The 112,857-nt window shown below is 49.6% G+C and carries 126 protein-coding genes and 3 tRNA genes (1 of these 129 only partly in view); 59 read left to right on the forward strand and 70 right to left on the reverse strand.

The window, feature by feature from the left end; all coding sequences use genetic code 11:
* Positions 1–639 precede the first annotated feature (639 nt).
* The 3 genes from yedE to PHT49_04430 all read left to right on the forward strand — a co-directional run bounded on the left by yedE (position 640) and on the right by PHT49_04430 (position 3,530).
* Positions 640–1,731, forward strand: a complete 1,092-nt coding sequence (gene yedE, locus PHT49_04420; GenBank protein MDD5451119.1) for a YedE family putative selenium transporter — start codon at positions 640–642, stop codon at positions 1,729–1,731.
* Positions 1,732–1,747: 16 nt separating this feature from the next.
* Entirely contained in the window at positions 1,748–1,963 is a 216-nt protein-coding gene (locus PHT49_04425) for a sulfurtransferase TusA family protein (GenBank protein ID MDD5451120.1), read from the forward strand.
* 157 nt (positions 1,964–2,120) lie between these two features.
* Positions 2,121–3,530, forward strand: a complete 1,410-nt coding sequence (locus tag PHT49_04430; protein MDD5451121.1) for a hypothetical protein — start codon at positions 2,121–2,123, stop codon at positions 3,528–3,530.
* 319 nt (positions 3,531–3,849) lie between these two features.
* Here the strand turns inward: PHT49_04430 and PHT49_04435 are convergent, their stop codons facing one another.
* Complete coding sequence (locus PHT49_04435; protein MDD5451122.1) at positions 3,850–4,044, reverse strand: hypothetical protein; 195 nt, start codon at positions 4,042–4,044, stop codon at positions 3,850–3,852.
* Between the two features lie 250 nt (positions 4,045–4,294).
* Between PHT49_04435 and PHT49_04440 the strand changes: the two genes are divergently transcribed.
* Positions 4,295–4,762 carry a bifunctional nuclease family protein gene (locus PHT49_04440; GenBank protein MDD5451123.1) on the forward strand — a complete coding sequence of 156 codons (468 nt, stop codon included), beginning with the start codon at positions 4,295–4,297 and terminating at the stop codon, positions 4,760–4,762.
* 11 nt (positions 4,763–4,773) lie between these two features.
* On the opposite strand, the gene PHT49_04445 is transcribed toward PHT49_04440, so the two are convergent.
* Positions 4,774–5,805, reverse strand: a complete 1,032-nt coding sequence (locus tag PHT49_04445) for a TIGR00730 family Rossman fold protein (GenBank protein ID MDD5451124.1) — start codon at positions 5,803–5,805, stop codon at positions 4,774–4,776.
* 318 nt (positions 5,806–6,123) lie between these two features.
* Between PHT49_04445 and PHT49_04450 the strand changes: the two genes are divergently transcribed.
* Positions 6,124–6,369 carry a hypothetical protein gene (locus PHT49_04450; protein MDD5451125.1) on the forward strand — a complete coding sequence of 82 codons (246 nt, stop codon included), beginning with the start codon at positions 6,124–6,126 and terminating at the stop codon, positions 6,367–6,369.
* Positions 6,370–6,437: 68 nt separating this feature from the next.
* Positions 6,438–7,247, forward strand: coding sequence for a YkgJ family cysteine cluster protein (locus PHT49_04455; GenBank protein ID MDD5451126.1), 810 nt, complete (start codon positions 6,438–6,440; stop codon positions 7,245–7,247).
* Between the two features lie 211 nt (positions 7,248–7,458).
* Here the strand turns inward: PHT49_04455 and PHT49_04460 are convergent, their stop codons facing one another.
* From PHT49_04460 to PHT49_04470, 3 genes are all read right to left on the reverse strand, one after another.
* The gene (locus PHT49_04460) at positions 7,459–8,607 is read right to left on the reverse strand and encodes a deoxyhypusine synthase family protein (GenBank protein MDD5451127.1); all 1,149 of its coding nucleotides are present in this window, start codon (positions 8,605–8,607) and stop codon (positions 7,459–7,461) included.
* Positions 8,608–8,718: 111 nt separating this feature from the next.
* Positions 8,719–9,429, reverse strand: coding sequence for a PilZ domain-containing protein (locus PHT49_04465; protein MDD5451128.1), 711 nt, complete (start codon positions 9,427–9,429; stop codon positions 8,719–8,721).
* Positions 9,430–9,673: 244 nt separating this feature from the next.
* Positions 9,674–11,314 carry a VCBS repeat-containing protein gene (locus PHT49_04470; protein MDD5451129.1) on the reverse strand — a complete coding sequence of 547 codons (1,641 nt, stop codon included), beginning with the start codon at positions 11,312–11,314 and terminating at the stop codon, positions 9,674–9,676.
* 499 nt (positions 11,315–11,813) lie between these two features.
* On the opposite strand from PHT49_04470, the gene PHT49_04475 reads away from it, so the two are divergent.
* The 7 genes from PHT49_04475 to alaS all read left to right on the forward strand — a co-directional run bounded on the left by PHT49_04475 (position 11,814) and on the right by alaS (position 19,866).
* Positions 11,814–12,542 (forward strand): VTT domain-containing protein, encoded by a 729-nt coding sequence (locus PHT49_04475; GenBank protein MDD5451130.1) that lies wholly within the window; start codon positions 11,814–11,816, stop codon positions 12,540–12,542.
* Positions 12,514–13,737, forward strand: a complete 1,224-nt coding sequence (gene larC, locus PHT49_04480) for a nickel pincer cofactor biosynthesis protein LarC (GenBank protein ID MDD5451131.1) — start codon at positions 12,514–12,516, stop codon at positions 13,735–13,737. Before PHT49_04475 ends, larC begins: the two co-directional genes overlap by 29 nt.
* Before the next feature lie 139 nt (positions 13,738–13,876).
* A complete protein-coding gene (locus PHT49_04485) occupies positions 13,877–14,332 on the forward strand; it encodes a phosphatidylglycerophosphatase A (protein MDD5451132.1) in 456 nt (151 codons plus the stop codon).
* Positions 14,333–14,371: 39 nt separating this feature from the next.
* Complete coding sequence (locus PHT49_04490) at positions 14,372–15,628, forward strand: competence/damage-inducible protein A (GenBank protein MDD5451133.1); 1,257 nt, start codon at positions 14,372–14,374, stop codon at positions 15,626–15,628.
* Positions 15,603–16,166, forward strand: coding sequence for an RNA 2',3'-cyclic phosphodiesterase (thpR, locus tag PHT49_04495; protein MDD5451134.1), 564 nt, complete (start codon positions 15,603–15,605; stop codon positions 16,164–16,166). The genes PHT49_04490 and thpR overlap by 26 nt, the downstream gene beginning before the upstream one ends.
* Before the next feature lie 31 nt (positions 16,167–16,197).
* A complete protein-coding gene (gene recA, locus PHT49_04500; protein ID MDD5451135.1) occupies positions 16,198–17,232 on the forward strand; it encodes a recombinase RecA in 1,035 nt (344 codons plus the stop codon).
* On the forward strand, positions 17,233–19,866 hold the full coding sequence (gene alaS / locus PHT49_04505; protein ID MDD5451136.1) for an alanine--tRNA ligase: 2,634 nt from the start codon (positions 17,233–17,235) through the stop codon (positions 19,864–19,866).
* A 49-nt stretch (positions 19,867–19,915) separates the two neighbouring features.
* Here alaS and PHT49_04510 read toward each other — a convergent pair whose 3' ends face one another.
* Entirely contained in the window at positions 19,916–20,626 is a 711-nt protein-coding gene (locus tag PHT49_04510; GenBank protein ID MDD5451137.1) for an outer membrane protein assembly factor BamD, read from the reverse strand.
* Positions 20,627–20,631: 5 nt separating this feature from the next.
* Complete coding sequence (trxA, locus tag PHT49_04515) at positions 20,632–20,967, reverse strand: thioredoxin (GenBank protein MDD5451138.1); 336 nt, start codon at positions 20,965–20,967, stop codon at positions 20,632–20,634.
* A 363-nt stretch (positions 20,968–21,330) separates the two neighbouring features.
* On the opposite strand from trxA, the gene PHT49_04520 reads away from it, so the two are divergent.
* The 7 genes from PHT49_04520 to PHT49_04550 all read left to right on the forward strand — a co-directional run bounded on the left by PHT49_04520 (position 21,331) and on the right by PHT49_04550 (position 26,572).
* Positions 21,331–22,290: a GDP-mannose 4,6-dehydratase gene (locus tag PHT49_04520; GenBank protein ID MDD5451139.1), complete on the forward strand. Its 960-nt coding sequence runs from the start codon at positions 21,331–21,333 to the stop codon at positions 22,288–22,290.
* A 4-nt stretch (positions 22,291–22,294) separates the two neighbouring features.
* Entirely contained in the window at positions 22,295–23,608 is a 1,314-nt protein-coding gene (locus PHT49_04525; protein MDD5451140.1) for a UDP-glucose/GDP-mannose dehydrogenase family protein, read from the forward strand.
* Between the two features lie 104 nt (positions 23,609–23,712).
* Positions 23,713–24,207 (forward strand): hypothetical protein, encoded by a 495-nt coding sequence (locus tag PHT49_04530; protein ID MDD5451141.1) that lies wholly within the window; start codon positions 23,713–23,715, stop codon positions 24,205–24,207.
* Between the two features lie 170 nt (positions 24,208–24,377).
* Positions 24,378–24,704, forward strand: a complete 327-nt coding sequence (locus tag PHT49_04535; GenBank protein MDD5451142.1) for a Rho termination factor N-terminal domain-containing protein — start codon at positions 24,378–24,380, stop codon at positions 24,702–24,704.
* Positions 24,705–24,716: 12 nt separating this feature from the next.
* On the forward strand, positions 24,717–25,613 hold the full coding sequence (locus PHT49_04540; protein MDD5451143.1) for a phosphoribosylaminoimidazolesuccinocarboxamide synthase: 897 nt from the start codon (positions 24,717–24,719) through the stop codon (positions 25,611–25,613).
* 15 nt (positions 25,614–25,628) lie between these two features.
* Positions 25,629–26,270, forward strand: coding sequence for a thermonuclease family protein (locus PHT49_04545; protein ID MDD5451144.1), 642 nt, complete (start codon positions 25,629–25,631; stop codon positions 26,268–26,270).
* A 125-nt stretch (positions 26,271–26,395) separates the two neighbouring features.
* Positions 26,396–26,572, forward strand: coding sequence for a hypothetical protein (locus tag PHT49_04550; GenBank protein ID MDD5451145.1), 177 nt, complete (start codon positions 26,396–26,398; stop codon positions 26,570–26,572).
* Positions 26,573–26,586: 14 nt separating this feature from the next.
* Here the strand turns inward: PHT49_04550 and mtaB are convergent, their stop codons facing one another.
* Genes mtaB through PHT49_04565 form a run of 3 tightly spaced genes read right to left on the reverse strand, consistent with a single transcriptional unit; the run spans position 26,587 to position 29,428 of the window.
* Entirely contained in the window at positions 26,587–27,918 is a 1,332-nt protein-coding gene (gene mtaB, locus PHT49_04555) for a tRNA (N(6)-L-threonylcarbamoyladenosine(37)-C(2))-methylthiotransferase MtaB (protein MDD5451146.1), read from the reverse strand.
* A complete protein-coding gene (mnmA, locus tag PHT49_04560) occupies positions 27,911–28,969 on the reverse strand; it encodes a tRNA 2-thiouridine(34) synthase MnmA (protein ID MDD5451147.1) in 1,059 nt (352 codons plus the stop codon). Before mnmA ends, mtaB begins: the two co-directional genes overlap by 8 nt.
* Before the next feature lie 33 nt (positions 28,970–29,002).
* A complete protein-coding gene (locus PHT49_04565) occupies positions 29,003–29,428 on the reverse strand; it encodes a 4Fe-4S dicluster domain-containing protein (protein ID MDD5451148.1) in 426 nt (141 codons plus the stop codon).
* A 335-nt stretch (positions 29,429–29,763) separates the two neighbouring features.
* Between PHT49_04565 and PHT49_04570 the strand changes: the two genes are divergently transcribed.
* Positions 29,764–30,492 (forward strand): BglII/BstYI family type II restriction endonuclease, encoded by a 729-nt coding sequence (locus PHT49_04570; GenBank protein ID MDD5451149.1) that lies wholly within the window; start codon positions 29,764–29,766, stop codon positions 30,490–30,492.
* 17 nt (positions 30,493–30,509) lie between these two features.
* On the forward strand, positions 30,510–31,199 hold the full coding sequence (locus tag PHT49_04575; protein MDD5451150.1) for an MT-A70 family methyltransferase: 690 nt from the start codon (positions 30,510–30,512) through the stop codon (positions 31,197–31,199).
* Between the two features lie 193 nt (positions 31,200–31,392).
* Here the strand turns inward: PHT49_04575 and PHT49_04580 are convergent, their stop codons facing one another.
* Positions 31,393–31,539, reverse strand: a complete 147-nt coding sequence (locus PHT49_04580; GenBank protein ID MDD5451151.1) for an NIL domain-containing protein — start codon at positions 31,537–31,539, stop codon at positions 31,393–31,395.
* 350 nt (positions 31,540–31,889) lie between these two features.
* Between PHT49_04580 and PHT49_04585 the strand changes: the two genes are divergently transcribed.
* The 9 genes from PHT49_04585 to PHT49_04625 all read left to right on the forward strand — a co-directional run bounded on the left by PHT49_04585 (position 31,890) and on the right by PHT49_04625 (position 36,902).
* Positions 31,890–32,342 carry a hypothetical protein gene (locus tag PHT49_04585; GenBank protein MDD5451152.1) on the forward strand — a complete coding sequence of 151 codons (453 nt, stop codon included), beginning with the start codon at positions 31,890–31,892 and terminating at the stop codon, positions 32,340–32,342.
* A 50-nt stretch (positions 32,343–32,392) separates the two neighbouring features.
* Positions 32,393–34,189, forward strand: a complete 1,797-nt coding sequence (locus PHT49_04590; protein MDD5451153.1) for a restriction endonuclease — start codon at positions 32,393–32,395, stop codon at positions 34,187–34,189.
* A gap of 384 nt (positions 34,190–34,573) precedes the next feature.
* A complete protein-coding gene (locus PHT49_04595) occupies positions 34,574–35,059 on the forward strand; it encodes a hypothetical protein (protein ID MDD5451154.1) in 486 nt (161 codons plus the stop codon).
* Positions 35,052–35,264, forward strand: a complete 213-nt coding sequence (locus PHT49_04600) for a type II toxin-antitoxin system HicB family antitoxin (protein ID MDD5451155.1) — start codon at positions 35,052–35,054, stop codon at positions 35,262–35,264. Before PHT49_04595 ends, PHT49_04600 begins: the two co-directional genes overlap by 8 nt.
* Entirely contained in the window at positions 35,264–35,461 is a 198-nt protein-coding gene (locus PHT49_04605; GenBank protein ID MDD5451156.1) for a type II toxin-antitoxin system HicA family toxin, read from the forward strand. The genes PHT49_04600 and PHT49_04605 overlap by 1 nt, the downstream gene beginning before the upstream one ends.
* 323 nt (positions 35,462–35,784) lie before the next feature.
* Complete coding sequence (locus PHT49_04610) at positions 35,785–36,018, forward strand: addiction module protein (GenBank protein ID MDD5451157.1); 234 nt, start codon at positions 35,785–35,787, stop codon at positions 36,016–36,018.
* A gap of 31 nt (positions 36,019–36,049) precedes the next feature.
* Positions 36,050–36,250 (forward strand): hypothetical protein, encoded by a 201-nt coding sequence (locus PHT49_04615; GenBank protein MDD5451158.1) that lies wholly within the window; start codon positions 36,050–36,052, stop codon positions 36,248–36,250.
* A gap of 71 nt (positions 36,251–36,321) precedes the next feature.
* On the forward strand, positions 36,322–36,573 hold the full coding sequence (locus PHT49_04620; protein ID MDD5451159.1) for an AbrB/MazE/SpoVT family DNA-binding domain-containing protein: 252 nt from the start codon (positions 36,322–36,324) through the stop codon (positions 36,571–36,573).
* On the forward strand, positions 36,567–36,902 hold the full coding sequence (locus tag PHT49_04625) for a type II toxin-antitoxin system PemK/MazF family toxin (GenBank protein ID MDD5451160.1): 336 nt from the start codon (positions 36,567–36,569) through the stop codon (positions 36,900–36,902). The genes PHT49_04620 and PHT49_04625 overlap by 7 nt, the downstream gene beginning before the upstream one ends.
* Positions 36,903–36,919: 17 nt before the next feature.
* Here PHT49_04625 and PHT49_04630 read toward each other — a convergent pair whose 3' ends face one another.
* Positions 36,920–38,503 (reverse strand): AAA family ATPase, encoded by a 1,584-nt coding sequence (locus PHT49_04630; GenBank protein MDD5451161.1) that lies wholly within the window; start codon positions 38,501–38,503, stop codon positions 36,920–36,922.
* 456 nt (positions 38,504–38,959) lie between these two features.
* Between PHT49_04630 and PHT49_04635 the strand changes: the two genes are divergently transcribed.
* On the forward strand, positions 38,960–40,015 hold the full coding sequence (locus PHT49_04635; GenBank protein ID MDD5451162.1) for a multiheme c-type cytochrome: 1,056 nt from the start codon (positions 38,960–38,962) through the stop codon (positions 40,013–40,015).
* Positions 40,016–40,055: 40 nt separating this feature from the next.
* Here PHT49_04635 and PHT49_04640 read toward each other — a convergent pair whose 3' ends face one another.
* Genes PHT49_04640 through PHT49_04650 form a run of 3 tightly spaced genes read right to left on the reverse strand, consistent with a single transcriptional unit; the run spans position 40,056 to position 42,713 of the window.
* Positions 40,056–41,228 carry an MFS transporter gene (locus PHT49_04640; GenBank protein ID MDD5451163.1) on the reverse strand — a complete coding sequence of 391 codons (1,173 nt, stop codon included), beginning with the start codon at positions 41,226–41,228 and terminating at the stop codon, positions 40,056–40,058.
* Positions 41,218–42,045, reverse strand: a complete 828-nt coding sequence (locus PHT49_04645) for an SAM-dependent chlorinase/fluorinase (protein MDD5451164.1) — start codon at positions 42,043–42,045, stop codon at positions 41,218–41,220. The genes PHT49_04640 and PHT49_04645 overlap by 11 nt, the downstream gene beginning before the upstream one ends.
* A 17-nt stretch (positions 42,046–42,062) precedes the next feature.
* Positions 42,063–42,713, reverse strand: a complete 651-nt coding sequence (locus PHT49_04650) for a WYL domain-containing protein (GenBank protein ID MDD5451165.1) — start codon at positions 42,711–42,713, stop codon at positions 42,063–42,065.
* 127 nt (positions 42,714–42,840) lie between these two features.
* On the opposite strand from PHT49_04650, the gene PHT49_04655 reads away from it, so the two are divergent.
* On the forward strand, positions 42,841–43,329 hold the full coding sequence (locus PHT49_04655) for a zinc ribbon domain-containing protein (GenBank protein MDD5451166.1): 489 nt from the start codon (positions 42,841–42,843) through the stop codon (positions 43,327–43,329).
* A gap of 31 nt (positions 43,330–43,360) precedes the next feature.
* Here PHT49_04655 and PHT49_04660 read toward each other — a convergent pair whose 3' ends face one another.
* On the reverse strand, positions 43,361–43,732 hold the full coding sequence (locus tag PHT49_04660; GenBank protein ID MDD5451167.1) for a response regulator: 372 nt from the start codon (positions 43,730–43,732) through the stop codon (positions 43,361–43,363).
* 307 nt (positions 43,733–44,039) lie between these two features.
* Between PHT49_04660 and PHT49_04665 the strand changes: the two genes are divergently transcribed.
* Positions 44,040–44,414 carry a helix-turn-helix domain-containing protein gene (locus PHT49_04665; protein MDD5451168.1) on the forward strand — a complete coding sequence of 125 codons (375 nt, stop codon included), beginning with the start codon at positions 44,040–44,042 and terminating at the stop codon, positions 44,412–44,414.
* Between the two features lie 61 nt (positions 44,415–44,475).
* Positions 44,476–45,135, forward strand: a complete 660-nt coding sequence (gene radC / locus PHT49_04670) for a DNA repair protein RadC (GenBank protein ID MDD5451169.1) — start codon at positions 44,476–44,478, stop codon at positions 45,133–45,135.
* A 46-nt stretch (positions 45,136–45,181) separates the two neighbouring features.
* Here radC and PHT49_04675 read toward each other — a convergent pair whose 3' ends face one another.
* The 12 genes from PHT49_04675 to PHT49_04730 all read right to left on the reverse strand — a co-directional run bounded on the left by PHT49_04675 (position 45,182) and on the right by PHT49_04730 (position 54,042).
* Positions 45,182–45,595 carry a hypothetical protein gene (locus PHT49_04675; GenBank protein ID MDD5451170.1) on the reverse strand — a complete coding sequence of 138 codons (414 nt, stop codon included), beginning with the start codon at positions 45,593–45,595 and terminating at the stop codon, positions 45,182–45,184.
* 115 nt (positions 45,596–45,710) lie between these two features.
* Positions 45,711–46,283 (reverse strand): nitroreductase family protein, encoded by a 573-nt coding sequence (locus tag PHT49_04680; protein MDD5451171.1) that lies wholly within the window; start codon positions 46,281–46,283, stop codon positions 45,711–45,713.
* 19 nt (positions 46,284–46,302) lie between these two features.
* Complete coding sequence (locus tag PHT49_04685) at positions 46,303–46,998, reverse strand: cytochrome c biogenesis protein CcdA (protein ID MDD5451172.1); 696 nt, start codon at positions 46,996–46,998, stop codon at positions 46,303–46,305.
* Positions 46,999–47,013: 15 nt separating this feature from the next.
* Positions 47,014–47,385: a thioredoxin family protein gene (locus tag PHT49_04690; protein MDD5451173.1), complete on the reverse strand. Its 372-nt coding sequence runs from the start codon at positions 47,383–47,385 to the stop codon at positions 47,014–47,016.
* A 41-nt stretch (positions 47,386–47,426) separates the two neighbouring features.
* Positions 47,427–47,624 (reverse strand): hypothetical protein, encoded by a 198-nt coding sequence (locus PHT49_04695; GenBank protein ID MDD5451174.1) that lies wholly within the window; start codon positions 47,622–47,624, stop codon positions 47,427–47,429.
* An 87-nt stretch (positions 47,625–47,711) separates the two neighbouring features.
* Entirely contained in the window at positions 47,712–49,949 is a 2,238-nt protein-coding gene (locus PHT49_04700; protein MDD5451175.1) for a formate dehydrogenase subunit gamma, read from the reverse strand.
* Positions 49,950–49,973: 24 nt separating this feature from the next.
* Entirely contained in the window at positions 49,974–50,345 is a 372-nt protein-coding gene (locus PHT49_04705) for a hypothetical protein (GenBank protein ID MDD5451176.1), read from the reverse strand.
* An 88-nt stretch (positions 50,346–50,433) separates the two neighbouring features.
* A complete protein-coding gene (locus PHT49_04710) occupies positions 50,434–50,934 on the reverse strand; it encodes a thioredoxin family protein (GenBank protein MDD5451177.1) in 501 nt (166 codons plus the stop codon).
* 31 nt (positions 50,935–50,965) lie between these two features.
* Positions 50,966–52,039 carry an ACR3 family arsenite efflux transporter gene (arsB, locus tag PHT49_04715; protein MDD5451178.1) on the reverse strand — a complete coding sequence of 358 codons (1,074 nt, stop codon included), beginning with the start codon at positions 52,037–52,039 and terminating at the stop codon, positions 50,966–50,968.
* Between the two features lie 31 nt (positions 52,040–52,070).
* Entirely contained in the window at positions 52,071–52,301 is a 231-nt protein-coding gene (locus PHT49_04720) for a thioredoxin family protein (GenBank protein ID MDD5451179.1), read from the reverse strand.
* A gap of 19 nt (positions 52,302–52,320) precedes the next feature.
* Complete coding sequence (locus PHT49_04725) at positions 52,321–53,631, reverse strand: permease (protein ID MDD5451180.1); 1,311 nt, start codon at positions 53,629–53,631, stop codon at positions 52,321–52,323.
* 54 nt (positions 53,632–53,685) lie between these two features.
* A complete protein-coding gene (locus PHT49_04730; protein ID MDD5451181.1) occupies positions 53,686–54,042 on the reverse strand; it encodes a metalloregulator ArsR/SmtB family transcription factor in 357 nt (118 codons plus the stop codon).
* A 171-nt stretch (positions 54,043–54,213) separates the two neighbouring features.
* On the opposite strand from PHT49_04730, the gene PHT49_04735 reads away from it, so the two are divergent.
* Positions 54,214–54,414, forward strand: a complete 201-nt coding sequence (locus tag PHT49_04735) for a hypothetical protein (protein ID MDD5451182.1) — start codon at positions 54,214–54,216, stop codon at positions 54,412–54,414.
* A 153-nt stretch (positions 54,415–54,567) separates the two neighbouring features.
* Positions 54,568–55,050 carry a tRNA (N6-threonylcarbamoyladenosine(37)-N6)-methyltransferase TrmO gene (gene tsaA, locus PHT49_04740; protein MDD5451183.1) on the forward strand — a complete coding sequence of 161 codons (483 nt, stop codon included), beginning with the start codon at positions 54,568–54,570 and terminating at the stop codon, positions 55,048–55,050.
* A 59-nt stretch (positions 55,051–55,109) separates the two neighbouring features.
* Here the strand turns inward: tsaA and PHT49_04745 are convergent, their stop codons facing one another.
* The gene (locus PHT49_04745; protein MDD5451184.1) at positions 55,110–56,030 is read right to left on the reverse strand and encodes a hypothetical protein; all 921 of its coding nucleotides are present in this window, start codon (positions 56,028–56,030) and stop codon (positions 55,110–55,112) included.
* 631 nt (positions 56,031–56,661) lie between these two features.
* On the opposite strand from PHT49_04745, the gene PHT49_04750 reads away from it, so the two are divergent.
* Positions 56,662–57,192, forward strand: coding sequence for a cob(I)yrinic acid a,c-diamide adenosyltransferase (locus PHT49_04750; protein MDD5451185.1), 531 nt, complete (start codon positions 56,662–56,664; stop codon positions 57,190–57,192).
* Positions 57,193–57,249: 57 nt separating this feature from the next.
* Here PHT49_04750 and PHT49_04755 read toward each other — a convergent pair whose 3' ends face one another.
* The gene (locus PHT49_04755) at positions 57,250–58,698 is read right to left on the reverse strand and encodes an RtcB family protein (protein ID MDD5451186.1); all 1,449 of its coding nucleotides are present in this window, start codon (positions 58,696–58,698) and stop codon (positions 57,250–57,252) included.
* Entirely contained in the window at positions 58,691–59,107 is a 417-nt protein-coding gene (locus PHT49_04760; GenBank protein MDD5451187.1) for an archease, read from the reverse strand. The genes PHT49_04755 and PHT49_04760 overlap by 8 nt, the downstream gene beginning before the upstream one ends.
* Positions 59,108–59,465: 358 nt before the next feature.
* Here PHT49_04760 and PHT49_04765 point away from each other — a divergent pair, with 358 nt between their 5' ends.
* Positions 59,466–60,635, forward strand: a complete 1,170-nt coding sequence (locus PHT49_04765; protein MDD5451188.1) for a hypothetical protein — start codon at positions 59,466–59,468, stop codon at positions 60,633–60,635.
* 108 nt (positions 60,636–60,743) lie between these two features.
* Here the strand turns inward: PHT49_04765 and mamK are convergent, their stop codons facing one another.
* The 19 genes from mamK to PHT49_04860 all read right to left on the reverse strand — a co-directional run bounded on the left by mamK (position 60,744) and on the right by PHT49_04860 (position 78,658).
* The gene (mamK, locus tag PHT49_04770; protein ID MDD5451189.1) at positions 60,744–61,742 is read right to left on the reverse strand and encodes a MamK family actin-like protein; all 999 of its coding nucleotides are present in this window, start codon (positions 61,740–61,742) and stop codon (positions 60,744–60,746) included.
* Complete coding sequence (locus tag PHT49_04775) at positions 61,739–62,086, reverse strand: hypothetical protein (protein ID MDD5451190.1); 348 nt, start codon at positions 62,084–62,086, stop codon at positions 61,739–61,741. The genes mamK and PHT49_04775 overlap by 4 nt, the downstream gene beginning before the upstream one ends.
* A 9-nt stretch (positions 62,087–62,095) precedes the next feature.
* Positions 62,096–64,087: a hypothetical protein gene (locus PHT49_04780; protein ID MDD5451191.1), complete on the reverse strand. Its 1,992-nt coding sequence runs from the start codon at positions 64,085–64,087 to the stop codon at positions 62,096–62,098.
* Positions 64,088–64,382: 295 nt separating this feature from the next.
* Entirely contained in the window at positions 64,383–65,123 is a 741-nt protein-coding gene (locus tag PHT49_04785) for an ABC transporter permease (protein MDD5451192.1), read from the reverse strand.
* Positions 65,124–65,133: 10 nt separating this feature from the next.
* The gene (locus PHT49_04790) at positions 65,134–65,973 is read right to left on the reverse strand and encodes an ATP-binding cassette domain-containing protein (protein MDD5451193.1); all 840 of its coding nucleotides are present in this window, start codon (positions 65,971–65,973) and stop codon (positions 65,134–65,136) included.
* Positions 65,974–65,990: 17 nt separating this feature from the next.
* Positions 65,991–66,773 carry an ABC transporter ATP-binding protein gene (locus tag PHT49_04795; protein MDD5451194.1) on the reverse strand — a complete coding sequence of 261 codons (783 nt, stop codon included), beginning with the start codon at positions 66,771–66,773 and terminating at the stop codon, positions 65,991–65,993.
* Positions 66,770–67,777 (reverse strand): iron ABC transporter permease, encoded by a 1,008-nt coding sequence (locus tag PHT49_04800; GenBank protein MDD5451195.1) that lies wholly within the window; start codon positions 67,775–67,777, stop codon positions 66,770–66,772. The genes PHT49_04795 and PHT49_04800 overlap by 4 nt, the downstream gene beginning before the upstream one ends.
* On the reverse strand, positions 67,770–68,822 hold the full coding sequence (locus PHT49_04805) for an ABC transporter substrate-binding protein (protein MDD5451196.1): 1,053 nt from the start codon (positions 68,820–68,822) through the stop codon (positions 67,770–67,772). Before PHT49_04805 ends, PHT49_04800 begins: the two co-directional genes overlap by 8 nt.
* Positions 68,823–71,072 (reverse strand): TonB-dependent receptor, encoded by a 2,250-nt coding sequence (locus PHT49_04810; protein MDD5451197.1) that lies wholly within the window; start codon positions 71,070–71,072, stop codon positions 68,823–68,825.
* 105 nt (positions 71,073–71,177) lie between these two features.
* Positions 71,178–71,366 carry a CooT family nickel-binding protein gene (locus PHT49_04815; protein ID MDD5451198.1) on the reverse strand — a complete coding sequence of 63 codons (189 nt, stop codon included), beginning with the start codon at positions 71,364–71,366 and terminating at the stop codon, positions 71,178–71,180.
* A gap of 98 nt (positions 71,367–71,464) precedes the next feature.
* Positions 71,465–72,199: an energy transducer TonB gene (locus PHT49_04820; protein ID MDD5451199.1), complete on the reverse strand. Its 735-nt coding sequence runs from the start codon at positions 72,197–72,199 to the stop codon at positions 71,465–71,467.
* Positions 72,196–72,606 (reverse strand): biopolymer transporter ExbD, encoded by a 411-nt coding sequence (locus tag PHT49_04825; GenBank protein ID MDD5451200.1) that lies wholly within the window; start codon positions 72,604–72,606, stop codon positions 72,196–72,198. The genes PHT49_04820 and PHT49_04825 overlap by 4 nt, the downstream gene beginning before the upstream one ends.
* A 40-nt stretch (positions 72,607–72,646) precedes the next feature.
* The gene (locus PHT49_04830; protein ID MDD5451201.1) at positions 72,647–73,279 is read right to left on the reverse strand and encodes a MotA/TolQ/ExbB proton channel family protein; all 633 of its coding nucleotides are present in this window, start codon (positions 73,277–73,279) and stop codon (positions 72,647–72,649) included.
* A 275-nt stretch (positions 73,280–73,554) separates the two neighbouring features.
* The gene (locus PHT49_04835) at positions 73,555–74,520 is read right to left on the reverse strand and encodes a 2-dehydropantoate 2-reductase (GenBank protein MDD5451202.1); all 966 of its coding nucleotides are present in this window, start codon (positions 74,518–74,520) and stop codon (positions 73,555–73,557) included.
* 329 nt (positions 74,521–74,849) lie between these two features.
* Positions 74,850–75,893 carry a Holliday junction branch migration DNA helicase RuvB gene (gene ruvB / locus PHT49_04840; GenBank protein ID MDD5451203.1) on the reverse strand — a complete coding sequence of 348 codons (1,044 nt, stop codon included), beginning with the start codon at positions 75,891–75,893 and terminating at the stop codon, positions 74,850–74,852.
* Positions 75,890–76,498: a Holliday junction branch migration protein RuvA gene (gene ruvA / locus PHT49_04845; GenBank protein ID MDD5451204.1), complete on the reverse strand. Its 609-nt coding sequence runs from the start codon at positions 76,496–76,498 to the stop codon at positions 75,890–75,892. The genes ruvB and ruvA overlap by 4 nt, the downstream gene beginning before the upstream one ends.
* A 5-nt stretch (positions 76,499–76,503) precedes the next feature.
* The gene (gene ruvC / locus PHT49_04850) at positions 76,504–76,980 is read right to left on the reverse strand and encodes a crossover junction endodeoxyribonuclease RuvC (GenBank protein ID MDD5451205.1); all 477 of its coding nucleotides are present in this window, start codon (positions 76,978–76,980) and stop codon (positions 76,504–76,506) included.
* A gap of 224 nt (positions 76,981–77,204) precedes the next feature.
* Complete coding sequence (locus tag PHT49_04855; protein MDD5451206.1) at positions 77,205–77,954, reverse strand: YebC/PmpR family DNA-binding transcriptional regulator; 750 nt, start codon at positions 77,952–77,954, stop codon at positions 77,205–77,207.
* A 113-nt stretch (positions 77,955–78,067) separates the two neighbouring features.
* On the reverse strand, positions 78,068–78,658 hold the full coding sequence (locus PHT49_04860) for an RlmE family RNA methyltransferase (protein MDD5451207.1): 591 nt from the start codon (positions 78,656–78,658) through the stop codon (positions 78,068–78,070).
* Positions 78,659–78,771: 113 nt separating this feature from the next.
* On the opposite strand from PHT49_04860, the gene PHT49_04865 reads away from it, so the two are divergent.
* Positions 78,772–79,050, forward strand: coding sequence for an Lrp/AsnC ligand binding domain-containing protein (locus PHT49_04865; GenBank protein ID MDD5451208.1), 279 nt, complete (start codon positions 78,772–78,774; stop codon positions 79,048–79,050).
* 33 nt (positions 79,051–79,083) lie between these two features.
* On the opposite strand, the gene PHT49_04870 is transcribed toward PHT49_04865, so the two are convergent.
* Positions 79,084–79,215, reverse strand: a complete 132-nt coding sequence (locus PHT49_04870; GenBank protein MDD5451209.1) for a hypothetical protein — start codon at positions 79,213–79,215, stop codon at positions 79,084–79,086.
* On the opposite strand from PHT49_04870, the gene PHT49_04875 reads away from it, so the two are divergent.
* Positions 79,214–79,552 carry a hypothetical protein gene (locus PHT49_04875; GenBank protein MDD5451210.1) on the forward strand — a complete coding sequence of 113 codons (339 nt, stop codon included), beginning with the start codon at positions 79,214–79,216 and terminating at the stop codon, positions 79,550–79,552. The genes PHT49_04870 and PHT49_04875 overlap by 2 nt on opposite strands.
* Here the strand turns inward: PHT49_04875 and PHT49_04880 are convergent.
* Entirely contained in the window at positions 79,549–79,863 is a 315-nt protein-coding gene (locus tag PHT49_04880; GenBank protein ID MDD5451211.1) for a hypothetical protein, read from the reverse strand. The two genes, PHT49_04875 and PHT49_04880, sit on opposite strands and share 4 nt — an antisense overlap.
* 322 nt (positions 79,864–80,185) lie before the next feature.
* Between PHT49_04880 and PHT49_04885 the strand changes: the two genes are divergently transcribed.
* The 9 genes from PHT49_04885 to PHT49_04925 all read left to right on the forward strand — a co-directional run bounded on the left by PHT49_04885 (position 80,186) and on the right by PHT49_04925 (position 86,248).
* Positions 80,186–80,283 (forward strand) — tRNA-Sec (locus PHT49_04885).
* Between the two features lie 163 nt (positions 80,284–80,446).
* The gene (gene rpmH, locus PHT49_04890; GenBank protein MDD5451212.1) at positions 80,447–80,581 is read left to right on the forward strand and encodes a 50S ribosomal protein L34; all 135 of its coding nucleotides are present in this window, start codon (positions 80,447–80,449) and stop codon (positions 80,579–80,581) included.
* 47 nt (positions 80,582–80,628) lie between these two features.
* Positions 80,629–80,973 (forward strand): ribonuclease P protein component, encoded by a 345-nt coding sequence (gene rnpA / locus PHT49_04895; protein MDD5451213.1) that lies wholly within the window; start codon positions 80,629–80,631, stop codon positions 80,971–80,973.
* Positions 80,967–81,185 (forward strand): membrane protein insertion efficiency factor YidD, encoded by a 219-nt coding sequence (gene yidD / locus PHT49_04900; GenBank protein ID MDD5451214.1) that lies wholly within the window; start codon positions 80,967–80,969, stop codon positions 81,183–81,185. The genes rnpA and yidD overlap by 7 nt, the downstream gene beginning before the upstream one ends.
* A gap of 29 nt (positions 81,186–81,214) precedes the next feature.
* Positions 81,215–82,849, forward strand: coding sequence for a membrane protein insertase YidC (gene yidC, locus PHT49_04905; GenBank protein ID MDD5451215.1), 1,635 nt, complete (start codon positions 81,215–81,217; stop codon positions 82,847–82,849).
* Between the two features lie 15 nt (positions 82,850–82,864).
* Positions 82,865–83,536, forward strand: a complete 672-nt coding sequence (locus tag PHT49_04910; protein ID MDD5451216.1) for a protein jag — start codon at positions 82,865–82,867, stop codon at positions 83,534–83,536.
* 146 nt (positions 83,537–83,682) lie between these two features.
* Positions 83,683–85,068, forward strand: coding sequence for a tRNA uridine-5-carboxymethylaminomethyl(34) synthesis GTPase MnmE (gene mnmE, locus PHT49_04915; protein ID MDD5451217.1), 1,386 nt, complete (start codon positions 83,683–83,685; stop codon positions 85,066–85,068).
* 82 nt (positions 85,069–85,150) lie between these two features.
* Positions 85,151–85,813, forward strand: a complete 663-nt coding sequence (rsmG, locus tag PHT49_04920; GenBank protein ID MDD5451218.1) for a 16S rRNA (guanine(527)-N(7))-methyltransferase RsmG — start codon at positions 85,151–85,153, stop codon at positions 85,811–85,813.
* A 359-nt stretch (positions 85,814–86,172) separates the two neighbouring features.
* A tRNA-Ala gene (locus PHT49_04925) sits at positions 86,173–86,248 on the forward strand.
* A gap of 145 nt (positions 86,249–86,393) precedes the next feature.
* On the opposite strand, the gene PHT49_04930 is transcribed toward PHT49_04925, so the two are convergent.
* The 5 genes from PHT49_04930 to PHT49_04950 all read right to left on the reverse strand — a co-directional run bounded on the left by PHT49_04930 (position 86,394) and on the right by PHT49_04950 (position 91,155).
* Positions 86,394–86,470, reverse strand: a tRNA-Arg gene (locus tag PHT49_04930).
* Between the two features lie 68 nt (positions 86,471–86,538).
* Complete coding sequence (locus PHT49_04935; GenBank protein ID MDD5451219.1) at positions 86,539–87,012, reverse strand: Mut7-C RNAse domain-containing protein; 474 nt, start codon at positions 87,010–87,012, stop codon at positions 86,539–86,541.
* A gap of 1 nt (position 87,013) precedes the next feature.
* The gene (locus PHT49_04940; protein ID MDD5451220.1) at positions 87,014–87,832 is read right to left on the reverse strand and encodes a hypothetical protein; all 819 of its coding nucleotides are present in this window, start codon (positions 87,830–87,832) and stop codon (positions 87,014–87,016) included.
* Between the two features lie 244 nt (positions 87,833–88,076).
* On the reverse strand, positions 88,077–89,786 hold the full coding sequence (locus PHT49_04945) for a tetratricopeptide repeat protein (protein ID MDD5451221.1): 1,710 nt from the start codon (positions 89,784–89,786) through the stop codon (positions 88,077–88,079).
* 232 nt (positions 89,787–90,018) lie between these two features.
* The gene (locus tag PHT49_04950; GenBank protein MDD5451222.1) at positions 90,019–91,155 is read right to left on the reverse strand and encodes an RNA polymerase factor sigma-32; all 1,137 of its coding nucleotides are present in this window, start codon (positions 91,153–91,155) and stop codon (positions 90,019–90,021) included.
* 41 nt (positions 91,156–91,196) lie between these two features.
* Here PHT49_04950 and purM point away from each other — a divergent pair, with 41 nt between their 5' ends.
* On the forward strand, positions 91,197–92,252 hold the full coding sequence (purM, locus tag PHT49_04955) for a phosphoribosylformylglycinamidine cyclo-ligase (GenBank protein MDD5451223.1): 1,056 nt from the start codon (positions 91,197–91,199) through the stop codon (positions 92,250–92,252).
* Between the two features lie 25 nt (positions 92,253–92,277).
* Here purM and PHT49_04960 read toward each other — a convergent pair whose 3' ends face one another.
* The 5 genes from PHT49_04960 to PHT49_04980 form a co-directional block, all read right to left on the reverse strand.
* Entirely contained in the window at positions 92,278–92,478 is a 201-nt protein-coding gene (locus PHT49_04960; GenBank protein ID MDD5451224.1) for a hypothetical protein, read from the reverse strand.
* A 2-nt stretch (positions 92,479–92,480) separates the two neighbouring features.
* Positions 92,481–94,112, reverse strand: a complete 1,632-nt coding sequence (locus tag PHT49_04965) for a putative sulfate exporter family transporter (GenBank protein MDD5451225.1) — start codon at positions 94,110–94,112, stop codon at positions 92,481–92,483.
* A 177-nt stretch (positions 94,113–94,289) separates the two neighbouring features.
* A complete protein-coding gene (locus PHT49_04970; protein ID MDD5451226.1) occupies positions 94,290–95,936 on the reverse strand; it encodes a response regulator in 1,647 nt (548 codons plus the stop codon).
* 6 nt (positions 95,937–95,942) lie between these two features.
* Complete coding sequence (locus PHT49_04975) at positions 95,943–96,542, reverse strand: hypothetical protein (protein ID MDD5451227.1); 600 nt, start codon at positions 96,540–96,542, stop codon at positions 95,943–95,945.
* Positions 96,543–96,547: 5 nt separating this feature from the next.
* Positions 96,548–97,060, reverse strand: coding sequence for a 4-vinyl reductase (locus tag PHT49_04980; GenBank protein MDD5451228.1), 513 nt, complete (start codon positions 97,058–97,060; stop codon positions 96,548–96,550).
* Positions 97,061–97,782: 722 nt separating this feature from the next.
* On the opposite strand from PHT49_04980, the gene PHT49_04985 reads away from it, so the two are divergent.
* From PHT49_04985 to PHT49_05010, 6 genes are all read left to right on the forward strand, one after another.
* The gene (locus tag PHT49_04985; GenBank protein ID MDD5451229.1) at positions 97,783–98,631 is read left to right on the forward strand and encodes an Mrp/NBP35 family ATP-binding protein; all 849 of its coding nucleotides are present in this window, start codon (positions 97,783–97,785) and stop codon (positions 98,629–98,631) included.
* A gap of 36 nt (positions 98,632–98,667) precedes the next feature.
* On the forward strand, positions 98,668–99,315 hold the full coding sequence (locus tag PHT49_04990; protein MDD5451230.1) for a class I SAM-dependent methyltransferase: 648 nt from the start codon (positions 98,668–98,670) through the stop codon (positions 99,313–99,315).
* Between the two features lie 125 nt (positions 99,316–99,440).
* Complete coding sequence (locus PHT49_04995) at positions 99,441–99,854, forward strand: PA2779 family protein (protein MDD5451231.1); 414 nt, start codon at positions 99,441–99,443, stop codon at positions 99,852–99,854.
* A 25-nt stretch (positions 99,855–99,879) separates the two neighbouring features.
* The gene (locus tag PHT49_05000; GenBank protein MDD5451232.1) at positions 99,880–100,470 is read left to right on the forward strand and encodes a C39 family peptidase; all 591 of its coding nucleotides are present in this window, start codon (positions 99,880–99,882) and stop codon (positions 100,468–100,470) included.
* A 127-nt stretch (positions 100,471–100,597) separates the two neighbouring features.
* The gene (locus tag PHT49_05005; GenBank protein MDD5451233.1) at positions 100,598–101,302 is read left to right on the forward strand and encodes a tetratricopeptide repeat protein; all 705 of its coding nucleotides are present in this window, start codon (positions 100,598–100,600) and stop codon (positions 101,300–101,302) included.
* Positions 101,303–101,346: 44 nt separating this feature from the next.
* Positions 101,347–101,799 (forward strand): hypothetical protein, encoded by a 453-nt coding sequence (locus PHT49_05010; protein ID MDD5451234.1) that lies wholly within the window; start codon positions 101,347–101,349, stop codon positions 101,797–101,799.
* Between the two features lie 20 nt (positions 101,800–101,819).
* Here PHT49_05010 and PHT49_05015 read toward each other — a convergent pair whose 3' ends face one another.
* Together PHT49_05015 and PHT49_05020 are read right to left on the reverse strand one after the other, a co-directional pair.
* The gene (locus PHT49_05015) at positions 101,820–102,218 is read right to left on the reverse strand and encodes a secondary thiamine-phosphate synthase enzyme YjbQ (GenBank protein ID MDD5451235.1); all 399 of its coding nucleotides are present in this window, start codon (positions 102,216–102,218) and stop codon (positions 101,820–101,822) included.
* 128 nt (positions 102,219–102,346) lie between these two features.
* Positions 102,347–103,414, reverse strand: coding sequence for a response regulator (locus PHT49_05020; protein ID MDD5451236.1), 1,068 nt, complete (start codon positions 103,412–103,414; stop codon positions 102,347–102,349).
* Between the two features lie 179 nt (positions 103,415–103,593).
* Between PHT49_05020 and PHT49_05025 the strand changes: the two genes are divergently transcribed.
* Complete coding sequence (locus PHT49_05025) at positions 103,594–104,799, forward strand: Xaa-Pro peptidase family protein (GenBank protein MDD5451237.1); 1,206 nt, start codon at positions 103,594–103,596, stop codon at positions 104,797–104,799.
* A gap of 202 nt (positions 104,800–105,001) precedes the next feature.
* Here the strand turns inward: PHT49_05025 and PHT49_05030 are convergent, their stop codons facing one another.
* The 6 genes from PHT49_05030 to PHT49_05055 all read right to left on the reverse strand — a co-directional run bounded on the left by PHT49_05030 (position 105,002) and on the right by PHT49_05055 (position 111,732).
* Positions 105,002–105,823 (reverse strand): YkgJ family cysteine cluster protein, encoded by an 822-nt coding sequence (locus PHT49_05030; GenBank protein MDD5451238.1) that lies wholly within the window; start codon positions 105,821–105,823, stop codon positions 105,002–105,004.
* 100 nt (positions 105,824–105,923) lie between these two features.
* Positions 105,924–106,307 carry a RidA family protein gene (locus PHT49_05035; protein ID MDD5451239.1) on the reverse strand — a complete coding sequence of 128 codons (384 nt, stop codon included), beginning with the start codon at positions 106,305–106,307 and terminating at the stop codon, positions 105,924–105,926.
* Positions 106,308–106,688: 381 nt separating this feature from the next.
* Entirely contained in the window at positions 106,689–107,351 is a 663-nt protein-coding gene (locus PHT49_05040) for a DUF3786 domain-containing protein (protein ID MDD5451240.1), read from the reverse strand.
* Positions 107,352–107,449: 98 nt separating this feature from the next.
* Positions 107,450–108,490: a tRNA (adenosine(37)-N6)-dimethylallyltransferase MiaA gene (gene miaA / locus PHT49_05045; GenBank protein ID MDD5451241.1), complete on the reverse strand. Its 1,041-nt coding sequence runs from the start codon at positions 108,488–108,490 to the stop codon at positions 107,450–107,452.
* The gene (gene mutL, locus PHT49_05050) at positions 108,459–110,219 is read right to left on the reverse strand and encodes a DNA mismatch repair endonuclease MutL (GenBank protein ID MDD5451242.1); all 1,761 of its coding nucleotides are present in this window, start codon (positions 110,217–110,219) and stop codon (positions 108,459–108,461) included. Before mutL ends, miaA begins: the two co-directional genes overlap by 32 nt.
* Positions 110,220–110,367: 148 nt before the next feature.
* The gene (locus PHT49_05055; protein ID MDD5451243.1) at positions 110,368–111,732 is read right to left on the reverse strand and encodes a M23 family metallopeptidase; all 1,365 of its coding nucleotides are present in this window, start codon (positions 111,730–111,732) and stop codon (positions 110,368–110,370) included.
* A gap of 436 nt (positions 111,733–112,168) precedes the next feature.
* Between PHT49_05055 and PHT49_05060 the strand changes: the two genes are divergently transcribed.
* Positions 112,169–112,857, forward strand: the 5' portion of a protein-coding gene (locus PHT49_05060; protein ID MDD5451244.1) for a choice-of-anchor L domain-containing protein. Its footprint extends 187 nt past the window's final position; 689 of the gene's 876 nt are visible here — the first part of the coding sequence; it begins with the start codon at positions 112,169–112,171; its stop codon lies beyond the right edge, outside the window.

A 112,857-nucleotide genomic window follows, 5' to 3' on the forward strand; every position in this document is an offset into this window, starting at 1 on the left:
TTTGGGTCATTTCGATCTCCTTCAATGAGTATTATTACTCATCTTATTTAACCCAAAAAAACCCGCAAATCAAGAAAAATATTTGCAGGCAATCAAAAAAATGCTACAAAAACACTAAACTGTTACATGAAGAAGATGAAGAAGAATGGGGACGCGGGTAAAAAAGTAAGTTGACAAAGTAAAGCGTAAAAGCGAAATAGAACCCATGCCGAGATTAATCCGACTGGACGCACCCGGTGTTTTACATCACATTATGCTCAGGGAGGATAGAGCGTCGAAAGATATTCAGAAACGATAAGGTTCGTGAAGATTTTTTAGATCAGGATCCCTCACCCTTTTGAAAATGGTAATAAGTTAAATAGCCCTATATCCCCTAACATTGGAATCCTCCTTTCTGTCCAGAAGCAGCCTGTCTTCGGTCCGTCACAGGTAGATATATCCGGCGACACTCCTTCTATGTTTATCTTGTGTAATAGTTTCTGCCTATAATTATCCGCATCTATATCCGATTTATCGATTTGACATCCTACCTCCTGGATTATATATGCACATGAGATCGGCATGATGCCTGGATCGGCGCATATCATGCTGTGAGTTAATATCGGCGCAAAGTTCGATGTTGTCTGGAGGTATTTCCTAATGAACAAAACGAAGAACTTTTTCGGAACGCGTACCGGGATCGTAGCTACGGGCGCTATTATCGGGATACTGGCCGCCTTACTTCAGAAGATGGGTAACCCGGGTAATATGGGTATATGCGTGGCCTGCTTTGAAAGGGATATTGCCGGCGCCCTGGGTCTGCACCGCGCGGCCGTTGTTCAGTATATCCGGCCGGAGATAATCGGGTTTGTCTTCGGCGCTCTGATAGCCGCCTACGCCTTTAAAGAGTTCAGGCCGCGCGCGGGATCTGCTCCTATTGTCCGTTTTTTTCTTGGTTTTTTTGCCATGACCGGGGCACTGGTCTTTCTCGGATGTCCATGGCGGGCCTTACTTAGACTATCGGCCGGCGATGGGAATGCTATTGCCGGTTTAATCGGCCTTACAGCAGGCATAGCTATCGGGGTGGCCTTTCTGAAAAACGGTTACAATCTGGGCCGGACACAGAAGAGCTATGTTGCTATGGGGTGGATACTGCCGTTAGCCATGGGCGCACTTCTTATATTTCTTTTACTGGCTCCTCAGATGGGTGATAATGGCCAAACCGGGCCGATTTTTTTCAGCGCCAAGGGGCCGGGGTCTCTGCACGCGCCTATAGCCGTGTCACTCCTGATCGGCCTGTTTATCGGGTTTATTGCGCAACGGACCCGGTTCTGCACCATGGGGGCGGTCAGGGACATAATTTTAATGCGGGATTTTCACCTGGCGAGCGGCGTATTGGCGCTGATTGCCGGCGCATTCGTTACCAACCTGATCCTCGGTCAGTTTCAGGCCGGTTTTGAAAACCAGCCGATCGCCCATACCAATCAGTTGTGGAATTTTGGCGGCATGGCGCTGGCCGGACTGTCCTTTGCCCTGGCCGGCGGATGTCCGGGGCGACAATTATTCCTGGCTGGCGAAGGCGATGGCGATGCCGGTGTATTGGTACTGGGTATGATTATCGGCGCTGGTTTTGCCCATAACTTTTCCCTGGCCAGTTCTCCCAAGGGGGTTGGCCTTTATGGGCCGCTGGCCGTCCTCATAGGGCTTGCCTTTTGTTTCTTTGTCGGTCTTACCATGCGCGAAAAGATCTAAAGGAGGAGGTTTGGAGATGACGGATTCTGTAGATGCCCGTGGACTTTCCTGTCCTCAGCCGGTGATTCTGGCCCGTCAGAAGATGCAGTCAATGGGACGGGGCGCCTTTGAAGTGAAGGTGGACACAGATACCGCCAGGGAGAACATCACCCGGCTGGCTCAAAAAGAGGGATGGGAGGTAGAGAGCAAAGAAGCAGGCCGTGAATATGTACTGGTGTTGACAAAAGGGTAATGATTTGTGTCAGATTGAAGCTCCCCGCCGCAAGCAGCGGGGAATGCGCTCGCTATGCATGTTCACCGCAAAGACGCAAAGAAAGATATATCTTTTTCTTTGCGCTCTCTATGTGCTCTGTGGTGAAAAAATAACGGATAAAGGAGAAAGGAAAGATATGAAGAAAGGTTTAGTAATTATGGCCGCTGCCCTGTTTGTGGCTGCTATGGCACTCCCGGCCCTGGCCGTGGACATGAGCCTGAGCGGTTTCTACCGGGTGCGCGGCATCTATCAGAGCAATGCCAATCAGGGGCAGGTTACGCCCTGGGATGGTAACACCCCCTATACTACAAACGGCTATGGGAACCCGGATGCCTACTGGGATCACCTGCTCCGGTTGAATCCGGTCTTCAAGGTTGCTGATAACCTCAAACTGATCACCCGCGTCTCGGTATTCAACAACCAGATGTGGGGGAGCAGCGAGACTTCAGGCGGAGTACCCACGACCGGTATCGGCCACAATAACTGGGCCAACTTTGGTGATACCGCCGACAACATCATTTTAAACCAGGCCTATATCGAATGGACAGGCTCCTGGGGCAAGCTTCACGTCGGCCGCAAGCCCGGCATCTATACCTACTTTACGGAGTGGGCCAATACCGAGATGGACGTGGAGAAGATCCACTACTTCTCCCCGAGCTGGGGACCCTTCAGCTTCTTTGCCTTTCATGAAAAATGGGAGGAACAGAGTGTTACATCAGGCAATAACATGGCCGATGAGGACCTCGACCGGTACTCACTCTGCCTGCAATATACCAAACCCTGTCTCTACCTGGGCTATGCCTTTGACTACTACCATGTCCGGACAGGTTCAGAGAACCCGGCCACTACCGGCTGGAAGGCCAACCGTATCGGCAACTACTTCTGCGTACAGGCCAATGATGCGACGAACACCTATTTTTTCAAGGGTGAACTGTCCCTCCTGAGCGGCGACTATAAGGATTACTACGCCGCCGGCACTACAGATGTGGATCGCGCCGGGTGGGGTTACTATGCCAAGGCCTGGACGAACAAAGGTCCTCTTACCGTAGGGATCGGCACGGCCTATACCTCCGGTGATGACAATGCCTCCGACGGCGATTATGACGTCGGGCCGGCCTCCGGCGGAGACTTCCAGCCGATGTACGTCTTGTACGGGCCGCAGAGCAACATCTTAAACACCACCCTGGTACACCCTTCTCAGAAACCTGGTTACTCCAATGCCGGCCAGTTTGGCAATCCGGGAGATACCGCTACTGGTTCTGTGGGATACTGGATCTATGCCGACTATACGGTCGATCCCCAGCTCGCCCTGCATGGCGCCCTGGGTATAGCATACGCGGACAAGATCAGCAGCACCTATTACCAGGATGATGAATTCGGCAAAGAGCTGGACCTGGGTCTGAAGTACCAGATCATGAGCAACCTGGCTTACGATCTGCACCTTGGTTACCTGTGGACGGGCGACTTCTTTAAGGGTCCCGCTGGTACCGACTACACCACCGATGACGTCTATCAGATCGACCACAGCCTGACGCTGAGTTTCTAAGTGATGAGTACTGAGTGACGAGTGACGAGTAATGAGTAATGAGTAATGAGTAGGAATTTTCACCGCAGAGCACGCGGAGAGCGCAAAGAAAAAGATATATCTTTCTTTGCGCTCTTTGCGTCTTTGTGGTGAAACAGATAAGACTGGCTGACTTTCAAGCGATCAGCCGTCAGTAATCGGCAGACAGCCAGAGACTGAAGGCTGAGCGCTGATAGCTGACAGCTAATTCAGAGGCCGGGCATCTGGCCTGGTTAGGTAAATAAGAGGCTGGCTCTGGAGTAATTCCAGGGCTGGCCTCTTTGATTCCCCACAGGGCAAGCTAGTCTTTTTCAAGATATGATCTCAGAATTTCGTGCATCCCGGGAGGCCATTTTTTAGGGTCCGGCTCTGTAAGAAATATCTTGGTCCATGGCTCCTTAACTCCGGCCGTTAATTTTTGCACTAAATCCTTGGGCATGTTTTTCAGGTCTTCTAACCTCTCCTGATAAACCCGGCTTGTTGTTTCTTTATCCATACTTATCTCCCTTGTTCGAACCTCAGCTTATTTTCTATTCTATGGCGCGATTGTCCCAGGCACAAGGAAATTTAAAGAATTTATGAGGGTTGACTTTCCATGGGCCTTAATTTAATGTCTTTTTAAAAGCCTGAGAAGAATCTGCAGCGAGGATACTATGCCAAGGCGAGGGCCTTTGACCTTTGTAAAGTTTTTAGGGAAATGATATTGACCTTAGCAGAAGAATTGGCGCGTTAGAGGAGGAATCAATTTGGAAGGGCTGGAAGATATGATAGCCGTGCATGATGTCCAACTGGTAGAGCAACAGGATGGGTATCAGATTATCTTAAAAGAGAAGGCGGACAGTAAATATTATTTTACGATGCTCATCGGTCCGGCTGAATTCGCTGCCATTGCCAAGGAAAAAGGCACTTACAGGCCCCCCCGGCCGCTAACGCATGATCTTTATTTAGGGATATTGAAAAATCTGGGCATTAAATTCTTGCGTGTGGAGATATATGAGCAGCAAGATAATGCTTATATTGCCAATGTCTTTTATGAAAAAGGCGAGAACGAGGTCGGGGTTGATTCCAGGCCCAGTGATGCCCTGGCCCTGGCCTTGAATCAGCAAATTCCTATACTGGTCAGGCGGAAACTATTTAAGACCGAGGTATCCAAGGAAGAAAGGGAATTTTACAGGGATATAATTAAGGTAGTAAAATTTAAAGAAACAGAATAACCCGGTGCATGTCAAAAACTATTTACCCGCTCGATTATAGCCTTAAGGCTGGCGAAAGATTTCTTATTGAAGGGGAACGTTAAACGCGGCAGTTCTAATAATTCGGGTTCGTCTTGTTCCTCCGGTAAGGCCTCCCGGGCCTCAAATTTTCCACCGGGCAGGAGATCCTCCGGGAATTCCTCGTTTAATGCCTGTATAGCATATTGTTCCGGGCGGGTTTTAAGGCGTAAGACCACCATATCTCCTATGTAGCGCATGGAGTGATAACGGCGATAAAACGCTGTGATAATTTTTACCGCCTCTTTTTCATCGTTGAGGATGGTGAGTAAGCTTACGTCTTCCGGTGAGATATATTCGCCCTTAACCAGGCAGTCTTGCAGAAATTCCATCCATTTTCCCCAATATCCATTTCCCCCGGTTTCGAGAAACACGATAGGGATGGGATTCTGTTTCCCGGTCTGGACGAGGGTCATGGCCTCCATAGCCTCGTCCATGGTTCCAAACCCGCCGGGGAACAGCGCCACAGCATGGGTTTCCTTAATAAAGGCCACCTTGCGGTTAAAAAAGTATTTGTACTGGATCATGCGTGGATTAGAGGCTATTATCTCATTAGTCACCTGTTCAAAAGGGAGTTTGATAGTAACACCAAAGGAATTCTCGTGACCGGCCCCCTTGTTGGCTGCTTCCATGATCCCAGGACCGCCGCCGGTAATCACCATAAAGCCGTTTTCGACCAACCCGCGGGCAAAGCGAAGGGCCATATCATAAAGCGGTGTGCCGGGAAGGGTTCTGGCTGAACCAAATACCGTTACTTTGAGCTGGTTCCGATAAGGCCCAAAGACCTTTGCAGTATAACGCATCTCTTTGAGGGTGGTATTCATCATCTTCAGGTCACCGCGATCCCTGGTGTCCTGACCACCCTTCAGGCTGGCAATAATTAATTCGCGTATAATATCGCGATTGGCATCAATGCCTGCCAGGTCCATCAAGGACTCTATCCGGTCATCAATTTCGAGGTTAGGCTCATGAAAACGGAGTTCCATACTTTGATTGGTTTCCCCCGGGCACTTTTTACGAGTTCATCATATACTTTCAATCGAACATTTTACCCATATTCTTTAATTCTGTTAAGTTTTAATTGACGGCCTCGTAAAAAGTCCATTTACTGCGAAATAGCGATCAGCCATCAGCTATCAGCGGTCAGTTAAGGAGCTATTCCACTTCCTGAAAGCTGAGAACTGAATGCTGACTGCTATTTTTATTTGAGCGCACAAAAATCTTGTCTTAAGTGTTTAAACAGGCTAAAACGCAACGTGATCTCACTGGCTAAAATTTTAGAAACCACTTAAGAGACGGGAAAGATGGAAGAGACGGTAACCAAAGAAGTTGAAATGCAGAGGGCCCATTTGGAAAAAAAGATTCAGGAGTTAGAAGCAGAAAAAAAGGCCGATGATCGAAAGATACTGGAACTCACGGAAAGGGAGCTTAAGCGCTGTGAGATTCATACTGAAGAAATTCATCTCCTGCGCAAGAGGAATTTTGAGATATCTTTTGAGATACTTACGAGGCGTAACGAGATAAAAAGGCTAGGCAGAAGTTACGTATAACCGGTCTTTCGAATATTTTGCCCGGCTTGTACAGTCCGGAAAATTTAACACAAAAGGAAATAAGATACATGACAGAACCGAACAAAGTTGTAACTGGAGAAGCAGGCGAGTTAGGAGAGCCCCGGCCGCTCATGCCGGGCGAGAGGTTTCGCTTTGCCTGCCGTAAGGGATTAAGATGTTTTACCCATTGTTGCCGTGACCTTAATCTCTTCCTCTCGCCTTATGATATACTGCGCCTGAAAAACAGACTGGGCATTTCATCCGGCGATTTTCTGCGGAAATATGCCTCTACCAATATCGGTATTGTCTCGGGATTCCCGGTGATGACTCTTCGTATGAACAAGGACCAGGAGCGGACCTGCCCTTTTGTTACGCCGGACGGGTGCACCGTCTATGCGGACCGGCCTGCCTCCTGCCGCACTTATCCTCTCGGTCGCCTGGTAGAAAAAAACAGAGATACCAACCGGAAAAAAGAGAACTATTTTATCTTCCAGGAAGACCATTGCCTGGGGTTTGCAGAGCCGAATGAATGGTCTATAGAAGAGTGGCTGGATGATCAGGAGATAAAAATTTATAACGAGATGAATGACCTTTTTATGGAACTTATTGTGAGCAGGGATCGTGCCGGGATTAAAAATCTGACCGATGAGCAGATGCGAAATTTTGCCCTGGCCTGCTACAACCCGGATAAATTCAAGGACATGGTTTTTACACCAGGGTTCCTGGAAGAATTTGACCTTTCGGTCGAGTATGTTACCCGGCTTCGTTCAGATGAACTGGAACTGATGAAGTTCGGCATCAGGTGGGCCCAGTTTATGGTTTTTGGGGAAAAGACGCTCCTGCTTAAGTCGGGTCCGCCGCAGGAGGATCAAAGTTGATGAACTCGTAAAAGGCCCAAAATATCACGCAAAGCCGCCAAGGACGCAAAAAGAATAAAATTTGGAACTCAGGAACTCATAAAGAAAAATACTATTCTATTCTTGATTTCCAGATTTTAATTTTTCCTTCGCGGTCTTTGCGCCTTTGCGTGAGAAATTGACCTGTTACGAAGCCGTCAAAGTTGAGCTTTAAGTCTTCAGCCTTCAGCTTTCAGCTTTCAACTTCGACCTTTGAACTTGATTTGATCCGTCTTGTCTTCCGGGCAACCTTTTCCGGCTTTAATCCTTTGAGGATGTCCCCTTCCCAATTAAATACCAACCTTGGCCTGGCCGGCGCAGGATGTTTTTCCATCGCATAAGCGGCCAGCAGCGATAAGGAGACACTGGGTTCTACCCAGGCCATGGCAAAGTCTGCATCTTTTTTTATCTTCCCCCAGGACTGGGCTTCACCCAGGGTTGAACCGGAAAGACCGCCGTCATGTGAAACCGCTGTGGTGACCTGTATGGCATAGGAGTGTCCGCGTTCCAGACTGAATATATAACTCATAACTATGGAGTCGTTGATGTAGTTTTTCGGTACGCCACCGGCCACGTAGATGGCCGCCGTCTTTTTTGACCTGACCACAATCTGTGTAAGCTCATAATTGTCCTGAATAGAATCAATGGCAACTCCCGGCTTTGAGTCCGTTTTACACCTGTGCCGGTGTTCAGTAAGGCCGATGCCTATGGAAGAATCATTTATAGCCGGGGCAAAAATAGGTATGCCCATGCGGTGGCATTGGTAAACTATAGAGCGTTCGTCATCCAGATGAGAGCCGATAAAATCTATGTACTGCCGGCTGGAATAATTACCGGGCGGCAGTTCATCGGCAATCTTGCTGCACCACATATCGGTTTTCCAGAAGGCCTCCTCATCTACGTAAGTATCATAGATACGGTCTATGTAAAGGTCTCTGAGTATCCGGTCATCTGCCGCCGGAGTCCCCTTATAATGCTTATATCCTCTGGCCTGGTATATATCCTGATAGAGGATGGCCCCGGTTGACACCACTACGTCTATATAACCTCCTACAATTAACTCACGTATGACATTCCTTAATCCGGCGGCGATCAGGGGGCCGGCCAGCCCCAGGAAAATCGTAGGCCGGTCAGGATCTTCGAACATCCTGGACAGAACTCTCGCGCAATTGCCCAGATTTCGTGCCTGTATGGACATCCCGTTCATTTGTCCCAGCAGGTCACCCACGGTCATCCCCGGTGATATCTCCACGGGACGTATCGCCTCAGCTAAAATTTTACGTTTACGAAGTTTAGCCCCCTGAGACAGATGGCTATAACCGGAAGACGGCTTTGATTTCATGATTCCTTATATTACCTCCTGAAAAATTATAGGCCCGTGGGAACGGCCTATTATTACGAAAAGATTGAACATATAAAAAATAAACAAAAAAATCAAACAATCAATAACCCCTTAGTCTTCCATCCCGCGCAACTTGCGGAGCATCGAACGTTCCAGTCTGCGGATATAGTCGTTCATTATATTTTCTGTCTTATTATCAATACCTGTGAATTCTAATCCGCACTGGATCACGTTGGTCTCCATATTATCCTGCAACCTTCTTACTATGGCTGACTTTACGTCAATCCCGTAAACTTGTCCCTCCAGGAGGAGATTGACTCTGATCTCTTTTAGTTCATCACCGAGCTTTAGAAATTTTTCCTTACCCTTGTTTCGGGGGACGAGGATAGCTAATCCGCTTACACTGATGTCTTTTATGGCGAAGGCCGAGGTTTCTCCTCCCGGGGACATCCTCACTTCACTGCCTGAGGGGACATCAATACGGAAGTGCCGCCGTCTTTGGATACGAACAATTTCTTTGGGGGAATAGACCCATATCTCCCTGTCCTCTGCCTTGTAGGGCCTGGTTGAAAAACGATACGGGATTTTTTGGCTGTCAATACATTCAAAGATAAGCTTGGGATCCGGATGAGAGAGAATAATATCCGCAAAATCTTCTATCCAGTCCATTGCCACATATTGTTGGTCACCGATTACAGGGAGCTTGAGGATGATAGTTAAGCGAGTGTAATCAGCGCCAGGAATAAACAGGCTGAGTTGAGTTTTCCTCAACATGATCTCGCGCAAAAAACGCAGGGCATTTTTACCGACAAGGGTTTCCATGAATTAATCGATTTTTGTATCCTGGTTATACGGAACAGATTTTCGCCGGATGTCCCTAAGAATACATCGGTAAGTTAACCGTTAACTTCAAAAAAATGTCAACAAAAAAACAGATTACAACGGTCGGCAGTCAAGGAAGGTGAGAGGGGAGACGTAAGGGGAGGTACGAGAGACGCCTCACGTCTGGAGCTATACGCTACCCGCTGAAAGCTATGTGTTCTGTGGTTAATCTTTTGATAAAACGCTATTCGTCCTGACTGACGTTGAGTCTATAGCTGATTATCGTGCTTTTGCCGGAAACAAGGGGTGCGACGCCGGTTCTCATTATGATACCGACAAAGAGTTCGTAATGGTCTTTTCCATCGGTATCTACTAACTGATAATCACAGACTCCACCGGATATCTTACGTGTCTTCCAACTTTCTGCCAGGCCCAGCCCGTCCCAGCTGAGCAAATATATCTCGCTGCTGGTATATTCTTTGAAGTTTCGCAATAATCGGGATGCGGTAGAAAGGTTTCTGTTTACTATAAGGTCGGCAATACCATCTTTGTTTAGATCGGTCACAATGATCCGTGAGGGCAGATATATCCTTTCTTCAGTGTCAGAGCGTGTGCGGTTGGGGTTGACCATAACAAAATTAATAGTTTCTCCATAGGGTTCGTCACCTTTCCAGCGCAGTTCACCGGAGGCAGCATAAACCTTGAGTTTATTGTGTTCATCAATCATGACAGTTTCTAGGGTCTTATCCCCGTCAATGTCCGCTATCGTGAAATTGAATACGTTAGCGCCTACAGGCAGGCGAAGTTGTTCTCCGGCCTGTAACTTTTTATTTACCCATAGCAGCTCGCAAACGGCCAACGTAAAGGGACTATTAATATCTTTTTGCTGGCCGACTATGGTCAGGTTGCCACCTGCCAGCTTAGTTATCCTGAGATACCAGCGGAGATGTTCGGCGATGCGCACAAAATCTGAGCCGTTCCATTCCAGAACGAATGAATCCACGTTGCCGGAACTCAGGTTGGACACGTAAATTTCAGGGGTCCCGTTACCGTTTATATCCCCTACGTCCACGGAAAGTTGATCATAGGTGGATTTGCCCTTGATATGTTTTACCTCGTCCAGTTTTTCACCTTTTTGCCGGTATATCCAGACATCTGTCTGGGTGATGAAAGCCATTTCTTTCTGTCCATCGCCGTCCAGGTCGGTTACCTGCATCCCGCGCATAACGGCTGGAAACTCCTGGCTCTTCCAAAAACCGGCCTTCTTTTGTTTGGCAGAAAGTTGAATAAAATCCGGATGTAGATTAGAAGATGGCTCTTCTTCCTGGCTGGACAATAAAATCCGCTGTGGATGGGCTGCAACCGTCGTTTGTTCCTTAGGCGGGGCGACGGCGGCACGGGTGATAACCGGAGTCCGGCCAAATATCTTGGCATTTATATCCCCGGCAAATTCATCTACTCTAGGAATGACTTCATCCAGACTTTTTGTCTGAGTATAAACGGACATGGCCGGCTGGTTAAGATTTGTGGCTACTATTTTGGCGTCCAGGCTGCTTGAATTTCCGAGTACCGTAAGGCTGCCGAAAAGGATGTAATCGACCTTTAAATCCTGCCCCAGTTTTTTGGCCGATATTTCATTTAAATTGCCCGTATATTTCTGGCATATATCTTTAACCGCGTGTTTTTCCAGCACTACGACTTTCCCCTCCCAGGCAATACGGCTGGCGAGCATGTCGAAAATGCCGTCCTGTAGGTAGGACAGATCACCCGGCGCATGGACATCGAAGGGGATAATGGCAACTCTGGCCGGTTCTCCGGCCCAAAGCGATGGGCAGAAACTCAGAATTATAAATAGACTACTTATTGATATAATAAACTTTTTCATGGCACCAACCTTGATGAACTTGTAAAAAAGCCTTTTCACCGCTGAGCACGCAGAGTGCGCAGAGAAAAACTGTAAACCGTTTGGCTGGCTTACGGTCATGAGCCGGGTCGAACGACGGTTTAAACTGTTTAATATGTTATCTCAGCGTTCTCGGCGGCCTCTGCGGTAAATTTTACTTTTTACGAAGCCGTCGATCTTACTTTTATGGATGGCCGTAAAGTAACATTTGGTGTCAGCGTAGTCAAGATTAAAGGCCGATCCTGATCCACCAGCAAGACATCATCTGCGGCGTTGTCTTCGATCGCTCCTCCTTGCGGCGTATTGCTCCATACGCCTCAGTCGTCGCTCCTCGACGCCTGCATCTAATATCTTGCCGGTGTCCAGGGATACCCCATAACCTGCTGTTTTTAATCTTGATAGCTAAATTAGACGGTGGATTTGGGCCGACCCTATCCACACATGACTTGCCAAAAGTCTTAAAAATAAGTATAGAAAAACAATGGACAAGGGCAATCCCTACAGAAAGGTATTATTCTGGGGCATTATCTTTGTATGTCTCTCGTTATTCGGACTGGTATTGCTTTATAACTCCTTATCAGTCATTGGGTTTGACAAATTTGGAGACCTGCTTTCTGACCGGGAAAAGGTCCGGGATTTTGTGGCCTCTTTCGGTCCGCTGGCGCCTCTGGCCTTTATCGGCCTCCAGATAATGCAGGTGGTAATCTCCCCGATTCCGGGCGAAGCCACTGGATTTATCGGCGGATACCTCTTTGGCGCGGTTAAAGGATTAATATATTCGACTATTGGATTAACTCTGGGTTCATGGTTGGCCTTTAGTATCTCCAGACTGTTTGCGCCCTATGTCGCCCGCCGTTTAGGCCAGACGAAAATCTACGATAAGTTCAACTTCATAGTCGAGCACCAGGGTGTTATTATAGCCTTTATCCTTTTTTTATTGCCGGGGTTCCCAAAGGATTATCTATGTTATCTCCTGGGGCTTAGCCTCATGCCCACCAGCGTCTTTCTCGTCATCGCTGCGGTTGGCCGCATACCCGGTACGTTGCTCCTTACCCTCCAGGGGAGCAAGATGTTCGATCAGGAGTATGTTACTTTTTGCGTTCTGCTCGGGGTATCCTTGGGTGCGGTTATTCTTTCATATATTTTCAGACAGAAAATTTACGGATTAATCCAGAGACTACATGCGAAAAACGCTCGCGCAACAGACTAAGACCTCAGGGCATCTCAGAGCTTCTTCTATTCTGTACTTCGACTGCCTTGGGGGCATAAGCGGCAATATGGTGGTGGGGGCGCTTCTGGACATGGGATTACCCCTGGAAAAACTGAGGGGCGAGCTAAAGAAGCTCTCCTTAAAAGGGTATCATTGCCGCGCCCATCGTTCTAGAAAATATCCCATCAGCAGCATATTTTTTGAGGTAGATGTAAGGGAAAAGACGCCCCCGGAGCGCCGGTTTGTTGATATCCGGGAGCTCATATCGGAAAGTCACCTTGATGCGCCGGTGAAAAAGATAAGCCTGAATATATTTAAACGTCTCGCCGGGGCCGAGGCCCATGTCCATAACACGCCGCTGGCCAGGGTCCACTTCCATGAGGTAGGCGGTGTTGATACCATAGTCGATATCGTAGGGGCGGCTATCGGTTTTAATTACTTTGGTATAAAAGAATTCTATTGCTCGCCCCTTCCTATGTCCAGAGGCTGGATAACCTCCAGCCACGGCCGGTTGCCGCTACCCGCTCCGGCCACCCTGGCCCTCCTTAAGGGAGCGCCTACATATCCGGTGGATAGCCAGGTAGAGCTTGTAACCCCTACAGGAGCAGCTATTGTCACTACCCTGGCTAAAAATTTCGGGCAGATGCCGGCCATGCGCATCGATAAAGCAGGCTATGGCGCAGGCGCGTCTGAACTGTCAGAAATACCAAACCTCCTGCGCCTGGTCTCCGGGCACCCTTTGACGATCCCCGAATCAAGGCCGGTCACGGTCATTGAGTCGCATATCGACGACATGAATCCGGAATTTTATGACCACCTGATGGACAAATTGTTTGAGGCCGGGGCGCTGGATGTCTCTCTATCTCCCATACAAATGAAGAAAAACCGGCCGGGGACGCTGTTGCGGGTAATAAGTCCTGAAGCGCTGAAAAACTTGCTTATGGAGATCATATTGCGTGAAACCACCACCTTGGGACTGCGCTATTATGAAGCCAGGCGTTTTGCTGTAGAACGCATTGCGGGCCAGGTCAGGACGGAATGGGGCCTGGTAACGGTAAAGATAGCCAGGGGAACGGATGGACGGCGGGTTGTTTATCCTGAATATGAAGAATGCCGAAAAATAGCCAACAAATACAATGTTCCTCTCAAATATGTATATCAGAAGATCGCCCTGGCCGGTGCGGGAGAACTATAGTGAATGTCAATAGTCAATAGTCACTAGTACTAGCAAGAGTGGACAATCTCTCCCACTTAACCGATGACCGGTGATTAATGACCTGTAACGTTGCCTATAGTTGATTAACTTGACAAAAATATTCTCAAAAGGATATGTTTTGCGCAGTCTGATACTCTTTTTGGCGACAGGGGCCTATCTCGGACGGTTACCTCTGGCCCCGGGGACGTGGGGCAGCCTGTGGGGAGTATTATTTCATTATTTCCTATCACGCTATTCGTTGCTTTTTTATCTCCCCGGCCTTATCATACTAATTTTCCTGGCGGTTATAGTCGCTCATCAGGCAGAGATTATAACCGGACATAAAGACGATTCTTCCATAGTAATTGACGAAATCGCCGGGATGGCGGTAACTCTCGCGCAAATTCCTCCAACCGCCTGGGCGATTTTGGTTGGATTTTTGCTCTTTCGTTTTTTTGATATTACCAAGATATTTCCTGCTAAAATGCTTGAGAGAATATTGCCCGGAGGTTACGGTATAGTGGCTGACGACATTGTCGCAGGCATATATGCCAACTTGATTTTACGCCTTGTCCTTTACCTGAACGCAGCCTAAAGGTTGTGGTCATCGAAACCGGCATTGTAGGGATAATCCATGAAAGGTGAGATTATAGCCATCGGCGATGAATTACTGGCGGGGCGGGTCCCAAATACTACCAGCCTGTTCGCGGCCAGGCGGTTTTTTGAGGCGGGTTATGTTATAAGGAAGATGAGCATCGTGGGAGACCAGCCGGAATCTATAGAAGAGGGGCTTGTTCAGGCCATGCAGAAGGCCGACTTTGTGATAGTTACGGGCGGGCTGGGGCCTACCAGTGATGATCTGACCACGGAAGTAACTTCCCACATCCTTGGCCGCAGACTTGTATTTCACAATGGGATCAAAGAGCGAATCGAAAAATACTTCCAGGCCAAAGGGGAGAAACCGTGTGAAGAATACCTTAAGCTGGCTTGGCTGCCTGAAGGGGCTACCCTGCTGGATGAAACAGGCAAGGCGGCCGGTTATTTTCTGGAGCACGAGGGGAAATTTCTTTGTTTTCTGCCCGGGGTTCCTGAACAGATGCAAGACCTCCTGGACCGCAAGGTCTTGCCATACCTGGCAACCAAATGGAGGCTCTCTGTTTTCACCCGGCAGGAAGTCATAAAGACCTTCGGACTGGTTGAGTCAGAGATAAATGCCCGCTGTGCGGATCTGGAAGAAATTTATCCCGGACTTAAAATTGGTTATTACCCTGATGTTCCTGAAGTCCACGTGACCCTGACGTTCAGCGGTGAAACCATGAGCGAGACCGGGGCTGTCCTTTCCGGGGCCAAGGCAGAACTGGAAGCAAGATTGTATCCGCATGTCTTTGGCTATGGGGACGATACGCTGGAGAAAGTAGTGGGGGACCTTTTAAGGGTCCGGAAGCTCAGTCTCTCTGTGGCGGAATCCTGTACGGGCGGGCTGATTGGCCACCGTCTGACCAGGGTACCCGGAAGCTCGGACTATTTCGAGCGGGGGGTTATCACCTACAGTAACCTTTCAAAGGTGGAACTTCTCAATGTCTCTGAAGAGACGCTGGCTGCTTTTGGCGCAGTCAGCGCCGGGGTAGCCGAGCAGATGGCGCTCGGAGTTAAAGAGAAAAGTCGCACCGATATCGGTCTTTCGGTAACCGGCATTGCCGGCCCTACTGGTGGTACACCGGAAAAACCGGTGGGGACAGTCTATATCGGCCTGGCCGTCCCCGGAAATACGGTAGCTCATCATTTTTTGTTTCGGGGCACGCGTGAGATGATTCAAAAGGTAGCGGCAGAGACCGCCCTGGATGTATTAAGAAGGTATCTGGCGCATGATACGCTCATTTTTGGCAGTTGACCCGCCGATGGATCTTCGTGAATCTATGGTTAGCGCTACCATAGGTCTACGCACCCCGGCTGCCGATATAAAATGGGTCAGGCCGGAAGGCATCCATCTTACCTTGAAGTTTCTCGGCAATATTGAGGAAGGGCAGGTTGATCCCATCGTTAATGCGGTAAGCGGGGTTATAACCGGCCAGAAGCCGCTGGTCTTGAAGGCCGAAGGTATAGGCGCCTTCCCGGATTTAAGGCGGCCGCGGGTCATCTGGATCGGGATGACCGGCGATATAGAGCGCTTGATGGTTATACAGAAAAGTATCGAACAGGCCCTTTCCGGCCTGGGTTTTCCGGCAGAAGACAGACCATTTACCCCGCATTTGACCCTGGGACGGGTACGTTCCTATAAGAGGGCCTCAGATTTGGCCCATAAAATTGAAGGGCTTAAAGATATAAACTTCACCCCTTTTACCGTCAATGAGCTAATATTCTATAAAAGCGCCCTGCGCCCTGAAGGCGCCATCTATACACCCTTGCGGCGACTACCATTAATAGGTTAATATCAGCCTTAATAAAAACTGGAGGGATAACATGGCAACACCAATGGATAAAAGCAAAGCCGTAGAACTGGCCGTCATCCAAATCGAAAAACAATTCGGAAAAGGCTCTATTATGCGCCTGGGGGCTAACGAACGGGTAGTGGATGTCCCCGTTATTCCGACCGGATCCCTGGCTTTAGATATAGCCTCCGGCATAGGGGGTATCCCCCGCGGGAGAGTAACCGAGATCTTCGGGCCGGAGTCTTCCGGTAAGACGACCCTGGCCTTACATATTGTGGCGGAGGCCCAGAGAAGAGGGGGTACAGCAGCCTTCATTGACGCAGAGCATGCCCTGGATGTGGGTTATGCGCAAAAGCTGGGGGTTAAGACCGATGAGTTGCTGGTGTCTCAGCCGGATACCGGTGAACAGGCCCTGGAAATTGCCGAGGTGTTGGTGCGTAGCGGGGCGGTAGATGTCCTGGTCATTGACTCCGTGGCAGCACTCGTTCCGCGCGCCGAGATAGAAGGGGAGATGGGCGATTCCCATGTCGGACTCCAGGCCCGCCTCATGTCCCAGGCCCTGCGCAAGCTTACCGCCAGCATCAGCCGGTCGCTGACTTCAGTAATATTCATCAATCAGATACGCATGAAAATCGGTGTCTTCTATGGCAACCCGGAGACGACTACGGGCGGCACGGCCCTTAAGTTTTATGCCTCTATGCGTCTTGATATTCGCAAGATAGGCAATCTCAAGGAGGGGCAGGATATTGTAGGCAGCCGCACAAGGGTGAAGGTAGTCAAAAATAAGATGGCGCCGCCCTTCAAGGAGGCAGAATTTGATATTTTATACGGTTCGGGCATATCCAGGGAGATGGACGTCCTGGACCTGGCTACGGCCGTGAACATAATTGATAAGAGCGGCGCCTGGTATTCCTATGGCGGGGAAAGAATCGGCCAGGGGCGTGAAAATGCCCGGGTATTCCTAAGGGACAATCCTGCGGTAATGGCGGCCATTGAGGACAGAATTAAAGAAGCCTATGGGATTGCCAGGAGCGATACAGAAAAGGCGGCAAAACAGGACAAATAAATGACCGGACAGGAGATCAGAGAAAAATTTATAGAGTATTTTGTTACAAAAGGCCATACGGTAGTTAAAAGCTCGTCCCTGGTGCCGGCCGATGACCCCACCCTGCTTTTTACCAATGCCGGGATGGTCCAGTTTAAACAGGTATTTCTGGGAGGGGAAAGGCACGATTATGTCCGGGCGGTTTCGGTACAAAAGTGTATGCGGGCCGGCGGCAAACACAACGATCTGGAAAATGTGGGCCGGACGGCGCGGCATCATACGTTTTTTGAGATGCTGGGTAATTTTTCCTTTGGAGACTATTTCAAGGAGGAAGCCATCGCCTTTGCCTGGGAGTTTTTGACCGGGCACCTAAAGCTGCCTCCAGAAAAGCTGTGGGTTTCCGTCTATGAACAGGACAGTGAGGCCTATGAAATTTGGCGTACAAAAGTAGGTCTGCCTGCGGAAAGAATAGTCAGGCTCGGAGAAAAGGATAACTTCTGGGCCATGGGGGATACCGGTCCGTGCGGTCCCTGTTCTGAAATCCTCATTGATCAGGGCGAAGAAATCGGCTGCCGTAGGCCGGATTGCCGGGTGGGTTGTGATTGCGATCGTTACCTGGAACTGTGGAATCTGGTTTTTATGCAGTACTACCGGAATGAAAAAGGAGAGCTGCATCCGCTGCCCCGTCCCAGCATTGATACGGGTATGGGATTGGAACGTATTGCCGCGGTCCTGCAGGGCAAAAAAAGCAACTATGAATCCGACCTGTTTCAGGGAATCATCGCGGCCATAGCCGGCCTGGCCGGGACCTCTTATGGTCAGGGTGAGCCCCGCGATATGGCCATGCGGGTAATTGCCGATCACAGCCGGGCAGCCGCCTTTCTCATCGCCGACGGGGTGTTGCCCTCCAACGAAGGCCGCGGCTATGTGCTCAGGAGGATACTGCGCCGCGCCGTCCGTTATGGCCGGGTGCTTGGCCTTGCCAAACCCTTTCTGGGCGAGATAACCGGCGCGGTGGCCGCCATTATGGGAAACACCTACCCGGAATTAATGGAATCTGCCGTTCTTGCGGGAAAGGTCCTTTTAAATGAAGAGGAGCGATTTGCGGAGACCCTGGACTTCGGTCTCCGTCTCCTTCAGGAGGAAATAGCCGCTCTGAAAGCCGGGGGGGGGCATATTATATCCGGGGATACCGTCTTTAAACTCTACGATACCTACGGGTTTCCCATAGACATTATTCAGGATATAGGGCAGGAAAACGGCCTTGAAATCGATGATGCCGGTTTCCAGAGGTGCATGGTCAGGCAGCGCGAGCTCTCCAGGAAGGCCTGGAAGGGTGAGACGGTAGAAATATCTCCTGTATTTCGTGACCTGCTGGATAAAGGGCAAAAGACGGAGTTTGTCGGCTATGAGGTCTGCTCGACCCGCTCCCGGTTGTGGCTGTTGGTCAAGAATGGCGAGGCAGTGACGGAGGCGGGAAAAGGCGAGGCGGTGGAGGTCATAGCGGAAAAGACGCCTTTTTATGCGGAAGCCGGGGGGCAGGTAGGGGATCAGGGGACCATCAGAGGGCAGGCAGGCACGGTGGTTATCGAAGAAACTATCAGTATAGCGGGCAGGCTTTATGTACATCACGGCCGGGTAATAGATGGGAAAATAAAGGCCGGCGAAGAGGTAGAACTGGCCATATCCCCGGAGCGGCGGCAGTCCGTGGCCCTGAACCATACCGCCACCCATCTCCTCCATGCCGCGCTGCGAACCGTCCTGGGTGAGCATGTCCGGCAGTCCGGCTCTCTGGTGGCCCCGGATAGACTGCGTTTTGATTTCACGCATTTTTCGCCGGTAGAGGCGGCTGACCTGGAGAGAATCGAGGCCATAGTCAACGGGAAGATCCGGGAGAATATTCCCCTGGAGACGGATATACAGGCCCTGGAACAGGCCATACAAAACGGGGCGACCGCCCTCTTTGGGGAAAAGTATGGAGACCGGGTGCGGGTGGTATCTATCGGCCCTTTCAGCAAGGAACTTTGCGGGGGTACGCATGCGTCCCGGACCGGTGATATAGGTCTGTTCAAGATCGTGGGTGAAGGCGGGGTAGCCGCCGGCATCCGCCGTATAGAGGCCGTAACCGGCAGTGTGGCCCTGAGACTGGCGCAGGAACAGGATCTAAGGTTAAAGCGACTGGGCCATCTTTTGAAGGCGGGCACGGAAGAATTAGAAAACAAGATAGAGAAATTAACAGCCAGACAGAAGGAACTGGAAAAGGAGGTCGCTGATTTAACGTCTAAACTTACCATCCAGGGATTGGACGGCATCCTGCAAGGCGCCAGAAAAATGGATGGGTTCCATGTCCTTTCTACGATAGTCCCTATAGATAGTCCCAGGACCCTGCGGGAGCTTGCCGACAGGTTCCGTGACAAGATTGGGTCGGGTATAGTCGTTCTCGGAGGTATCCATGACGACAAAGTCCTTCTGGTGGCCGTGGTTACCAAAGACCTGACCAAGAGATTTCATGCCGGAGACATCGTTAAAAAAGTGGCCCAACTGGTAGGCGGCCGTGGCGGTGGACGGCCGGATATGGCCCAGGCCGGCGGCACTAAGGTCGATAAGCTTTCTGAGGCGCTGGATATGGTTTATAAGGTTGTGGCTGAGGGCTGAAGGCTACATTAAGTGGCTGAAAGCTGACCGCTGGCAGCTGAATGCTATATTATGAGACGTCCGCGGCAAGCTTTCCCTCGCACTGTTTGATAAGGGCCAGGGCTTTTTCTTTAGCCGAGGTCTCCGGATAGTCACTTACCAGTCGTCTCAGGCGGTTTAAAGCCGCCTGATATTGTTCGGTCCTTAGATAGAACCTGCCCACATATAACTCGTGTTCGGCTAATTTTTCCCGGCACTGCCTGATCTTTTCTTTTGCCTCAATAACGTATGGACTGTCCGGGTACGTGTTCAGTAAGCGGTGAAATTCATTCAAGGCATTCCTGATAGCGGCCTGGTCACGGTCAACACCAAGCATCTGCCTGAAATAAGACATGCCGATCTGATAGGTTACGTATGGCAAGGCCTCATTGGTCGGGTGAAGCTTCTCAAACTCCTGGTAGGCGCTGACGGCCTCTTCATATTCTTTGCGATGATAATGAATATCGGCTAGTTTCAGGGCAGCTAGGAGACTATATTGGCTGAAAGGATGACGGTCCTTTATCTGCTGGAAGGCCTCTGCGGACTTATAATAGTCTCCGCCACGCAGATAAGCCATACCCGATGTTGCCAATTCTTCGGCGGTTTTTTCACTCGGTGGTTTAGGAAAGACTAAAGAAGTAATTGTAGCGCAGCCGGTAAAAAATAACAGGAAAAACAGTACAAAAGAAAAGGTGGCGATCCTTTGCATATCGCCGCCTCTAATCCGTTTAACTTTATTCATATTATTTATGTCTCAAGGATCTTTTTAATGCCGCTTTCAATGATGTTCTTGGAGACTGCGCCGGTAATCTGGTCAGCCAATTTACCGTCTTTAAAAAAAAGCAGCGTAGGAATGGCCCTGATGCCATATTTACTAGGCGTGGCCGGATTTTCGTCCACGTTCATTTTTGCGATCCTCATGCGGTCTGCATATTCCTCGGCCAGTTCTTTAACCACCGGGGCAATCGCCCGGCACGGGCCACACCACGCCGCCCAGAAATCTACCAGCGCCGGCTTATCACTTTTGAGGATATCTGTCTCAAAACTGCTGTCGCTAACCTCCAGGACATTACCTTCTGCCATGACAACCCCTCCTGAGTGGTGTTTTTGATTGCTATCCTTTACCACGGGAGGTATAGAGATTACAAGAATTTTTTTGTTTAGTTACCTGTAGCTATGAGTTAAAATCTCCTTTTCAAAAATACCATCTCCAAAAAAATTGACATGCCGGATAAAACGTCATAAAAAGGGCCTAATTAGTGTTCATCCGAAATCCCGGTTTTCTGGATGAAGAGGTCAGCAGTCAGCTCTCAGCATGAAGCCGGTTCACCGTTTACCGAAAGAAAATATTGGACAACGGTTAACGGATAACAAACATGCTGATTGCTGAGGGCTTTCATTTGGAAACGGTGGTTTCCGGATGGAAACTAATTAGTTGGAGGATAAATGGCGGTACTGGTAACTGGCGGTGCGGGATTCATCGGCTCCCATCTGGTCGAAAAACTGCTTAGTACTGAAGAGGTGGTGTGTGTCGATGACTTCAATGACTTTTACGACCCGGCCATCAAGCATCGCAACCTGGAACCGGCCCTGCAGGGCCGGAACTTTCATCTGCGGCAGGGAGATATTCGCGACCTCTCCTTTATGGAGGGTGTGTTTCGCGAGTTTCCATTAACCGAGGTCATCCACCTGGCGGCACGGGCCGGAGTACGTCCGTCTTTAAAGGACCCCCTGCTTTACGAGGACGTAAATGGACGCGGGACCTTAAATATCCTTGAGCTTTGCCGTAAATATGACGTAAAGAGGTTTATCTATGGCGGGTCGTCTTCAGTGTATGGCATAAACAATAAGATCCCGTTTTCAGAAGATGATGAGATATCAAGGCCCGTATCCCCTTACGCGGCCACCAAACGGGCCAATGAACTCATGTGTTATACCTATCATCACCTCTATGACGTCCATGTCACCGTGCTGCGCTTTTTTACGGTCTATGGCCCGCGTCAGCGGCCGGAGATGGCTATTCACAAGTTTACGCGCCTTATCGACGAGGGCCTGGAGGTGCCGCTCTACGGAGACGGTTCGTCCCGGCGGGATTATACTTACATTGATGACATCATTCAGGGTGTAATGGCGGCCCGGGCATCCACTGCAATAGGGCCTTATGATATCTTCAACCTGGGCGAATCCCGCACCACAGAGCTAAGAAAACTGGTGGCCTTGATAGAAGATGCCCTGGGGAAAAAGGCGCGCATAAAATGGCTGCCTGACCAGCCGGGCGATGTCCCCGTCACCTATGCGGACATATCAAAGTCTAAGGGACTGCTCGGTTATAATCCTCAGGTGACGGTGGAAGAGGGCATCCCATTATTTGTAAAATGGTATCAGGAAATGAAGGGTAAGAGGTAGGCTTATGCACATTACCGTGATTGGCACCGGCTATGTAGGACTGGTTTCCGGCGCAGGTTTGGCTGACTTCGGGTTGCAGGTTATCTGTGTCGATCAGGACAAGGACAAGATTAAAAGGCTCAAAAAGGGAGAGATACCTTTTTACGAACCGGGGCTGGAAGAGTTAGTCTCCAAGAATGTAAAAAATGGCCGCCTTTCTTTTACCACGGATATGAAGACCTCAGTAAGGCAGTCTCTGGTTATCTTTATTGCCGTGGGCACGCCGGATGACGGGCAGGGACAACCGGATCTCTCACAGGTAGAAGCGGTGGCCAGAGAACTGGCAGAGACAATCGACGACTATAAGGTAATCGTTATCAAAAGTACGGTACCTGTAGGGACTAACCGTTGGATTAAAGAGGTTATCTCTGCCGCAGGCGGGAAAAAAGGCATTAAAGTGGACGTGGTGTCTAATCCGGAATTCCTGCGCGAGGGAGCGGCCATTGAAGATTTCATGCGGCCCAACCGGGTGGTTCTTGGGTCTGACAGCGCCGAGGCCCTGGCCGTTGTAAAGGATATTTACCGGCCCCTCTATCTGATCGAGACCCCCTTTGTTATAACCGGCCTGGAGACCGCCGAGTTGATTAAATACGCTTCAAACGCCTTTCTGGCGACAAAAATATCGTTTATTAATGAAGTGGCGAATCTTTGTGAAAAGGTCGGAGCGGATGTGCATCACGTGGCCAGGGCCATGGGACTGGACGGCCGGATAGGGCCGAAATTTTTGCATGCGGGACCGGGCTATGGAGGCTCTTGTTTTCCCAAGGATACACTGGCCCTTGCCCACCTGGGAAGAAAGCAGGGTAGCCCTCTTAATATCGTCGAGGCTGTGATTGAAGTAAACCGGAGACAGCGGGCCCGGATGGTCAATAAGATTGAGACAGCGCTGGGCTCCTTGAAGGGTAAAACAGTCGGTGTACTGGGTCTTACTTTTAAACCTAACACCAGCGATGTACGGGAATCCCCGGCTATTGACATAGTCAGAATATTGCTGGAAAAGGGGGCAAGGGTAAAGGCCTATGATCCGGCCGGCGTGGATGAATTTAAGAAGGCGGTGACCGGCAGAAACCTTTCCTTTTGCCAGGACGCCTACCAGGCGGCAAAAGGGGCGGACGCCCTTGTGTTTCTTACGGAATGGAACGAGTTAAGGAACCTGGATCTGAAAAAGCTCCGGAAGATGATAGCCCAGCCCCTGATCCTGGATTTAAGAAATATCTATGACTCGGGGAAAATGCGCGAACTTGGCTACACTTATATCGGTGTTGGCCGGGGTATATAGTGAATGTTATTAGTCATTGGTTAAGGATGGTTAAGATAATGTTCCCAGAGAAAAAATACTTAGTTGGAGGAGTCGCCTGCCTCTTGTTCTGTATTTTATCTTCTTTGTCTTGCAGCCCGCGGTTAACCCTGGCCGAGGCCGAACTAAAGTACGGCCCGCACCCACCGGTAGTAGAGCGCTTTTATTGCCCGGCCATCATCAGAAGCGGTGACACGCTGAAGTTCTATATCTCCGCTAAAGATGAGGACGGGGATCTGGCCTACATCCACGTTAATGTACGTCAGAGGGGCGCGGGTGAAGAATCGGTGCCCTACATGAAGGTGCACAAGGATAACCGGGCGCAAGTGGCCGGGTATCTTTACATGCTTACGCCGCCGGCTGTCCTTTTTGGAGAGGCTATAAATGTTGCCGTGGCCGTCATAGATCAGGCCGGCCACCGTAGCGGAGACGTATCGCAGGATATATATTTCGGCAACGAATCCCTACCGGACTGTCCGCCCGGCTGGGAAAAGGAATGCAATGTTCCGTTGGGGTTCATACCTGTTTTTTTACGTCCCTTCCAGGAGAGAAGCACGTTAATAAGCCCCAGGACAATGTAGGTTTTTAAATTTAATGATGATGATCTCGTAGAAAGTCAATTTTTCACGCAGAGGCGCAAAGACCGCGAAGGAAAAATGAAAATCTGGAAATCAAGAAATCAGGAATAGAATAGTATTCCCCTTCATGAGTTCCTGAGTTCCAAATTTTATTCTTTTAAAAAGGAGAGCTTATGGGAAAGAAAGAAAAAGAAAAAAAGGAAAAAACGCTTGAGTCCATGACCGTTAAGGAACTCCGGGAGATCGCCTTGCAGATTCCTGATATTGTCGGCGTTCACGGAATGAATAAGGACGAGGTTATCGCGGCTATCAAAAAGGCGCGCGGCATTACGGATGAGCCCAAGAAAAAGCCTGCCGCCACTATGCGCGAGGTAAAGGCCAAGGCGAAGGAGTTGCGGGCCAAGCTTGTAGCCGCCCATGAAAGCGGAGATAAGAAAAAGGCCTGTATTAATCGTCGCCGCATAAGCCGTCTCAAGAAAAAGACCCGCCGCGCGGGCTGATGGTGAGGTAAGATGGCTGCCAGCGCTGTTTTCGAGACACATATTGAAGGGCTGCCCCTCTTCAACCGGGGCAAGGTGCGCGACGTCTATGATGCCGGCGAACACCTGCTCATCGTGGCTACGGACCGGCTTTCGGCCTTTGATGTAGTGATGCCCAACCCCATACCGGACAAGGGCCGCATCTTAACCCGGATATCGCTTTATTGGTTCCGGGAACTTGCTGGCATAGTGCCCAATCACCTGATCTCAGGCGAGGTAAAAGATTTCCCGTCCGCTTGTCATAAATATGCCGAAATCCTTGCCGGCCGTACCATGCTGGTCAAGAAGGCCAAGCCCCTCCCCGTAGAGTGCATTGTGCGTGGTTACCTGTCGGGCTCGGGGTGGAAAGAGTACCGGAAGACGGGAGCGGTATGCGGTATAACCCTGCCCAAGGGGCTTACGGAATCGGCCAAGCTGCCGGAGCCGATTTTTACCCCTTCGACCAAGGCCGAGGCCGGTGCGCATGACCAGAATATCTCTTTACCCGAAGTCGAGAACCTGATCGGAAAAGAGACGGCCGTGAAAATTGCGCAACTTAGCCTGCGGCTATATAAAAAGGCGTCTTCCCTGGCCGAGAAGAAAGGGATTATCATAGCCGATACCAAATTTGAATTTGGGTTGACAGGTGAAAACGTGATGCTGATTGACGAGGTCCTGACGCCCGATTCCTCACGTTTCTGGCCGCAGGATCAATATCAACCCGGCCAGGGTCAACCCAGTTTTGACAAACAATTCGTCCGTGATTATCTGTTATCTCTCCATTGGGACCAGAAACCACCGGCCCCTGAGCTGCCTCCGGAAATAATAGCAAAGACCAGGTCCAAGTATATTGAGGCCTTCGAGCGACTTACCGGCAAAAAATTTGTTTAAAGGCCGCCATCTACTATGAGAGATAAACGCAAAAAAGTCTGTTTCGTTGTCTGTCTCCTTGTCCTTTGGGCCCATCTTTTCAGCGCTCCTGTCCTGGCCGATATGGTGGCCACGGTGGTCTGGGTGTTCGATGGAGATACTATAAAGCTTTCAAACGGCACCAAGGTGCGCTACGCAGGCGTAAACACCCCGGAAGTGGCCCATGATGGGCAGCCGGCACAGCCATTAGCCGATGAGGCCTACCTTTTGAACAGGCGTCTGACGCGGGGCGGGCAGGTACGGATCCAGATTGACAAGGAGAAGTATGACCAGTACGGGCGATTGCTGGCTTATGTCTTTTTGCCGGACGGGACCTTTGTTAATGGCGCTTTGGTGGAAAAGGGGCTGGCCATGGTATATACAACCCCGCCCAATGTGAGATATGACCAGGACCTGTTAACCCTGCAGCGCCGGGCCATGCGTGAAAGGGTGGGTCTTTGGGCCTCGGCCGACCCCGGCAAGGAGCCCTTTTACATCGGCAATACGCGGTCGCGTCGCTTCCATAGCCCGTCCTGTCATCTTGGCCGAAAGACGGGGCGGCGCAACAAGGTCATCTACCGGAACCGTCTGGAGGCATTCTATGATGGGTTAAGTCCGTGTAAAAAGTGCAGCCCCTGACATAAAATCTGCAAACGAATGGAGATTCATTTTTAGACTTTATCTATTTTTTATTTTGGTGTATAAGCAAACCAATAAGAAGGGCCACTACTTCCGATGGTTTGAGAAATAACGGGGGGAGAAATATGAATGAAAAAACAGTACATTCCTTGGCGGTAATTATTGTCCTTTGCCTGGTCGTAGTCGTTTCTTCCGGGCTGTTCTGGCATCTCTGGCATGCCTGGGGCAGCCTTATCGTAGGGGAAATCGTGATGATCAGCATTATGGGTTTCCTGGTTCGTAAGGTGATCAGGTTCGGATGAGCTGTAAGCACTAACTAGTTCCTGTTGGATGACAAAAGAACACCGATAACCTGATCGCCCAGGATGCGTTCGATTTTTACGTCTATCATCCCGCTGATAGATACACCTTTTGTGTCTATCAAAACCGGGATGTAATTGGGCGTAAGTCCTTTATAAAGTTTGGAATGCCTGTCCCGGCCCTCGATGAGAACGCTGGTTTTTTGTCCCAGGTTTCGAAAATAGAATGTCTTCTTTTTGAGAAGCCCCATCTCCTTAAGCTGCCCGGCCCTCAGGGTGGCTGCCTTTGTGTTTACGCTTTCCGGAAAGGCACAGGCGGCGGTTCCCGGTCGGGCGGAATAGCGGAATACGTGCAGATAGGTTATGGGCAGTTCGGATAAGAGATCGTAAGTTTCTCTAAACTCCTTTTCCCCCTCCCCCGGAAAACCGACCATTACATCAGTGCCTATGGCTGCCGTAGGCATGGCATCATGGATCATGCCGGTCATATTCCTATAAAATTCCGGGGAGTAATGGCGGTTCATCCTTTTTAACGTCTCTGCGCTTCCACTCTGGAGGGGGATGTGGAAGTGTGGACAGATGACATCCGATCCGGCCATGAATGTCACCAGTTCTTTTGTTATTTCCAAGGGTTCGATCGAGCTGATGCGGATTCTGCGAAGCCCTTTCACCTTTTCCAACGACGCCAGAAGTTCATAGAGCGAGGTCGGTGGGGTGAGATCCCGGCCGTACTGTCCCAGGTTGATGCCGGTAAAGACTATCTCCTGATAGCCGGACTCCACAAGCCGCTCCGTCTGTTTAAGCGCCTCACCCGGCGGCAGGCTGCGGCTGCGCCCCCGGGCATAGGGGACGATACAATAGGAGCAAAAGGCATTGCAGCCGTCCTGTATCCGGAGAAAAGCCCTGGTGCGCCGTGAGAAATGTTCGACGGTGAAGGGGCAGATATTTTTTACCTCTTCTATAGCCCCTACGTAGATTTCAAAGGAGTTATCCGGGTTATGCGGGCTGAGGTAGTTTGCCAGGTTAAACTTTCGATCATTCCCAACCAGACAGACATTGCCGGCCTGGCAGAATTCCAACAGTTCCCGGCTGGCCGTCTGGACATAACAGCCGGTGGCGATAATCCTGGCGGCGGGATTGGTGCGCATGGCCCGGCGGATGAGCTGCCTGGACTGAAAGTCCGCTTTGGCCGTGACCGTGCACGTGTTTATGATGTATGCGTCGGCCGGCTGTGAAAACGGGACTATAGTATGGCCTTGGGCCCTGAGCTGTTCTTCTATGGCTGCCGATTCAAATTGATTGACCTTACAGCCCAGGGTCTCTATGGCGATCTTCTGTATTTCAGACAATGAATCCGCCTCCTACCACCACATCCCCTTTATAGAAAACGGCTGCCTGTCCCGGCGTAATGGCCTTTTGCGGCTCCTTAAAACGGACGCGGACGGTGGCGGCATCTACAGGGGTCAGCATTGCAGGGGCCTCCCTGTGTCTATAGCGAATACGCATTTTGACCTCCAATGCCTGCGTGATTTCCCGGACAGAGACCCAATTTACCTTTTCTACCATGCAGTCCTGGCGATAGAGGTCTTCTTTCTTGCCGATAATAACCTGTTTTTTCTCAATATTAAACCCCAGGACGTAAAAAGGAGTCGCATCCGGCAGGCCAAGCCCCCGGCGCTGCCCGATGGTGAAATTAAAAATTCCCCGGTGTTTCCCCAGGATACGGCCTTCGGTATCCACGATATCGCCGGAATCATCCAGACCTGGCGGCATTCGTTCCCGCAGAAATTCTTTATAATCTCCATGGGGGATAAAACATACCTCCTGGCTTTCACGTCCGGATAAGTCTTTGAGACTTATCCGGGAGGCATAATTTCTGACTTCGGGTTTAGACATCTCACCCAGCGGAAGAAGGATTCGGGCCAGTTGTTCCTGCCTGAGCGTGCAGAGAAAATAGGACTGATCCTTGGCGCGGTCGGAACCCTTGCGCAGGATGAACCGGCCGGACTCTTCATTATATGCCACACGGGCGTAATGGCCGGTAGCTATCTTTCCCGCGCCGAGAGATAAGGCCCTCTCCAGCAGGACGCCCAGTTTGATCTGCTTATTGCAGACCACACACGGGTTGGGAGTCCGGCCCTGCAGGTATTCATCAATAAAATAATGGATGACCTCTTCGGTGAACGGCTTTTCCACATCAACGGCGTAAAAAGGGATATCGAGACGGCGAGCTACGGCCCCGGCTTTTTCGGCGCATACGGCCATGTCGTCCGTGGGGATCAGCATGTGCAGGGCAAAGATGTCGCACCCTTCCTCTTTAAGCAGGGCGGCGGCCACGGCGCTGTCTATGCCCCCGCTTAAGGCTACGGCAATCCTTTTTTGTGGGGGATAATTACTCATAGAGAAGGGGATGGGGCGCAAAGAGAGCGGCTTCTAAAAACCTGATGCATTACGCAGATGAACTTCCATGGCCCTTACCGGGCAGGTCGCCACACAGAGTTCGCAACCGCTGCATTTTTCGGGTTCAAAACATACCTCCATCTCCGGACGGCGGATATAGAGGGCCCCGGTGGGGCAGACGGCGGTACAGGCCCCGCATTGAAGACACTTGTCCATATTGCGGTTGATATCCTGACCGATGGTCTTTATTTTTACCCCGCATTCTTCCAGATACTTTATCCCCCGATTAAAATTCTTGCGATGCCCGCTCAGTTCCATGATCATAAGACCATCCTGCCCCGGCAGGATGGTGGCCTTGAGGATGTTGAAAGAGAGGTCAAATTCCCTGACTAGGTTGCAGACGATCGGCCTATCTACGACATCCTGTGGAAAGCGAAGCACCAGCATGCGTGAATACATGGTATCACCTCATGTAATTGGGACGACGGTCTCGTAAAAAGTCTGTTTACTGTATCTTATTTATGCTTTTTTGCGGCTTATGTCAAATTTTCAATGTTGTAATTCTCTTAGAAATAGTTGACAAACGACCCTATTCTCACATAATGTCCTTATATGTCGTACAACAATATAAAAGTAATGTTTGGCATGAAATGAAAAAGGCTTAAGATGGGGTTTTCAATGAATGTTCCTGTCAAACGAGAAGATTTAGAACTTTTAATTCAACAGCAGGTGCAAGAGAGGCTTCATTTAGATTACAATAGCATAATTCGAACCGATAGATTGGAAGATGTGAGATGTTTGAGCAGATAAAGAACAAAGGATTTCAAGTCCTAACGCTGCATCACGCAGAAGCCATTTTGACACACGATATGGCAGATGCCTTAGCCGAGTTGGAAAAGGTTCTACTGGATGTTGAGATACCCGCCGAGGAGCTGGTTCGGGGCGGCGGCGGTGAGGGCGAACTTACGCAGCGCCTGCGGCGTGCGTTATCGGTCGATCATGGTTGGAAAAAACACAATTTCGAGATCAAAAAGATAGTTGATGGAGAAGAGAAGGAATCCATCTCCCACGAAATTGATCATGTCAAGCGTTTCTCAACAGGCACATTTGCTCTGGAAATCGAATGGAACAACAAAGACCCGTTTTTCGATCGAGACCTGGAAAACTTTAAACGGTTACACGCGGACGGTGTTATTTCAATTGGAGCGATCATAACTAGAGGTTTTACGCTCCAGGATTCGCTCCGGGATATTGTCGCGCAATTTGCGCGAAAGAATCTGATTAACAGCCTGGCCGCAGTCCGGCAGTACTATTCACCGACGAATCGTCAAAGCGAAATAATAGAACGAGCGGCAGTAACAAAAAGTTCCTTTGAGGAAGGATGGGCGCATGCATTTGTTTCTGACAAGTTCGGTGAAGCAACGACCCACTGGAGAAAGCTTGAAGATCGCGTACGACGCGGAGTCGGTAATCCATGTCCACTACTGTTGATAGGGATTCCCAAAGAGGTTGTAGTAATTTAGAAAATATGGAGGAAGCCATGACGGCAAAGGTGTACAACATCGCGGAACCAAATCCATCGGAAGATCTTCTAGTAAAAATGTATGGGCAGTATTCGACAATACTGGCTGATCCTCCGTGGCAATTTCAGAACCGAACCGGGAAGATGGCACCAGAGCATCGCCGGTTGCTCCGATACCCTACTATGGAATTAAAGGAAATTCTGGAGCTTCCTGTATCTAAACTCGCCGCTGCTAAATCACATCTTTATCTGTGGGTACCGAACGCTCTTCTTCAGGAAGGGTTGAAGGTGATGGAAGCCTGGGGGTTCACTTACAAGACCAACTTGGTTTGGTACAAGATCCGAAAGGATGGCGGACCGGATGGACGTGGCGTGGGCTTTTACTTTCGGAATGTCACGGAGTTGGTACTATTTGGCGTCCGCGGTAGCATGCGCACTCTTCTCCCAGGTCGGACGCAGGTTAACCTCTTTGCCACACGAAAGCGGGAACACTCCCGCAAACCTGACGAAATCTATGACTTGATCGAGTCGTGTTCCTCCGGCCCCTATTTAGAGCTTTTCGCACGCTTCCGCCGTCCAGATTGGAGTCAGTGGGGCAATGAAGATGTCGAGGAGAACACCTACTACGGTGTGGCCAGACGCAAAGGACATGTTAACCCTCAAATGCGCCTGCTTGAAACACCACGAGGGTACGGCACAAAGAGGTGACGCCCGGTCAGGTAACCATAGAAGAATGGAAGAATGTGGACGCTGGTAAGAAAGTAAGTTGACAAAGGAAGAAGGCGTAACTACGAAATAGAACTCATGCCGAGACAAGCCCGCCTTGACGCATCCGGTGTCCTGCGTCACATCTAATCGAATAAGGTTTTGTTACTTTTTTATCGGCGTCCCCACATCCCCACTACATAATCAAAAGACCATCCTGCCCCGGCAGGATGGTGGCCTTGAGGATGTTGAAAGAGAGGTCAAATTCCCTGACCAGGTTGCAGACGATCGGTCTATCTACGACATCCTGTGGAAAGCGAAGCACCAGCATGCGTGAATACATGGCATCACCTCATGGTAATTGGGACGGCTTCGTAAAAAGTCCGTTTGCTCTGTATTATTTATGCTTTTTTACGGCTTATGTCAATTTTTCAATGTCGGTATCATACACGCCTCAGCGCCAGGCGCCCAGATCCTTCACGGACTCCGCATCCCAAGTATATTTTTCGTGGCTACAATGATTCTTATTTTTATGCAGCGACTGCATAATATTGTTATAGGCAATATAAGACAGCTACTTTACCCCCAAGACCCCACAAAAACCCCCTTTTTGCTTGACGCCACTACCTTTTTTCTCTATGACTATGAAAAAGACAGTCGACAGCTAAAATATAATGTTCGCTGAAAAGATGAATGATGGACAAGCCATTCCAACGCAAGGGTGCTGACAGCAACACTCAAGTCGGGCGCGATTTTGAGACCAAGGCTGAAGCGTTCTTCGCAGCTCAAGGGATCAAACTCACACGCGGGGTTTCGATAGAGATTGGCGTCAACGGGAAGAAGCCCCACAACTTCGACCTCGGGGACGAGCACGCCAAGGTCCTTGTGGAGTGCAAGGCCCACACATGGACAGAGGGCGGAAACGTGCCTAGTGCAAAGATGACAACATGGAATCAGGCCATGTTCTTCTTTCATGCGGCTCCAAGCGGCTTCCGCAAAATCCTCTTTGTTCTCAAAGACTTCAGTGAGAAAAGAAAAGAGACTCTGGGGCAATACTACATTCGCACAAACCCACACCTCATCCCGAAGGATGTAGAAGTCTGGGAGTTCGACGAAGCTGGCAACACAGCAACAAGAATCAAATGAAGCAGCCAACCGTGACGTTATAGTGCTTGATTAATTAGAGGAGATTAAGAATGAATAATGATCAAATTCAAATCGGGCGGGGAGACGCATGGATAGGCAGCGACATAACTGCCACGGCTACCAAAAACCATGATCAAATTCAGGTTGGACAGGCTCAAGCCTATGAGAATGTCTCTGGCACGCGGATATTGAAATATACCGTTGAAATGTTTCATCGGGGTTTGAATGAACACAAAATAGTATCTGCTCCTGAAATTGATATGTTGGAAAACAAAGCAAATTTGCAGGCCCAGAAGTGGACTGAAAAGTGGGAACTACTCGAATCGAAACGAAGAATTTCCGAAGAAAAAGAGGCGAACATTGAAGAAGCAAATTCTAGGACAGAAGAAGTGCTTGCCGCTTTAAAATCAGTTGAAAATCTGCTTCTTCATACTCTCTCGATTAATGATACCGTCGATTGGGAAACGTTGAAGAAAAAGGAAGGTTATCCAAAGAAAATGCCTTCGAAGCCAACCAAGGCAAGTTACAAGGAATACCCTTCAGAACCCTCTAAAAAATCACCACAGTTTACTTTCTTTGAAAAGTTGTTTAGATCGAAGAAGGAAAGCAAATTGAAGGAGTTGGAGACTAAGTATCTATCGGCTATTGCCGACTGGGAAGAGCAAAAGAAATCCATTGACAAATACAATTATCAATTGGATGCAGATTTTGAAAAGGCTCTAAGGCAGTGGGAGCATGAAGTGTCAGAGTGGGAGAAGCAGAAGCAAAATTTCATACAACAACAGGCCGACTTCAATTCAAAAATCGATAAAATGAAAGATTCATATTTAACCCAAGATGTTGATTCAATTGTTGAATATTGTGACATGGTCTTGAATAACTCAGACTATCCCAAGTCCTTCCCCAAAAGCTTTGAATTGGAATATAACCCTGACAATAGAATTTTGATCGTAGAATATGAACTGCCTTCAATTGATTGTTTTCCAAAGATAAAAGAAGTTAAATATATCGCAGCAAGGAAAGAATTGAAAGAAAGTTACATTGCAGAATCTCAAATAAATAAAATGTTTGACGAGGCGATATACAAAATTACGTTACGATCAATTCACGAATTGTTTGAAGCGGATGCAGCTAATGCTATCGACGCTATTTCCTTCAATGGCTGGGTGAAAGCAATAAACAAAGCTACCGGCAAAGAAGAAAATAATTGCATTCTTAGTATTCAAGTGAAAAAAAGCGAATTTATGGGTATCGATCTTCGCAATGTCGAGCCCAAAACGTGTTTTAAGAATCTGAAAGGCGTGGCAAGCAGTAAATTGAGCAGCTTAACCCCCGTTCAGCCGATTCTTCAAATTAGTAGAATGGACAAAAGATTTGTACAAAGCTATGATGTCGCCAGCCAGCTTGATACTACCACTAACATTGCTGCAATGGATTGGGAGGATTTTGAACATTTGATCCGGGAATTATTTGAAAAGGAATTTCAAACTAATGGCGGCGAATGTAAAGTAACCCGGGCCAGCAGAGACGGCGGCGTTGATGCCATTGCGTTTGATCCAGATCCAATTCGGGGCGGCAAAATAGTAATCCAAGCCAAGCGATATACGAATACCGTCGGTGTTTCCGCTGTGCGTGATTTATACGGGACTGTTGTTAATGAAGGGGCAACAAAAGGAATCTTGGTTTCAACTGCCGATTACGGGCCAGATGCATATGAGTTTGCAAAAGGCAAGCCACTGACCCTATTAAATGGCTCAAACCTTTTACATCTATTAGAAAAACACGGGCATCACGCAAAGATAGATTTAAGAGAAGCAAAGAAAATCATAGCAGAAAAAGAAAAATAACTATAACAACCGCATCCAGCCGACCGCGAATAAGCGTGGGGCGTTTTTCATTCTTTCCTTTGCAGCACGGTCGGCTGATGCATCTCGTGTGTGCCGGGCATGGCATAGGACTATCGGGCAGAAGAATGGGGACGCTGATAAAAAAGTAAGTTGACAAGGGAAAGCGTAACTACGAAATAAATCCCATGCTAAGACAAGCCCGCCTTGACGCATCCGGTGTCCTGCATCACATCATGATCCGTGGAGGGAAGTCGAGAGGCTCCTCCTTATCCCGATTATGCCAATAATAAATTACCGATTAATCCCTTCTTTTACTTGTTTACTTGACATACTAAAAGTACTTTAGTATAATAGTGCGAAAAGCAATAAAAGGAGGAGATCCTCATGCAAACCTATAAGATTGAAATTGACGAAAGGGTCTGGAATTACCTGAAGAGCAAGGCCGAGCCGTTTGAGGACACCCCAAATTCGGTATTAAACAGAATCCTCCTTGGAGGACAGCTGTCTGGCCTGCAAGAGGTAAATAGAAAGTCCACAATTAGTACTCCGCCAATTTTTCCCGATGGTGCTCCTAAGGCATTGGCACAGATACTTGAAGTCATTTACGAGGTGAAAAAATCGGGGCGGAATAGAAGGGAAGCGACTAACCTTGTCGCTCAAAGAAGAAATACAGCTCCTCAAACGGTCATTGACAAGTATTGCAGGCAACTTGGCAAGAGGGCTTATGAAATTGACCGGCTCTTAGAGGATCAGAAATTAGGGGAATTGAGGGCATTACTTGAAAAGAAATTTGTCAACCATCGGGAGGTAATAAACTCCTTTTTCGCCTCTTTAAACGGCAGGAAAAACATGGAGGAGCATCATGCATAATGAGTTTACAGCAATTATTGAAAAAGACGGAGATTGGTATATTGCTTACTGCCCTGAGGTTCCTGGGGCAAATGGGCAAGGCAAAACAATTGAGGAATGCAAAGCAAGTTTGGCGGCGGCTATCTCACTCATACTGGAAGATCGGCGTGAGGACGCCATGCGCGGATTACCAGAAGATGCAATTCGCGAGGTCGTCGCAGTCTGATGAAGAGACAAGCCCTCCTACGGCATTTGCGTCGGTATGGTTGCTTCCTCAAGAGAGAAGGGGGATCTCATTCGCTTTGGATGAACCCAGCGAATGGTTCTGTGGAGACGGTGCCGCGACACACTGAAATCTCCGACAAGCTTGCCAGAAAAATATGCAAAGGACTCGGAATCGCTGATCTCCATAAAGAAGAGTAACAAAAACCATGGCATAACAATAGGCTTCAGCGGATGGCTGATAGCCACCGCTGAGCCGTAGCGTGTGTGCCGGGCATGGCACAGGACTATCGGGGTGAGAGTCCCCGATCCAGGTTTTAGCGGAGCCGAAGGCTAGGAAAAGGACAAGAGCCTGCCCCGGACATGATCCGGGAAACAGGAACCAGATTTGATCCGCCTGCGGCAAATGTTGTGGGATGGTGGGGAAGTCGTGAGGCTCCTCCCTATTCCGATTATGCTCTTATTAATCATTATTGTCTTGCCTTGTGATGTATGTTTAAATAGTTCAGTGAAGGAGGCACACTATGGCGACAACAAATGACAGAGTTATTGAAGAAGCCCTATCCCTTCCGGCAAACGTCCGTCTAAGCTTGGTTGAGAAGCTTCTGACGAGCCTCAACCTTCCAATCGATGAGGAAATAGATCGCCTTTGGGCAGAAGAAGCGGAACGTCGCGTGTCACAAATTGAGGAAGGCAAGGCTAAACTGGTCCCCGGTGAGGAAGTCTTCTCCAAGATTCGAGCGAAGCACGGAAAATGAGATTCTATTTCCACTGAGGAGGAACATTTGTATGAGCAAGGTCGAGAACATAGAAAGTGAGATCCGAAAACTATCTTCATCTGAACTTGCAAGGTTTCGCAAATGGTTTGTGCAATTCGATGCTGAGGCTTGGGACCGGCAAATTGAAGAAGATGCAAAGGCTGGGAAGCTGGATGCTCTTGCCGATAAGGCACTGAAGGCTTTCGAGTCAGGCGAGTGTACCGAAGTTTGAGGCACTTTTTAAATTGACATTCTCCCATCGCAGATATACATTGTATATCATATATGTAAGGGGATATAACTATGCAAGATAATATGGAGTTACAAATTGGGAAATGGGGTAATTCGCTTGGCATTCGACTTCCAAAACATGTATTAGAATCACTCCATCTGGGTGTAAAGGATCGGGTAAGTTGCTCATTAGAGGATGGAAAATTGATTTTAAAGCCACTGTCTCACCAAAAGAAATACACATTAGAAGAGTTGCTCGCCCAGGTACAAGAACCCGGCAAGGAAGTTTCATGGGGCAAACCTGAAGGAGAGGAAGTTTGGTAGGCTATATCCCAAAACGCGGAGATTTTATTCGCCTTAATTTTGACCCACAAGCCGGACATGAACAGAAGGGAAGCAGGCCGGCTTTAGTCGTAAGTCATAGCGCTTTTAATAAAAAGATGGGGTTCATTTTTGTTTGTCCCATCAGCAACACAGAACGTAAAAATCCATTTTATGTAGCCATACCCGAAGGTAAAAAAATTACAGGGGTGATCATGGCAGATCAGTTGCGTTCGCTTAATTACGGGGCCAGAAATGCGGCCTACATTGGCAAATGCCCGGAAGAACTACTCCAGGAAGTATTAATGCGTATAGACCCTATAATGTTCTAATCTCCCTCACGTAATCCTCATAGAGATAACGCGCGGCGTATATCTTCCGGGCAGGACTGGAGGATATGGGCCGTGGCCTTAGCCACGGTCTGGCTTGTATCTACTCGAAGAAGGCGGCCGGACGGTATCTCCTCCGGTCGATCAAAGGTCTCCACCTGTTTCAGGTATATCTCCCAGCGGCCGTCTGAGACGGCCTTCTTGTTTTTTCTGCGTCTTTCCAGCCGGGCCTTAGTTTCTTCCTCCGGGCAGTGGCAATAGACAAAGCAGTAGGGGACATCCAGTTCTTCAGCCATCCAGATCAGGGCCGTCCTTTCGTCCCGGTCCTTGTATGAGGCGTCGAGGATGACGGATTCCCCCATCTCCAGCCGGGCCGCCGCCTCTTCGCGCAATCTGGCATAGGTCGAGCGGGAAAAGTCCGGGCTGTAAATGCCCTGTCCGAAGGGCTCCGGCCTTCTTTCTGTGGGCGCGAGGCCGGCCATTTTTTTCCTGATCTCATCAGAATTAAGGGGCGCGATGGCTAGCTTTTCACCAATAACCCTGGCCTGGGTGCTCTTCCCGCCGGCAATAAGGCCAAAGAATACCAGGAGAACCGGCTTCCTTTTTCCGCCGGCATAGCGGTAGGCAAGGCCAAAGTATTTTCGGGCCGTGGACAGAGAGCGGCTCCGGTCTTCTTCGCTGATTTCCTTGCTGTCCGCCGAGAAGGAGTGGATTTTGCCGCGCACATAGGCCCGGTAACATTTGTAGAAATCCAGTAGGTCTATAAGCGAGCGATCGCCGGAGAGTTCCACAAAGCGATCGATAAGATATCCGGAGAGGGCGCCCAACCGGTGAAAATCCAGGTCCATGGCCAGGAAGGCTATATCACAGGCCACGTCTCCATAGCGGAAACGCTCGTTGAACTCTATGCAGTCGTAAATATAGACATCATCAGCTATACAGATGTTGGCCGAATAGAGATCCCCGTGCCCGTCCCGGATTTTTCCTGATTTTATACGTTCCTGAAAGAGATCAGCCTTTTTTTCAAAGAAGGAGAGGCTATATGCCTTAATGGTTTCAAAACGCTTCCTGGTGAGGGCGCGGCCGATGTAGCCTTCGGTCTGGGCAAAGTTTTCCTCGATATTGAAACGTACCTGCGGGATTTCGCCATAGAAGTCTATCTCCGGGCCGGTGGCGGCCTGTGCGTAGAAGGGGACGAGTTTTTGCACGATGCGGTCGATGACCCCTTGATCTACTTTGTCATCCTTTATCAGGACGTCCATCATCCGGTCCTGGGGCATCTGCCGCATCTTTACCGCGTATTCAATGACTTCTCCCGGACCGTTTATAAAAAAGCCTTTTCCGTCTGTAGTCACCGGTTCCACCCCGAGATATATCTCCGGCGAGAGCCTTTTATTGAGGACTACCTCCCGCTCACAAAAGTGTTTGCGTTTTTCGAGGGTGGTAAAATCGAGAAAACCGAAGTTAACAGGTTTTTTTATCTTATAAACAAAGTCACCGGTAATAAATACGTAGGAGATATGGGTCTGGACAAGTTTTATCTCGGCTACCGGGTGGGGATATGCCCCTGGCCCTAACAGGCCCTTTACAAAGTCAGGCAACATGCGGAACCTCTGATAGCAGATAAGATGACTCTTGTTATCAGCTTATGGACGAGGTGTCAAGGTATCGGTGTTTATTTTTGATAATACTGGACATCTGATAAGGAGTTTTGATATGCTCTCTCAGGTAGGTAATAATCCTTTGTAGGTATTGAGATGAGCAGGCGCTTAGCATATCTTTTTTTGTTGGTTATAGTGTTCTTAGCCTTTTTTGCCTCATCCGGCGCGGAAGAAGGGACAAGGATAACCCTGCTCTTAACCGGACAGACCCGTGGGGCATTGGAGCCTTGCGGCTGAGGCGAAAACCGGGCTGGCGGTCTGGCCAGAAGGGCTACAATAATCAAGGACGTTCTTAAGGAGAATCCTCAGGCCCTGTTAATCGAGGGGAGCGGCGCTTTTCATGGCGCAGGCCCGACGGATCTGGTAAGGACTGAGGTTTATCTAAAGACCCTGGAGAAGATGGGCTATCACGCCATTGCCCTGGGCGGCGACGCCTTCAACTTCGGGACTGACTTTATCCGGAAGCAGATTAAGAGCTTAAACATTCCTTTCCTTTCGGCCAACGTCCATAGGGGTGAGGCTAAAGAGCTTCTGGGGAGGCCATATCTAATCAAGGAACTGGGCCCGGTCAAACTTGGAATCCTGGCCCTGACCGCGCCGCCGCTCAACCGCGATCAAATTCAGGCTGAGGGGTTCGGGCTTGAAGTATCTGATCCTTTAGCCGGTATCAAAAAATATCTGCCTGCCGTCAAAAGGGAGACTAACCTGGTTGTGGTCTTAAGCGATCTTCCGGAAGAAGAAAACAGATCACTCGCCGCTGAATTTGGCGACGTCCAGGTTATCCTGGCGGCCAGAGGCAATATCCCTGTAGAAAATGTCAACCATGCCGTCATCGTCTCTCCCGGCCAGAAGTATCTGGCCAGACTGGATTTATGGGTGGACCATTATGGACGGCTTCTAAGGCATGACTTTAAGTGGATATACCTTTCGATGGATATTCTCCCTGACCCGGAAGTAGAGCAATTTATTTCACAGGCTTATGGCGCAGCGTTTAAGGATCGGGCAGCGCAGGCCGGGGCAAGGCGGAAGTTTTCTGACCAGGCGCTGGAGCAGGACAGGGATAACGGCTACGTGGGGGCGGAGGGCTGCCGAAGTTGCCATGCGACTGAATACCGGGCCTGGAAAGGCACCAGGCATTCCCGGTCCTTCGATACCTTGAGAGATGTCCGGAGGCATTTTTATCCTGATTGTGTTTCGTGTCATACCACGGGTTTTGGTTATCCTACCGGCTTTCAGATGGGTCAAACTACGGGTGGCCGACTGGCCGGTGTGGAGTGCGAGGTATGCCACGGCCCGGGCCGGAAACATACCTTCTATCCTGAAACATCTCGGTTGAGACGTACTGTCCCTGCTTCCATCTGTCTCGCATGCCATGACAAGGAGAGAAATCCGGACTTCGAGGGGCAAAAGGAAGTATTGTTTAACCGGATAAGCCATAAGGCATTAACTCGGTAAGGACAGATTTTGCATCTTCTTCGCTTGCTTGGTAGCGGCCTTATTGAGATTGGCCAGCCGGCGAAGAGGAAAAACAGCGTTTAAATGATATGGCCAGGATGGCTGTAAAGGCCAGGACGAAAAGGCCATTGGCCATAAAGGAAAAACTGTACCCCCACCTGTTGTTTAGAAGACCGGCTACTACTGCTCCGGAAAACATGGCGGCCGTCCGCACCACATAGAGCAGTCCTGAATTTCCCCCGAGGCGCGCCCCCGGGAAGTAGAGCGCAGTCAGGACCCCTATGCCTAAAATGGCTATGGCGTCACCCGTGGTGTGGAATATCCTGGTTATAAGAAGACCCCCGAACGACCGCGCATTCCCGGTCAGGAATTGAAAGGCGCCGGACATTACAAGGCCGGCAAAGAGGAAATGGATAATCCTCTGCTTACGATCCATAAAGTATCCGATCCATGGGGCCAAAAAGGCCATCCAGAGGCCGATACCGGCAAACATATAGCCGATGTTTCTGGGCGCAAATCCCAGTTTCCCTTTCATTAAAAGTGTAAAGGAAGTTTGCTCTACGCCAAAGTGGGTGGCCAGGACAAATATCCCCAGTATCAAGAGGAGTCTTCCCGGTTTTTTCAGGTCAGCCCGGTATTCCTCAAAGCTAAACCTGATCGGGGCAGAATCCCTGAGAAATAAAGTAAGCGCGATAAGCGCCAGGGAGCATGCCCAAGCCGTAGCAATTAAAGACTTTGGTGGATAGTAAGAAGTGATCAATCCTCCTATAAGCGGTCCAAAGGCATATCCCAGGTAACCGCCCACGTGGTAGAGGGCCACCTGCCGGCTTAAACTATTGCGCGTGATGACCTTGAGATAAAGAGACGAAAGTACAATAAAGAGGGCGGAGGCGCCGGCGCCTCCGATAGCGACAGAGAGCAGGAGCCAATAAAAGTTCCGGGAGAGGAGGAGGAAGAAGAAGTACAGACTCAGGCAACACGTACCGGCAATGACGGTTTTTTGGGGAGAAAAGTAATCGGAAAAGACTCCCATGGGGAGCATAAGCAGCATGGAGGCCATGGAGAATGTGCCGATTATTATGCCGATACGGCCATCGGTCAGGCCGTATTCTTTCAGGAGAAGGGGCAGAAATGCGAAAACCATCCAGTGACAAAAATAAAATAGGGTGTTGGCCGCAAAGAAGACACTGGTGGTTTTTCTATCAAGAGCGATTTTCTGTTGTCTCCTTAAGATTCTTTTCTATGGTTACGGTTACCGCGGCCCCTGTGCCCATTTTCAGCCTCCCGGCTGCGCTGCCGGAGACCTCGGCAATTTCCAGAAGGCCGCTGCTTCCGAACAAGGCTATTATACCATGCTCTGCGGCCCCGGCATACGTCTTCTGGAGGAATTTTAAAGAAATGCCGCCGGCCTTAATCACAAAGGGTCTTCCCTGGATGTGTTTCTTAAATTCTTTTTCTGATATGTTGGTAATAAGGTTTCCAAAGCGGTCTATCCAGACCACTTCTCCGTAGAGCGTCCTCCCATCGAATTCAGGCCTTGTGGCGCTAAAGATAACCGGGTCTGTAATGCGTTCACCCAACTCCTCAGGCGGCGTGCCGCAGGCCAGGTGTCCGGCTACCGGCGCGAAGATATCGCGACCGTGAAACGTGGCGGAGATTTTGTCTAAAAAGTATTTTTTCTGATTTAATACATATACATCAAAAGGCTTCCCTGATTGGTATAGCAGGCTGAAGAGCCCGTTGTCCGGGCCGATAAAGAAACGGCCGGCGCAGGCGACCAGGATAGGCCGGCGGGTAGCGCCCACCCCTGGATCAACTACGGCCACGTGGATGCTCCCTTTCGGGAAGTAATTATAGGAAGCGGATATCTGCCACGCTGCCGCCTTTATATCCTGCGGGGGAATTTCATGCGTCAGGTCGATGAGCCGGACATCCGGGCAGATGGAGAGAATAACCCCCTTCATGACGCCGGCATAGATGTCCCGGGTGCCGAAGTCGGTAAGGAGCGTAATGATTCTGGTTGCACGCATGGATTTCAGGCTGTTTATCAACGGGGTATGAAGAAAGGGGTTTTGATTACTTGCTTGATGAGCGGGACACGGAAGGTCTCCGTCTTTTTGCTTTCAGGGGTGAAGGCATCCAGAAACAGACTGCCCTGCTCGAAGTAAAGCCGTTCCGGATCGGCTGTATAGCGGCGCAGCACCTTTTCGTTTTCTTTCCGGCAGTCTATGACAATACGATTTCTATCCTGGAGCGCCCCCTGTAGTTTATCCAGGATGTCCTTATGACAGCCGAATCCATCCCGTACAATCAGGTTATCCACCATATTTATCAATTCTTTTCGGGTCTTCGAGGGGAGTGCGTCTACGATATGGCACAAAGCGGCGTAGGCGCCGTAAGCAAGAGCAAAATCATTTCGTGCCGTTAGAACCTGCTGCCGGACCGCGAGCATAAGGGCCACAGTATCTCCCAGGGCAAGGTCGGGTATGGTAAATGCGGGTTCCTTTTTTATCAAAAATGCCTTTTCGTGGTTGGAATATTTAATTGACAGACCCAGCTCGTTTAACGACTGGAGATCATAATAGAATTGCGACTTGCCGATGCTAAGAGAGGCTAAACATTGCTGACGGGTTTGGTGCGGCTGGGTCTTGATCTTAAGAACCGTTTCAACCAGTCTAACTAAGCGGTTGGATTGCATATAGCGGCCTTTCACATAAAGGCACTATATTAAATTTTTCCTTTCAAAGTCAAGAAGTACTTTTCTCTTCCCAATTTCTGCTTGACCCACGAATGCCTTTTTTTTACACTATCAGGGAGGAACTATCATGCCCATCTATGAATTCTACTGTGCTGATTGCAATACTATCTTCAACTTTTTTTCCAGCCGGGTAAATACGGAAAAACGGCCTATGTGCCCGAAATGCGGCAGCGGACCATTGGATCGTCTCATGTCCAGGTTCGCCGTTCTAAGGGGCGAAAAGGGAGAGAATGACATGGGAATGCCGGACCTGGATGAATCGAAGCTGGAAAAGGCCATGGCCGTTCTGGAACGCGAGGCGGAAAATCTCAATGAAGATGACCCCAGACAGGGCGCGAAGCTCATGCGAAAACTGTGTGATATGACCGGCCTTGATCTTGGCTCCGGCATGGAGGAGGCCCTAAAACGGATGGAGGCCGGGGAGGACCCGGAGCAAATAGAAAAGGAGATGGGAGATATTTTGGACGGAGAAGATTTTTTAAATATATCCTCAAAGGCCACGCTGTCAGCGAAGAAACGACCTCCTGTCCATGACGAAAACTTTTATTATTTATAAGGAGAAATAGACCTGCCTGTTATTCACATCTTCAGGTAGATGGAGGGCGTCCATCAAGGATGTTTTGTGAGATTTTTTGTAACTCTAAGATATTAAATGGTTTTTTTATACAGGCTAAAGCTCCGCTTTTCAGGAGTTCGCATTCGGGTCCATCGCTGGTGACTACGAGAACAGGAATAGTGGGATTCAGCATTTTTATTCTTTGTATCAATTCAAGGCCGTCCATCTCTGGCATCATGTAATCCGTAATAATCAGATCATAAGTTTTAGAGGCAATCCGCTTGACGGCCTCTATCCCATTTTCTACAGTGTCTATCTCGTAGCCAAAAAACTTAAAGGCCTTAAACAGTAATGTTCTGATTATTTCTTCATCATCTACGACAAGGATTCTTTTTTTTTCCATTTGTTCACTCCCCATTGTTAAGCAATTTTCAACTCTAATCAGGTGGATTCTAACAGCTCTTGCCCGGAGATCCTCTCCCCTATAGAAGACAAAGTTGGAGAAAACAGGGGTTAAAAATATAAGCGAATATCATTATTACAACTAATAAGAGAATAAAATCAAGTAAAAAATACAACTGTAAGGCGATAGACTTTTTTACTTTTCTTTACGATACTTGAAAGAAAGTTGTCATAGCTATAAATTCCGGTACTATAAAAAAACGAGACGGGTTGTGTGAAAATTGACGTGGATCGACAAAAAGATTGGAATGCAAATTAAACAACTAAGGAAGAGCCGGGGGCTGTCTCAGATTGAATTAGCCGAAAGGGTCGGCATATCTTTTCAGCAAATTCAAAAATATGAAAAAGGGGTTGCAAATATAACGGTCTCTCGCCTTCAGCAGCTTTCTGAGGCCTTAGGTATTCACATTACCAGCTTCTTTGAAGAGGGAAATTTTGTTCCTAAGGTTTCAGGCCCTGTTTTAGAATATACTCCCGGAGAAATCCCTCTTGAACATTTTCAGCTCCTCGATAAGGAAGAAATTATTATCTTGAAATTCTTTCGCAAGATTAGGAATAAAAAATTAAGAGAGGGTCTCTTGAAGCATATGCGGGGGATTATCGAATTGGAAAAGAAGAAATAGGAACACATCTTCCGTTAAGACAGTAACGGGGTTAAAAAAAATACAATAACCTGAAGTAATCATGAGAAATATTAAAGACCTCCCCAATTTTGACAGGCCGCGTGAAAAACTGGCGGCCCAGGGGCCGGAGGCGCTATCGGATATTGAGCTTCTCGCCATACTTCTTGGAAGTGGGGTAAAGGGCAAAAACGTCTTTCAGGTAGCCCAGAGTATTCTGCGAAGGCTTGATAAAGATAAGGGAAAAGTAGATCTAAAAAGTCTTATATTGATTGAAGGCGTTGGTCTTGCCAAGGCCTGCCAGATTGTGGCTGCCCTTGAATTTGCAAGGCGGAGGTTTTTCAAGAACTTTTTAGTTGTTCAAAAGACGAAAGATATTTTACCCCTTATTTTACATATTGCGGACAAAAAACAGGAACATTTCCTGTGCATATCTCTGAATGGCGCCAATGAGGTTATCGGGAACAGGGTGGTCACTGTCGGCCTTCTTAATTCAAGTCAGGTTCATCCTCGGGAGGTGTTTGCCGATGTCATATCCGACCGGGCCGCATCCGTTATTCTTGCCCACAACCATCCGTCAGGTGTACTGAAACCAAGCCCTGATGATATAGCCATAACGGAACAGATGGTTGAGGCAGGTAGAATCCTCGGAATATCTGTATTAGATCATATAATCATCACAAAAAAGGGATACCTGTCTTTTAAGGAAAAAGGGCTGATGTGACTCCCGTTTAGGGAATTTGCAGACCTGGTGTCAAGAATAAGGACTGTCAGGTGATGTATTTTTCATCTTTTCGTAAGAATCCCCCGTAATGTTCTTTAATGCATTCGGGGCATAAACTATGGGAAAATTCCGCTTCAGAATGATCCTTTATATACTGTTCAATGGGAATCCAATCTTTATCCACTCGTATCTTTTTGCAAAATGAGCAGACCGGTAAAAAACCCTCCAGGTATTTAATCTGCTGAAAAAAACGTTGCGACAAAAAGATAATAAAGGCACCCAAGGCAATGACAAGGACGGTTTCTAGAATACTTTCAGCCCAGTTAATAGGCGTGGCCGCGGCCCCAAATAAATTATGCGGAACATCAAATACTTCGTCTAGCCATAATGCAAGGATTACCGTTAAAAATCCAATCGATTCATATAAGAGAATTTTTTTTGTCAGTGTGCTTTTGGCCATTACAGATTTCCTGAATGAAAATGCTGTGTGTAGTCTTCTGCGCGCCTTGCGGCGGAACAAAACAGGCATTTTCAAAGCCATCTTGTTAACTAATTCGGCTTAATCCAATAAAAACTTAACTTATAATAATATCATCCAGACGCCGCTTTGGCACATGGTGTACGCCTTCGGCATCCCGCCAGTATTTGATGTCCCCACCAGGCCCGACTGTCTCGATTGTTACCTTTTCCCTGGGCTTACCCAAGGCCACAACAAGGAGTATCTCGTAGCGTGATGGTATTCTTAGAGCCTTGCGGAGCTCCCCCCGCTGTACTGACCCGACAATGCAGCCGCCCAAGCCCTTTTCTGCCGCACCCAGGAGGATGCTCTGGATGGCTATCCCGGAGTCATAGCCGACAAAAGACTGGTTGATCTCTTTATCCCCAAGCACCACGATGTACGCCGATGGCCTTTCTCCTTCCGCCGGGCCGGGCCAGTCTTTGAGGTAAGCAGCCCAGGCCAGATGCGAGAATATCAAGGCGTTTTTTTGAGGATCGCAGGAAAGGATGTATTTCAGGGGTTGGAGGTTACCGGCGGACGCCGAGAGTCTGGCCAGGTCAACGAGTTCCCTCAGTGTCTCGTGCCCAATCGCCACTTCCTGATAAAAACGCCGATAGCTCCTGTTCTTTAGTATCAAATCTCTTATCATCTTATGTCCTTTTCAATTTTCAACTACTGTAAATCAGATAAACGCCGCCCAGAAAGACCATGCCCCCGCAAGTCCTTTTTAATATGACAGCGCCACGGGAGTTTTCATTCCAGTTCATATACTGCTGGACCAATTCGGCGGAGGTTCCGGCTGCTACAATGACCGAACAGTGGCCGAGGCCGTACATGAGGAGCAGGAGAACCCCGTAGGAGATGTTTGTGGCGGCAATTTGAAAGGTGACGCCAATAATGGGCGCCATGTAAGCAAATGTGCAAGGGCCCACGGCCACACCAAAGATCAAGCCGAGGACCATGGCCATCCACAAACCCTTTCGTTTCATGCCTATCTGCCCTGGGCCGGACCAGGGGGCCGGGATTACGTCCATCAGGTAAAGACCTACCAGGAAGAAGACCCCGGCAACCAGGTAGTTACCGTAAGGGCCAATATCCCCCAGCATGCGGCCGGCTGCTGCGGTTACCAGGCCAATGGTAGCAATGGTTATCAGAATTCCACAGGCAAAAAGAAAGGATATAAAAAAGGCTCGTCCGGTAGACATACGCCCCTGACCGTCGATGAATCCAATAATCAGGGGGATAGAGGCCAGGTGGCATGGGCTGAGAAGGATGCTAAGGATCCCCCAGATAAACGATGCTCCCAGGGCCATACTAGAGCTGTTCGCTATGGCTCGGGTCAGCACACTAAAAAGTTGATCCATGGCTAATCCAAGTAGCTATTTGATGAATCTGAGTTCCTTAAGTTTGGCTACCAGATCGTCTTTCGGATAAAATCCCAGATGTCGATAAACCTCTTGACCATTCGTATCTAAAAATACTTGTGTGGGAATAACCATGATCCGGTACTGCCGGGTTATTTCTGGTTCTTTATCGATTTCCACTACCTGTACCTTAAGCTGTCCTTCGTACTCCCTGGCCAGGGACTCCAGAATAGGCTTCATTTGTCGGCAAGGGATACATATTCCCCTTCCAAACTCCATTAGGATGGGAAGCTTTGGCTTTGCCGCCGGTTCAGCCCGGAGAGGGGTAATTGACAGGAAACCTATAAAAAACACCAGCACCAATGCGATAAAAGCCGTCTTTTTCATGGGTCTTTCCCTCCCGAATTTATTGTAATCTGTGGATGTTCTCATTTCTTAGTAAATCGATCCTTCTGCCTTTGCTTGTAAGAGGCCTCAAAGACCGGTACACAATGCGGTCCCATTTTTTGTTTTATCTTCTTCTCCAGGCATTCCTTTACAAAATTCAGCGCTTCTTCCTTGTCCGCGTCCGGGACGATGCGCATGATACGCTGAATTTGTTCGGCGCTGAACTCAGGTATCGTCATTGACTGGATATGTGACCTCCCAGTTTCATCCCGCCGCGTCCGTGAAGTCTCGGTGACAGACTCAAGGGAATTAGCCCCTTACCGGGGTTATGGTTTCCACTGTGGATGATGTTTTTCCACCCATTCTTTAGAAACCTTTCCTTCAAAGATACTTCTCAAAGTGCCGGGGTTGGCGATGGTTCCGAGATAAACGTGCACCATAACCATGGCCAGGAACAGAAAGGCACACATACCATGAATGGCAATGGCTATTTGTCTCAAATTGGTTGCATCGGACCAGATCAGGATCAATCCGGTCACAGCCAGGGCCGTTGCCATTAATAAAGCCGACCAGAAGAAGAGCTTCTGTCCGGCATTGAAACGGGAGGCCGGGACCTCTCCTTTATAGCCGAAGTAGCCCCCTAGTCTCTTTAGCCACTCTGAATCACAGCGCTCGAACCAAGCGTCCCTGAACCAGGTCAGGAGAATCAAGAGCACGGTCAAAAGAAAACCATATCCGAAGTAGTGATGCCAGGCATAAACGGACCCTATAATGTCCGAGGAGAACCGGGCGCCTGATAGGGTCAGGTAACCGGTTACAGCAAGCGCCAGGAAAGTGACGAGCGAACTGTAATGAATAACCCTTTCCAGGACGCTGAATCGCTGAATTTCTTGAAAAGAAGATCTCTCCTGTATCCGCCTGGGACCAAAAATAATGTAATGGAGCAAAAGGATTACGAGGACTATAAGCAGTCCCCAGTAACTGAGTGGTCTTAAGGTTTCCTGCTGAAAAATACCCATATTGACCGCTGATGGGGCGAACCCCAGAAAGACAAAATTCGGCTGGGTAACTCTTTGGCCGATTCCATCAAAGGGGTTGACCAGAACCGGCTTGAAGAAGAAGCCTGAACCTGAACTGTGGCAGTCTTTGCATCCTCCGGAACCGATGGCAGCGCGGGCCGGGCTGACATCGTGGCTGAATTTGAAGACCGAGCCGTAGGGACTGTACTCGTGAGGCTCTCTCGGCAGGGTCCGCCAGTTTATGCCGTCTGGAGTCGCCTGATCTCCCTTTACAAAGACCACCCTTTTGCCGTCCAGAGATTCGCCTTCGGCCCGAAGGTGTTTTGTAACGGCGGAGAGTAGAGCCTGGATTTCGTCTGCCCGGTTGACCTCCGGGAAGCCGTCTCCATTATCGTCGTGGATCGATTCCAACTCCGGGTAGTTCCTTTCCGGTTCGGCCCGGTGCATGGACCACATCTTGAACATATCCTTCATATAGGGCTGGCCGAGACCTTTTTTACCCTCTTCTTCGATCCCGACCCAGATACTATATAGACGGGTCAGGGGATAAATCTTTCCCTTGTACCAGCCAACCACAGGTGCGTAGGTAAAGACCGGCTGGTAATTGGCGGTGGACGCATCCACCTCGCCGTAATAGTTCCAGGGCTTGGCATCCGGCCCGTAGAATGACCAGATGCGCTTGGGCGGCGGCTCAATACGCGGGGTGCCGTTAAAAACCGTGCTGTCCTGAATGAGAGCGGCCTTCACCTGTCTGGCCGGAATATGGCAGGTCTGGCAGGCGATTTTTTCCAGGTGGCGCGGCGGAAGCCCCCGGTGTTTCATGACCGGCGCGTTAAGGAGACCCTTGCTATGGCAATCCGCGCAGGTGCGCATGGTGTTGTCCAGATCGTTCCGCACCAAACCGCCCGGATCATCGCCTTTTCCGATCTGATGGACCTCTTTGCCCTGAATTCGCTTATCCGTTGCCCGGCTCCCGGTCAAATGGCAATCGATGCAACGAAGTCCGGCCCGGATATGCACATCGGTACGGGTATTGTATGATGCGCCCTTTTTCTTCCAGTCTGTTTCCTGATGGCAGAACAGGCATTTTGAGGAAGGGATATCGCGTACGATATTCAAGGCAACCTTCCCGTCTTCTTTGAAGAGCTTGGGGTCATAGACGACATGGGGCTTTTCTCCTTTGGCCGTCTCGCCCTTTATCTCACCAAACCCGGCCCCGGCAGTGGCTGCCCACCGAAAGTTTAGCGTCTTGATCTGTCCCGTACGTTTTTGATTGTTATAGGCCGGGAGATGGCAAAGGAGGCAGTCGGCCTCGATCACCCCGGTCTCGGTCCACTTGGCCTTGAAGTAGTCCCCGTCAAACCTGTTATCTTCACCTGACTTAACACCATTTGCGGGATCACCGGCCACCTGATCGTACCTCTTCCCGTTTCGGTCGTATTCCAGAGGACCGCCGCCCGGGTGGCAACCGCCGCAACCGGCGGTAACAAAGTCAAAAGACGTCATATCGATCTCACGGCCTGAGGTATTGTTCTTCTTCGCCAACTGGCGAAAGACAGGGGCCGGAGTTCACCACCGCCCCCCGTACTGGCCGGGCGAGGTGCACCAAGGGTAAAGTTTCGTAAAGGCCGCGGTCATCGGCTCGCCTTTCCCCTGCTGAAAGTGGTAACTTTGGGTGATCTTGTTGTAGTCGTGGCACCGGCCGCAGGTCTTTTTGGGGCTGTAAGGCCTGTCGGCATTCAGACCCTTGCCCGGATCGATGACATTTCCGTACTCGTCCAACAGGTTAAACGGCGGGCAGACTCCCATGGCCGCCCGCTTGGCGTCGGATGCTGCGGACTGACCGGGAAGGGGGATCAAATCCTGCCCTTTAAGGAGAGAACGGCCTCCGAAGAGGACAAGACACACCGCCATAAGACCTAACCACCAGCTTTTCTTCATAATCCCATCCCCTATTTGTCAATTGTTCGCCGTTTACAATTGACCGTTCACCGAAAAGGCATCCCGCGCGCTTTTCAGGTCCTTACGGTCAACGGTGAACGGCTATCTCCTTCAGCCACTTGATTAGCTGGTCTTTGGACGGCAAATGGCCGGAGGACTTGATCTTACCGTTTATGACCAGAGCCGGGGTGGCCACCATCCCATAGCTGGCGATTTTTCGCACGTCACGCACATGCTCTACCTCCGCTCCTATATTCTCTTCTGTAAGAATAGACATAACCATCTGCTCCAGTTGGTCGCAGCTCGGGCACCCTGGTCCCAGGATGGCGATACGCAGGGCAGAAGATTCTTCTTCAGTGACCGGTTCTCCAATGAATTTCTTGAACTCCCGCAAAAAAGCCGCTTTATATTCTGCCTCTACCGAAGAGGGTATGTAATTTCTGCTTCTTAGCTTCACGAGCATCAGGTCGGCAATTTCCTCATCTTTCCGGCCCTTCCAGGCGGACAATTCCTCCAGCGCCTCCCTCAGACCCAGAATACCCACCCGAATGCCCTTTATTGCTATATAAGAGGGTTCTTTCTCCGACATCATAATGTATCCTTATTAATCCTCTTGTTACCTAAGGCACCCCGATCCGCTGGACCATGGTGGTTCTGAAGTAGCGCCTCTTAAACCAGAGGGCCACATTCACAAGGCTGATCAAAACCGGCACTTCCACCAGGGGACCGATTACAGCAGCGAAGGCCTGACCCGAGTCAATCCCGAAAACAGCCACGGCCACGGCAATGGCCAGTTCAAAGTTGTTGGATGCTGCGGTAAAGCTCAGGGTCGTTGACTGCTCGTAGGTGGCCCCTACCTTCATGGAAAGGAAGAAAGAGACAAAGAACATGCTCACGAAATAGATGCACAGGGGTATGGCCACCCGGACTACGTCCAGAGGAAGTTGGACGATGTATTCCCCCTTGAGGGAAAACATGACCAGGATGGTGAAGAGCAAGGCGATAAGGGTTATGGGGCTGATCTTAGGAATAAATCTCTCTTCATACCACTGGCGTCCCCTGACCTTGAGCCCGATTAGTCGGGTCAACATACCTCCTAAAAAGGGAATACCCAGGTAGATAAAAACGCTTTCGGCTATCTGGCCGATGGAAACATCCACCACCGCGCCTTTAAGCCCCAGCCATTGAGGAATAACGGTAATGAATATGTAGGCATAGAGGGAAAAGAAGAGGACCTGAAAAATAGAGTTGAAGGCCACAAGTCCCGCACAGTATTCCGTGTCTCCGGCGGCCAGTTCGTTCCAGACAATGACCATGGCAATGCAACGGGCCAGACCGATCAGGATAAGACCCACCATGTATTCGTGGTGACCGGAAAGAAAGGTAATGGCCAGGAGAAACATCAGGATGGGTCCGATGACCCAGTTTTGAACGAGGGAGAGGCCCAGAACTTTAACGTTATGAAAAACCTGCCCTAACTGTTCATATTTCACCTTGGCCAGTGGCGGGTACATCATCAGGATCAACCCGATGGCAATGGGGATATTGGTGGTACCGATCTGAAAATAATTGATCACGTTCCGTACGCCGGGGAAAAGATACCCCCCGAACACCCCCGCAAACATAGCCAGGAAGATCCATAAGGTTAGAAATCTATCCAGAAATGAAAGTTTCTTAACAATTTGTTCAGACATATCCAGGCCGCTTCCTGTTTTTTTGACTCTTCTATGCCAGCATCTTCTTGATTTCTTCAACGCCCGGCACCTTGCCGGCCACCTTGACTACGCCATCCACGACCAGGGCCGGAGTAATCATCACCCCGTAGGACATAATCTCTCTGATATCCGCCACCTTCTCCACGGTAGCGTCGATACCGAGGTCTTTTACCGCCTGCTTCGTGGCCTCGGCGAGTTTAATACATTTGGGACAACCTGGTCCCAGTATTTGAATTTTCATGGTTGCACCTCCTTTCCAATTATCCCCAGAACGTGCCAAAAACCTTGCCGGCAACCGTGGCCATAACACAGACCAGGGTAATAAAGAGTATAGTTTTTTTTGTGCCCATAACCTGGCGGATGACCAGCATGCTGGGCAGGCTTAGGGCCGGTCCGGCCAGGAGTAACGCCAGGGCCGGGCCTTTCCCCATTCCGGCGCCGAGTAAGCCTTGTAAAATTGGTACTTCAGTCAGGGTGGCAAAATACATAAAGGCCCCGGCTACACTGGCAAAGGCATTCGAGAACCAGGAGTTCCCGCCCACACTGGTTGCTATCCACTTTTCCGGGATAAGGGCTGTATGTCCCGGGCGTCCGAGTAGAAACCCCGCAGCCAGTACGCCCAGGAAAAGAAGCGGCAGGATCATCCCGGCATAATTCCAGGTGGACGCTCCCCACTCCCTCAGTTCCGCCGGTTTGAACCAGAGGGACAGTACCCCGACGAGTCCAAGAAGCAGGACCCCTGCGATATAAAAGCGAGCCTTATAGATGCTGGTATAAAACGAGGGGGCATAGTCCAGGGAAGAGATGTTATCCTTTGGAATAACCTGGATTGCGTCGCCGTCAATTTTCTTGAAGTGGTATTCGGTCAGCGTTTCACCAGAGAGAGCTCCCTCCAGGACAGTTCCATTATTTAAAGTAATTTTAACATCACCCGGCTTGCCCCAGTTGGCAAAGACCAAAATCCCGACCATTAGGGCAAAGTAGATAATCATTTTCCAGAGCGGCTTGCTGTCTTCTTCCTCCGGCAGCAATATGGCCGCGGTCTCCTTGGCCTTTTCCCGTTCTTCTTTCAGAAAGGCCAGGTGCATCAAAAGACCAATGATGATACTGAAACCAACGGCGCTAACAGCGCGGGCCACACCAAGTTCTATGCCCAGCACTCGTGCGGTGAGGATGATGGCCAGCACATTAATAGCCGGCCCGGCATAGAGGAAGGCCGTGGCCGGGCCAATGCCGGCCCCGCGCGCGTAGATACCGGCAAAGAGAGGCAGTATCGTACAGGAGCAGACGGCCAGGATACCGCCGGATACCGAGGCTACGGAATAAGCCAACCACTTTTTGGCCTGGCCCCCAAAGTATTTTATAACACTGGCCTGGCTGACAAAGACAGCGATGGCCCCGGCAATGAAGAAGGCCGGAACCAGACAGAGAAGCACATGCTCCCGGGCATATTCCTGGAGCATCATAAAGGCCTCCAGGCCGGACTGCCGCACGACAGGGTGGGCAAAGGGGATGAAATATGCCGCAAGAAAAATGCCGACCATAAGGCCGATGGCTTGCCACTGTTTCAATTCAGGGTACCTCGCTTGATTAAGCTAATGCGGTAGATTGCTTTTTAAAAGTCTTTAGGAGCGCTTGGTCTTTAGCAGCTTCATATGGGCCTGGGCATTAGCTACTAATACGGACTCGATACAGTCAAAAAATTTAAGGATGCAGGGTATCCGGAGTATATAGTAAATTTGAGTTCCGTGCTTATTGTCCTGAACTATACCGGCAGTCTTCAGCACAGAGAGATGCCTGGAGACCGTCGAGACATCGACGCCGATCATTTCCGTGAGTTCATTCACGCATCGAGCTCCCCTGGATAGTTCTTCGACGATGAACAAGCGGCTGGGATGAGCCAGGGCCTTGATAATTTTCGCACGGGCTTCTAATCGGGCCTGCGTCCGTGCGCTGATTTCTCTCTTCTTTGTCGTTGACATGGGGCTATCCTCCGAAGGCGGCTACTCTTAACATTGACTATTTGGTAATATAGCCAAATAGCCAATTATGTCAAGAAAATTTTTTACTAATCTGCTGACTTTTCTGATATGATGATGCGCATTACAAGATAAATCCAGATGCGATGCCTATAGCGAAAGGAGGGATAGGGGATGAAAATTCTATTTATCATTACTGCGGACGATGGAGAGACAATATATAATGCCATGAGATTGGCCAATGTGGGGGTCAAAAAGGGTGACGATGTTAGTGTGTTTATGCTCGGGAAAGGGGTACTTTTTGAAAAAAGCGGCACCGAAGAATTCAATGTCATGGAGCAAGTTAACCAGTTCCATGGAGATTTTTACGTCTGAGGGGTTTGTATGAAATCCCACGGTCTGGAGGGATCAAGTACCTGCCCCATTGCCTGGATGGACGATCTGTACGAATTGGTTAGGGACGCCGACAAGGTTATCACGTTTTGAGCAGATCATTATCCGAAATCACATGAATGGCATGGGGAAATTATGAAAGAGATAATACTTAGGCCGATAGGTATAATCCGTTCTCCCTTTAAAGATATCAAGGGAATGCCCATACAACCAACTGCCGCCAGAGGCACCCCCGGGACTATAAAGATGGAACCAGAGTACGTCGATGGTCTTAAAGACATAGAAGGATTTTCCCACATTATTTTAGTTTATTGTTTTCATCTCTCGGAAGGTTATTCGCTAGAGGTTAAGCCATTTATGGATGATCATCTGCGTGGTGTATTTGCGACAAGGGCGCCCAAGCGCCCAAATCCTATAGGAATATCTGTGGTCAGACTGGTAAAAGTGGAAGGGCGGACGCTTCAAGTCGAAGATGTGGATGTTGTGGACGGCACACCACTTCTGGACATAAAACCTTATATACCAGAATTAGATGCCCAAAAAGCCGAGCGAATAGGTTGGCTTTCTGGAAAAGTGGATAAGATACACAAGATAAAGGCAGATGAAAGGTTTAGATGAATATTGGCATAAATACCCACCCGGCTGATCCATGGCGATATTTTTTTAATCTTATACTGTTATTGTCCAAAAATCAGCGCAATCGTTTGCTTTGCCAGGCCATACTTAGGAATAAACGCACTACCTAAAAAGTCGAAGAATTTAAATGCCCGGGTATGGTGGAATGGTACCCGACTCATTTCAGCCGCCAAACGGGACATCGACTCCAAAGAATCTCTGCGTCTGGGATCGACTTCAAGCAGTGCGGGTTCACTCGATTCGATCCCATTTTGAACAAAGCGTGACTTAACCAAATCGTAAAGATATGCTTTCTCACTTAATTCCGAAATTCCATCCTGCCTTCGTTGTAAAGAGGATAGGCTTTTTTTCTCATTTTCAATGGCCTGATCGATTGCCTGTAATCCTCTTGTGTAACAGATACTCGAAGGTTTTTCGATAATGATGGCGGAGTCCATGTCTTCCGCTTTAATAACATCTAACGACTGGCGTAACAGATCGTACTGTAGGTGAACAAAGAAGGCTACGTCTGCAATAAGCCCAAGGCGGTTGGCATAGGCGCCCTTTTTGAGCCACCCCACTCTTGACAACGCGCTGTCCAGGTTTCGCATTACATCTTTGTAAGGGTACCACAGCACCGTTTGATTGTTCTTGCGTTCCAGCGGCTGCGGTAACTCAGGTAAATTGCACGCATAGGCTTCAGCAATGAGTAAATGCGAAAGAGCGCTATAATAAGGGTCAGAAATATTTCGGGTAACGTAGCTTTCTGCTTCCTGTAGCTTCTTTTTAGTCGCACGACTGTGGGCCATGTAATCATCGAAGGTTCTGAAATGGCTGACATCCGTACCCATAAGGGTTTTTCCCTGATCGACAAGTTGGGTTATGTGATTAAGAGATTTGTTTAGTTCATGGCGGGAAGGGTTTTGGGCAATAGCTAAGGCCGGAATGGTCAGAATCAAGAGAATCAAGGCTACTCGCTTCATCTCACATATCTCCTGTTCTCACGTTTTGATTTTTTTCTAACGGGGATCTCATGAGCTGCCGTCGCTGCGGTTCAAGTAGCGAAGCGTAGCACTAGAGCTTATCGCTGGCTTCGTGCAGGATCGGGTTAGCGGTGTTTGTCTTCGGCCTTCATTTTTTGCATTTTCAGCCGCCATTTTTCCAATGGAGCTGCATCTACTCAAAATCATATAAAAATTTGCCAAATAACACAATAAGATAAAATCTATTTAGTTTTCATCCGGAAACCCTATATTCCTCTCCCCTTCATCTCTTCCCGCTCCGCCACGGCGGACCGTAGGCCAGAGGGGAAGTCTTCGGATGAAAGCCGGTCTAACTCTTGTCACCGATGGATTCGGGTATCTGACGCGTCCCGGCGTATCCCACAAAAAGACTTGCACTAATTAATAGTATTCAAATAGAATATTAAAAAGGGGGTTGGAATACTCTTGTATCCTGTTAAACTACCACGCCTCTGGCGCATCTATGACTGAAAAGTCTTTAAGGCCAACCGAGCTGTTAACCTGGGATATACTCTCTCTTGAGATACGCCGGGGCGCGCCGGTGCCCACCTCATTCTTTCTATGCCCGAATTTAATTTAGAAGGAGATAACCATGGCTCTTAAACAGGGCTACATACATGTTTACACCGGTAACGGCAAGGGCAAGACAACCGCCGCCTTAGGGCTTGCCCTTCGGGCCGCCGGTCAAGGGCTGTCTGTGACTATGATTCAGTTTTTAAAAGGAGAAACTGATATTGGCGAGATAAAGGCTGCATCTGCATTCCTGCCGAAGTTTGTTATAAGGCCAACCGGACAGAAGGGCTTTATTTTCCAGCGCGAGACTTCTACAGAAGATAAGGAACGGGCGGCAGGGGGCATGGAACTGGCCAGCAAGATTGTCCATGAGGGATCAACCGATGTATTGATATTGGATGAGGTAAATGTGGCGGTAACCCTCGGCCTTGTGCCCGAGGAGTGGCTTATTTCAGTAATGGAGAACAAGCCCTCGGACATGGAGCTTGTGTTGACCGGCCGGAACGCCTCCCCTCGCATTATTGCGTGCGCAGATCTGGTTACAGAGATGCGGGAGATAAAACACTATTTTAAAAAGGGGGTTAAGGCGCGGGAAGGCATTGAAAAATGATGCCGTCCCATAGGATCGCGACCTTGGGAGCCTTGGATTCGCGGGCGAAGCGCCTGGCTATCCTTTAACACAGGCCAACGGTTTAACCATAGCTACCTTTTTTGCCAATCCGGCCTGGTGAGCGGCGTTCACGACCTCCACTACATCCTTATAAGCGCCCGGCGCTTCTTCTGCCACGCCTCGATAGGAACGGGTCCGGATTATGATTCCTTTAGCAGATAAATCCTTTATAATTTTGTCACCACGCCAGGTCTTGGTAGCTCGCTTGCGGCTCATGCTACGACCTGCACCGTGGCAGGCCGACCCAAAGGCCTGCTCTGTGCCGAATTCTGTGCCTACCAGAATGAAGGAGCAGGTGCCCATGGTCCCGCCAATAAAGACCGGCTGACCAATTGATCGGAAGCGCGCCGGTATTTCCGGTCTTCCCGGACCAAAGGCCCGGGTTGATCCCTTGCGGTGGACATAAAGCCGGCGTTTTTTGCCATCCACAACATGCTCTTCGACCTTGCAGGTGTTATGACTGACGTCAAATAACATTTTTAAGTTAGCCTGAGGGATAATTTCGGCTACGGCCTCGCGGGTCAGATGACTTATAACCTGGCGGTTGGCCAGGGCGCAGTTTATTCCCGCGCCAACTGCCCCGAAATAGCGTTTGCCTTCCGGCGAGTTGATCGGCGCGCAGACCAGTTCTCTTTCACGGATGGGAATATTATATTTTTTAGATGCCTGGGCCAAACTAACCAGATAATCCGTGCCTATCTGATGCCCCAAGGCCCTGGAGCCGCAATGGATAGCGATAACAATATCATCCTTTTTAATGCCCAGGGCTTCGGCGGCTTTAGCATCATAGATCTCGAATACATGTTGTATTTCCAGATAGTGGTTCCCTGACCCCAGGGTTCCCACTTCTCTGAATTGTCTTTTTTTGGCCAGGTCAGAGACCTGGGCCGGATCCGCCCAGGCAACATAACCGCCTTCTTCTATGCATTTCAGGTCTTCCGGGAGTCCGTAACCCCTATCTAACGCCCACTTTGCTCCGCCGGCCAGGACGTCATCGATTTGGGCCGGGGTGAGCCTTATCTTACCCTCTGAGCCAACGCCGGCGGGAACTACCTGAAAGATTTTATCGATCAACCTTTCCAGAGAGGGCATGATCTCATCTTTGATAAGGCCGGTGGTTAACGTGCGCACTCCACAGGAGATATCAAAGCCCACGCCGCCGGCCGAAATAATGCCGCCTTCTTCCGGATCAAAGGCGGCCACTCCGCCTATGGGAAAGCCATAACCCCAATGCGCATCAGGCATGGCAATGGAGGCGTGGACAATACCGGGCAAACAAGCTACGTTCGTAACTTGCTCGCGGACCTTTTCATCCATTTCTTCAACTAATGCTTGGCTGGCGAAGATGAGCCCGCGGACGCGCATCTCACCCAGTGGCGGGAGTTCCCAGAGAAAGTCATTAATTTTCTTTAATGATTTGATCTCCATGTCCCTTACCTCATACATCAACTACGCATTGGGCCACAAAGTGGCCGGCTTCTTGAAATACCCTGAGCATAGTAAATGTGGCTCCTTTAACCTCTACGCCTAAGTCGTGTTTCTGGGGGCTTATAGATTCGCCGCGGGCGGTGGCGGTTAAATTCTTGTCCTTTATTGTGACGCTAAATTCACAAAGGACCATTTTTTCTATATCTGCCAGGGCTATTAATTGATTTAACCAGACCATAAAGAGGGTTTCTATATCCGGCGCCGTGCACTCCACCCGGATTTCTTTCTGCGGTTCAATTGTGGACAGGTCGGCCATCAGCGCAAAAAGGGCTTTTGCCCCGTTGGCAAAGGCCTCTTCCAGCGTCCGGCCTTTCCCACGAATGCCAACATCTGCTCCATGCTCAAATGTTTCATAGCAGGGCTTCATATTTATATCTTATTTGTTATCCCGGTCGTTGTCAAAAGAATCTCACGGCCATATTAAATGGCTGAATCTATCGCAAAGGTTTCACGCTTACGGCGCATCTTCGAGACGCGACGTCCTGTCTGGACTACCGGATCGCAGGGGTGCGCGCCGGGTTGCCGGTTTCGCAAAAACTTCTTGCCCCTCTTTTAAAAAAAGTGTATGTGATACAATTTTCCGCCTTTGTAAAAAGTATCCTTTCAAAACAGGCCCCAAATACAGGGTTGCACGCCAGGGGGAAAGCGCTTATAACCGTTTCTTTCTTCGCCTGTTGGTTGTGCTACCGCCTTAAGTTCGGGATTTCCAAAACAGGAGAATAACTATGGGTATTCTTTCCAATACGGTGAGCTTTTGTCAGTATCAGGTCTCAGGTGAGTTCCCTGACAAAGACCTTTACGAATGGGCCGCCGACCGCCTGGCCCAGAATGCTTTTCGTGCCATCGACCAGACAGCCGAAGAACTTTCCTTCGGCTGGGTTCACTTCGATGATTTCTCAAACAGCAGTTTCACCACGCCGCACGCCTTTTGGCGGGATCATTATCTGGCCTTTACGCTTCGCCGGGACCAACGCCGCGTGCCAGCCGTTTTGCTGAAGGCCTATCAGGAAAAGGCCGAAAATGATTATCTCGCCTCTAATCCTGGTCTGAAATGGGTTCCGAAGGATAAGCGGCATGACCTGCGCAATGCGGTGCGTAGCGCTCTGCTCAACAAGACTCTGCCGCTACCCGCCATGTATGACGCGGTCTGGGATACCAGGACCGGAGTGGTGACGTTCAGCAGCCTGACTCCTAAAATCCAGGAACTGTTCGAGCACCTTTTCGAGAGGACCTTCCAGATGGGCCTGGTAGCAATTCACCCGTTTGCACGTGCGGAAAGGGTGTCGGATAAGAGCCTCCGACCAGCCCTGCAAAAGGCCAATTGTGCCCATACAGACGCAGTAGCGGACCTCATCAAGGGCAACCGGTGGCTGGGCCTGGATTTCTTGCTATGGCTGATTTACCAGACAACGAATGGTTCCTCGGAGTACACGGTAAGCCGGTCCGGTCTAGCTCCCCAGGGCGCGCCGTTCGTTGCCTACCTCAATGACCGCTTCGTCCTCCTTGGAGGAGGCGACAAAGGGGCACAGAAAATCACTGTGGCCGGGTGCCAGGATAATTTCAAGGAGACCCTCACCGCCTTGCAAAATGGCAAAGAGATTACAGAAGCGACCCTTTACCTGGAAAAGGAGGAACATGTATGGAGGATGACCCTGAAAGGGGAGACGTTCCACTTCGCCTCGTTCAAGTGCCCTTCGGTAAAACTGGAAAGGGACGAACTTACCGACGAATCAAGCGAGCGGGAAGCGGTTTTCTATGAACGAATGCACGTTCTAGAGGGAGGATTGCAGCTTTTTGACAGTCTCTACAACGATTTTCTCAACAAACGGCTGAGTCAAGAATGGGAGGAGAGAACCATGGCCATCCGGGAATGGTTATTCTCAGGAGCAACTTAAATACTGCCTGGACAGATAGCCGAAAATAAGAGGATTAAAAATAAAGACCCCCGGGCATGTTCCACGACCGGGGGTCTTTATTCAGAAAAAGATATAACGAATATCTAATTAATCCATCCAGTATTCTTCCGGCATGTCCATGGCCAGCTTAAGGGCCCCTTTGGCTCCGGCAAACAGGGGATCATCAATACATTCTACCTTGGCGCCGCCTAAATCTGCCAGCCCGGCCGCTACCATATCCGCCAACCCTTCTATCTGGCTGCCACCGCCGGCCAGGTAGATATTTTCTCTCAGTATTTCCTGAAATTCAGGGTCATAAGTGGCAATTAATTTTTTTACTGCCTCTACAATTTCAGGGACGATGCTTTCACATGCGGATTTTAACTCATTGGTTACGTCAAACACCTCCGGCTTGCCGTTGACCGGGAAGACGGTTGAAACGGAGCGGGTGACATTATATACAAAGGAATGACGTTCCTTTATCTCTCTGGCCATGTTCAGGGTAAAGTTGGCCGTAGAGTATGTAGATCTAAGGGTGTCATAAAAGACTTTATCAATATAATCTCCCCCTTTGTACAGCGTAATCTGATCTTCTTCCTCCGGGACAGTTCCATGCATACGGCAAATATCCACAGTTCCCGCGCCAATGTCGATTATCATAGCGTTGTCTAACCTGCCGGCATAATAGGCTACGGCAAAGGGTTCGGAAATTACCGCTGCATAATCCATTACTGACTTGGCAATATCGGCCACAACTTGTTTATTTTGTACGCTGGCCTTGGCCGGTACGCCGATAATTCCATAAACCTTGGCCCCGGAGGGCGCTTCCACGGCACTGATGAGGTGCTTGATAAGTTCCTGGGCCATAGTTTTTTCCTGCTCGTCTTCTTTGATAACACCTTTTTCCAGAGGATATACGACGTTGAGGGATAAACGGTGCTTAAGGGCATCCCGTCCAAACAACAGGTTTTGTTTTAACATTTGCCTGGCGATCAGATCTTTTGGCCAGCCCACTACGCTTAGCGTTACCTTTTCTACGCCGTTATTAGAGACCAGCGCACTCCTCGACGTTCCGAGGTCAATTCCCATATATATTTTTTCACTCATCCACTTTCCTCCTCTGTATTAGGTTTCAACAGATCCGGTAGAATAACTTTCCAGCGGTGACAAATCTCCATTTCCAGGTTCGTCTCTTCCATCTCCAGATATCTGGCTTTCAGTGCCAGCCCAAGATGCAACTGACCGGCCTCCTGGATCTTCTTTTCAATTAATTCCAGTATGGCCTCGTGTTCTTTCTGAATGCGGTTGATAATATGCTTATAATATTGTTCTTCTTTATCCTGTAATCTTTTGGCAAAGCCGGCTATCTGGTCTTCTTCTGTCTTTTCTTCCTGTTTTCTGACTTCTGCTGAGATAACTTTATTGACTAATTCCTTCTTTTTGTCGATCACATTCAAGGATTAATGGGTCCAGCTTATCTTTGCATTGTGGCTGTAATTTTTAAGGATAGCCGCCTGGTCATCGATGACATTAATCTGGTCTTTGAGGACAGATTCCAGGTATTGTATTTGTCTATCCAATAGACCGATTTGTTTTCTTTGTTTTTGGCCCAAATTAAAAAGCGGGTTGGCTTGGTCTGAGATGTTTACCTTTTGTCTATATAGAAAAAAGTCCACCTTGGTTTCTTCCAACTCCGCCCTGAGTTTGACGACTTCTTCCTCTTTTTTGGTAAGGGATTTTTGTTTTGTCGTCAGGGCCTTGTTTAAGGTGTCTATTTTTTTCTTTTGCCATCTGATATTTTTATTAAGGGTAGTGATCTTTGACGCCTGTTGTTTAATAACTTCATCGTTTTGATCGATCGTTTCGTTGAGCGACTCGATCTTTTCTATCTTGGAGTGGATAATGTGGGTTTTCTGTTCCAACGTCGAGGAGAGATCGCTTAATTCCTGTATTAGCTGGTTGTTGGAGCGATACATATATAATGAGCTGAAGCTAACGACCAGCAATAGCGCGCATAAAAAGGCGATGAGCCGATCCTTGCCGGCCCTTTTTTTGTTTATAGCGTCAATTTTATCCGTGGCGCCCTGGAGTTCGGCCTGTAATGTTGAAGCCATCTGTCTATAATCAAGAACCCTGGACTCTAAGGCAGTTTTGTCCCGTTGGATCCCCTGGAGATCGTATAGCATCTTCTCGCGTTCTGAGGCGTGTTGGACCTCCAGCGCCGATGTCTTCTCCTTTAATTCCAGGATGGTCTTTATTTGTTCTTGAATCAGCCGGTTTTTGTCTGTTAAATTCGACTTAAGGGCGTCCAGTTCGGTTTGTAGAGGTTGAGATTGTGTTTTTAGCTCCCGGCCTTCCGCTTCTTTTTGGGCAACTTCATTTTGTAACCTGGAAATTTTCTCTCGTTGTTTTGTGTTGTCTTCTTGTTGTTGTTCCAACGTTTCTTTAATATTCTGAAATTTAGTCAGTTCTGACTGGAGTGCGCTTAGGTTAGCTTGCAGAATTTGGGTCTGCTCTTGGGAAATTCTTGTCTCTTCCTCTTTAGCCGTTGCCTGGCTCTGGAGGGCGGAGAACTCCTCTTCACGACGTTTGATCTCTTCCTGTTTCTTGATTAACTCTGCTTCGACAGCCTGCAAACCGGAAACCCTTGTCTTAAAAATATCCAGCTCGCTTTTCAGTGCCTGGGCTTCTTTCTTGTGGCGGCTTAATTCTAGCTCTTTTTCGGGGATGGTATTTTGCAGGCTGGTGACCTCTTCTTTATGTTGTCGTTGTATCTCTTCTTGTTGCCGGATGAGGTCAGCCCTGACTGTTCTTAGGTTTTCCAGTTCCTGGTTCTGGAATTCCTCGGTTTCCTGTTGTTTGTGAAGGGTTTCCCTGAAGAGCTCCATATCGGATTCAAGTCGTTGAAGGCCGGCTCTTAACCGTTCTTCTTCAGACTCTTTTTGCTGAAGGTTATACTTTAGATCGATTAAGTCCTTATCTTTTCGGCGATTTTCTTCTATATAATATTCATTTTCCCTTCTTAAAACGGCGATCTCTTTGCTCTGTAATTCTATGCCGTCTGCCTGCTCTTGAATAATATTAGCTTGAGAAGCAAGGGTAGACTTTATTGCCTCTAATTCTTTTTGCAGGACAGAATAATTTTCCTGTAGCTGCGAAATTTCCGCTGTTTTGGGGGCGGCTTCATCCTGCCGGTAATCAATTTTCCCCTGTTGCTGTCGTTCTTCTTCTCTTAAGGGTTGAGCTTCTTGCTTTTCAGCAACAGTCTTTCCCACAGGGACATTATGGCTGTTTGGGAGATAGTATATCTGGCTGGATTTTCTTTTTATTACTTTTGAAAAGTCTATACGTTCATCAGTTTCAGATGCGCCTTCAGATTCCGGCGGGGTAGGCCTGAGTAACATATCTGAAAATTTGAACTTTTTTATGCGCTGCTCTAAGAATAATGACATGAAGATGTTTCCTTACGGTGGCTGTACGTTACAATAAAGTGATTTTACCCCATATTTAGCATATAACCTCTACCGAAATTAGCATTATTATCAAATTGTTGTCAACACAATTTTGACGGTCTCGTAAAAAGTAAAATTTTACCGCAGAGGTCGCAGAGAACTCTGAGATAACATATTGGATGTTTTACAGTTTTTCTCTGCGGACACTGCGCGCTCGGTGGTGACAAGGTTTTTTTACAAGTTCCGCAATTTTTGTCTTCCAGGGATTAGAAGCCCCAGGGTTAATTTTCTCCCCTCATTCACTGTATGTCCGCACCAGATAAACACTGATGACAAAAAAGATAACGGCAAAGATTACCAGGACAGCCAGGGATAAGAGGCAATCAGGCCCCATACATTTAGCACGCATGAGCTTATTAGTATGGGCCAGGGGCAGGATTCGGATGACGAATTGCAGCCAGCGGGGCATTTCTTCAATCGGGAAGAATGTCCCCCCAAAAAAGGCCATGGGCAATATGAAAAAATTGGAGAAGGTGGCCGTATCTTCGTGAGATTTGGCCCTAAGGCCGGAGACTACACCCAGAGAGGCGAAGAGAAAACAATTGAGGAGCAAGGCCGGTATGAAGAGCGGCATAAAATAAAGGCCGCTTCCCAGGAACAAGCCGACTAAAAGGATCATGCTTGAGGCAAAAAGACCCCGCACCATGCCGGCCAAAACCTCTCCCAGGACAATAGCACAGGGACTCACCGGTGATTGGATAAAAACCTGGAAGGTACGGAAGTGGAGCCGGCCTACAGTTAGACTGGTGGCAATCCAGGTGTAGGAATTATTCATGGAACTCATGGCGATGAGACCCGGGAGGAGGAAGTCAAGATAGCTTCCTCCGGCAATACTTATCCTGTGTCCTAACCCGAGCCCAAAGGCCAGCAGATAAAGGAGCGGGGCAAACATGGCCGAGAAGAAATAGCCGAGGCGCAGAAAGCGCCTCCGGAAGAGCATCATCTCACGCAAAAAAACCGGATAATATCCAGACATAAGGCTCCTACTATTCCGCCGGCCCAATCCTCTCCCCGGTCAACTTAATGAAGACGTCTTCCAGGTTGGACTCCCGGATGATTATCGGCCCTTTTTTGCTCTGCGAAAGGCTGTGGGCCTCTTCCCGGCTCCGGCATAACATGTATCGGGTATTGCCGTTTTCCTGATACTCCAGCACGAAACCGCCCACTTCGCCCTTAAGTTCCTGCGGTGTTCCCAGGGCTATAAGCCTGCCGCGGGAAAGGATGCCCACCCGCGTGCAAAGGGCCTCAGCCTCCTCAATGTAGTGCGTGGTAAGAAAGACGGTGGTTCCGTTCTCTTTAAGGTTACGGACCAGGTCCCATATCTGTCTCCTTACCTGTGGGTCCAGACCGACCGTAGGTTCGTCGAGAAAAAGCACATTCGGTTTGGTGAGAAGGGCGCGGGCGATAAGAAGGCGGCGCTGCATACCGCCGGAAAAGTCACGCACCAGGTGGTTGCTCCTCTCGGACAGGCCGGCCAATTCCAGGATATCTTTTATATTCCGGCCAAGGTTGTCCAATCTGTGAAGCATTCCATAGACCCGGAGATTTTGTTCAGCGGTTAATTCCTTGTCCAGGTTTATCTCCTGAGGCGCTACGCCGATGATATTCTTCACCGCCAGCGGCTCTTTCTCCACATCATGCCCGCCGATCGCGGCCCGGCCGCTGGTGGGCTTGCTGAGTGTAGTTAATATCTTGATGGTGGTCGTTTTCCCGGCGCCGTTCGGTCCCAGAAGGCCGAAGACCTCGCCCTGTTTTATGACAAGGGTGAGGGAATCAAGCGCCCTGATGGCGCCATAGATTTTGGTTATGTGGTCAATATTGATCATATGCCCGAAAACAGAGATTAGTGGCAGGCGGGGAGGCGCGGATAAATAAAACGCCGTCCATTGTCACCTATCCACTCCACCTCCAGGTCATACACCTGCCGGAGATTCTCAGGGGTTATAACCGCTCCGGGATCTCCTTCACCCACAACCTGCCCCTGGCCTAAGAGAATTACCCTATCCGAAAACATGGCGGACAGGTTTGGATCATGCAGGGTGACCAGGGTGGTAAGATTCTCTTTCCGTGTCAGTTCCGTAATCGTACTGAGTACGTGTATCTGATTCCGAAAATCCAGATGGGCGGTGGGTTCATCCAAGAGCATAACCCTTGGCTGCTGGGCCAATCCCCGGGCAATAAGCGCCAGTTGCCTTTCGCCGCCGCTGATGCGCGTGTATGCCCTTTCCTTTAAGTGTGTTATCCCCACGGCCTCTATAGCCTCTTCAGCCTTAAGGTAATCATCTTTAGAAGGGGTTGCAAAGATACCTACATGGGAAACCCGGCCCATCAGCACCGCATCCAAAACAGAATAAGGGAAAGGGGGGGCGTGTTCCTGAGGGACAACAGCAAGTATCTTGGCCCTTTTTTCGTGCGGAAGATGCGATATATTTTTATCCTGGAATACTATTTCGCCTTTCTGATGTCTCCATAACCCGGCTATGCAATTGAAAAGCGTTGTCTTGCCTGAACCATTCGGGCCCAGGATGGTAGTCACCTCTTTGCTATTTACTCCAAAGGAGATTCCCTTAAGGACCGGGTCATGGGAATGAGGGTGATGGAACTCGAGACCTTTAATCTCCATCATCTTCCCCAGCTCTCCTTTCCACCTTTCTTCATAAGGTAAATAAAAAACGGGGCGCCAGTTATAGCGGTTATTATCCCTACCGGTATATCAAGATCGGTCAGATTTCTGGCCACGGTGTCGGCAAATATCATGAAGGCGGCCCCTCCGGCCATGCTTAACGGGATAAGGCTTTTGTGGTCGGGGCCGGTTATCATTCTAACCAGATGCGGGACCATCAACCCTACCCAGCCGATGATTCCGCTTACGGATACGGCAATACTTACAGCCAGGGATGATCCGGCAATAAATATAATCCTGTCCCTCTTCGTATTCACACCCAGGGCGCTGGCTTCGTCCTCGCCCATACTCAGCACATTGAGCCTCCAGCGCATCAGGAATACAGGTAAAAGTCCTGTAATGATGCCTATTCCGGCAATTTTTACCAGCCTCCAGTCCGATAGAGAGAAGCTCCCCATCAACCAGTACACGATATTCTGGAGCTTATGGGGGTCAACCAGAAATTTTACGATTGAGACCATGGCAGTAAAAAAGGCGGAGATGATGACCCCCGAAAGCACCAGGGGAAGCCTGGAGACCTCGCCTTGTGTCTTTGCTATTGAGTATGCCAGAATCACTGCCGTTATGGCAAATAAAAACGCCATCATCTGTATAGGCAGATGCGGGAAAAATCCCACGGATAGGGCGCATCCTAAGGCTGCGCCGGCCGATATGCCGAGTATAAAGGGATCAACCAGCGGATTGCGGAATATTCCCTGGAGGGTCACGCCTGACCCTGAGAGGGCAATGCCCACCAGCCCGGCCAGGATTATGCGCGGGAGCCTTATATCCAGGATTATCGCCGTTTCTTCAATATCCGGGCTTTTTAAAAAGGGCCATATTCCCGAACCAATAACCTTTAGGACCATAAGAGGGCTTACATTGTAGGCGCCTATGAAAAGGGCGACCCACCCTATGAGAAAGGGTGAGGCCATTATTGTTATTGTTTTCAGGGCCTTCTTACTCAATCTTTTTCACCTGGTTATATGCTATGCCAAAGACCTTTCTATAAAACTCATCCGTAACCCGATCCAGATTAATATCCCGGAAATACTCAGGATAGGTCTTCATGGCCATCCACAGGGCCACGGGCGCCAGCCGCGGTGACCAGGTGGACCATTCCGGGGCCTTATATACCCTGCCTTCCCTTACGGCACTGATGAATTTCCACTGCGGATTGTCGAGGATATCCTGGGCCTTATAACCGGCATTCCCCCAGATAAATATTACATCAGGGTTCCAGGCTATTATCCGCTCTATCGGGACATCGGCATTTCTTCGCGGTATTTGAGCGGCCGGATTAACCCCGCCGATCAGTTTGAAGACATCATCCGTAACCCCAATGCCACAGGCTACAGAAGTGGGTTTCCCTCCGAGCCATAAGACCCTTTTTCTTTTATCTTCGGGTATCCTGGTCACCCTTTCTTTTATAAGTTTGAATATGCTCTCCATCCGGGCAATGCAGTGTTCGGCTTGTTTTTCTTTTCCAAACAGCCTTCCATGCAGCCTCATCACCCCGTAGAGTTCCTCAAGGTCCTCCGGATAGACGGCGATGACCTTCAGCCCCGTTTCCTCCATAAACCGGACAGTCTCCGGCTTGGATGTCCAGGTAATCACAACATCGGGGTTCAGTTTAAGAAGCGCCTCTATATTTACATCCATGCCGCTGCCGGCCGAAGGGACAGACTTCTCAATACCGGGTTTGGCGGCCTTCATTAAGTCATTGTCATACGCCCATCGGGCTATGCCGACGACCCTGTCCCAGATGCCGAGGGCCGGGATTAATTCGTAGGTCTGAAAGAATACGGCCCGTTTTACCGGGACAGGAATTTTAACCGTCCTCCCGATCTTGTCCTTATAGGTTATAACGGCAGCCCAGGAGGCGGAAGCCAGAAAGAGCACAATCAGACAAGGGATCAATATTCTCCACAGGCGGCGTTTTAACGAAAAGGCGGAGGGCTTCTTTCCCTTCTGACTCCTGACCGCTGTATTCTGACTTCTGACTCCTATCACCTAGAACCTCACGGCCATTTCTGCAAACCAGGCAGTGCCCGGGCTCTCATAGTAGTAGTAATAATCCTGGTCAAACAGGTTATCCACGGAGAGGGACAGCTCGATATTCTTGGACACATCGGCGCTCACCTTGGCATCTACGACAAAGTATGGGTCGTATGAGCCATAGACATACCGGAATGAGTCGGTGTTGTCATCGTTGGAATAAATCTTCCCGACATAGCGGCCAACGATGCTTCCTTTAAACCTCCGGTGGGCAAAATCAAGTCCAATGGAATACATATTTTTAGGGACATAGGTCAGTTGTTTCCCTTCGATGGTTGGATTAGACGGGTATTCAGTAATAACCGCATCGTCATAGGTCAGGGTGGCAAATGCCTCGAGGAAGGGATTGATTTTTTGACGTAATTCCAGCTCCACCCCTTTGACTTCGGCCTTGGCGGCATTCTGGTAGGTCTTGGTCTTGGATAGGGAAGTATCCGTGACGAGATATATCAGGTCCCGGACATAGTTTTCAAAATAGGTGGCCTTAAACCTGGTTCCGAAGGAGGTCTTCTGTTCCCAGCCCAGTTCCCAGGAAGCCGTAGTCTCAGGTTCCAGATTCGGATTGCCCCTGTAGGTCCAGCCGGTGGAAGAGACCCATGTCCGGTAGAGGTTATAGACATTGGGACTACGGAAGGCTGTACCGCCGGAGAGACGAAGGGTAGTCATCTCCCGGGGCTTATAGAGGAGCGAGATATTGGGAGAGAAGCTTTCATCGGTGCGGTCAGGATAGTTTACCGCTGCGGTCGCGCCGCTGCCGTCCGTATCATAAGAGCCGTCGTAGGTCTTCCAGTAATCGTAGCGGAGGCCCAGAAAGAGCGTCAGGTTTTTAGGCAGATGCCATTCATCCTGGGCAAAGAGGGCGTAGGTGCGATCCTTTCCTCCGGAGCAATAGGCAAGGCTGGTCTTGCTGTTTTCATCCTTCCAGAAGGAGAGGTTATACTCCTCACTGGTCGCCTCACCCTGTCGGTATGAAAGCCCCACGGTAAGGATATTTTCCGGGGCGACCATGAGATCGGATTGGATTTCGGCCTGGCAGGTTTTGCTCGGCGATTCCGAGACCTTGCCCGTACCGCTATCCCAGGTGGCTGAACTATTGGGCGTAGTGTACCAGTTTTTGCTTCGGTCGATAAATCCGGCATTCAGTTTGAGGGAACAGCGGTCAGCCGGCTGCGTCTCTATGCGGAGGGTATATATGTCCGCAGCCGTCTTTCCCTCCCCATTTAGAGAATTGGATTCGCTTAAAGACGCCTTTTGTGCCGGATTATCGAAGGTTACGGATCCGCTTATGACCGGGTCGCCGGAGGCATCCCGCAGATAAGACTCATATCGGTCATAATCATAGGCGCGCTGCTGGCGGACATATCCCAAGGTAAGTTTTGACGCCTTGGGCAGGTCCAAAGCAACCTTGGCGTCAAAGTTGCCTTGTGACCAGGTGTTATTACCTTTATCGCCCACGATATAGGCCGTACCACCCGTGCTTGTATTGGTCCTGGTCCAGCCGGTTACAGCGGTTCCTGCCCCGACTGAGGTAGTCTTCGTGACCAGCTCAGTGGGGTAGCCGTCCGTATCCAGATATTCCGCACCCAGCCTGAAGCTGATGTTATCCAGTACCTTGTTGCCATAACCCAGGCGGGTTGACCAGGTCTGGTCGGTTCCGTATCCGGCCTTGAACAGGATTTCCTGCTTTTCCGGCATCCGGGTAATGATGTTTACTACGCCGCCCATGGCATTTCCGCCATAAAGGGCAGAGACCGGCCCCCGGACGACCTCAATCTGTTCGACAGATTCGACAGGCAGCCCGGCCCACTCCACGCTATTCGTATAACTGTCATTTAATGGAAGACCATCCAGTAAAATAGCGGTACGCTCTTTTCCCGGCAGGCCGCGGAGCGAGATATGGGCTAGTGTGTCCATCAGGCCCTTGCCGCGGCGTTCGAAGACGCCCGGCAGTTCCCGCAGGGCCTGATCCAGGGCCTGGATGTTTCTCTTGCTGATATCTTCCCTGGTTACCACGCTGGCGCTGGCCGGGACATTTTCTATTTCCTGAGGAGTCTTGGTAGCGGTTACGATTATCTCTTTTATTACCGCCGTATCCTTTGTCTCTTCAGCAATCCCGGACGCGGGGGGTAAAAATACCGTAAACAGAATGACCAAAAGCCACAAACAACACATCTTTAAATCTCCCTTCTTCACAGAGTTTGACAAAAAACCTCAACTCTGTTACGAAGAGAGTTGAGGTGCGTCCGTCTCTGGCGAAACGTACTTCCTGGAAAGGCAGCTCACATCCTGGCAGAGGGGGCTGCCTTTTCCTTATTTTTCCTTCAGCACCATACGGTGATCGAGAAAGTTTATCTCCTGAATATCAGCCTCTACGTACATCTCTTTTCCCAGAAGACCGCGGAGGTATATCTTGCCGTCTTCCGGACGGAGAATAATGACGCTGTCCATCAGGAGTTCTTCCTTGTCATCTTTTAAGATATAGGCGTTTGTCTCACACATTCTGTCCCTCCTTTTTTACAAATAGTCATTAGTCATTGGTTAAGTTGGAAGGATGGATCACTTTTACCAGTGACGAGTGACGCTTTTGAACTTGTGCGTTATCTGTTTACCAACTTAAATACCAGCGGTACATCCAGAGAAAGCTTGTTCATGGCCAGTTCCTTTGGGATGGACGGAAATCTGCTGATGCGCCTTACCGTCCGTTCTGCTGCCTTATCCAGGATACTGAACCCGGAAGACTTGACGACTCTCAAATCCTCTACCTTCCCATCCTGGCATATGACGAAATGCAAATCTACGGTCCCTTCCCGGCTGTTTCTTTGGGCCCACAAAGGATATTCTTTATATTCTTCCAGCAGGGTCCGGATAAGGGCTAAGTATCCTTCAAAGACGTTGTGTTTTTGGGCCGCAGAAGCAGGACCGGGAGAGGAGTTCGCCTCTGAACCGGACGTTCCGGCCAGCATAGCACTCAGAAACGGGCAGGGAGAAGGTTGCCGTGCCACAGCCGGCGTCTCATTTTCCATCTTGCCTTCATTTGCAGGGACGGATGTCTCTTCCGGCGGCAGCTTCTCAGCCTGTACTGTCTCTTTAGGCGTAAGCGGCTGCGCTGCCTTTGTATTTTTTTTAACGGTTCTCTTTCCGGCCTGACTTGTTGCCCTTACCGGTGGAACATGCGCCGGGGCAGTAACCTCAGAAAATACAAAACTGAGGACAGGGGCCGGCAAACGGTGCGGCGGTACCTTGTTTTTGAGATCCATTCCCCACAGGAAGAGGACATGTAAGAGGCAGGAGACCAGAAAGAAATAAGGTATGTTGTCAGCGGCCCTTCTCACCGGTCTTTTTCCTCCGCTGAAAGAAGCAGGCCGCGGGCGCCGGCCAGCCGTATCTCGTCCATTACTGAAACCAGGGTTTGCACCCGGCAATCCCGGTCGGACTTGACCACAACCTCTTTCCTGCCGGTTTCGGCCAGCCGCATCTGTAAGGCCTGACGCAGGTCCCGTAGGCCAACTTCGATCTCGTCCACAAAAACCCGGCCTTGCCGGTCGATCGAGACTGTAAGGGGGATGGGCCGGGAAGCCCCGGCCACCTTTGACCGGGGGAGTTCGAGACTGATCCCGGTTTCCTCTATAAAATGGGCCGACAGCATAAAAAAAATGAGGAGCAGAAAGACCATGTCTATCAGCGGAGCCATGTCCAGCCCTAAGGATTTTTTTTGAGTACGGCGGATGGTTACCAGCATCTGTTTTCCATTTAATCCTGGATTATGAGTTCTTTCTCTCCTACGGCGACGCTACCGACCCCTGACTTTCCTCAACCGTAGCTAACAGTCGGGAGGCGGCCATTTCTACCTCACCTGCCAGGCTGTCCACTTTTCTTTCCAGGACAAAGTGACAAAAGGCGGTAGGAATGGCCACAGAGAGTCCGAAGGCCGTGGTAAGCATGGCCTCCCAGATACCGCCAGCCAAGGCCATGGCGTTTACCTTGCCGCCGATGTGTTCAATTACCTGAAAGGCCTGGATCATCCCGGTAACTGTGCCAAGAAGCCCCAAAAGAGGCGCAAGTTGCACAACCAGGGGAAGAATCTTTATCCGGCCCTCGATATTGTCCACGGCCTGGCTCCCCACGGCTGAAGCAATCTCGATGAGCTCTGCCCGTTTCTTTCCTTCGGAAATATTCAGGATCAGGGCGGTCAAAACTACAGCCACCGGGTTTCTGTTGCCGCTGACGAGTGAAAGAGCGCTATCACCCCCCCCGGCATTAACGGCCCGGACTATCGTGTTCAGGTCCACCCTTGGCGTCCTGGCCAGGCGGTAAAGACAAAAAGAGCGCTCCAGAATAATGGCCAGGGCCAATATGGACAGAAAGAGAATGGGGTACATGACAACCCCACCCTGGAAAAAATAATCTATCAAGGCAAACTCCTTAATTTTAATATCTTCTGAAAATAAACGTTTAACAGCCCCGCCGGGGGCTGTCAAGCATAAGTTCTTTCGGGCCGTATGACCCAATTGAGCAGACACAGAAGCGGCAGAAAGGGCCAAATAGTAGCACGAAAATTAATAAAGTGTTACTTAACAAACTTGTACGCGATTGTCAATAAGTGGGTGTAGAAAACTTGCAAAAAGTTTGTGATGCTATAAAGACGGTGAGTGATGGATGAATTAATAGCTGATTTCTGATTAAACGCTTATCTTTCTGCCTGTAAGTTGTAGCTCTTCTCTATACCTCTAACCAAAAAGGTCAAGACCTCATTTACTGGACATGGAATCCCCAGAGCTTTTGCTTCCTTCACTATAGCCCCGTTTATGGCCTCGATTTCAGTCCGCTTCTTATTCAAGACATCCTGCAACATCGAGGAGCGATTTTCGGCTGTGGCCAGGCAGGCCGCTTTTGCCTCCTCCACGGCCTGGGGATTGACCTGGAGGCCCTTGCCGCGGGCCACGGCAAGGGCCTCGGTAATGGCTATAGCCATGAGATTCTGTATCTCCGGGAATTTTACCAGATCGCCGTTTTTAAGCCTGGTCAGGGCCGAGAGGGCATTAATTCCTACATTGATGAAGAGTTTATTCCAGACGATTTCTTCGATGTTCTCCACTACTTTTGTGACCAATCCAGCAGCAGTTAAGATCTCGGCCAGCTTAACAAGTTGTCCTCGCATCTTCTCATCCGAAAGAAAAGACCCTATGTAGGTTGGTCCCTCCCCTGCATGGCGGATGTGTCCGGTTTCAACCAGGGTTACGCCGTGAAAGGTGACGCCAACAGCGATTTGTCTCTCCAATAAGACCTTTTTAAGGACCTCGACATGGCCCAGACCGTTTTGCAGGGTGAGGACTAAGGTATTTTGATGAATGAGCGAGGGTAACAGAGATGCCGCTGATTCCGTGTCATAGGATTTTACACAGATGATGACCAGATCGCACGGGCCGATGCCGGCCGTATCAATGGTTACCTTAAGGGGAATAGACGTAACCCCGGTGGGTTCCTCCAGCAACAGACCATGCCTTACGAGATAGGCGGCTCGCTCTTCGGACTTGTCCAGAAACCGGACATCCAACCCCAGACGGCTTAAAAGGCCGCCAAAGAAGAGTCCGATGGCGCCCGGGCCGATCACTGCCACCCGCAGTAGTGTACTAATATGAGAATTTGTATCCATTTAGCTGTTTGAAAAAGTATTCTTAAATCCCTCCCGACCTCCCTTTTCTAAAGGGAGGAGAAATACTTCCCCCTTTGGAACAGGGGGATTGAGGGGGATTTTTGCTCTTATGTCGCCTTGCTCGGGCATATTTTTCAAAAACCTAACGTGTTACGAGAATCCTTATTTTGTTCCCATGAGGGAACCAACAGATGCCCTCTCCCTTGAGGGTGAGGGGAAGAGGCTTTTCTCTGCGTTCTTTGCGCCCTCCTGCGGCGGATCTACGATGCTCTGCGGTGAGATCTTTTGGTTGCGGCCATGCCGTGCTGCGCACTCATGCGGAATGTCGGTCAAAACAGAGACTCCTGGTTTGATTCCCTGGGCTTCTGATTGAGGTATTGATAGGCAAGGCGGGTGGCAACCCGGCCGCGGGGTGTACGGCTTATGTACCCGCACTGGATCAGGTAAGGCTCATAGACGTCTTCAATCGTATCTTTTTCTTCACATACTGCCGTGGAGAGTGTATCCAGGCCGATAGGCCCGCCGTCAAATTTCTCGATAATCGTAAGGAGTATCTGGCGGTCCATCCGGTCAAATCCGCGATCGTCCACCTCCAGCATATGCAGGGCGGCGTCCGCTACATTTTTGGTGATTACTCCGTCGGCCTTCACCTGGGCAAAATCACGGACACGACGCAGGAGGCGGTTGGCGATACGGGGGGTGCCCCGCGAACGGCGTGCTATCTCGAAGGCCCCTTCTTTGTCGATAGAGATGCCCAGAATTCTTGCGGAGCGCGTGATAATGATCTCAAGTTCCTCCGGTGTGTAAAAGTCCACACGCAAGACCACGCCAAAGCGGTCTCGCAAGGGGGGGGTCAGAAGCCCGGCCCGGGTGGTGGCCCCTACTAAGGTGAAGCGCGGAAGGTCAAGTTTGATGCTCCGGGCGCTGGGGCCCTGGCCGATAATGATGTCCAGTTGATAGTCTTCCATGGCCGGATAGAGCATTTCTTCTACTACGCGGTTCAACCGGTGGACCTCATCGATAAAAAGGACATCATTATCTTTCAGATTAGTGAGGATGGCGGCTAAGTCGCCTGTTTTTTCAATAACCGGGCCGGAAGTAGCCCTTATATTCACTGAAAGCTCATTAGCTAAGATATACGCCAGGGTAGTCTTGCCCAGTCCCGGGTGACCGTGAAAGAGCACATGATCCAGGGATTCTTTCCGGTTCCGGGCCGCCTCGATAAAGACACGCAGATTAGCTTTCAGGTTTTCCTGGCCGATGTATTCTTCCAGGTTCCGGGGGCGCAGATTGTTCTCATAACGGGCTTCGTCGTCTTCGATGGTCGGCGCTATCGGCGAGGGTCGCTTTTTGTCTTCTTTAGTTGAGGTCATGGCCGTGCTATAACCCTTAGTACCTGTTTTAATATCTCTTCCAGAGAAAGCAGGCCCTTATTCTCCCTTTCAACTCCGGCCATGGCTGCTTCCGCAGCGGCCTTTTTATAACCAAGATTGACCAGGGCAGAGACGGCATCTGCGTAAAGCCTCTTGTTTTCTGCAGTCACCGGGATAACGGCAGGCCAGGATTCAGACGTTTTTTTACCTATCTTGTCCCTTAATTCGATCACCATTCGTTCTGCCGTCTTTTTGCCTACGCCCGGGATACTGATTATCCGGCTTACATCTCCCGATAGTATGGCCTGTTCCAGCTCAGTCACACCGATGCCTGAAAGGATGTTAAGCGCCAGTTTGGGGCCTATACCTGAAATACTTATCAGGGACATAAACATTATCTTCTCGGCCATAGTCTTAAAGCCATAAAGCTGCAACACATCTTCCCGCAGGTGTGTATAGGTGTGCAGGCTGACCGGGCTATCCGCCTCCGGCAACTCATAAAAGGTGGAAAGCGGGATGAACACCTGATAGCCGACTCCATTTACGTTGAGGATGGCATATTCCGGCGATTTATAAAGTACATTTCCTTCCAAGCGGGCGATCATCGGTATTAACCTGATATAGTAGTGTGAATATGGCAGATAGCCACGGCCAGGGCATCGGCGGTATCCGGAGACGGCATTTCCTTCAGACGCACCAGGGCCTGCACCATCTTTTGCACCTGCTGTTTACTGGCCTGCCCATAACCTACGACGGCCAGTTTCACTGCCCGGGGTGAATATTCATAGATTTCCAGACCGGCCTCGGCTGAGGCCAGCATGGTTACACCTCTTACATGGCTTAGCTTTATAGCCGACTGAGGATTTTTGGCCAAAAAGACGCCCTCTATCGCCACATCATCCGGCTCAAAATCATTGATGACGGTCCGCATGGATTGATAAATGTCCTTCAGGCGCACCGCAAAAGATTGCCGGGCCGACGGACGAATCAAACCGCTATGGACATGGATCAGGCCGTTATTTCCCTTCTCCAGTATAGCAAATCCGGTTACTATTGAACCGGGATCAATGCCCAGGACTCTCATCATAATAATTATGTTCTAATCGTTAACCGTTCGGTATCAGTTTAGCTGTTTGAAAAAGTATTCTTAAATCCCTCCCAACCTCCCTTTTTCAAAGGGAGGAGAAACGCTTCCCCCTTTGGAAAAGGGGGATTGAGGGGGATTTTGGACCTTATAGCGCCTTGCCTAGGGCGTATTTTTCAAAAACCCAAAGTGTTACAACGTTCGAACGATCCTGATTCTGACAGGAATCAGCCGATAGCCTCCAGGATAGCGTCAGGTATATCAAAATTGGCATAGGCATGCTGGATATCATCGTAGTCCTCCAAGGCCTCCATTAACCGCAATACCTGTTGGGCCTGCTTTTCGTCTTCTATCTGCACCGTGGTCTTGGGAAGCATGGTGATTTCAGCTGCCAGATAAGGGACATTTTGTTCATCCAGGGCCTTTTTTACGGCCTCGAAATCAGACGCCGGGGTTACTACCTCATATTCTTCCTCTTGCTCGCGCACATCCTCGGCGCCGGCCTCTAAGGCGATGTCCATCAGCTTTTCCTCGTTTACGGCCTTCTTATCTACGGTGATGAGACCTTTCTTATCAAACAGCCAGGCCACGCAGCCGTTTTCTCCCATGTTGCCGCCGTTTTTGCTGAATATGTGCCTTATATCCGAAACCGTCCGGTTTTTATTATCCGTCACGCTTTCCACCAGGACAGCCACACCGCCCGTCCCGTAACCCTCGTAGATCACCTCTTCGTAGGATTGCCCTTCCAGTTCGCCGGTTCCTTTTTTAATCGCCCTTTCGATATTATCCTTAGGCATATTTTCGGTCCTGGCGTCGGCTACAGCCGCCCTCAATCTTGGGTTCATGTTGATATCTCCGCCGCCCAGGCGGGCTGCCACAATGATTTCCTTGGCCAGCTTTGTAAATATCTTGCCACGTTTGGCGTCGGTAGCGCCTTTCTTACGTTTGATAGTACTCCACTTGGAATGGCCGGACATAACTGCTTGATTCCTCCTGCTATATTACTTTATCTGTTGTTTGTTGCCCTTTGCTGCTGATCTGCCAGAGGCGGAACAACGAACCACTGACGGGTATGGGCGGCATCCGTCCTCTACGGCCTTTTGTTCAAGGCCAGTATAAAGACCTCTTTGCTTTCCGGTCGCGAGCCCTTAGGTTTGAAAAACCTTACCTGGGCGAAGGCCTGCTCGATTTCTTTTTTGAACGCCGGCAAGTCTTCGCCCTGAAAGACCTTGACGAATAATGTCCCCCCGGTCCTGAGTAATGCTCCGGCTATTAAAAATGCCGCACGGGCCAACTCAATAGACTTTGTGTGATCCACGATCTTTACGCCCGAGGTCTGCGGGGCCATATCACTCAAGACTACATCAAAGGCGTCCCGGGTTTTTTTTATTTCTTCCGGGTCCAGGGCCAGGACATCCGCCTGCAAAGATCGCGTGTTAGGGCCGGGCAGTGATTTTAATTCCTGTTGGTCGATACCCAGGACGAAGCCCTGCGGCCCTACCGCCTCGGCGCAATACTGTAACCAGGATCCCGGGAAACAGCCGAGATCCAAGATTACACCGCGCCTGTGCAGGAATTTATATTTTTCATCTGCCTCTTTTAATTTATAGACGGAACGCGCGGCGTAATGCTCTCTTTTTGCCTTGTAAAAATAATAATCCTTGACTTTGCGCCGCAACATATCTTGAAATTATATTATTTACTGCTGTTTGACAAGGGATTTTGTGCGTTGATTTATCGGGCCGTCTGTAGTATAGATTTGAAATAACTGAAAAATATTATGAGGAGGGAGCCATGTCTATAAAAGCGTATGTACTTATCAACACGGCCATAGGCAAGACCGCTGAGGTGGCGAAGACCGTTTCCAGGATAAAAGGCGTTAAAAAGCTGGATGTCATAATGGGGCCGTATGATATTATTATTGAGGTCGAGGCCAAGGATCACGATGAACTCTCGGACGTGGTTCTTACCAAGATACAAACCATAAAGGCCATACGGCACACCATGACCTGCCCGGTGGTAAAGATGCAGGAAGAGAAAAAGGCCGGGAAGGGAAAGTCTGTCAAGGCATAGTTTTTAGATACGCCAAAACCAAATGGCTAACCGTTACATATCCAGGACAGCCGGAACGGCTGTCTTACCCCATAATTGCTCGTTTGTCACTGGTAGTCTGCCAAAGACGGATCGCCCCGGCGCGTTATTCAGGGGACGAACTGCCGGATATTTCTGCTCCATCATGGTTTGTCTCATCTTGATTTTTGGGGTTACCGCCGGAGCCTTTGCCCTTACGACAGAGGAAATCATAAAACTAAAAAAGGCCGGGGTAAGTGACGAGACCATCCAGCTTCTCATTAAGACCGAGCACGAGGAGCGGGAAAGGCATAGGAGATATGACCCGGGGCGTATGGTAGGCTCTAAGGAGATTACCTTATCCGATGGGCGAAAACAGATCATCTATTACAGTATTACAGATCCTGTCGAGGCGGAAAGACAACGTAAAGAAGAAGAGGAAAAATTAGAGAAGTCCTGGGATGTCCTGAAACATTTGATTATTGACCAGAGAACGAATAACTAAATACAACACCGCCGTCTGGCCTCGGCATTGTCCAGCCGCAGCCAGTGCCCCCTTGACTTATACCACCAGGTCTGTCCATCAAACTTGGCAGCCAATGTGCCGTGGAACCGCATCATTTTTTTGACCTGTTCTGCGGAATAAGGATTACAGTAAGTTCCGCTGGTCTCCCCGTCGGGACGGGCAGCCGCAAAAATCAGCCACGCGGTCAGGCCTATTATCAGCAGAAGAATCCACTTTTGTATAGATGACTTCCGTTCCATAAGGCGGCTTTCTACCCGGATAAGGACGTGCGTGTCAAGGTTTTTTTGCATATCTTATTGATAACAAAAGGGAAAAACAGCTATTTCTTTTCTCTGCTTCTTCTGCGGCCTTGCGACTTCTGGCTTTTCTTGGGTGAACCTTTATCTCTTCGCTTCACGGTTTGCGCAGTGACCCTTTCGGGGTTCGCAGGCGGGGAATACTTACCCCTTCCAGCCTCTAAAGGGCTGGCTTTCCCCTTCCTGCTTGCCCCCGGTGGGTGCCCCACTGCTCCAGCAAGTTTCGCTCAGAGAAAGAGGTCTCCTAAAAACTCAGGGGACTCTGGGCCGGTTTAAAACTTGACAACGTATTTTAAGGTTTATATATATTCAAGCTGGAAGTGGATAGCTTTCTGGTGAGGCTCCCGGACTTCAAATCCGGTGCGGGGGGTTAGTAGCCTCTCGGGTGGGTTCGATTCCCATGCACTTCCGCCAATATAACACCTGAATAAGGGCCGCCTTTTTATCTCTCGCGCCTTTGAGTGCCGGATTTTTCTCCGCTACTTGACAGGTATGCAAATATATGTTTAAGTAATCAACTTTTAATAAGGCATTAAATTGTCTTTTATTCCAATTAGATAGATATGGAGATGGACTCATGAAGAGAACATTTCAACCCAGTAACATCAGACGTAAGAGGACGCATGGGTTCTTAAGTAAGATGAGAACACGAGCCGGGAGAGCTGTAATCAACAGGAGAAGGGCTAAGGGGCGAAAGCGCCTTACGGTATAGCGGCCCTAAGGTTAACTGAGAAAATCATTAGTGGCGTATCAGAAGATATGGGAGGGTATGCGCTTAAGAAGGTTGACAGAGTACGCAGAAGACAAGATTATGTCGCTGCATACAAGTCAGGTAAGCGTATTGCAACACAACACTTTATCATCATTGTCCGGTCCAATGACCTCGGAATACCTCGCATGGGTATAGCTATTAGCCGTAAAATAAAAGGCGCGGTAAGGCGCAACAGGATGAAGCGGTTGATAAGAGAGTTTTTTCGCCTGCATAAATCCTGTTTTCCGCCTTCAAATGACTATATTTTTTCGGTCAGAAGCCTGCCATCGAGGCCTGCATATCCGGATATTGAGCATGAGCTGAAGAAATCGCCTTTGCTTCGAACATGTTGAAGAAATTATGTATCGCAATAATCAGGCTGTATCAATGCCTTATTTCTCCTGTCTTAAAACCCTCCTGCCGGTTTATACCGACCTGTTCTCAGTATGCCATTGAAGCTATAGAACATTATGGGCCGGCAAGGGGGATTCTCATGGCCGGTATGCGGATTCTAAAGTGTCATCCCTTCCATAGGGGCGGATACGACCCTGTTAGAGAAAAATAGGCGATCTTATTCACCGGAGAAGATAATACATGGACCGCAAAACTGTTTTTGCCGTAGTCTTGTCTATACTTACTTTAGTAATATACCAATACTTTTTTGCCGAACAGCCTAAAACACAGAAAACGCCCCCGGCAAAGTCAGAGGCGCAGCCCGTGCCTGCCCAAAGCCAGTCGGCTGTTCAGCCCGTTCCTGTACCGCTAAAACCATTGGAGAGCGCGGTCGTCGATATTTCCTCGGCCAAAGATATTGTTGTTTCCACAAATCGTTATGAGGCTACCTTTACCGAATTCGGCGGCCGTCTCAAGAGTTTTAAGCTGAAGAAATACCGGGAGAGTTTGGACGAAAAATCCCCCCTTAAGGAGTTGATTAAGGTAGATCAGCCCGTTTACCTTCCTCTGGGGATGAGTTTCCCCGGCGGCCTCCTTCCGCAGGTGCAGGATGCCGTATTTAAGGCCGACCGTTATGTCATAGACCTTGATCCGAGAAAAAATCAGGCGGCCCTTTCACTGGCTTATGTTTCTCCGGAGGGCTGGCAATTTATAAGAAAATATATTTTTTATAACGATACATATAAGATAGACCTCGAAGTGATGGTTTTTAACCCGACTACCCAGCCAGTGCGCGAAGACGTGTCTTTGGACCTCATTAACCGCCCCTATGACAAAGACAATGGCTATACCTTTAATGGCCCGGCCGCTTATGTTAATGATACCCTGGAAGAGATAGAGGCTAAAAAAATGAAAGAAGACAGGGTACTTAACGGTAAGGTGTCCTGGGTGGCTTATGAGGATAGATACTTTATATCCGCTATTGTCCCGCGGGTCGTGGAATCAGGTCATGTGAGGATGTCGAAAATAAAGGGGGATGTTACTCTCACCTCTTTTATTTATCCTTCGGTGGTTATCCCGGCCCAGAAGCAAACCACTCTGAATTACCAGCTATATCTTGGCCCCAAAGACCTCTCTTCCCTCAAGCCGTTGGGCCTGAAACTGGAAAAATCCGTGGATTTTGGCTGGTTTGACATTATTGCCAAGCCCCTGTTGCTTACATTAAATATTTTTAACCGCTTTATCCATAATTACGGGGTCGCCATTATTCTGGTAACAGTCTTAATCAAAATCCTTTTTTGGCCTCTTACGCATAAGAGTTACCATTCCATGAAGGAGATGCAAAAGCTACAACCTAAGATGGCCAAAATCCGCGAGAAGTACAAGAATGATAAACAGAAGATGAACGACGAGCTCATGGGGCTTTACAAGACATATAAGATCAACCCCCTGGGGGGATGCCTGCCCATGTTTCTCCAGATCCCGGTCTTTTTCGCCCTTTATAAGGTGCTGTTGAACGCCATAGAAGTACGCCATGCCCCGTTTGCACTGTGGATAAATGATCTTTCGGCGCCGGACCGGCTGCCGGTAGGTTTTGATATACCGTATGTGGGCGGATTGCCGGTTTTAACCATTTTTATGGGGGCATCCATGTTTATTCAGCAGAAGATGACCCCTACCGCCGGCGATCCTGTCCAAGCCAAGATAATGTTACTCCTGCCGGTCATCTTTACTTTTTTGTTTGTCAATTTTCCTGCCGGCCTGGTCTTATACTGGCTGGTTAACAACATTCTATCCATTGGTCAGCAGTATTATATCAACAAGAAGGCTGCATGATAAGTGGGGGGTCGCATGTCAGAAGGTATATTTGAAGGAAAAACAGTAGAAGAGGCTATAGAGTCGGCCTGTCAGGAATTGGGTCTCCCCCGGGAACATTTAAAGATCGAGGTTATTTCTACCGGGTCGAGCGGTGTGTTTGGTCTGGGTCTGAAAAAGGCAAAGGTTCGGGTCAGCGTCCCGACTCCGGAAGCGCAGCCTGAAGGACCCGGAATAGAGAGGGCTGATCCGGAGCAGATATTACAGGAATTGATTGCCTTGCTTGATTTTGACCTGGCCGTAGAAAGCAGCATTGAGAATGGCTTCGAAGTCCTTAACCTCCGGGGTAAGGACGCGGGTCTCCTTATCGGCAAACAGGGGCAGACCATTGATGCGCTGCAATATCTCTTAAACAAGATGCTCAGTAAGGTAGCCGGAGAAAAAATCCAAGTGGTTTTGGACTGTGAGGGTTACCGGGAGAGGCGAAAGGCTTATCTTACCGAGATGGCCATGCGCCTTAAAGAGAGGGCCCAGAAGACGGGAAAATCATTCTATACAGACCTGCTTAGTGCTGCGGACCGGCGCGCCATACATGTCGCCCTGCAAAATGATCCGGTCGTTAAGACCAAAAGTATCGGGGATGGGTTGTTAAAAAAAGTTGCCGTCTTCGCGCGGGAGCGGGGAAAAGCAAAAGGTATGTCCCGTTAGATGTCCTGACTATCAGTCGTTGTCATTCCCGTCCAAACGGGAATACAGGGGTAAACTCTAACGGGAATTTAGGGTATAGATTCCTGCTCCCTGACTGGGTTCAGGGACAAGCTTCGCAGGGATGACTTATTCTGCCTACCGCATATATGTATCGTCACGGGGATACCATAGCGGCTATAGCCACGCCGGTAGGCGCGGGTGGTATCGGGATAATCAAAATCAGCGGCCCCCGGGCCGAAGACATAGTTCGTAATATCTTTCGGCCCCGTAACCCCATCGATCACTTCCAGAGTCATCACCTCTATTTCGGACACATCGTTGATCCGGCAAAGGGAGAGGTCATAGACGAAGTCCTCCTCTCCGTGATGCGCCGTCCGCATACCTACACGCGTGAAGACGTGGCCGAGATAAACTGCCACAGCGGCTATATCGTTTTGCAGAGAATACTGTCTGTGGTTCTGGCCTGTGGCGCCCGTCTGGCTGACCCGGGTGAATTCACCAAACGGGCCTTCCTGAACGGTCGGATTGATCTTACGCAGGCCGAGGCGGTCATGGAGAGTATCGCGGCGCGGACGAGCCGTGGCCTCAAACTGGCTACCGGCCAGCTTATGGGCGGACTGGCGGAGCGGGTGAATACTATAAAAAACGGCCTGCTGGATGCACTGGCTGTCATGGAAGTGGCCATAGACTTTCCGGAGGAGGATGTGGAGATCATGGAGGCCGAAAAACTAGCCTGCCGGCTGGAAGGCGAGGCGGTCAAACCCATTCGGGCCCTCCTGGCCTCTTACCAACAGGGAAGGGTTTACCGGGAAGGGGTCACGGTGGCCATAATGGGCAGGCCCAATGTAGGCAAATCCAGTCTTTTGAACGCCCTGCTGGAGGAGGAAAGGGCCATTGTTACGGCCATACCCGGGACAACCCGGGATATTATTGAAGAGCTTTTAAACGTGCAGGGGATACCGGTTAAGATTATCGATACCGCCGGCCTCCGGGAGGCACGCGATGAGATAGAGGGAATCGGCATAAAGCTGACCCGAAAGCGGATAGCCGGGGCCAATCTGCTCCTCTTCGTGATAGACGGCAGCGCTGATTTGAGCCCGGAGGATTACGCGATTTATAAGGACATCCAGGGCCGGGCCTTCATAATCGTAATCAATAAGATGGACCGGGGCATTAAGCTGGATACAGAGAGACTGCGCGAATCTTTTGGCCTCGGAGACCTGGTAGTGATTTCCGCCTTGCTGGGGACGAATCTGGGAAAACTTAAAGATGCTGTTTTTTCGGCCGTGGTCGGAGGCGCAGCGGATATGCCGGACACCGCCATTATTCCCAATGCCCGGCAGTATGCGGCCCTGGCCCAGACCCTGCCTTTTCTTTCTCAGGCCCGGGAGAACCTCCTTAAGGGCATCACGCCGGATATAGTAGCTATCGACATTCAGGAGGCCCTCGATCGCCTGGGTGAGATCACGGGCCAGACCACACCGGAAGACGTCTTGGACCGTATCTTCAGCCGGTTCTGCATCGGCAAATAATATTCTTTGGGGACAATGTCATCGCGAGTCCGCCGGGATAGGGCGATTTCCCTTTTATCAAAGGGGTCAGGGGGATTCTCAGGTGAAGGGATCGGCATCAGAGCTTTTACTACAGGCAGCCGCTGAGATCAAGATATTCCTTTCTGACTCCCAGGTAGAGAAATTCCTATTCTATCTTGCGGATTTAACGGAATGGAATAAAAAAATAAATCTGACCGCCCTGAAGACCGACCGGGAAATTATCTATAAACATTTTATAGATTCACTGACGCCGCTTCCCCTTATCCCGCCGTACAGCCATGTCCTGGATATAGGCTCAGGGGCTGGGTTCCCGGGTATCCCGCTGAAGATAGCCAATCCGGGATTTTCTATAACCCTGGTCGAGGCCAGAGAGAAGAAGGCCTTTTTTCTAAGACATATAATCCGCGCCCTCGGCCTTCGGGGAATCCGGGCCGAGCGTTTGCATCTGGATGCGGCTATGGCCCAAGAGCTGCAATGGCGCGAAAAATTTGACGTGGTCATCTCGCGGGCGGCTTTTGACTTAAAAATCTTCCTCGATTTGTCCCGATTTGTTCTCAAAGAGAAGGGTTATGCCATTGCCATGAAAGGGCCGCGGGTGCAGGAGGAGATTGACGCCGTGGCCCGGGATGCCCGGCTCCAGGTCTTTCATCTGGTCAATAACCTGGAAATTACCCTGCCGGTTACGCACGAAAGACGGCGGCTTGTCGTTTATCGCAGGAATTGACACTATGCCACAGTAATAGGTGGCTTTTGGAATCGTGTGGACTTTCCCCACATCTTTATGGAAACCATCATTTCTGAGCGTAACTTGCCGGTAATCAGGGGCCCCAAATCCACCGTCTAATTTAGCTATCGAGATTAAAATCAGCAGGTTATGGATTATTCCTGATCACCAGCAAGATATCAGATGCAAGGCGCCGAGGAGCGACGACTGAGGCGTATGGAGCAATACGCCGCAAGGAGGAGCGATCGAAGGCAACGCCGCAGATGATATCTTGCTGGTGATCAGGGGGGCAATCGTTCCTTGACAGATCCCCGCAAAGATATTAAAGATACAGGCAGATTAAGGTGTTTAATGCCAGAGGGGATGTAGCTCAGCTGGGAGAGCGCCACGTTCGCAACGTGGAGGTCGTGGGTTCGATCCCCATCATCTCCACCAGGAAGATCAAGGGGCTATCTGATACAGTCAGATAGCCCCTTTCGGTTTTAGTAACGTATTAGTAACCACCTGCAAAAAACAGGTAACCAATAGGTGACCAAAAACAAAAAGGCTATCCGCCGAGGAGGATAGCCTTTAATTTTACTGGTGCCCCCGGCGCGACTCGAACGCACGACACCCAGATTAGGAATCTGGTGCTCTATCCACCTGAGCTACGGGGGCGCAAAAGATGGTACAATTTCTCGTGTTCTCTAACACGGAGAAGGCTTACTGTCAAGTGACCGGGCCTTTTAGGGTGCAGAAGGTGATTTTGCGGCCTGAAGCTTTATAAGCCTTATTCTCTCCTGCATCCGGTTTAAATGGCTGCCCGGCCAGTAAACCTTCCCGCAAAGGGGACACCGGGCGAATGAAGAAGCCGTCCGGCGCACGTATTCCGGCACCAAGGTATCTACCTCTTCATTGGAGACAGTTGTAAGCGGCATGTTACACAAAATACAGCGGCTGAACCACATCTCCTCTTTAAAGTCGATATGGCCTGCCTTGTAGAGCTGCCCGAGCTGCGCATCCACATGGTCTGAGGAGATAAATACCGCGCCGGGAACGTTATGCAGCAGGCTTCTATCGCGGGTTAAAAAGATGCGCCTTTGCGCTGCTTGCTCTCTTATTTCAGGCAAAGCAGGATACGCGAGATAAATGGTATCAAAACCCAGGATGCGCAGCCACTTGGCAAGCTTGCCCAACATTTTGTCGGCCAGGAACCGCATATTAATTGAAGGTCTTATGCCGGAATCCCGGCGGGCAGGGGAGGGAAAATACCGTAGAAGGCGCATTGGATAAAAGAGTTACCTTTTTGTAGGCCATGGATAGGCGCAGTCCGGATAATGGCAGAGAAAAACAGACCGTTCCCGGATAAGAGAAATCCCCATTTTTTACCACGCCATCGCTCTCTGCAGTTAGAAGCTCATTGTCCCGGATATCCTTTAATGCCAGTCGCCTAACCACGCCTTCCGATGGTTCAAGCCAGACCTCCTCCCTTAATCCTGATCGTTCATTCGATAGTTCCATTACCACCAGAGACGGATTAAGTTTATGAGGATAAATGGAAATCAGCCGCCGGTTTTTAAAATCAAAGCCTCCCAGGAACCAGTGATATATATCCTGTATTTGTACGCCGCCTGGGATAAGAGAGGCCACAGCCGATGACGACAGATTCCCGTCGTAATATCTCATGGCCAGGACAGAAATAAGGGCAAAATGTTCTCCATCCGTGGCAAAAGACAAGACCGGCTGGCTGAAAAGACCGAGACAGTCCAGACGCAGTGAAGACGGCCCTTGTCCTACAATCAGGGCTTGGCCTTTGTAATCTACGCCTGAATACGCAAGGGTTATATCAGCCTCGGCCTCAAAACTGTTCATTGCCCCATTGCGCCGGTCAAGGCCGGCCCTTATCTCCTTCTCAAGGGCGCCTGTCTCATAGCCGGGTTGTTCAATGGCTTTCGGCACTACTGCACAAGAGGCCGTTGTCAATAAAATCAGCAAGAGAAAAATCAGTTGCTTCACCTGGAAATACCTCTTATCTGTCATTCCTGCCCCGTGTGTAATTCCTGCGAAAGCAGGAATCCACAAACTAAAACCCTGGATTCCGTGTCAGGCACGGAATGACATTTTCACCTGAAAATCCCCCTGTATCCCCCTTTTCCAAAGGGGGACTTTTAATCCCCCCCCTTTAGCAAAGGGGGGGGATTATTTTTATTGTCCTTTGTCCGCCGCGGATGTGAGTTTCATCGGGGACACCGGGGAATCCTCATGACATCCTAATGCTTTGTTTTTATTTATCACTCAGACTATCCTCCCCGAGTAAAGACATGACTTCCTCTATCTTGGCGGAAACCTTGTCCTTGTCTTCCTTTTTGGTATAGGCGGACTCTGCTTTAAGATAACTTTCCAGCGCCTTGGGGAAAAGTCCTTTCTTGTAATAGACATCCCCCAGGTGTTCGGATATTACAGGATCTCCTCCCACCGATTCGTTCGCCTTTTCCAGTTCCTTAATAGCCTCGTCATAAAGTCCTTTTTTGTAATATACCCACCCCAGGCTATCTGTAATATAGGCATCGTCAGGCCTTATCTGGAGGGCCTCTTTGATCATTTTTTCCGCTTCGTCCAGTTTGACTCCCATGTCCGCATAGGTGTAACCCAGATAGTTCAAGGCGTAGGCATGCCGGGGATTAGCAACGAGAACCTCCTTCATCTTCGCGATGCTCTTTTCCTTTTCACCACGCTTATCAAAAACCACCCCCAACTGAAACTGGAGTTCCATGTCTTCAGGGAACTCTTTGATGCCCTCCCACAAAACGGACTCTGCCTGGTCCAGCCGGTCTGCATCCTCATAAGCATAAGCCATGGCGATATAAAGCCCGGGCTTTCTTGATTTGGAAGATATGGCTTCCTGTAAAATCGCTATAGCTTCATCTGACCTTTTCTGCTGACGCAGGATATTGGCCAGTTGTATTCGTGCTTCAATGTAGGTCTCTGATCCCTCCGGGATTTTCTTGTATTCTTCAATAGCCCGATCAGGTTCCCCTCTCTCGGCATACGCTGCGGCCAGATAATAACGCGCCCTATGTTCATCGGGGTTGGCCGAAAGCGCATTCCCCAGTTCCTTAATAGCCTCGTCATATTTGCCTTCTGCCAGATAGATCATGCCTATGCGCGCCAACACCCTGGTATCATCAGGAGAGACCTTCTTGGCCTCTTCGAATTGTTTGATGGCGTCAGAAAATCGATCTTCGCTGAGATAATAACCGCCTAACCGAATTAACACCTCGGTATTATGGGGATGAAAGGCAACGATCCGTTCATACATGGAAATTACTTTATCCTTCTTCCTCTCGGCCTCATAAAGGGCCGCCAAGTCGAAAAGCGCCGGTTCAAAATATGGATTAATATCCAGGGTCTTTAAGTAATATTTCTCCGCCTCTGTCCAGAGCCTTGTCTCAGAGTAAACCCGCCCCAGATAATAATAGGCCATTAATGCCTCACCATTTTTTTCTATCAGACGTTTTAAGGTCTTAACCGCCATCTCGTATTCTTTGTTTTTCGCATAAAGCATTCCCAAAAGTAGATAGGACTCCTGATCTTCGGGATTTGACGTTATTATCTGCTCATACTCATTAATAGCCTCCCCGAACTGTCCAAGGCTTGTATAAATACGGGCCAAAAGCAGGTGAACAGATACCGAATCATTCAGATGCACAGACTTCCTTGCCCAGTAAAGGGCGTCCCGGAGATGTTCTTGTTGGGCCAGGGCAGAGGCCAGTTCAAACATCAACTGAGCGGACTGCGGGTCATAATCCAGGGCCTTTTTATACTGGTCAACAGCGCCTTTCAGGTTACCGGCCTTCCACTCCATCTGGGCCTGCAGATAATGGTAATAGGCCTGTCCCTGGTCTCCATCTGCTTCTGGATACGCGGTAGAAACGCTTAAGCACAAGAGGGCAAGAGTTAAAATCAAAAGGGAACCGACTCTACAATACGGCATTAAGTTATACCTCCAATGAACATGCATAGCGAGCGCATTCCCCGCTGCTTGCAGCGGTGTTAGCGAGCGAATACGATGCATTTTACCTTGCATACGGAGATTCCCCGTAGCTTGCTGCGGGGAGCTTCAATTATAGGTAACGTCACTGGTCATTAGTCATTGGTTAAGCGGGAAGATTTAGCGCCTTTCCCAGTGACAAATGACTATTGACTAATGACATTCACTATAAAACCTACTCTCCGGTAATTGCTACATAATCTTCAATATCCGGCAGTTCCTTCTTCAGATAGTCCTTGAGGCGTTTCATCAGGCCGGCCTCAATCTGGCGTGCCCGTTCTCTGGTTACACCAAACCTGTCGCCGATTTCCTGGAGAGTAAGAGGATTTTCTGCCAGCATGCGCATTTCAAATATCTCTTTCTCCCGCCCTTTCAGCGTATCTCCAAACTCCCTTAGCTTACGTTGCAGTTTCTCTGAAAGCTCTGAGTGTGCTATTTCATCTTCAACCGCCGGCCCTTCCGCCTTTATAGTGCTGCCGTACGTACTACCCGTATCGTCTTTTTGGGCCGGGGCATCAAGCGAAACCTCCCATCCTCCCATCCGTTCCGCCATCTCTATTACGTCCTGTTCTTTAACCTGGAGCCTTTCTGAAATAAGCTTGGGGACCGGCTCATATCCCAACGCATCCAGCCGATCCCTTTCCTTCTTAAGATTATAGAAAAGCTTTCGTTGTGCCTGGGTGGTTCCGATTTTTATCAGGCTCCAATTGTCCATGATAAATTTCAAGATATACGCCTTAATCCAGTAAGAGGCATAATAAGAAAACTTAACCCCCTTAAAGGGGTCGAATTTCCGCACCGCCCGCATAAGCCCGATATTCCCTTCCTGTATAATATCCAAAAAATTCTGCATCCAGTACTTCTGGAAATCAAGCGCTATCTTCACGACCAGACGAAGATTGGAGGTCACCAGCCTGTAAGCGGCCTCCATATCTTTATCTTTAAAATAACGCAAGGCCAGGTCTTGTTCTTCCTTTCTGGTGAGGAGAGGATAACGGTTTATCTCCATTAAATATTGACGCAGCGGGTCATGGGAGACGAGCGAATTCGTTTTCTCTTCAGGCGCTTTGGTATCTTCTTCAGAACGGTGGCTACTATTTGTGGGGTCTGCCAATATATTGCCTTTAACCGGAATTTTAAATGGAGGGCGGGCACACTGTCTGGCTAAATTTAAAGCTATTCTAACATAATATTGATATTCGTCAACAGCGTTAAACTTTCCCCGACTAGACCAAAAAATGACCTTTTCACCCTTATTGTGGCTATTGACTTTTAGACCTCTGTGCACTATAAGGAAGACCTTCTTGCGCATCCCTTTATACAAATCTATCCGGAAGGATTTTTAATTTTGCCATGAGTAAATCATCCCGTTATACCGAAGCCGGTGTTGATATTACACGGGCCGACCGTTTCATAAACAAGATCAAACCCCTTGTGGCCTCTACCTTCAAGAGCGCAGTCATATCCGACCTCGGCGGGTTTGCCGGCCTGTTCTCCCTAAGCGCCATCAGATATCAAAAACCAGTGCTTGTCTCTTCAACAGACGGTGTGGGGACGAAGCTAAAGATAGCAGCCCTTCTTAATAAACACGACACTATCGGCATAGATCTGGTCGCCATGTGCGTAAACGATATAATTGTCCATGGCGCCCAACCCCTCTTTTTTCTTGATTATCTATCTACCGCTAAGCTCATGCCTGATGTGGCAATCGATATAGTCAAAGGCATCGTCAGGGGGTGTAAGGAGGCCGGATGTTCGCTAATAGGCGGGGAGACAGCGGAAATGCCCGGGATGTACGCTCCGGATGACTATGATCTGGCTGGGTTTGTGGTCGGCATAGTCGAACAGGATAAAATTATAGACGGCTCTGAGATATCTGTGGGCTGTAAATTAATCGGCCTTGCCTCCAGCGGCCTGCATAGCAACGGCTACTCCCTGGTGCGTAAACTCTTTCTTGAAGAGCTTCAGTGGGAGTTGGAACGGGAGATCCCTGAATTAGGCCGGACGTTAGGCAAAGAGCTGTTGGAGCCGACCCGGATTTACGCCAAAACTATACTCAATATCCTGAAACATCAAAAAATATCCGGCATCGCGCATATCACCGGAGGCGGTTTCATAGATAACATACCGCGTATTTTACCCCAGGGTTGTAAGGCCATCATCCATGGGGGATCGTGGGATGTCCCCCCCATATTCAGCCTTATTCAGAAAGAAGGCCGTATTACAGATGACGAGATGTATAAGGTGTTTAACAACGGTATCGGCCTGGTACTGGTAGTTCCCGCAGAGGCATGTCAGGACGTGCTCTTTGAGGCCCAGGCCAATAAAGAAAAGGCCTTTGTCATTGGCGAAATAGCGCCCCGGCAAAAAGGTGAAGTTCCTGTTCAGATTGTACCTGGCAGAGAATAATGGTTGTGTTCAATCCTAACCGGAATTATCCTTTTCTCACAAAATCCAGGCAACTGTGTGCAGGCAGGAGATATAAATTGTGAAGGCCGCATATGCCGGCGTCCCCGCGGCTGCATCCATGTACGGAACTCAAGATGTTGATTCCCTTGAAGACCTCTTCCAGCATAAGGGGATCGTTGTCAAAATGCCTGCAATTCCCGCAAGTCGTGGCCAGTTGTGGGTTCACACCTAACCTCCTATAGCCGCCCAGTAGTTCTTAAATACGACGCTGGTAAGAATAAAACCAAGAGGAACATTCACCAGCACCCCTATGGCAAATGCCCAGAACGGCTTCATTCCAAATGTGGCCAGGTCTTTGAAGCGGGTAGCCAGTCCGATGCAAAGGAAGCATAAAACAAAGGTCCAGTCTCGAAGCTTCTTTATGGGGGCGATGGCCTTTTCCGTGAGCACGCTTTCGACCCAGTCCGATTTAAATTGGAGATTCTTCAGCGCCCACTCCTGATCCGGGGTGACAGCCGCCGGGAGCAGTATCTGGAGCTCCTGCCTGGACATTTTACCTTTATAGGTTATAGCTTGTGCCACGGGATCATACGCGAACTTTTCCGCCAATTGGGCCGGGGCTTGATAGTTTGAAAAGTCGGCTTTATAGGCGTGCTTTTGGCCGTGTGACTTGTAAACATCGTCCAGTTTGGCCTTTCCAGAGTGGCTAGACGGTGCCATACCGGCAATTACACTGACGATCACGCAGGCGGCAAAAAAGCCGAGGACAAATTTAGGAAAACGGTCCCAAACCACACCGACACCAAAGGTACGAGTGCCTTCGCCCTTTTCCCAGTACATACACGAGACGACCGATAGTATGAAGGCCCAAAGCCCTACCCAAATATCCCGGCCGATGACCTTCATCAAGGTAAAGGCCTGGATGGCCGCATCTCCATAACGTTGGGCAATTTCCGCAACCACGGCGAAACCGGCAGCATCCGCATACTCTGAGGTTCCTACCCAGGCGCCGGCTTCTCCAGGGGTAATTATGTACCACGGATCAGCGGGTGTAACCGGGGTTCCAGGCGGCGGGATCATAAATTTTGTGACCACCGTCAGGGTGAGGATCATGACTATAGCCCATACTGAGACCACACCGATACCAATGGCAATATGATCCTTCTCTGCCTTTACGGCTCCGCCTATGGCAATAGACCCGGAAACTCCACAAACCGCTCCGCCTGCACCCAGGACAGCCCCAAAGCGCGGATCGAGCTTAAATATCCGGGTAGCCGCCAGGTATATAGTCAACCATGTGCCCACAGACACTATGGTAGCCTGCAGAAAGGCAATCCCGCCAGCTTCCAAAATCAGAGTGAGTGGCAGCGTAGCCCCCAGGAGCACAATACCAGTCTTGATATAATATTCGGTGCGCATCGAGGTGTGCATCCATTTGGGTATTTTAATGGAATTGCCGATCAGAAGGCCGATCAACAGGGCGAGGAGCGGCGCGCCCAAGTCCCATTTTTTCATCACTTCCCACCCGGCCAGGTAGAAGATTAGAAGGGCTCCGATAAAGATTATTACGTAGCCGCCGATGTACTCTTTAACGCTGCGTCCCATAATCGATATGCTTAAGGTGAAAACTGCGCCGAACCCAAGGAAAATAGCCATGTACCCGCCCAAATGGTCAGAAAAATCCTTCACGGCTTCGCCAATACTACTCCACCCGCCGGGAGTCACGGCGTATGGTTTGATAGTGCCGCCGGTCCAGAAGGCTATCATAGCTACGGCAATAATAGCCAACCCGAGCCATATGGCCCAGTAGTCTTCGGTCCTGAATAATTTAGATTGGTGTTTCGCCGGCTGAACTGCCATACCTTGGTTACCTCCCTCTGTTTAGAGATACGGTCCTGTGTTAACCGTCCTCAATGAATCGGGGTCTCTTTCTACGTAATTTATCTGCCAGAAAAACAAAAAAGTCAAGTCATTATGGGAGAATTTTTGTGGAATTACTGCTTAAAGGTTTTATCCGTTTAGGGGAGAGCCGGGGAATCAATAGGTTGATCCGATGGCGCTTCTTACCACCCGGGCCATATTTTGTATCTTATAAGGTTTTTTTATAAAACCGTCCGCCCTCTTATCCAACAGGGGCTCCAGGACTTCATCTTTGGCATAGCCGGTTGAGATAACTACCTTGATATCTGGATTTATCTGCCGCAAACGCTCAAAGGCCTCTTTTCCGCCCATATTAGGCATGATCAGATCCAGAATAACCAGATCGATCTTATCCCGCTGTTTTTCATATAACTCTAGAGCCGCCAGGCCATCCTCGGCCACGAAAACATTGTACCCCAGTTGTTCCAATGTGTCTCTGCCCAGTTCACGGATTATGCTCTCGTCATCCACCAGGAGGATGGTTTCACCCTTTCCTTTGGGAACATCGGAGGTCTTTCCCTGTTCTTTCATCTCTTCTGCTTCAGAAGGGCCTTTAGAAAGAGGCAAGTATATGCTGAACGCCGTTCCGGCCTCGGGTGTGCTCTCAATCTCAATATAACCCTTGAATTCATTAATTACACCATAGACCATAGCTAAGCCCAGGCCGGTGCCGCCGGATTCTCCTTTAGTGGTAAAAAACGGGTCAAATATCCTTTGTTGGATTTCGCTATTCATGCCCCCACCGGTATCAATAACAGAAAGCCGGACGTACTCCCCATCTGCCGGCTGATGGGGCAATTTCTTCTCCATGCCGTCAAAAGAATGAAAAGATACCTCGGTCTTAATGGTCAGTTTCCCGCCATTGGGCATAGCCTCGACGGCATTAACGCAGATATTCATGACAACCTGCTCCATCTTGGCTGAATCTATATCCACATAACAAGGCTTAGGTGACAGAATATGGCCGATCTTAATACTGCGATCCGTTGTTCGCCCTAGTATTTGTAATACCTCCAGTACAATCTCATTAAGGTCGGCTGTTTTGATCTCAAAACGGCCACGGCGGGCGAATGTCAGTATCATACTGGTGAGCTCTGCGGCCCGTACGGCCGAGCGTTCGATCTGCATAACATAGCGCGCGATAGGGCTGTCTGCAGGGAGCTTGGTCCTGATAAGAGAGGCAAACCCCAGGATGCCGGTTAAGATGTTATTAAAATCATGCGCAATTCCTCCAGCCAGGGTGCCCAAAGACTCCATTTTCTGGGCCTGCAAAAGCTGTCCCTGCGTCATTTTTAACTCTTCGATGGCCGTGTCGAGTTCGGCATTCCTCTCCGCTAATTTGGCGCGTGAGACCTCCAGATCAGACATGATTTTTTTTAAAGGTGAGATGTCGCGAAAGGCATACAAATACCCTACAAGTTTGCCGGCTGAGTCCTTGATCAGGGAGGCGCTGACCAGGGCAGGGATGGTTTCGCCGGTAGCCGTAGTTATGGTTGTTTCGATATTAAAGATATTTTGATCGCTGTCCAGGGCGCGTTTGACGGCACATTCCGTCTCACAAAGCCCTGACTTTAAAACATCTTTGCAATACATCCCCTGGGCTTCATGGCCCCGGAACCCGGTTATTTTCTCTGCGGCCCTATTAAAATAGGTGATGCGCGCCTGCAGATCGGTTACCAAGACGGCATCCGGCAGAGAATGCAGAATAGCCGACGCACTAATATTCCCTGCCCAAGCATCCGGGCTTCTATATCCTTCGGTCAAGGCTTTCTACTCCTTGATGTTACGTTCGGCTATGAATCGGCAGATAGGAGCTCCCGTGGAACGGCATGAAACCTCGCGAGAGATAAACGTACCCATTCCGGCCGGATAACGAGGCCCATAAACCAAGTCCATATAGGAGGCTGTACACGCATTAAACATATAACATCGGCTATGCGGTTGGGGGCCATATTCCTCCAGATAACGGCCGGGATCGTAGGCGTTTTTTACTGTCGTGACCAGTCTCTCGCTTGGCACCAGCTCTTCTACTTCTATGTATCCTATACCAAAGACATTGGTAAAGGCTACCAGGGCCTGAACTTCGTCTTCCGGAGACTTGATCATGGGCAGGATGTGTTCCCGCCAGTGCATGGATGTCCGTGCCCCATGAAAGGTGTGGTAGCCGCATTGCAGCACCGCGTCATAAAGTTTTTGCTCTACTACCTGAGCTGCACTCTCATCTACCTTATGGATGACACGGGAGACGGCCTTAAAGAAAAATTCATTGTAATTTATGGCCGCGTATATTCCAAAAGCAGCCATGATCCCCCGCTCATTACTTTCAATGGGCAGGCGCGAAGCCAGTTCTATTACCTTTTTGCTGTCCATAGCCATCACTTATTAACTGATACGGTAAATTCACATCGATCGCAGCCCGTAATCATGCAATGATCTTCCTCAACCCTATATTTACCCACCGTCCCTCCATAAATGGCCGCCAGTATTCCCGCCAAAAAACCACGGGTTAAATGGCAGACCGGTCTCCGGCGACGGCCATATTTGGCCAACCAGCCTACCACATAGTAAGAGGAATCAGCCCAGGCCCTGCCCCCGGATTCATTCAACTGCGAGAAATCCAACCGGCCGAACCCCATAAACCGGTACAGTTCAGCGGCGGCCTCCATCTTGTCCCGATCGGTCTTGTCCTTTCCCAGACTCAATATATAATTATTGAAATTAAGGTAAAATTCTTCGGCTGCCGCACGGACAAAGATATCCACCGCATTAATTTCCTCTATTTCTTCAAGCGCCTTGACTAACCCACAATTATAATGATGGCAATGGAGGGATACCATCACCCCGTCAAGTTTCATGATATTAAGATTGGAGTCAAAACAGACAAGCATGACAAAGAGATCCTTAGCATTTGTAGTGTATGTTATTTATTTAACAAATTCCATCGGCAAATATCAAGCAATTCTTTAATAAGACCTCGGGGACATGGGTATGATTTCTGGTTGTGCGATGTAGATTAATGAGGAGGGGTTGAGACCTAATGCAGAGGATTGGGTTAGAGAAATTGCAGGAATGCAATAATCAGTTGCAATAACGCAATGATATTCCGGTATTTTAAAAGATGAACCTATCTAATCAAGCGGATATATTTTAATTTTTGTGAACGCTATAAGGGCAACCGACAAGAAAGCAGGACAGAGATAATATTGGCACATTAATTGCTTAATTTAAGGTTAGGCTGTTAGGTGCCGGGAGAGGGAACAGGGATGAGAATTTTGCCCCCTATCTATCCTGTTCCCCTCCCGGTTTTTTTATTGTAATATACAAGCGAAGTTAGACCAATGGAGGTAGGATACATGTAAATAGTGCTCATCCGGAAACCACCGTTTCCGGTCGTTCCCTAGGCAGATTCGCCGAGGCGAACTTCACGCTATCAGCTGTCAGCAAAAAGTGAGGACAAACAACATATTAAGCTGAATGCTGATTGCTGAGCGCAGATTGCTCCATCTGGAAATCTTGGGGTTTCGGATGGAAACTAACTAGCGATTTCGGCAAAGGTTCCTTGTGGTTAATCTTTTGATAATACGACGAATAACAGACGAAAGGGAAAAGTATGGCAGAGGAAAACGGAAAAAGTTGCAGTTGTGATAACGCGCGGGATGCGGCTCTGGCGGTTCAAGACGAGATGATAAGAGACTCGCTGGGCAGGATTAAAAATATCCTGCTGGTCATGAGCGGCAAAGGCGGCGTGGGCAAAAGCACGGTGGCCACGAATCTGGCGGTTGGCTTGAGCCAGTCCGGGTATAAAGTAGGCCTGATGGATGTTGACCTGCATGGGCCGAATATTCCACGGATGCTTGGGGTTACCGGGCAACCGGAGAATCTTCCGGGACATCGGGTTGGGCCGGTACGGTATTCGAATAACCTCGGGATTATTTCGATCGAATCAGTGATGAGCGATAAGGATCAGGCCGTAATTTGGCGCGGCCCGGTAAAAATTTCGGCGATCCGTCAATTTCTATCGGATGTGGAATGGGGTGAGATGGATTATCTGATTGTCGATGCTCCTCCGGGAACAGGGGATGAACCGCTGACTGTGGCCCAGACTATCCCGGAGGCCCGGGCGGTGATCGTGACCACTCCGCAGGAGGTCTCTTTGGCCGATGTCCGTAAATCTATAAACTTTTGTCGTGAAGTAAACATGCAGATCCTGGGCATTGTGGAGAATATGAGCGGACAAAAATGTCCGCAGTGCGGGCACGAAATCTCGTTGTTTAAGAGTGGTGGCGGTGAGAGAACAGCCCGTGATATGGGGATACCGTTTTTAGGCAAAATACCCATTGATCCGGCGGTAGTGACAGCAGGCGATGCCGGCAAACCTTATGTGCTAAATACGGATAATGGCGTTGCGGCGAAGGCATTTAAGGAGCTGATTGATAAAATAATTTCGATGAGCAAATGATGTTTTCCCCGTGTCGGCATTTTGTATGGTGATCGGATGGCGCGAGAGGCTGCTACGGCGTTTGATGTCTTAGCCCGTGAGTACGATGCCTGGTATGAAAAGGAGCCGCTCCTTTTTGCTATAGAGCTGGAGGCGATAAGATGCGTCTGCCCTTCCCCGGGTAGGCCGTCGTTAGAAGTGGGAACGGGAAGCGGCCGTTTTGCCGCAGCCTTAGGGGTTGAGTTTGGAATTGACCCTTCAATGATTATGCTTAATCTGGCCAAGGCCAGGGGAGTTATATCCGTCCGGGCCATGGGGGAGGCTATTCCTTTCCGGGGTGAGACCCTTGCCGCCGTCTTTATCCTTTTTACATTGTGTTTTGTACAGCGCCCCTTGAATTTATTTAAAGAATGCGGGCGGATTTTGAGGCCGGGTGGACGGATAGTCATCGCCTGCATTAATAAAAACAGCGCATGGGGCAAGCTCTATGCGGAAAAGAAGCAGGCCGGACACCCCTTATATAGATATGCCACTTTTTATGCTTCTACTGAGGTGGAAGGGTTGCTGATTGCAGCCGGATTCAAAGTGGAAAGATTATACTCGACCCTTTTGCAGCCACCGGGGCAGGTGGAGTCGATGGAGTATCCGAGAACCGAACTTTTAGACGAGGCAGGTATTACCCTTTTCTTAGGCAAAAAATGCTGAGCTGCGAATTTGGGGAGATTTGTTATGGCGTGGAAAAGTTGTTGACATCAGGGACAGGATGAATAAGATAGCTGTCAAATTTTGCCATCTTCATTTTGGCTTACCGGTTTTGGAGGGGATACGACATGGGTACGAAATTGAGCTTAAATAGTTTTAAAAATCCATTACTGGTGTTCTCGGTAACCGTCTGGTTTACAGCCTTTCTCCTGTTTCCGGCTTTAGCTACGGCCGCCCTTTCTGACTCCATTCTGAGCGGTCCGGGGGCATCTCTGGAGCGGGAGACAGAACTGGCTAAGGTCAGGCAGGTCCTGGAGAACAAGATGGCCGTGCAGAAGCTAAAGGATTTTGGCTTGAGTCCGGACGAGGTCTCGGGCAAGTTATCTTCGATGACTGATGAACAGATTCATCACCTGGCTTCGCTTTCTGAGCGCATCACGGCCGGCGGTGATGGGGTAGGCACGGTCATCGGCGTATTACTCATCATTATTCTGGTCATAGTAATTATCAATCTTCTGGATAAAAGGATTATCATAAGATAACGCCATCGTGACCCCGTTCCTTTCCGTGGCTTGGCGCAGGAATATAGGATTGCTTGCCGTCGTTCTACAGGTTTTTCTGGCGGCCTCCTGCAGCCGCATAACTACGCGTCTCCAGGTTATCGAGGCAATTACACGCGGAGAGGAACGGGGTCACTACATCTCTTCCGTTCCTTTTATTTATCAAAAAGATAAGCGTTGCGGGACGGCGGCCCTGGCCGGCGTCCTTCACTATTATGGGGATACAATCAGTGAGGAGGCAATTGCCGGGGATATTTTTTCTCCGGGGCTGAGGGGGACATTGCTATCCGACCTGGAAAATTTTGCCCGCCGCCGGGGATTCTACACCCATGTCTATCCGGGAAGTCTGTCCGACCTCAAAAGGCATATCGAACGTAATGAGCCTGTTATTATCCTTATCGATGAGGGTGTTTCAGTCTATCAACGTCCCCACTACCTCGTAGCGGTGGGGTATAGTGAAAAACAGAGGCTGGTGATTGTCCATACCGGGACAGAGGCCGATGCCCTCTGGTCTTACGGGCGGCTGGAATCGGCCTGGGCCCGGATGAATTATCTCTGCCTCCTTATTATGCCTGTTTCCAAGGCCATACAAGAGTAATATGCGTTCTATTATTAAAGCGGCATTTAAATACATAAATTCGTCAAATCCCCCTGTATCCCCCTTTATCAAAGGGGGACTTGACGGGATCCCCCCTTTAACAAAGGGACAAGCTAAAATCCCCCCTTTGGGAAAGGGGGGTGAGGGGGGATTTAGGCTTTTTAATTGCCGTAGCTATATCTCCTGGGCCTTTGTACTATGCTGGATCCTTTTGTGCCTGGGCTGCGGAAAACTACCGGAAATCGTCATCCTTCACGATCCGCTCACGGCGGAGGAACACAATAATCTGGGCGTGTCCTATGAGGCGCGCGGAGAATATAGTTTAGCAGAGCGCGAGTATAAAGAGGCATTAAAGATAAGGAAAGACCTCTTTTGCGCCCAATTTAACATCGGGAACCTCTACTTAAAGACGGGACAGGAAAACGAGGCGGAAGATGCCTACAAGAAGGCGATAGCCCTTGATCCCGCACAGCCTGATATTTATAACAATCTGGCCCATCTTTATCTTCAGAGCGGCCGCCATCCGGATGAAGCGCAAAAAATGGCTGAAAAGGCCGTGAGCTTATCCGGCCCTACGCCTCGGCGTGTCTTCGAGCGGCGCTATCGTTATCTGGATACATTAGGCATGGCTTATCTTGGTCAGGGAGAGGTTGATAAGGCGCTCCGGTGTTTAGAGGAGGCGCTTGACATTGCGCCGGCTGAGGATAATGCCTTTCTGGTTGAGGTCTATAGACATCTGGCCGGGGCCTGTCGGATAAAAGGGGACGAAGTCCAGGCAAAAAAATATCTGGATAAGGCCCTGGAGTTGACAAAAAAAGGCCGTTCTCTTTAAGTTATTTATCTAACTGCCGATAAAACAATAAAGGAGGCAGGGCCATGAAGATAAAAGAGACAGTAACCCATTTGCCTGGCGGGGCCGGCCGGTTAAAGCCCGGGGAAAAAACAGAAGGGGCGTCCTTTCGGGATGTCTTTTCCAAAGTTGCGGGGAAGGCGGATCAAACGCCTGTGAGCGCAGGGCTAAACAATGCGGCGCCGCTTTCTTCTATTGATGCGCTGGCCGCTCCGGGGACAGATACCAGGCTCCGGGGAGTGGCCAGGGCAGAGGAATTGATTGCCCTTCTGGATCAATACCGTATGGCCCTTGCTGATCCAAAGAAAACCCTGAAAGATGCCGGTCTCCTGCTTGATTCGGCTGGTGAGAAGGTCAGACAACTTGATCCTGTTATCCAGGGATTGCCTTCAGGCGACCCGCTCAAAAGGCTTCTGAATGAAACAGGGGTTATTATTGCGGTTGAGACCATTAAATTCAATAGAGGCGACTATCTTTAATACCAGGTTGCAATCCTTTCTTACCCCTCAATGACCTTAACATAAACCTTCCGGGTGCGCGGGCCGTCAAATTCGCAGAAGAAGATGCTCTGCCACGTTCCCAGCAAGAACTTACCTGATTCTACAATTACCTTTACCGAAGAGCCCATGATACTGGCCTTTATATGGGCCGGCGAGTTGCCCTCAGCGTGACGGTAGGGGAAACGAAAAGGTATTACCTCATTCAGGACGGCCAGGATGTCCGTTTGCACACTTGGATCCGCCCCTTCATTAATGGTAACCCCGGCGGTGGTATGGGGGATAAAGATACAACATAGACCGTCCTGAATCCCCTTTTCCTTTAAAACCCGCTCTACCTGACCGGTTATATCTATCAGCTCAGTCTGATTTGTCGTCTTTATAGTGATAGCGGAAGTCATGGATGTGTTTCCCGTAATTGTTCACCGTTCACTGTTGACCGTTCACCGAAAAGACGTTCCTCGCGCTTTTCAGGTTCTTGCAGTCAACGGTGAACGGATAACGGTGAACGATTACTTTCCTTAAGATGTCAGTTTTGGTCCCCGGCTACCGGTAATCTGACCACTACGGTGGTGCCTTTCCCGGCCTCACTTTCGATGTGGATGGTACCGTTTGCCCCGGTTACTATCTGATAAGCCGTCCATAAACCAAGCCCCGGAGACTGGGTCCCTTTTGTAGTGAAGAAAGGCAGAAAGACCCTGGGGATATCTTCGCGCGTGATTCCTGATCCCTGATCGATAAATCGAATCTCGACCATGTCCTGATCCTTGATCCGGTTTATGTTAACCTCAATACTTCCTTGGCCGTCCATGGCTTCAACGGCATTCTGCACGATTTTTTCAAAGGCCAGAGAGATATTGCTTAATGCCTTCACGGATAGGGTCTGCCCGTCACCGGTAACCTTTATGGTGAATGGCGCAAATTTTTTTCTGAGTGAGGAGAAAATAAAGGGAATATCTGCCGTAAATAACTCTTCTTTTTTGACGTAGGAAGTAACCATAAGAAGTTCGTTGACTACTTCCGTGACGCGCAGCGCGGCCTCAACAACAGATTTTAAGCGGTCTCTGGCCTTCTCCACCTCACTATGCTGCAGATGTTCGAGGGCAAGGTCCCCCAGGGCCACTACTGTGGTTATCCTGTTGTTCAATGTGTCGGCTAACCCCCGCACCAGGTCCAGCAGGGCATCCTGCTTCTCCTTTTCCTTGGCTATCCTTCCCAGTTGCTGCCTGTCCAGGGCCCGTTGCACCTTGAAGAGGAGATCAGCCTGTTCACAGGGTTTAAGGATGTAGTCCATGGCCCCGGCATACATGGCATTTACGGCCGTCTCAACGGAGGAATGCCCGGTTATCATGAGGACCACCGATTCCGGCGAGATCTTTTTGGCCTCTTTAAGCAGGGTGAGACCGTCCATGCCATCCATGACCAGGTCAGTAAGGATGAGGTTATAAAACTCACGGCCCAGGCTGGCCAGGGCCTCTTTGCCGCCGGCGACCGGCGTGACTTGATACCCGTCTCGTTCCAGCATGCTGGTCAGGATATCCAGCGTGAGCTTGTCATCATCTACAACCAGGATTTTTTGGGGCGCTGTATCGGCCATATTTTTACCTGATGGATTGTATCAATATTATGGGTATTTGGATTCCATGTCAAGAAGTCTGTTTTTGTATTTTTTTAGGGATTCCCTAAAAAAAGGAAACTCCGGATCTAATTTTTACCTTGACGTATGGGCAGTTTAGTGAGAATTAATTTATAAGGACCGGGAAAGGTAACAATTATATGGACTCTGAGCCCGTTTTTAAAAGCGACATCTTAAAGGCCCGTACACAGCGGCTCCAGGAAAAGATGCGGGCGCAAGGCATCGCTGGAGCCCTTATAAGACAGAATGCAGACCTTTACTATTTTAGCGGCACGATGCAGGAGGCTTATCTTTTTGTGCCCCTGAGCGGCTCACCCCTTCTCATGGTCAGACGCAACCTGGAACGGGCGAGAGCGGAGTCTTCCCTTGAAAACGTTATACCGCTTGGCGGTGTGCGGGGGATTCCCAAGGCGATAGCCGGGCATGGTTATGATGTCCCAGGGCTTTTGGGCCTGGAAATGGATGTCATCCCGGCCAAGCTATTTCTTTATTTAAGGGATGACGTATTTCCGGGAGTGAAAATAGCAGACATTTCTCATGCGATTCGCGAGGCGCGGATGCTCAAATCTCCCCTGGAGATAGAATGGATGCGGCAGGCTGCCGAACAACTGAACAGCGTCATTAAAGAGGTGCCGGATTTATTGCGGCCGGGAATGACCGAACTGGAACTTTCCATTGAGCTTGAATACCGGCTCCGCCGGGCCGGCCACCAGGGATTTATGCGTATGCGAGCCTGGAACCAGGAACTTTTTTTTGGGCACATACTATCCGGGCCGTCCGGCGCGGAACCTTCTTATTTTAAGGGGGCCACAGGAGGCAGGGGTATCAATCCGGCCTTTAGCCAGGGGGCGTCAAGTAAGGTTATCTCTGTGGGGGAGCCTGTTAGTGTTGACCTGGGAGGATGTGTAAATGGTTATATGACCGACCAGACCAGGATGTTTGCCCTCGGTTTCCTGCCCGAGGAGTTGAAAAAGGCTTATGAGGCGGTCATTGAGATACACTATGGACTCCGGAAAAAGATAAGGGTAGGCGAGACCTGCGGCCGCATCTATGAATGGGCCTCTGACAAGGCGGCCTCTCTGGGTTATGCGGACAACTTTATGGGATATGGAGAGGCTAAGATGCCGTTTATCGGTCACGGCATAGGGTTGGAAGTAGATGAGCTGCCGGTTTTTTCGGCCCGGAATCCTATGCGGCTTGAGGCCGGGATGACTTTTGCCATCGAGCCTAAGTTCATCTTCCCCGGAGTAGGGCACATAGGCGTTGAAGATACCTATGTTCTCACGCCGAAGGGCCTTGAGGCGATCACCACGTCACCGGACAGGCTGATGATTATTGACGTTTAGAGGCCTTGAAAGAGGGGTATTATCCATCCGGTGTCAATATTCTGAATTCTGTATCAGTTTAGCTGGTTGAAAGAGTATTCTAAAATCCCTCCCACCCTCCCTTTTTCAAAGGGAGGAGAAACGCTTCCCCCTTTGGGAAAGGGGGATTGAGGGGGATTTTGGCCCTTATAGAGCGCCTTGCTTAGGCATATTTTTCAAAAACCTAAAGTGTTACTGAATTCCGACTCCTGCATTCCGAATTCTGTATGATAAGCGGTATTTTCTCACCAAGCAACGCCACCCGAAGCCACCTGCACGCAAACTTAAAGAGAGAAAGTTCGTCTTGTAACGCCGTCCTTATCTCTTCGCCCTTAAGTTTGTATGTATCCAGGAAGCCTTGTCTGCACACCAGTTGAGCGAATTCGTCCAGGCTGTAACTGGCGAGAAAGAACATCTGTATGCCTGTTTTGTCCAGACCGCCGGCGGGGAACCTCTCGCTAAGGGTTACCTGGGACCACAGGTCGTTCATCTCTTCGTAAACAGCCGTCCCTTGTCTTTCCCTCCATGTCCTTACGGTTAACAAGTTATCTTCTTCCGGGAATCCCCCTGTATCTCCCTTTTCCAAAGGGGGATTTTTTCCATTAAAGCCCAGGCAAAACGGCCGCTTAACTACTGAATACAAGGGGGTTGCTGGTTTGCTGTCCCTGGTTTTGTCAACGCATGGTTCCAGCGGAAAGATGCGGCATGACCAGGGACGGTCCGGATATACCCGGCATCCATCCGGACCGGAGAATGGACAGCGTTTTTCATCGCCGGTCATCTTCATTACCACCAGGGGGTGGCCGATTTCTTCCATATAGAGGGCTGTGGTATAGCGGTCAAGGAATTCCCTTGAGGAAAGAGAAAGATTCCTTTTCAGCCGCATTATGTCATAAGGCGTGAGGAAAAGGTTGATATCCCGGCAGCACCGGTTGAAGCAGTCCAAGCCCTTCCGGCAGTCAAAGGGGAATATGTCATCGAGAGTAAGTGTAAGACTTTCATCCATTGCCATGTCCTCAATTCAATAGCCAAAGTTAGAAGCCGTGGAGACAGGAGACAGAACACAGAATACAGAATACAGAATTATTCTGTCTTCTGACTTCTGACTACTCAGTTTTTACCGCAATAAAGGCCATCTCTACCCGCGCGTCTTTAGGCAACCCGGAAACCTCCACTGTGGCCCTGGCCGGCGGATCGTCTTTAAAGAATTCACTATAGACGGCATTCATGGCGGCAAAGTCATCCAAATCTCTCAGATAGACAGTAGCCTGAACCACATCCGCATAGCCCATACCTGCCGCCCTTAATATCGCCCCAAGGTTTTTCAGAATCTGTCCGGTCTCGGCGGCTATATCTACATTGACCATCTCTCCGGTGACCGGGTCAAGGGCGATCTGTCCGGAGATGAATAACTGGCCGCCGGCCATGACCGCCTGACTATATGGCCCTATGGCCTCCGGGGCCTCTTTTGTAGTAATGATCTTTTTCATCTTTTTTCCCTATCAGGACGTCCGCCTGGGCGGACAGATATGCGCAGAAAATTTTTCAAATTATCTTTCTATATTTAAAATCCTGGTAACACGTTAGGTGTTTGAAACAGTCCTACATTCAGAAAAGGCTATTAATCTGGAACTCACAACCTCATGAAAAGAAGATACAAAAATCTCACTTCAATTTGGAACTCATGAACTCATGAAAAACAGAGCAACCAGAAGCCGAACTGCTGAAAATCAATTTCTCAAAAATACTTTCCTGATTTCCTGAGTTCCTGATTAAAACGTCTTCCTGAATTCCTGATTTGATATGTTTTTTGCACTTTTTATCATGTATTTTCAAAATGCTAACTTGTTACAAATCCTGTAAATCTGCGTTCATCTGCGTCCAATGTCCTGCTTTGATTCGAGAAGTTTCCTCCCCCGGGCGAGAAGACCATAGGTAAGGATACCGGCAAGCACCACTATGTCTTCCGTAGGGAGGAAGGAAGGGATCGTTTCATCAAAGAGGATGTTTCCTTCTGCCGGAAATTCGTCATCCCCCTGCCAGAGTACAAAGGCCAGGGGTATATTGGGGAGCGGACGACATACGAGCGAGATGTCGCCCAGCCCAATAGAGGACAGGGTTGGCAGCCCCTTGGAAAATTTCCGCAATATCTCCGGGTGACGGCCAAAGAAACCGGTGAAAGGCTTAATACACCTCTTGACGAAAGGTTCGTAGTAAAACATGCCCGATGGGATCTGCCGGAAGGTTATCCAGTTTTCCGTGATCGGGACTCCCCGGGCGTGTATCAGGTAATGGAGGATAACGATTTGTTCCGTTGGTTTTAGCGCTTTTGGACCGGTGATAACCTCGATTTCCACTTCCGGGAAGCGGATGGCGCACTCTCCAGCCCAGAAAGTGAGATGGAGGAGCCCTTCGCCCCGGGCGTTTCCTTCCCATCTGCCGCCGGTTCTTATGGAGATTGGTTCCGGCTCCATCACGGCCAATGTTTTCCTGGCTAACGAGATCGATTCCTGGTAAGCCTCTTCAAAAGGCATGTTTCACCTGAAAATATGCTCACCGCAAAGGCGCAAAGGGCGCAGAGAAAAATATGCTTTTCTCTGCGATCTCTGTGTGCTCTATGGTGAACAAGTTTTTACGATTTCTGCAAAAACAACCTTACCTGCCGGGAGATGCCGGATACATCCGACGGCGCATACCACCTTATCTCCGGGTCGCCCCTGAACCACGTCAACTGTCTCTTGGCATAACGCCTGGTGTCCCGGATCATGGTGCGCAGCATCTCATCAAAGGTATATTCACCTAAAAATCCCCCTGTATCCCCCTTTTTCAAAGGGGGACTTAACGTATCCCCCCCTTTAGTAAAGGGGGGTGAGGGGGGATTGCCTTCATTTTCGAGATACCGGATGACGTGCCGATAGCCGAGAGACTGCATGGGTTTGAGGTCTTTAGCGTAACCGGCCGCAAGAAGTCCCCTGACCTCATCAATCAGGCCCGCCTCCAACATCTCATGTGCGCGAATCTCGATCCTTTCATAAAGCTTATCACGCTCGAGTTCAAGTCCTATTTTTAACGTGTCATATTTGCTGTCGCTAAACTCATGCTCGGATTGATAAACTGAAATAGGTTTGCCGGTCAGGCGGAATACCTCGATGGCCCGCAAGACGCGCACCTTATCATGGCTGTGGATTTTCTCAGCGGCCTCCGGATCCGCCTCTTTCAATTCCGCATAGAGGCGGTCCGGGCCATTTTTTTCCATTTCGTTACGTAACGTCCGGCGTATGGCCTCGTCTGCAGCCGGAAGATAAAAAAGACCGCGCGTCAAGGCCTTGATATAAAGACCGGTTCCTCCGACCACGAAGGCGCATTTCTCCCGCCCGTATATATCCCGGATAGCCTCTTTCGCATCCTGACAGTAGCGGGCGGCATTATACACCTCATCCGGATAGACGATATCCAGGAGATGGTGCGGCGCCAGTTTTCTTTCCTCTGGTGAAGGCTTGGCCGTGCCGATGTCCATCAGCTTATAAATCTGCATGGAATCGGCATTTATGATCTCACCGCCGAACTTCCGGGCCAGCGCAATGGACAGGCCGGTCTTTCCAACTCCCGTTGGCCCGGCAATGATAATCAGCGTCAGTTTTTTATTTACGCTTGAAGCCTTTTTCCAATTCATAGTACGTGTAGAGCTGTTGGATGGGCCGGCCATGCGGGCAGTTTGAAGAAATGGGACAGGAGTTAAGCTGCTGCAAAAGGCTCTCCATCTCCTCGACCGTCAGCGGTTGTCCGGCTTTTATGGCGGCGTGGCAGGCCATGAGGGCCAGAATATCATTAAGGAGTCTTTCGTCCAGAAACGAGCCTCCGGCAGTGGCCATGATAGCCAGGGCCGATTCCACCAATCCCTTTATATCCCGGTTGGCGAGTATGGCGGGCGCAGCCCGGATGACAAAGGTTTCTCCGCCAAACGGGGCTATCTCCATCCCCAATGCGGCAAAATCCGCGAGATGCCCGGATAAGGCCTCTCTTTCGGATCGGGCCAGTTCAAGGGTTACAGGAAAGAGGAGTTGCTGGCTATCAATTCCACCCTTCCGGAGTCTGTCTTTGAAACTCTCAAAAAGGATGCGTTCGTGAGCGGCATGCTGGTCGATGATAATCAGCCCTTCTTCCGACTGGCAAAGGAGGTAGCTTGCGGCCAACTGGCCGATAAGTCGCAAATCAGAAGGTGAGGGTTGGGTCAACGGGAGAGAGCCGGTGTATGGAGCCGCTTTTTCCTGCACGCTGGCCCCGGCCTTTAGCGGTTCTTCAGAGAAGAGACCCTGTGTCTGATGGACAGCCACGCCGCAGGCAGATTTATCAGGTTCTCTATATGGCTCCCATGAGCGGTGCGTCTCGGCCGGTCCCGGCCCGCCGATTTTTTGCCGGGAGAGAATGGCCGCGCGGATGCCTTCACTGACTATCTGATGTATCAATTTGGGTTCCTTGAAACGAACCTCATGTTTGGTCGGGTGCACGTTTACATCCACCCCGGCTGGAGGAAGCGTTACGTAGAGGGCTCCGACCGGATAGCGTCCCTTCATAAGGAAGCTTCCGTAGGCCTCGAGGACGGCATGCTGGATGATCCGGTCACGTACAAAACGCCCGTTGATAAAGATGCAGAGGGACCGTAAAGAGGCCCGGTTTATCTCCGGCCCGGCTATATAACCGGAGAGGGCTATCTCTCCGCGGGCATTTGACACCGGGATCAGTTTACTGCTGTGGTCAAGATGAAATATGGCCTGCAGGCGATCTTCGAGCCTTTCGCCGGATGAGGTGGTGAACACCCCGCGCCCATCATTAGAGAAGATAAATTGCACGGCGCAGGCGGCAAGCGCTATATGCTCGACGACGTCCTGGATATGTCCGGTCTCCGTGTCGTATGACTTAAGGAACTTCCGGCGGGCCGGCAGGTTGCCGAAGAGATCCCTTACTTCAACTACTGTCCCTTCCGGGCAGCCCGTTTCCAGGACTTCTTTTATGCGGCCATAATGGATGGTAACCCGATGCCCGGATAGATCCCCGCGGCGGCGGGATATCAAGGCCATCCTGGAGACGGAGGCGATGCTGGGCAGGGCCTCTCCCCTGAATCCCAGGGTATTAATGTGGAACAGGTCCGTATCAGTCGCAATCTTGCTGGTGGCGTGGCGTTCCAGGGAAAGGAGGATGTCCTCGCGATCCATCCCCTCGCCATTATCTATGACCCGGATAAGCTGCTGTCCGCCGCCTGTTACCTCCACCTCTATGCGCTTTGCCCGGGCATCCAGGGCGTTTTCGATGAGTTCTTTCACCACCGAGGCCGGGCGTTCGATGACCTCTCCGGCCGCAATCTGATTGGCAAGGGATTCATAGAGTATCTTTATCTTAGCCAAAGGTTTGATAATCTCGTAACAAGTAAAATTTTACCGCAGAGGTCGCCGAGAACGCTGAGATAACATATTGAATGATTTACGATTTTTCTCTACGGACTCTGCGTGCTCAGCGGTGAAAAAGTTTTTTTACGAAGCCGTCAAAGGTTGCTCAGTTGGATAATTTTAAAAGGACATTATCCTGGATCCAGTGCTCATCCCACCACTCGACCGGATTGACAAATGTTCCGCCTACCAGCATGGAAAAGTGGAGGTGGTCGCCGCCGGCCAGACCGGTAGATCCTGAACAGCCCAACACCATCCCCTTTTCTACCATCTGCCCGGGAGCGACATTGATGCTGCTTAAGTGGGCATACAGGCTGAAGATCCCCTGCCCGTGGTCCATGATAACGGTATTCCCGTAAATACCGAGGTATCCGGTAAAGATAATCTTGCCGGTATTGGCGGCCTGGATGGGCGCCCGTTCGTTTGAGGCCAAATCAATACCCAGATGGACAGCATGGTCTATTTCCTGCCCGTTGTAGGTGTAGATACGCTGATCGGCAAAGAGGCCCATGGGCGCTGCGTTTTGCATACGCAGAAATGCCCCGGTCCAGAGCGGCCCGGCCTCAGAACGGGAACAGATCTCCGCCACTTTGCGGTCATTTTCAACCCTGATTTTGTGGTTAACCTGCACAAAGACCTCTTCATAGCTCCCTTTGAGGTCTGGATAATGTTGCATAAGCTCCGGCATCTTGGTCTGCAGAAAGGCCGGAGAGAGAGCGATTTTATCTGCCCTGAACCGGCGGGTTTTTATACGATACGTAAAGGGCACCCGTGCCGTATTGCCGGCCTCGTCGCGAGCGGCAAGGTATAGGGGAACATTGGCACGCCCTGGCGCATCTGCGACTGGAGCGTCCCACGGCAGGGCGAAATAGGCCACATAAACACCTTTAGGGCCTTCCGGCTTTGGATACCCGCGATAGAATTTCGGGCCCACATAGACACCGCTCACCGGAACATCATCCTCTGTCTGATAGACTACAAGCCCGCTGCCCCCCAGATTGATATTATGAGCGGCGCTCAGGGCATAAACGTCAGGCGGCCTGCTGTCAATGGAGACTTTTTTATCTATGATGCGCCTGTTGCCTGAAAACCATCCCCACCATGAATAATCCCGGACCGATACCCGGAGAAGGGCCTCACCATTAACCAGCCCCGCGCCAAGGGGGCGAAGCGTTACAGGCATAGAGTGGCCTTTTACGTTCCCTCTCAAAAGCAGGCCTCCTTTGGGAAAAGACTGCCTTGCCATTTCTACCTTTTTACCCCCTTGGAGAAGGGTTACTTCTATTTCCCTGAGTCCGCTCAGCCTGTCTTTAGCGGTAATGGTTATAGTCTTTTCCATGCCTACGCGCCTGACATCAGGCGCAATGCGCACCTCCGGCTTAAAAAATTCGAATTTTAATGCAGCTACTGCAAGTATTAAAAAGAATATTAGTAGTCCAAATACAGCGATGGAAAAGCGGGATTTAGGCATAAGGCGAGATTTACTCCTTTTGGGCTGTTATAACTTATGAAACTATACTGAAACAGGCAAAACGTCAAGTGGCACGAGATTCCACATCCCGGGATAGAAAATCGTCATTGCGAGTCCGCCGCAGATGGGCAAGGAGAACGTGGGGCGTCAGGACAGGAAAAATACACGCAAGGGCAAGAAGAAGTAAAAAGATGGTTTCCAAGAAAGTGGAACTATTTTCCATAAAAGTGGAACTATTTTTCCACTAAAGAGAAAACCTTTTCCATTCAGCCAAAAAATTGATCCACCATCGCCTACGCTAACTATCCGTAAATAATATATTTTTTATTTTAAAAAGGTTTTGTGCATCTGGCATACAAATTGCTTAATTATTGAAGCACAATTCACTTTGAAGATATGGTTCTGAGAAATTTTAAATGGGAGGAGGTGAAAAAGGATGAAAAAGCTCTTGATGTTTTTGTGCGTCGTGTCCCTCGTAGCGCTTTGGGCTCCGGCATTTGCTTTGACGGTAACGCCGCTGGACAGCGCCGGTAATTTAGCCCAAAGTCTTGTGGGGCCGGGGGTCACAATATCGAATGTTACTTATACGGGAGCAAACGCTGCATCGGGATATTTTACGGGTGGCCTTGCCGCTGGAATTGGCATCCAAAGCGGTATTGTTTTGACCTCTGGGTACGCTTCCAATCTGAATGGCACATCTAATACTTCAGACGCTATAACGGGTAATAATGGTTTAGCGGGTGCCGCCATGCTTAATGCTTTGATCCCTGGGTATAGCACATATGATGCCACCATTCTGGGGTTTGACTTCGTAAGTGCCGGGAACTCAGCTTATTTCAATTATGTCTTTGGTTCTGACGAGTATAATGAATGGGTTGCTTCAAGTTATAATGACGTGTTTGGTTTCTTTTTCAACGGAACGGCTGTTTCAGACAATGTAGCGCTCATTCCAGGGACAACGACAGCAGTTGCCATCAACAATGTGAACAATGGATCCAACTCTCTCTATTATAACGATAATGATCCTGGTGACCTATCTCCGATTCCATTTGCTTTTGAATATGACGGGTTCACCGACGTGTTTACCGCCAGCATACTAGGGCTGACTGCTGGGAATACATATCA

It is taken from the genome of Desulfovibrionales bacterium (assembly GCA_028715605.1).
Classification (GTDB): domain Bacteria; phylum Desulfobacterota; class QYQD01; order QYQD01; family QYQD01; genus QYQD01.

Bases quoted from the DNA above. Each gene is read 5' to 3' on its own strand.
- PHT49_04720 (MDD5451179.1), bottom strand. From the start codon at position 52,301: ATGAAAATTCAAATACTGGGACCAGGTTGTCCCAAATGTATTAAACTC.
- PHT49_04815 (MDD5451198.1), bottom strand. From the start codon at position 71,366: ATGTGTGAGACAAACGCCTATATCTTAAAAGATGACAAGGAAGAACTC.
- recA (MDD5451135.1), top strand. From the start codon at position 16,198: ATGGCAACACCAATGGATAAAAGCAAAGCCGTAGAACTGGCCGTCATC.
- PHT49_04460 (MDD5451127.1), bottom strand. From the start codon at position 8,607: ATGAAATCAAAGCCGTCTTCCGGTTATAGCCATCTGTCTCAGGGGGCT.
- PHT49_04590 (MDD5451153.1), top strand. From the start codon at position 32,393: ATGAATAATGATCAAATTCAAATCGGGCGGGGAGACGCATGGATAGGC.
- PHT49_04665 (MDD5451168.1), top strand. From the start codon at position 44,040: ATGCAAATTAAACAACTAAGGAAGAGCCGGGGGCTGTCTCAGATTGAA.
- PHT49_04465 (MDD5451128.1), bottom strand. From the start codon at position 9,429: ATGGAAACCCTTGTCGGTAAAAATGCCCTGCGTTTTTTGCGCGAGATC.
- PHT49_04470 (MDD5451129.1), bottom strand. From the start codon at position 11,314: ATGAAAAAGTTTATTATATCAATAAGTAGTCTATTTATAATTCTGAGT.
- PHT49_04630 (MDD5451161.1), bottom strand. From the start codon at position 38,503: ATGTTGCCTGACTTTGTAAAGGGCCTGTTAGGGCCAGGGGCATATCCC.
- PHT49_04880 (MDD5451211.1), bottom strand. From the start codon at position 79,863: ATGCAAAAAAACCTTGACACGCACGTCCTTATCCGGGTAGAAAGCCGC.
- ruvC (MDD5451205.1), bottom strand. From the start codon at position 76,980: ATGATGAGAGTCCTGGGCATTGATCCCGGTTCAATAGTAACCGGATTT.
- radC (MDD5451169.1), top strand. From the start codon at position 44,476: ATGAGAAATATTAAAGACCTCCCCAATTTTGACAGGCCGCGTGAAAAA.
- PHT49_05055 (MDD5451243.1), bottom strand. From the start codon at position 111,732: ATGCCTAAATCCCGCTTTTCCATCGCTGTATTTGGACTACTAATATTC.
- PHT49_04520 (MDD5451139.1), top strand. From the start codon at position 21,331: ATGGCGGTACTGGTAACTGGCGGTGCGGGATTCATCGGCTCCCATCTG.
- purM (MDD5451223.1), top strand. From the start codon at position 91,197: ATGAGTAAATCATCCCGTTATACCGAAGCCGGTGTTGATATTACACGG.
- PHT49_04975 (MDD5451227.1), bottom strand. From the start codon at position 96,542: ATGGACAGCAAAAAGGTAATAGAACTGGCTTCGCGCCTGCCCATTGAA.
- PHT49_04795 (MDD5451194.1), bottom strand. From the start codon at position 66,773: ATGATGGAGATTAAAGGTCTCGAGTTCCATCACCCTCATTCCCATGAC.
- PHT49_04430 (MDD5451121.1), top strand. From the start codon at position 2,121: ATGAAGAAAGGTTTAGTAATTATGGCCGCTGCCCTGTTTGTGGCTGCT.
- ruvA (MDD5451204.1), bottom strand. From the start codon at position 76,498: ATGATCGCCCGCTTGGAAGGAAATGTACTTTATAAATCGCCGGAATAT.
- PHT49_04935 (MDD5451219.1), bottom strand. From the start codon at position 87,012: ATGCGGTTCCTGGCCGACAAAATGTTGGGCAAGCTTGCCAAGTGGCTG.
- PHT49_04710 (MDD5451177.1), bottom strand. From the start codon at position 50,934: ATGTCGGAGAAAGAACCCTCTTATATAGCAATAAAGGGCATTCGGGTG.
- PHT49_04995 (MDD5451231.1), top strand. From the start codon at position 99,441: ATGGGTACGAAATTGAGCTTAAATAGTTTTAAAAATCCATTACTGGTG.
- PHT49_05030 (MDD5451238.1), bottom strand. From the start codon at position 105,823: ATGGATGAAAGTCTTACACTTACTCTCGATGACATATTCCCCTTTGAC.
- PHT49_04745 (MDD5451184.1), bottom strand. From the start codon at position 56,030: ATGAAGCGAGTAGCCTTGATTCTCTTGATTCTGACCATTCCGGCCTTA.
- PHT49_04450 (MDD5451125.1), top strand. From the start codon at position 6,124: ATGGAAGAGACGGTAACCAAAGAAGTTGAAATGCAGAGGGCCCATTTG.
- PHT49_04655 (MDD5451166.1), top strand. From the start codon at position 42,841: ATGCCCATCTATGAATTCTACTGTGCTGATTGCAATACTATCTTCAAC.
- PHT49_04870 (MDD5451209.1), bottom strand. From the start codon at position 79,215: ATGATGGAGCAGAAATATCCGGCAGTTCGTCCCCTGAATAACGCGCCG.
- PHT49_04565 (MDD5451148.1), bottom strand. From the start codon at position 29,428: ATGTATTCACGCATGCTGGTGCTTCGCTTTCCACAGGATGTCGTAGAT.
- PHT49_04760 (MDD5451187.1), bottom strand. From the start codon at position 59,107: ATGAAGCCCTGCTATGAAACATTTGAGCATGGAGCAGATGTTGGCATT.
- larC (MDD5451131.1), top strand. From the start codon at position 12,514: ATGCGAAAAACGCTCGCGCAACAGACTAAGACCTCAGGGCATCTCAGA.
- PHT49_05025 (MDD5451237.1), top strand. From the start codon at position 103,594: ATGGACTCTGAGCCCGTTTTTAAAAGCGACATCTTAAAGGCCCGTACA.
- rnpA (MDD5451213.1), top strand. From the start codon at position 80,629: ATGGGAGGGTATGCGCTTAAGAAGGTTGACAGAGTACGCAGAAGACAA.
- PHT49_04950 (MDD5451222.1), bottom strand. From the start codon at position 91,155: ATGCGCAAGAAGGTCTTCCTTATAGTGCACAGAGGTCTAAAAGTCAAT.
- PHT49_04545 (MDD5451144.1), top strand. From the start codon at position 25,629: ATGAGAGATAAACGCAAAAAAGTCTGTTTCGTTGTCTGTCTCCTTGTC.
- PHT49_04965 (MDD5451225.1), bottom strand. From the start codon at position 94,112: ATGGCAGTTCAGCCGGCGAAACACCAATCTAAATTATTCAGGACCGAA.
- PHT49_05020 (MDD5451236.1), bottom strand. From the start codon at position 103,414: ATGGCCGATACAGCGCCCCAAAAAATCCTGGTTGTAGATGATGACAAG.
- mamK (MDD5451189.1), bottom strand. From the start codon at position 61,742: ATGAGTGAAAAAATATATATGGGAATTGACCTCGGAACGTCGAGGAGT.
- yidC (MDD5451215.1), top strand. From the start codon at position 81,215: ATGGACCGCAAAACTGTTTTTGCCGTAGTCTTGTCTATACTTACTTTA.
- PHT49_04785 (MDD5451192.1), bottom strand. From the start codon at position 65,123: ATGTCTGGATATTATCCGGTTTTTTTGCGTGAGATGATGCTCTTCCGG.
- mnmE (MDD5451217.1), top strand. From the start codon at position 83,683: ATGTATCGTCACGGGGATACCATAGCGGCTATAGCCACGCCGGTAGGC.
- trxA (MDD5451138.1), bottom strand. From the start codon at position 20,967: ATGGCAGAAGGTAATGTCCTGGAGGTTAGCGACAGCAGTTTTGAGACA.
- PHT49_05015 (MDD5451235.1), bottom strand. From the start codon at position 102,218: ATGACTTCCGCTATCACTATAAAGACGACAAATCAGACTGAGCTGATA.
- arsB (MDD5451178.1), bottom strand. From the start codon at position 52,039: ATGTCTGAACAAATTGTTAAGAAACTTTCATTTCTGGATAGATTTCTA.
- tsaA (MDD5451183.1), top strand. From the start codon at position 54,568: ATGAAAGAGATAATACTTAGGCCGATAGGTATAATCCGTTCTCCCTTT.
- miaA (MDD5451241.1), bottom strand. From the start codon at position 108,490: ATGAATTGGAAAAAGGCTTCAAGCGTAAATAAAAAACTGACGCTGATT.
- PHT49_04475 (MDD5451130.1), top strand. From the start codon at position 11,814: ATGGACAAGGGCAATCCCTACAGAAAGGTATTATTCTGGGGCATTATC.
- alaS (MDD5451136.1), top strand. From the start codon at position 17,233: ATGACCGGACAGGAGATCAGAGAAAAATTTATAGAGTATTTTGTTACA.
- yedE (MDD5451119.1), top strand. From the start codon at position 640: ATGAACAAAACGAAGAACTTTTTCGGAACGCGTACCGGGATCGTAGCT.
- PHT49_04540 (MDD5451143.1), top strand. From the start codon at position 24,717: ATGGCTGCCAGCGCTGTTTTCGAGACACATATTGAAGGGCTGCCCCTC.
- PHT49_04660 (MDD5451167.1), bottom strand. From the start codon at position 43,732: ATGGAAAAAAAAAGAATCCTTGTCGTAGATGATGAAGAAATAATCAGA.
- thpR (MDD5451134.1), top strand. From the start codon at position 15,603: ATGATACGCTCATTTTTGGCAGTTGACCCGCCGATGGATCTTCGTGAA.
- PHT49_04605 (MDD5451156.1), top strand. From the start codon at position 35,264: ATGAAGAGACAAGCCCTCCTACGGCATTTGCGTCGGTATGGTTGCTTC.
- PHT49_04455 (MDD5451126.1), top strand. From the start codon at position 6,438: ATGACAGAACCGAACAAAGTTGTAACTGGAGAAGCAGGCGAGTTAGGA.
- PHT49_04705 (MDD5451176.1), bottom strand. From the start codon at position 50,345: ATGAAGAAAAGCTGGTGGTTAGGTCTTATGGCGGTGTGTCTTGTCCTC.
- PHT49_04575 (MDD5451150.1), top strand. From the start codon at position 30,510: ATGACGGCAAAGGTGTACAACATCGCGGAACCAAATCCATCGGAAGAT.
- PHT49_04600 (MDD5451155.1), top strand. From the start codon at position 35,052: ATGCATAATGAGTTTACAGCAATTATTGAAAAAGACGGAGATTGGTAT.
- PHT49_04780 (MDD5451191.1), bottom strand. From the start codon at position 64,087: ATGTCATTATTCTTAGAGCAGCGCATAAAAAAGTTCAAATTTTCAGAT.
- PHT49_04635 (MDD5451162.1), top strand. From the start codon at position 38,960: ATGGGCTATCACGCCATTGCCCTGGGCGGCGACGCCTTCAACTTCGGG.
- PHT49_04685 (MDD5451172.1), bottom strand. From the start codon at position 46,998: ATGGATCAACTTTTTAGTGTGCTGACCCGAGCCATAGCGAACAGCTCT.
- PHT49_04990 (MDD5451230.1), top strand. From the start codon at position 98,668: ATGGCGCGAGAGGCTGCTACGGCGTTTGATGTCTTAGCCCGTGAGTAC.
- mnmA (MDD5451147.1), bottom strand. From the start codon at position 28,969: ATGAGTAATTATCCCCCACAAAAAAGGATTGCCGTAGCCTTAAGCGGG.
- PHT49_04525 (MDD5451140.1), top strand. From the start codon at position 22,295: ATGCACATTACCGTGATTGGCACCGGCTATGTAGGACTGGTTTCCGGC.
- PHT49_04875 (MDD5451210.1), top strand. From the start codon at position 79,214: ATGGTTTGTCTCATCTTGATTTTTGGGGTTACCGCCGGAGCCTTTGCC.
- PHT49_04615 (MDD5451158.1), top strand. From the start codon at position 36,050: ATGAGCAAGGTCGAGAACATAGAAAGTGAGATCCGAAAACTATCTTCA.
- ruvB (MDD5451203.1), bottom strand. From the start codon at position 75,893: ATGACCTCAACTAAAGAAGACAAAAAGCGACCCTCGCCGATAGCGCCG.
- PHT49_05010 (MDD5451234.1), top strand. From the start codon at position 101,347: ATGAAGATAAAAGAGACAGTAACCCATTTGCCTGGCGGGGCCGGCCGG.
- PHT49_04750 (MDD5451185.1), top strand. From the start codon at position 56,662: ATGGCTCTTAAACAGGGCTACATACATGTTTACACCGGTAACGGCAAG.
- PHT49_04945 (MDD5451221.1), bottom strand. From the start codon at position 89,786: ATGCCGTATTGTAGAGTCGGTTCCCTTTTGATTTTAACTCTTGCCCTC.
- PHT49_04570 (MDD5451149.1), top strand. From the start codon at position 29,764: ATGTTTGAGCAGATAAAGAACAAAGGATTTCAAGTCCTAACGCTGCAT.
- PHT49_04695 (MDD5451174.1), bottom strand. From the start codon at position 47,624: ATGACGATACCTGAGTTCAGCGCCGAACAAATTCAGCGTATCATGCGC.
- PHT49_04425 (MDD5451120.1), top strand. From the start codon at position 1,748: ATGACGGATTCTGTAGATGCCCGTGGACTTTCCTGTCCTCAGCCGGTG.
- PHT49_04980 (MDD5451228.1), bottom strand. From the start codon at position 97,060: ATGCTTGTCTGTTTTGACTCCAATCTTAATATCATGAAACTTGACGGG.
- PHT49_04825 (MDD5451200.1), bottom strand. From the start codon at position 72,606: ATGCTGGTAACCATCCGCCGTACTCAAAAAAAATCCTTAGGGCTGGAC.
- PHT49_04535 (MDD5451142.1), top strand. From the start codon at position 24,378: ATGGGAAAGAAAGAAAAAGAAAAAAAGGAAAAAACGCTTGAGTCCATG.
- rpmH (MDD5451212.1), top strand. From the start codon at position 80,447: ATGAAGAGAACATTTCAACCCAGTAACATCAGACGTAAGAGGACGCAT.
- PHT49_05040 (MDD5451240.1), bottom strand. From the start codon at position 107,351: ATGCCTTTTGAAGAGGCTTACCAGGAATCGATCTCGTTAGCCAGGAAA.
- PHT49_04675 (MDD5451170.1), bottom strand. From the start codon at position 45,595: ATGGCCAAAAGCACACTGACAAAAAAAATTCTCTTATATGAATCGATT.
- PHT49_04680 (MDD5451171.1), bottom strand. From the start codon at position 46,283: ATGATAAGAGATTTGATACTAAAGAACAGGAGCTATCGGCGTTTTTAT.
- PHT49_04730 (MDD5451181.1), bottom strand. From the start codon at position 54,042: ATGTCAACGACAAAGAAGAGAGAAATCAGCGCACGGACGCAGGCCCGA.
- PHT49_04510 (MDD5451137.1), bottom strand. From the start codon at position 20,626: ATGAATAAAGTTAAACGGATTAGAGGCGGCGATATGCAAAGGATCGCC.
- PHT49_04910 (MDD5451216.1), top strand. From the start codon at position 82,865: ATGTCAGAAGGTATATTTGAAGGAAAAACAGTAGAAGAGGCTATAGAG.
- PHT49_04650 (MDD5451165.1), bottom strand. From the start codon at position 42,713: ATGCAATCCAACCGCTTAGTTAGACTGGTTGAAACGGTTCTTAAGATC.
- PHT49_04765 (MDD5451188.1), top strand. From the start codon at position 59,466: ATGGGTATTCTTTCCAATACGGTGAGCTTTTGTCAGTATCAGGTCTCA.
- PHT49_04835 (MDD5451202.1), bottom strand. From the start codon at position 74,520: ATGGATACAAATTCTCATATTAGTACACTACTGCGGGTGGCAGTGATC.
- PHT49_04550 (MDD5451145.1), top strand. From the start codon at position 26,396: ATGAATGAAAAAACAGTACATTCCTTGGCGGTAATTATTGTCCTTTGC.
- PHT49_04790 (MDD5451193.1), bottom strand. From the start codon at position 65,973: ATGATCAATATTGACCACATAACCAAAATCTATGGCGCCATCAGGGCG.
- PHT49_04595 (MDD5451154.1), top strand. From the start codon at position 34,574: ATGCAAACCTATAAGATTGAAATTGACGAAAGGGTCTGGAATTACCTG.
- PHT49_04690 (MDD5451173.1), bottom strand. From the start codon at position 47,385: ATGAAAAAGACGGCTTTTATCGCATTGGTGCTGGTGTTTTTTATAGGT.
- PHT49_04985 (MDD5451229.1), top strand. From the start codon at position 97,783: ATGGCAGAGGAAAACGGAAAAAGTTGCAGTTGTGATAACGCGCGGGAT.
- PHT49_04580 (MDD5451151.1), bottom strand. From the start codon at position 31,539: ATGTATTCACGCATGCTGGTGCTTCGCTTTCCACAGGATGTCGTAGAT.
- PHT49_04855 (MDD5451206.1), bottom strand. From the start codon at position 77,954: ATGTCCGGCCATTCCAAGTGGAGTACTATCAAACGTAAGAAAGGCGCT.
- PHT49_04435 (MDD5451122.1), bottom strand. From the start codon at position 4,044: ATGGATAAAGAAACAACAAGCCGGGTTTATCAGGAGAGGTTAGAAGAC.
- yidD (MDD5451214.1), top strand. From the start codon at position 80,967: ATGTTGAAGAAATTATGTATCGCAATAATCAGGCTGTATCAATGCCTT.
- PHT49_04445 (MDD5451124.1), bottom strand. From the start codon at position 5,805: ATGGAACTCCGTTTTCATGAGCCTAACCTCGAAATTGATGACCGGATA.
- PHT49_04940 (MDD5451220.1), bottom strand. From the start codon at position 87,832: ATGACAGATAAGAGGTATTTCCAGGTGAAGCAACTGATTTTTCTCTTG.
- PHT49_04645 (MDD5451164.1), bottom strand. From the start codon at position 42,045: ATGCGTGCAACCAGAATCATTACGCTCCTTACCGACTTCGGCACCCGG.
- PHT49_04620 (MDD5451159.1), top strand. From the start codon at position 36,322: ATGCAAGATAATATGGAGTTACAAATTGGGAAATGGGGTAATTCGCTT.
- PHT49_04585 (MDD5451152.1), top strand. From the start codon at position 31,890: ATGATGGACAAGCCATTCCAACGCAAGGGTGCTGACAGCAACACTCAA.
- PHT49_04735 (MDD5451182.1), top strand. From the start codon at position 54,214: ATGAAAATTCTATTTATCATTACTGCGGACGATGGAGAGACAATATAT.
- PHT49_05035 (MDD5451239.1), bottom strand. From the start codon at position 106,307: ATGAAAAAGATCATTACTACAAAAGAGGCCCCGGAGGCCATAGGGCCA.
- PHT49_04865 (MDD5451208.1), top strand. From the start codon at position 78,772: ATGTCTATAAAAGCGTATGTACTTATCAACACGGCCATAGGCAAGACC.
- PHT49_04490 (MDD5451133.1), top strand. From the start codon at position 14,372: ATGAAAGGTGAGATTATAGCCATCGGCGATGAATTACTGGCGGGGCGG.
- PHT49_04860 (MDD5451207.1), bottom strand. From the start codon at position 78,658: ATGTTGCGGCGCAAAGTCAAGGATTATTATTTTTACAAGGCAAAAAGA.
- PHT49_04610 (MDD5451157.1), top strand. From the start codon at position 35,785: ATGGCGACAACAAATGACAGAGTTATTGAAGAAGCCCTATCCCTTCCG.
- PHT49_04755 (MDD5451186.1), bottom strand. From the start codon at position 58,698: ATGTATGAGGTAAGGGACATGGAGATCAAATCATTAAAGAAAATTAAT.